We start from the raw sequence: 115,343 nt of genomic DNA on the forward strand, positions 1-115,343 counted from the left end.
CATGCCGAACTCAGAAGTGAAACGCCGTAGCGCCGATGGTAGTGTGGGGTCTCCCCATGCGAGAGTAGGGAACTGCCAGGCATCAAACAAGTGGAAAGCCCTGTACTGACGTACAGGGCTTTTTGCTATGTGGAATTTGAGCAGAAAGGGTGATGCTTATTGAGTATCCACATGTTTTTCGCTCAGGATTGACGAGAATACGAAAGGAAATCCAGAATATAAGAATGGGTATCAATGACGGATTAACTGATAAGTACTGTATCCGACGGCTGCACCGGCAATATCCCAGGTGAAATCCTTCCAGCTCCAGCCACTGCCACCATCACGGCTGTCATAAAACTCTTTCGCTGCACCCAGGCTGACCGAAAAGAGTAACCCAAATGACCGGCTGCGAGCCTCACTCCATCCCTGATTATCTCCATAAGCGGTTCCTGCTGCAGCTAATACAGCTGAACCAACAAAGTGCTCGGCTTTATCCTTACCGGTCCATGGATCGTTTGCGTAATGCGTACAGCCACTGCTGCATAATATCAGGGCGATAAAAGGGTATTTGAGGGAATAAGGAAGTGGGTAGGTCATCGAGTGTTATTCCAGATATAAAAAAGCCCGATCACGATGATCAGGCTTTCAGTATAGCCAATTAGAGAATTCGGCTGATTAATCTGTCGATCCTTATCCGCCGCAGACGGCGAATAAGCTTACGCACTTTGACCGGATAATTTGGAATGCTTTCCAGTTCCATATAATGAGAGACAACCTGCGTGTGCTGACGAATTTCATCCAGCTCTTTCTGACGCTGCGAGGCCATCTCTTTATGTGGATCGTGGATCAGAATCGCATTCTCAAGATCTAAACGCCATGCGCGTGGATTGAGATTGTTGCCGGTAATTAGCTGCCAGCGGTCATCGACCCACATACCTTTGAGGTGATAACTGTTATCGCCATCTTTCCATAACCGCACAATGAGCTGTCCGCTGTCGACAAAACGCTGTAAACGGCTCAGGAATCGGCGCAGGTTAATTTCATACAAATAAGGCAGCGCACCGATGATCTTAAAAGGCTGATCCTGTGGAATATAAAAATCATTTGCCGTTTTATCACCGACAATAATTTCGACCTGCTTACCCCGGCGTAACAGATGAATAATATTGCGTGCCAGCATCGCGGGCATATTGAAATAAGGCGTACAAAGCGTCAGCTTATGATCGGTACTGGCCATCAGATGATGAATAGTCCGGTTCAGCTCGTTTTGTTTACCCAGGCCGACGATAGGCGTCACCGCCAGTTCATCATTACCGGCACTGTCTTTGAAGTGATATCCGCTGGAGCGCAGATTTTGACGAAACTGACGTGTTTCGTTCTTGATCTCAATGCTTTTCGGACGATCTTCCCGATCGAGGCGCTGAACGGCTGCGGCAGTAATGATCGACTTCTTCATAAAGTCGATCATGGTATTTGCCAGCGGTGCGTTGGTCAGAAGCTGATAACGATCGTAGCGATATTTCTCATGGCGATGCAGATAAACATCATTGAGGCTGGCACCGCTGTAGATCACCTGATCGTCTATCACAAAACCTTTCAGATGCAGGACACCCAACGCTTCACGCGTATTGACCGGAACGCCGTACACCGGAACGGAACATTCAGGATGTTCTTTAGCCATACGGCAATACCAGTCCGCATTGGTGTCAGCAGCCGCTGCGCCAATACGCCCGCGCTGAGCACGGTGCCAGTCAACCAGCACACAAATCTCAAGCTCAGGTCGTTGCTGTTTAGCGGCATAGAGTGCCGACAATACGTCACGTCCGCCGTCATCGTTCTCTAAATAGAGAGCGACCAGATAGATCCGTTGGGTTGCGTTGGCAATTGCGTTGAGCAGCGTCTTACGGAAATCTGCTGGGCAGTAGAGCGTTTCTACAGCATCAACCGTTTGGGGGAGTTTGGGCAGCTGAGCAAGGTGTTGTTGATGTTTATTACGTTTGAATTTTGACAACATCACAGTGCGCTTCTTCTCTCTTCATGTAATGGCTTTCGCGGCACAAGCAGACAGTGGTAACCGCACAATCGGTCGATAATACCATTAGTCCTGTCTGATGTGCGCATCTTTTGCCTGTTCATGGCTTCGGCTCACGCTTTTCTGCGGTGTTATTCCCCGCTTTTCCAGCGTTAATGACAGGTTCACAATGCCGTCCTGAATCTGAATGTCTACGTCGAATCCAAGCTTTCTGGCCAGGGTGATCATGCCCTGATTATTTGGCATGGTGATACCGGTAAGGCGTTGCAGACCGTGCTCTGCGGCGTAGTTAATCATCTTATCGAGAAGCCTGCGTCCCAGCCCCAGGCCTTTAAGATCCGAACGAACTAAAACCGAGAATTCAGCATCAATATTGTCCGGATCTGACACCGCGCGCGTGACGCCAATAATTTCATTTTGGGCGTCTGTGGTTCGGATGGCCACGAAGGCCATTTCACGGTCATAATCGATTTGCGTCATGTTGGCCAAATCTTCATGAGTGAATTCATTGATTTCACTGAAGTAGCGGTAATAGAGATCTTCTTTAGTCACTTTGAGGATAAACGCTTTCAGCAGCGGTTCATCTTCAGGAAGGATAGGGCGGAACAGCACCTGTGAGCCATCTTTAAGGATAACAAGCTCTTCAAGTTCGCGGGGATAAGGGCGGATTGCCAGACGTGATGGCCTGTCAGCCGGGTGTGCCGACAATTGCATTGAAACATCAAGCAAGCTGAGTTCACTGCCGGAAACCAGCAACGGGTGAATATCCAGCCGTTCGATCTCCGGGCAATCGATAATCAGGTTCGACACGTTCACCAGCAACTGACTCAGTGCCGGAACATCGAGAGGGTGCAAGGCATTGCGGCCGCGGATTTTGCCGCTCTTCAGTGCCTGAACCACCTGATAGCGCGCCAGCGTCATGTTCAGTGGCGGCAGGGCAACTACCGCTTGCCGCTCTGGCTGCCAGTCTGAGCCGCCTTCAGCCAGCATGATCAGCGGGCCAAAGACCGGATCCTGTTCGACCACCACGCGTAATTCCTGAGAGCCCGGTCTGCTGGCCATGGTCTGTACCAGCAGACCCTGAATTCTGGCCTGCGGGAACGCCTGTCTGGCGCGGTCAAAAATGGCATTGGCTGCCTGTTCCACTTCACTGGCGGTTCGCAGATACAACATCACCCCCTGAACTTCCGAGTTATGCGGAATGTCAGGTGAGCGTAATTTCAATGCCACCGGATAACCGACCTGGCTGGCGATATTCACCGCTTCGGCGCTGTCGCTGGCGATCCACGTGGGCAGTACATTCATTCCGTAGGCTTGCAGAATCGCGCGAACTTCATGTGTATCGAGTTGCGTGGTGCCTTCTGCCAGCGTTTGGGCAATCAGCTGATGCGCCTGATCGGTATTCTGTTCAAGATCCGCGGGCAGCGCGGGTGTTTCTTTCAGCTGCTTCTGGTTACGCCGGTATTCAACCATATGCATAAACGCGGTGACCGTGCCTTCCGGCGTACGGTACGTGGGGATCCCGGCCTCGGTAAACAGTTTGCGCGCTTCCTGCGAGGAGAATTCTCCGCACCAGTTGGTCAGCAGTGTGATGTATTTACCGCGCGAATGCTGACGAACCGCGTCGATGAGATGGCTGGCGGTCACCGTGCCATGTGCTGCGGCACTCGGCGCGTGGATCACCAGCACAGCATCGAAATCAGTGCTGTCGAGCAACGCCGTCATCACTGACTGATAGAGCAACGGCGTCGCATCATCATGCAAATCCAGTGGGTTTGAGGCCGTTATCGTTTGAGACAGCACGGCGCTCAGCCTCCGGACGGTTTCTTCGCCGAGCTTCGCCAGCTTCCCGTTGCGTAACAGCAGTTGGTCAAGCGCCATCGCGGCAGGGGCAGCGCCGTTACTGATGATAAGTAAGCGCTCACCTTTCAGCGGACGCATATGGCTCAGCGTTTCAACGGCGGAAAACAGTTCATGGGTATCCTGAACGCGCAATAACCCGGCGCGCTGGATAGCTGCATCGTAGGCGGTATCCAGACTCAGCGGGCTGTTGAGCAGTGTCTGAGCCTGAGCGCTGCGGCCGCTTTTGATCACCAAAATAGGTTTATTGCGTGAGGCGCTGCGCGAGGCTGAAAGAAAACGGCGGGCATCGCTGATATGTTCAAGATAAAGAAGGATGGCGCTGGTTTTACTGTCGCGGGCGAGGAAATCAAGCAGATCGTCGACGTCGATATCCAGACTGTCGCCAAGCGAAATGAAATAGGAGAAGCCGACAGCGCGCTGCTGTGCCCAGTCGAGAATGGTATTGGCAACCGCCGCCGATTGCGAAATAAATGCCAGTTTACCGGTCAGGATCGGCACCGGTGAAAAACTGGCATTCAGCTTCTGCCATGGTGCGAGAATACCGAGACTGTTGGGTCCGAGCAGGCGCATGGAAAAGCGCTGCGCGCAGGATTTCAGTTCTGCGAATTGCCGGGGCAAAGACGAAAGTACAATGACCGTCTTACAGCCGCGTTCGCCAAGCTGTTCAAGCAGGGCGAGATTGCGGTCAGCGTGAGTACAGAGAATGGCGAGATCGGGCGACATCGGCAGGCTGGCGACATCCCGCCACGTGAGCACGCCGCACACCGCGCGATAAGCGGGGGTGACCGGCAGCACCGGGCCGTTGAATCCGCTGTCGAGCAGATTGCGCATCATCAGATATCCGGCGCGGCCCGGCTTATTGCTGGCACCCACTACCGCGATAGATTCAGGTCGTAATAAGGCTTCCAGTCCGCGCTGACTCATGGCATCTCCGTTTCATCATGTTCACATGATTCTAGAGGCTTTCTTCATTCTTTGCTGTGAGCTGATGCACCGGATGGTGGGGTTTTCCGGCCAGATACTGGGTGCGGAAATGAGTAAAGTGGCGCGACAGGCCAGCCGAAGCCTCAATATCACCGGCTTTTTCCAGCAAAGCTGCCGCCACTTCTACCGTACAATGCAGTTCCGGACGCGACGCTTCACGCAGTATGTAGCCGGAGCTGGCGCTTACATCAAGGGAAAATACCGGCAGATTATCCAGGTACGGGCTTTTGCGAAACATCTTGCGGGCTTCGTTCCAGGTGCCGTCGAGCATGATAAACAGCGGAGGTTTGCTGCCGGCCGGAACGTCGGTAAACACCTGGCGCGGCGGTTCGGCGAAAGAGGCCGGGAAAACCACATAAGGCTGGCGTTCGGGGTCGGCAATCGCTTCGAGCAGCGCCGGATCCGTTTCCGTACGCGACCACATAAATGCCTGAGTATCGGGCAAAACGTCAGCGATCAACCGTCCGGTATTGCTGGGCTTCATCGGCTCAGTGTCGAACATCACCAGACAAAAACGGCTGGTGGCCTGATGAATTTCGCGTTCGGCGCAGATGCAGTGGCGTTCAGGTAACAGGCATGACTGACAGCGAATCGCCCGTGACCCGCGGGCAAGAAAAGGGCGGGTGGATTTGGCAAGGCGCTGTGCACGCAGGCGAAGGACGGCGTTGTCTGACATAAGCATTCCGGTAGGCGAAAAACGGCTATTCTAATCACCCTTCCGGGGCTGGCAAGCAGATCCGTTACCGGCGTGATGTAAAGAGAAAAAAGCCCGCACAGAGGCGGGCCATCGGCAGGGCTTTATAACGGCTTATGCGTTACAATGATTCATTAAGCCAGTTATTGAACGGGGCTTTAGGCATCGCGCCGCTTAACATATCGACCATTTTGCCTTCATTAAATACCATAATGGTGGGAATGCTGCGGATCCGGAACCGCGCGCTCAGTTCAGGTTCTGCTTCAGTATTCACCTTAATGAAGCGGATTTTACCGGCGCGTTCCTGAGCCACATCTTCAAAGATCGGCGCGAAGTTAACACATGGGCCACACCATGGTGCCCAGAAATCGATAACGACCGGCAGGTCATCCTGCAGGTATTTATCCAGCGTGGCAGCAGTAGCGTGAACCACATCGCCTTCAAAAAGTGAATGACCGCAGCGGCCGCATTTTGCGCCGTCGTCGATACGATCCTCTGGCAGGCGGTTGGTGGCCTGACATGATGTGCAAATCGTATTCATAAAATAGCCTCTACATTGCTTAACGTGAGAACGGTATCAACCTTACCGGATCCGGCGCTAAAGATGGCTGATATGTTACTTGGATGTTGTAAGTATGAGGGTGCAGCATTCTGTTAACAACGCGGTTTATTCAATGAATACGATAGTTTTAAGCTTTTGGTCCAAAGCATGTGGCTTAGCTCACAGACATCAGGTAATCTTCGCGCCCTGCGCGTAGGTGGAGAGAAAAATGAACGATTCATTCAGTGGCAAGAACGGCAAAGTCAAAGTGATGTTCGTCCGTAGTGACGACGACGGCGATAACCGCAATAACGATAAACGTCCTTCCAATAACAGAGGACGTCCGGGCGATAATCCTCGCCAGGGTTCCCGTCCAGACGATGCCCGCCGCAATGAGCGTCGCAGCAGCGATTCGCGTGGTGATTCACGCGGCGCAGACACACGACGTGGCGACGATCGCCCACGCCGTCCGGCCCGTGATGATGAGGGTCCGTATTCTTCGCCGTGGAAAACCGTCTCACGTGCACCGGCTGATGAGTCCGTACCGGATCACGGCGGCATCAGCGGTAAAAGCTTTATCGATCCTGAGCAGCTGCGTCGTCAGCGCCAGGAAGAAACCCGCGTGTATGGCGAAAATGCCTGTCAGGCGCTGTTTGCCAGCCGTCCGGATGCTATCGTGCGTGCGTGGTTTGTGCAATCCGTCACCCCGCGTTTTCGTGAAGCGCTGCGCTGGATGGCAGCAAACCGCAAAGCCTATCATGTGGTTGAAGATGAAGAGCTGGCGAAAGCGTCCGGCACTGAACACCACGGCGGCGTGTGTTTCCTGATCAAAAAACGTCAGGGTCTGGATGCGGAAACTTATCTGCAAACTGCCCGTGCGAAAGACTGCGTGCTGGCGCTGGAAAACGTCGGCAACCCGCACAACCTCGGCGGTATCATGCGTTCTTGTGCGCATTTTGGTATCAACGGGATGCTGGTACAGGATCCGGCACAGCTGGAATCCGGTGCGGCAGTTCGTACTGCTGAAGGCGGCGCGGAACATGTGAAAGCCATCAACGCGGATAACTTCCTTGATGTGCTGGCGACCTTCCGCAAAGCGGGTTACACCATCGTCACCACCTCCAGCCATAAAGGTACAGCGCTCGGAAAAGCTGAGCTGCCAGCCAAAATGGTGCTGGTGCTGGGTGAAGAGAGCGACGGTTTGTCCGACAGCGCATGGCAGCAGGGTGACCTGAGCGTGTCTATCGGCGGTACCGGCAAAGTAGAAAGCCTGAACGTCTCCGTGGCGACCGGGATTTTGCTGGCGGAATGGTGGCGTCAGAACCAGGCATAATCGCCCGGTTTGAGCCATAAAAAAACGGACGCGTAATGCGTCCGTTTTGCTTTGCGTCATTCAGGGATTGCCTGAATCAGTGAGCGCCACCGGCTCCGCCACCACTGGTAAACGGTGGGCGGGCGAACCAGATCAGAACCAGCAGCACCAGGAATGCGCCGCCGGATAACCAGAAAATCTCATTGGCAGAGATAATGAGCCCCTGATTTGTGATTTCCCGCGCTATCCAGCCTGAAGCCTGCTGATGGCTCATGCCCATGCCTTCGAGTTGCTGATACGTCTGCGTCGCCGCCGGATTAAACGGCGTGATGTTTTCCGTTAACTGCGCGTGGTGTAGTGATTCCCGGTTTGACCACATGGTGGTGGTGATCGACGTACCAATCGAACCTGCCAGCGTACGGATAAAGTTCGACAAACTTGAGGCCGCCGCCATGCGTTCCGGCGGTAAGCCGGACAGAATAATGGTGGTCAGCGGCATGAAGAAGCAGCCGACGGCGAAGCCCTGAATAAACTGCGGCCACGCAGATGCCCCAAAATCCATCCCCGGTTCGAACGTGTACGCACGCCAGAAGAAGCAGTAGGCATACATGATAAAGCTGAACGTCACCAGCTTTCGCATATCCAGCCGGTGTGCAAAACGTCCGATAATAGGCGACATCAGGACCGGCAAAATCCCCACCGGTGCGGACGCCAGACCTGCCCAGGTGGCGGTGTAGCCGTATACCTCCTGCAACAACTGCGGCAGCAGAACAATCGCGCCGAAGTAAAGCATGTAGGCCAGGCTGATACACAGCACGCCGATGGTAAAGTTTCGCGATTTAAACAGCGACAGATCGACTATCGGGTGGTCATCGGTCAGCTCCCACACGACAAGGAAGCAGAGCGCGACCACCGCCACGACCGCCAGCACGATAATTTCCGTCGAGTTAAACCAGTCGAGTTCTTTACCCCGGTCGAGCATCACCTGCAATGCGCCAATGCCCAGCACCAGCAGCACTAACCCCACACTGTCGATCGGTCTGATCTGCGTTGCCGTTTCGCGGCCCTTCAGCGTTTTCAGCGTCAGGAACACCACGGCGGCGCCGATCGGCACGTTAATGAAGAAGATCCAGCCCCAGTGATAGTTATCACTGATGTACCCGCCGAGGATCGGCCCGCAAATCGGGGCGACGATCACCGTCATCGACCAGAGCGCGAGCGCGGTACTTCGCTTGGCCGGCGGATAGTTATTCAGTAACAGACTTTGCGAGAGGGGGATCAGTGGACCTGCCACCACGCCCTGCACCACACGGAAGAAGATCAGCATTTCCAGGCTGTTGGACATGCCGCACAGCCAGGAGGCAATCGCAAACAGCACCGTAGACCAGAGGAACAGTTTTACTTCGCCGATGCGTTTTGCCAGCCAGCCGGTGATCGGGATCGAGATGGCGTTAGCCACCCCGAAGGAGGTGATCACCCAGGTGCCCTGCGAGTTTGAGGCACCCAGATTCCCGGCAATGGTCGGGATCGCCACGTTGGCGATCGTCGAGTCCAGCACCTGCATGAACGTGGCCATCGACAAAGCCACCGTCATCCAGGCCAGCGGTGCGCCTACCAGCGGTTTATTTGCCACAGCGGCCTCCGGAAATATTAGCCTGCATTGGCATGAATAACGTCAGCAATGATGGCGTTAACCGGTGCCAGATCCAGCGTCAGAGCCGTTGTCTGATACAGCGGTTCAGTACGCACTTTATTCGCCAGCACCAGACCATCACGGTTTTGCGTATCGACCGTGACCAGCGCCGACAAACCAATACGCAGCGGATGTTCTTTCACTTCCTGATCGTTAAGCTCGATACGCACCGGTAAACGCTGGACCACTTTGATCCAGTTGCCGGTGGCATTTTGCGCAGGTAACAGCGAGAACGCGCCGCCGGTGCCCATGTCCATCCCCACCACTTTGCCGTGATATTTCACGTCATCACCGTACATATCGCTGACCACGGTCGCGGCCTGGCCGATACGCATATTGGCTAACTGTGTTTCTTTAAAGTTGGCATCCACCCAGATGTGATGAGCCGGCACTACCGCCATCAGCGCAGTGGAAGAGTTGATCTGCTGACCAATCTGTACCGCACGGCGGGAGACGAAACCGTCAATCGGGCTGCGCACTTTGGTGCGTTGCAAGGCGAGCCAGGCGTCACGTACCTGCGCGGCGGCTTGTAAAACCTGCGGCTGCTTATCGACCGGCGTATCCAGAATCATCGCCTGATTGGCGTTGTATTGCTGAACGGCGACATCGTATTGCGCTTTCGCGGTATCCACGGCATCACGGGCGTGTTGCAGTTCCTCACGGCCAATCGCATCGACATTTCCCAGCACCACGCGACGCTTGAGGTCAGTCTGCGCCTGTTGCAACTGGGTCTGGCGCAGGGCGATATTGGCCTGATACTGCTTACCGTTGATGATCAGCTGATGCGTCTGGCGCACGCTGTTGGCCAGCGCCGTTTTAGAGCGCTCGAAAGCCTGCTCCGCATCGGTCGGATCGATCGTCACCAGCACGTCGCCTTTTTTCACAAAGTCGGTGCTGTCGAAATTCACGTCGGTCACGCTGCCCGACACCTGCGCCATAATCTGCACCTGATTACCGGCGACATAGGAGTCGTCGGTCGACTCGAAATGACGTAACACCAGCAGCCAGTAAAACAGGTAGGCGATGGCGATAATAATGAAAATCCCGGTCAACAAGAGCATCGCGGTTTTGCGCGTTTTTTTCTTATTTCTCGGAGCTTGCGGCGTTGCTGCCTGAGTTTCGGCATTTGCGCTCATGGTCTTCTCCACGCTGAGTCTGTGTAATTATTATGATTTTTGATCCGCAGCCGGGGCCTGATAGCCACCCCCGAGCGCACGGATAAGACTGATTTTTGCCTGCATCACCTGACTGCTGGCATTAAGTTGCGCCTGCTGTTGTTGCAGAAGCGCTGACTGGCTGGTCAACAGCTCATCCCGTCCGATGATGCCAGCGTTGTATCTTGCATCCGAAACGCGATACACCTCTTCCAGCGATTTCGCGGCAGAAGAAGCCTGCTGCAATTGTTCAACGCTGCTTTTCGAGACAGTGATGGCATCCGCAGTTTGCTGGATGGCGTTCAGGATGGTCTGGTTATACGACTCAACGGACTGGTCATATAACGCGGACTCTTCGCCCAGTTTGGCGCGCAGCGCACCGGCGTGGAAAATCGGCAGCGAAATCGCGGGCGTGATATTCCAGGCTTTGCTGGCGGCTTCCAGAAGATTCGGGCTGGTGCCTCCGTAGTTGGTGGTCGTCAGACCGCCGAAGGCGCTGATGGAAAGGCTTGGGTAGAACTCTTTTTTCGCGGCGCTGACACGCTGGGAATAGGATTCGACCAGATCGCGCTGTGCGGCGATGTCAGGGCGTTTACCCAGCAAATCGAGGGTCAGCTCACCTTTGGGTGCCAGCGCGTCAGGCGAAGGCAGTGCCACGGCGTGCAGCCCGTTCATGGCGTCGGGGCCACGACCGGCCAGTGCCGATAACTCATGGCGCAGTTGCTCGGTTTGCGACTTCAGCGTGATGATCTGTTGCTTCGCGCTGTCGGCCTGCGCCTGCGTCTGTTGCGGGATCTCAATGCCATATACCCCCGCCTGATACTGCGCTTTACGCAGATCGGCCAGACGCTGGTTGTTATCTACCTGATGTTGCAGAACGTCCTGAAGGGCCAGATTGGCCTGCAACTGATAATAGGCTGACGCCACCGAACTGGTCAGCGTCAGAGCGGCTTGCGCCTGTTCAGCACGGGCGGAATCCACCTGTGCTTTCGCGGCATTCACCTGATTGCGGTATTTTCCCCACCAGTCAAACTCATAGCTCAGATTCAGGCCGAGGCTGTTACTGCTGTCATAGATAGGCGCTTCGGGGTAGCTGGTCAGAAACGGCGGAATGGTGTTTTTAGCCACACGTTCACGTCGCGTCGATCCATTCAAATCCAGATAAGGGCCATTGGCCGCATCCGCTTCGCCCATCACACTCTGCGCTTCGCGCACGCGCGCTGCCGCCTGACGTAACGATGGCGAGTTTTGCAACGTTGTGGTCATCAGGGCATCGAGTTGCGGGTCATTAAGACTGCGCCACCACTGTGGGCCGAGGGTCAGGGAGCTGACCTTTGCCTGCTGCAGATGAAGCTGTTGCGTATCCAGCAGCGACGACTGAGGAGCAATACTATTACTGGAGGCGCAGCCGGCCAAAATCAAAACGGCAAACAGCGGCGTAAGCCTCCAGCGAGCTTGGAGTGACATGTGTGGTTTACCTGAACAGAAATTTAGAATTGTTGCAGTGCTGTCGCATCCATCTGATCAAGGCGAGTTAACAGTTTGCGCGTCAGGGTTTCTAACTGCTTCTGTTCATCTGCGTCTAAGGTCGACCAGAGGAAATGCAGGCTCTTGTGTTGAGGCGGCAGTAACTTCTGAATAAAGGCTTCGCCATCAGCGGTCAGGTGCAAATGCAGGCAACGGCGGTCGTTGTCGCTTTCACGGCGTTCGATCCATCCACGCTTTTCCAGCTCATCCGCAATGCGGGTGGCGTTGGTACGCGAAGACCCCAGTGCAGAACTCAGCTCAGAAGGCTGAATGCTGTGGCTTTCCTGCGCATCAAGCGTCAGTAACGCCATAAACAGGGTTTCGTTGATCCCTTGTGCTTTCAGCATTTTGTTGCGATTTTCCAGCAACTTACTTTGCATGTGCATACAAAGACGGGTCAGCAAAATTTCCTGATAAGGAAAATCTTTTTGCTTTTTAGCCCGGAAATTTAACATTTTTTCAATTGGCGAGAACGAACTGTCCATATGAGAAGCCTCATTAGTTACAGATGACATAGTAACGATGGTAATTAATAATATCAATGTTATGAATCACCAATTCTTTAGCAATTAGTGTGATTCATAACCCCGGTGAATTATTCGATGTTTAAAGCATTCAACAAACTTTGATTACGTGTTGCCAGAGCGTAAAAAAATAGCGGGTTTCACACCGCCATCAGCATCACCTTGAACACCAGGCCGTACGCCACGGCGCCAGTCAGCGTGGCAATAATGATGCTTTTTGTGCGCCAGAAAATCAGCGTCAGCAGCACGAAACCGGCCAGTGACGGCAGCAGTCTTTGCGGGTCACGCATTACGTCCGGCGCGCCTGAAACCACCAGCAACGCACAAATCGAGGCGATACCAATGCTGTCGAGCACGCGGGAGAGCGGGCCGCTTTTCAGGCCACCTGAGGTTCTCCGCGCGCCGATGCGCAGGGGCAAATACCGGAACAGGTAATTGACCACGCCCACCAGCAGACACACCAGAATAACGTCAGTGCTCATCGGAGATGACCTCCGTCGCAGATGTCGCCTGGGGCCGTTGCAGCAGGGCGGCCAGGCAACCGGCCGCGAGCCCGCAGCCAATGGCGGCGGGAATTGACCAGAACATCAACCCGCTCAGAGCCCCGGCAAGCGATGCAACAAAAACCATGCTTTGCTGGCGCTTAAACGCCGCGAGCAGAAAACTCAGGAACAGCGCAGGCAACATAAACCCGAGCGCAGCCTCAACGGCGGGAAAATTTTCCAGCGGACCGTTGCCAAACAGCGCGCCGATGGCGGTGCCGAAAACCCAGGAAAGCCAGGATGAGAGCGCAATGCCACACATCCAGTCCTCGCTCCAGCTGCGTTTATCGCGAATAAGTTTGGTGGTGGCGGCGGCGAACACTTCATCGGTCAGGCCGAACGCCCAGAGCGCGGTTTTCCTGCCATTGAGTTTTCCCACCAGACGGTTACGCAAAGAGGGGCCGTACAGGACGTGTCTGACATCCATCGCCATGACCGTCAGGGCGCAAACCCATAAAGACATTCCGGCGCTGAGCAGCGCGGTGATCACAAACTGGCTGGCGCCTGCGTAGATAAGCACGGAGAACAACAGACTTTCAGCAGGGGTGAAGCCAAGTTTGACGGCGCTGAGGCCGAAAGCAAAAGCGATGGGCAGATAACCGATCACTACGGGCAGGCTGTCAGTCACACCTTGCCGGAAGGTGGAAACGCGGGCGGGATCAGGATTGGTTTGCATGGATGTATAAAACATTGTGAAACCGGAGTGTGGCCGGCGAATAATTCATGACGCAAACATTACCAGACTGTAAGTATTGTTAACACCCTTTGGTACAAATAAATTTCAGCAATGATTATTCGCAAGCTAATCAGGAGGGGTGATGATTCCCTCCTGATTCTATTTTAACCGCCCGATAATCAGGCGAGTTTGTATTTATATCCCTGCCACCAGACCAGCAGATTCAGTACGCACATCAGCGTGCCCGCGAGGGAAACGCCATACCAGCCCGCTGCCTGATAGGCCGAAGCCGACACCAGCGAGCCGACCGCGCCACCGATAAAGTAAGTGGTCATATAACCTGCCGTGAGGCGGTTACGTGCTTCGGGCATGGTCTTATAGATAACACTTTGGTTGGTGATGTGTACGCCCTGAACCGAAAGGTCCAAAACGATGATGCCGATAATCAGCGAGATAACCGAATGCTCACCGTAAGCAATCGCCGCCCACGACAGCAGCAACAGGATTAACCCGGCGGTGGTGGTCAGATGCGCTTTGCCTTTATCGGCAAGATTGCCCGCGCGGGTTGCCGCCAGCGCACCGGCCGCACCCACCAGACCAAACAGGCCGATCACCCCCTCGGAATAGTGATACGCCGGGCCGGCCAGCAGGAACGCCATTGAGGTCCACAAAATGCTGAAGTTAGCGAAGCAGAACATCCCCACCAGCGCACGGGTACGCAGCACCGGCGTGTGAATGAACAGCGAGAAAATAGATTTCAGCAGTTGCGGATAATTCAGATCGGTTTTCTGCTCATGTTTCGGCAGTTTGCGCCACAGCACCAGCGCCATGACGATCATCAGCGCACTCGCCACCCAATACACCGTACGCCAGCCGCCCAGTGACGCCAGGGCGCCCGCGACGGTTCGCGCCAGCAAAATGCCCAGCAGCAGGCCAGACATAATCAGCCCGACCACTTTTCCGCGACGTTCCGGCTCCGCCAGCGTGGCAGCCAGTGGCACCAGAATCTGCGCGACCACGGAAAACAGCCCGGTCAGCGCGGTGCCCACTAACATCATGGTCAGCGTCGGTGCCATGGCGGTTATCAGTAATCCGGCGGCGGAAAGCAGTGTCATCAGCACAATCAGGCCGCGACGTTCAAACATATCGCCCAGCGGCACGATAAACATCAGGCCACAGGCATAACCGAGTTGCGCGACGGTGACGATAAAACCGGCCTGATTGACCGACAGGCTGAACGCGCGGGCAATGGTTTCCAGCAGCGGCTGCGGGTAATAGTTACTGGCGACGGCAAGCCCGGTGGCAATCGCCATCAGAATGATCAGCGCCGGGCTGAGTGGAGAATGTGTTGTAGTTTTTTTCATAGTGAGAATAAACGGATCTTATTGAAGGAGCAGGGAAATGCGAGCGACGATTATCGTTATGATAAAAATATTAAACCAATGAATAGTTTTAATGGCAACTATCTGGTTTTGTAATAGAGGTTTTATCGTACATAAAAACGGGCGGAGATTTCTCCCCGCCCGTTGCTGTTCCTGCGTTCGTTACTGGCTTATTTCGCGGCGGCAGCCGCTTCTTTTACCCAGCCGTCGAACTGTTCCTGGTGGGCTTTGATCCAGCCATCCGTCTGCGCGGAGATGTCAGCATCGGAATTTTTACCGGCGTGCATCGCGGCATTCTGCGCATTGATGTCTTTCAGTGGCAGTTTCATGATGGCAAACAGTTTTGCCGCAGCCGGGTTTTTCTCAGCCCAGGCTTTGTTCGCCACGATGTGCATGGTGCTCACCGGGAAACCATAGTTTTTACCGTTTGGCAGTTTGGTATCGGCGTTTTTATCGCCCGGCACCACGGAGAACGGTACCTGCATCCACAAGACGTCTTTACCTGGGATCAGCACGTTGCTCACCCAGTACGGCGTCCAGGTGTAATAGAAGATAGGTTTACCTTCTTTGTAACGCGTGATGGTGTCGGCAATCATGGCGGAATAGTTACCCTGATTGTGCGTCACGGTATTTTCCAGACCATAGGCTTTCAGCTGCTCATTGAGCGCAGCTTCACAACCCCAGCCCGGCGTACAACCGGTCAGATCGGCTTTGCCGTCACCGTTGGTATCAAACAGTTTGGCCAGTTTCGGATCTTTCAGCTGTTCGATATTGGTGATGTGATATTTCTCGGCGGTTTTCTTATCGATAAGCCAGCCCTGTGCCGCGCCGGTTACGTATGTCCCTTCGCGGTAAAAGACTTTATCGCCACCGGCGGCTTTGTACATTTCATCATGCAAAGGTGACCAGTTGACGGCGGTGAACGTTGCATCACCGGCAGCCAGCGTGGTGTAGCCGACGTTGTAATCGACCTCACGGGTTGGCTGAACGTCATAGCCCAGTTTTTCCAGCGCTTTGCTGACCAGCTCTGTCTGAAAAGACTCTTCGCTGATGGTGCTCTGAACCGGCGTGACGCTGATGCCTTTACCCGGCAGATCGGCGGCGAAAGTGGTGGCAGTGGCGAGCGTGGTAAGAGCGGCAACCGCCCAGATTCCTGTCTTCTTCATAAATTCCTCGAATTGTTGTTATTCATTATTTTGCGGCAGCGGCGGCTTCTTTGATCCAGCCGTCGAAAGTGGCCTGATGCGCTTTGATCCAGCCGTCAACGTGTTGCTGAATGTCGGCTGAAGAGGATTCCCCTTCATGCATCCGCAGGTTCTGTGCATTCACGTCGCTCAGTGGCAGTTGCATGATGGCGAACAGTTTTGCTGCTGCCGGGTTTTTCTCAGCCCAGGCTTTGTTCGCGACAATGTGCTCGTTATTGACCGGGAAACCGTAGTTTTTGCCGTTAGGCAGCGTGGTATCCATGTCTTTCTGTGAGCCCGGTGTGGCAGAGAACGGCACGGTCAGCCAGACCACGTCTTTGCCGGGTTTCAGTTCGTTGCTCACCCAGTACGGTGTCCAGGTGAAATACAGCACCGGCTTGCCGGATTTATAACGGGTCAGCGTGTCGGCGATAATGGCCGAATAGTTGCCCTCGTTTTGCGTCACGGTATCGCTCAGGCCATAGGCTTTGATTTGCGTATTCACTACCGCGCCGCACACCCAGCCCGGATTACAACCGGCCATATCGGCTTTTCCGTCACCGTCGGCGTCAAACAGTTTGGCGAGTTTCGGATCTTTCAGCTGCGATAAATCATGAATGTTGTATTTGTCAGCTGTTTTCTTGTCGATCAGATAACCCTGAGCCGCGCCCTTGATGTAAGTGCCCTGACGGTAGAACTTCTGGTCGCCACCGGCTGCGGTGTACATGTCTTTTTGCAGCGGCTCCCAGTTCACGGCCATGTAGGTGGAATCGCCGCTGGCAATCGCGGTGTACGCGACGTTGTAATCCACTTCGCCGGTTTGCTGAACGTCATAACCGAGTTTTTCCAGCGCGCGGTTGACCAGTTCGGTCTGGAATGTTTCTTCCGCGATGGTGCTTTGCAACGGTTTGACGACCACGCCTTTACCCGGTAAATCGGCAGCGAAAGCGGCAGGTGTTGCTACTGCTAATGCGAGGATGAGTGTTTTGATCGGTGTTTTATTCTGAGTTGTGCGCATGGTGAACCCTTATTCTTGCTGGTGAATACGTAAGAGTGGACTGCGTTTTTTCGCTTTGAGAGTTCCCGGCGGCGAACCGCCGGGAGAAGTGCAGTGCCTGAATCAGGCTTTTTTGGCGAATGGCTTCATCACCAGGCCGACAGGACCGCGGGTGAACCAGCGGTGACCGCCTTTACTGCGGCTGTCGCGACCCATGGACTGTGTCAGACGGTCGAGGATGATGGCGAGGATAACGATACCCGCACCCCCGACTGAGGCCAGACCCATGTCCAGACGGCCAATACCGCGCAAGACCATCTGACCCAGACCGCCCACGGCGATCATCGAGGCGATAACCACCATCGACAGCGCCAGCATCAGCGTCTGGTTAATACCGGCCATGATGGTCGGCATGGCCAGCGGCAGCTGTACTTTGAACAGCAACTGACGCGGGCTGGAACCAAACGACTTGGCGGCTTCGATCAGATCTTCCGGCACCTGATTGATACCCAGAATGGTCAGACGCACCACCGGCGGCAGGGCAAAGATGATCGTCACGACCACGCCCGGCACGTTACCGATACCAAACAGCATCACGATCGGCACCAGATACACGAACGCCGGTGTGGTTTGCATGGCATCAAGCAGCGGCCTGATAATTTTCGCCGCCCGCTGACTGCGCGCCAGCCATATTCCGAGCGGAAGGCCTATCAGAATACAGAAGAACAGCGACGTCAGAACCAACGCCAGCGTCACCATTGCCTGTGACCAGGCACCGATCGCGCCGATCAGGACCAGAGACACCAGCGTGGCGGCACCCATGCCTAACCCCGCCATCTGCCAGGCGATCAGCGCAAACACTAAGATCGCAATCGGTGCTGGCAGCGTTTCCAGACCGTGCTGGAAGCCGCTCAGGACGAAATCGACCGGTACGCGGATCCCCTGGAATACCGGACGGAAATTCGTGACCAGCCAGTCGATCCCTTCCGTCACCCAATGGTCGAGCGGGATCAGCGTACTGTGGAACGGATCGAGAATAGAAAAATGCTGATGCTGTTCGGGTGCGACGCTCAGCCAGTCATTGGCCTGTGCTGCGGCGTGGTGCGTGGTATCCGGCGCGCTGGTAGCGGCATCGCTGCCGCCGCCCCAGGGATCGCTGCTGCCCGCATCGGCTGGCGCAGTAGAGGTGGCGGCGTCGGCTTGTGGCGCCACACCGCCGCTGGCGTTATCGGCACTCCACGGATCGATGGACGGATCCAGCGCCTGAGCCTGTGCGGCCTGAGCGTGCTGAGTGACTGAGTTCGTGATATGTGAAGTGCTCATTCGTTACCCCCTTCTTTGTCCAGCGCCTGAAGCAGCATGGCTTTGGAAATAATACCGATATAGTTATTGTCCTCATTGACCACCGGCACGGCGCAAGGCGCAGCGGCGACCAGAGAAATCAGTTCGCTGAGCGGCATGTCTGCCTGCACCGGTGCCGGAGATTCCAGCAGGGCGCTTTCCAGCGGCTGATTAGCTTTCAGCGCGGTTTTCAGGGATTCGATCGACACAACGCCGATGAATTTCTGTCCACGTTCAAGCACATAACCATATTCGCGGTCTTCATCTTCCAGCAGCTTAAGCGCGGCACGGGGACCAAAACCGGGGGTTTTACGAATGAGTGCGCCACGACGGCGCGCAATGTCTTTGGCACTGAATACCTGGCTGATATCCACGCCACGGAAGAAGGTACGGACATAGTCGTTGGCCGGGTTATTCAGAATGTCTTCCGGTGTGCCGACCTGTACCACTTCGCCGCCCTGCATAATGGCGATGCGATCGCCGATGCGCATGGCTTCATCTAAGTCATGAGAAATAAACACGATGGTGCGCTGATGCTGAGCCTGAAGCTTCACCAGCTCATCCTGCATTTCGGTACGGATTAACGGGTCAAGCGCCGAGAAGGCCTCATCCATCAGCAGAATGTCGGGGTTATTGGCCATGGCGCGGGCTAAGCCCACACGCTGACGCATACCGCCGGACAGTTCATCAGGGTAAGAATTAGCATAGTTTTCCAGCCCGACCTGACGCAGCGCATCCAGCGCTTTGGCATTACGCTCTTCCACCGGCAGACCGGCGAGCTCCATCCCGAACGCGGTGTTATTCAACACGGTCAGGTGTGGCATCAGCGCAAAGGACTGAAACACCATACTGATTTTGCTTCGGCGCACCTGGCGCAGTTTTGCTTCTGAGATTTTAGCGATGTCTTCGCCGTCGATCAGCACTTCGCCGCGGGTGGGCTCTATCAGACGATTGAGAAGGCGTACCATGGTGGACTTACCGGAACCGGATAACCCCATGATGACGAAAATCTCGCCTTCTTCAATGGCCAGACTGGCATCTTTAACGCCAAGTGACAGACCGGTTTTCTCAAAAATTTCTTCTTTACCCTTGCCTGCGTCGATCATCTTGAAAGCGCGATCCGGGTTTTCGCCAAATACCTTATAAAGATTCTTTACTTCGATTTTAATTGCCATGCAATGTGCATTCCTTGGATATAAATAGCCGTATCGGCTCGATGTCTAGTTTTTCTGTTGGACCGTATAGGATCTTACCTGTAACGAAATAGTGAACGCGTTATACCCTAACACATCGACATTCTGAGACAAGTCTCAATGTTTCCGAGGAATATTCATGATTGTGTTCCTGGTTACCTATTTATCTGTATTTGCAGTGTTTAATTACGATAAATCCGCATTGACAATTAATGACACATTACCCCGTGCGATGACGGGGGGTTAACCGCTAATTTAACGGCAGTGCATTTTTGCTTTTAATATATTTAATACATTGATTTTACTGGTATTAATATCTTTTGTTTTTGTGGGGTTTTAGGGTGAAATAATTGCGTGATTTATATCAAATTAATGCCGCTCAACCGGTGCGTGTTGACAGGTGTAAATAGAGATTTCAGATTTATGTGAAAGGCGTGAATTTACCGGTTGTCTGAAAGCGACATGCGTTGTGAAATTATCGTCTGAACCAGTGGGGGAGGCGGGAAATTCGCCGGCGATGAGGCCGGCGGTGCGGGGGAAATTGGTCAGGAAAAACCGCCGAAATTCGTCCTCAGGATGCGGATTTTTCCGGGTCTGCTATTTTGCGATACAGCCGCCTCGGGTGGCCGATATTTCCATACTGCATCTCGACGCCGATAAAGCCCATTTCCACGCAATATTCCAGATAACGGCGGCCGGTGGTTTTGCTGATCCCGACCTCTTCCACCACCTGTTCAACAGACCAGCTGACCTCCGGCCTGGCGTTAAATACCCGCTGCACCAGTTCCAGCGTATTGGGCTCGATGCCTTTCGCGGAAGGGGCGGGCGGCGTGTCGCTGGCGGGCAGGTTGAACAACCGGTCCAGCGCACGCTGATCGACTACTTTGACATGGCGCAGCGTTTGTACCAGCTGCATAAAACGTTCAAGCGAGCTGCGCAGGCGATGGAATGACACCGGTTTGATGATGTAATCGAACGCGCCGCTGCGCATGGCCTGGCTACAGGTTTGCATATCGCTGGCGGCGGTAATGAAAATCACCGAGCAGTCGAAGCTTTTCAGTAACGGGCTGTCAATCAGATCCACGCCCTGGCCGTCGGGCAAATAGTTATCCAGCAGGATCAACCGTGGCTGATGCAATCTCAGCTGCGTACGCGCCTGCTCAAGCGTCGAGGCCAGGCCGACCACGCGCAGATTGAAATTTTGTTCGATAAAATCGCGGTGCAGACCAGCAAGGTGCGGTTCATCTTCCACAATCACGACATCGAGTGCGCTGCTGTTATTCATGTTTCTTTCCTGTTGAAGCATCCGACGTCGTCGGGATAAACACTGAAAAAATCGTACCCTGCGGCGTATTGTCTGAGATTTCGATGCTGCCGCCCGCCTGACGGACGTAACTCGCCACCAGATACAGACCGATGCCATGTTCTGCACCGGTCATCTCATCACCGCTCAGCGGCTTGGTGGTGACGCCCTGTTCGAACAAATGCGGCTTGAGGGCGTCGTCCACGCCGCCGCCGCGATCGGCCACCTCAATCAGCAGTTCGTGGTTTCTGTCGGAGATGTACAGCTCCACCGGCACAGCCGCTGTCCCGGCGTTGAGGGTGGCGTCCACGGCGTTGTCCAGCAGATTACCGATAACCGACATCAGCTCGGTTTCACTGATGGCCGCCGGAATGCGCAGTAACTGACAGGCCGGATCGAACGCCAGTTCGACGCCTTTTTCCCGCGCGCTGACGTATTTCCCCAGCAGCAGGCCGCACAGTGCAGGCGACGTAAAGCGCGCCGACACAAAATCCAGCACGGCCTGCGCGCCTTCGGACTGTGCCTGAATGTAGCGCATCGCGTCGTCGTAGCGCTGCATTTGCAGTAAACCGGCCAGCGTCGCGGTCCAGTTAAGCTGTTCATGACGCATGATGCGCAGGTTATCCGCATAGCGTTTCACCTGGCTCAGCTGGCTGCTCAGCGTATTAATGTCATTTTTATCGCGAAAGCTGAATACCCATCCGCTCTCTTTGCCGGGCTCCAGCTCAATCGGAACGCGGTTAACAATCACCTGTCGCTGATTAAGCACGGTAATTTGATCGTGGCGGCTGCTGCTGGCGGGGTTATCTTCCGCGACACCGCTTTGAGTAAAGAATGTCGGCGGCGTTTCAAGCACCTCATCCAGCGGTTTGCCGAGCAGCTGGTTTTCGGGCTGGCGAATATCCAGCAGTTCTCTTGCCGCGCGGTTAATTAAAATCAGCTGCTTCTGGCCGTCAATCGCAAATACACCTTCATACATGGCTTCCAGTAACGCTTTCTGCTGGCGCACCAGCAGCGCAATATCTTTGGGCTCCAGCCAGAACATCTGTTTTTTTACATTGCGGGTAAACACCCACGAAAAAATAAACAGCAGCAGTAAAAGCAGCATGCCGTATAAACCGGCCTGCGCCAGACGGCGGCCATTGATATTGTCGATGTAAGACGTCAGATAACCGACGGAAACAATGCCGATCACCTGTTTACTGGCATTCAGGATCGGCGCCTTGCTGCGTAATGACACGCCAATTCCGCCCTGACGCACCGAAATAATGGTTTTGCCGGCCAGCACTTCTGCGTTATCCCCGCCAATCATCGGCAGATCTATTCGCTCCGGCGATTCGGAATGATAAAGATGTCGCTCGCGCACGTCGCCAATGACGATATAACTGGCATCGCTTTGATCACGCAGCGGCTGAATTAACCGGGCAATGCCCGCGACGTCGCGATCGGCGACTTTCTGCGCCAGCCCCGGCATCAGCGCGATTTCACTGGCCTGAACCCGCGCCCGCTGGCCAAGATCGTGATGCAGTTGCCGGTCGATCACGTGAAATAAAATCGCGCCCAGCAGCGCTAACAGCAGGCACGAAAATAACACCAGAGATAAGAAGAGTTTTACCTGAAAAGGTAATCTGCGTTTCATACAACCTGCCACGGAGAAAGTCACCTGCCACGGGGAAAATCAAAAGCCACATATCGAATAACCCTATCACGGCACAAATGCCATCGTCATCGGGCAACGGCAGAGTTGTGAACGGGCAATTAAATTCGTCTTTATTTCACGCAGTAATTACAGGGTTAATATGGGTTTTTACTACTAATCTGATAATCCTTATAAAGGCCGTCGCATTAACACCATAAAAACCATAACAACCTTAATCCCTGCGGATTTAATTTGAACAAACTCACATCCGCCCTGACGCCCTGTTTTTTATGCTGGCACTCTCAATAAAAAAGTCACGATAAGAAAAGGGCGATGTCATGAGCACAACCGACGATTCCTACATTGTTGTTAAAGAAGACACCAAAAAATCCACAGCCTCCGCCAGACAAAAATGGTGGCATATTTTGGATAACTACAAGATAGGGATTATTCCGCTGCCTTTCTTCCTGCTGGCGGGTGTGCTTATCCTGCTCGATTGCCTCAATGGCAAGCTGCCGAGCGATATCGTCGTGATGGTGGCCACGCTGGCCTTCTTCGGATTTGCCTGCGGCGAGTTTGGCAAACGCCTGCCGGTGGTGGGAAAACTGGGCGCGGCGGCGATCTGCGCCACCTTTATACCTTCAGCGATGGTGCATTACGGCCTGCTGCCGGACGTCGTGGTGGATTCCACGGTGAAATTCTACAAATCCACCAACATTCTCTATCTCTACATTTGCTGCATTATCGTCGGCAGCATCATGAGCATGAACCGTCAGGTGCTGATCCAGGGGTTTATGCGCATATTTGTGCCGATGCTGTGCGGTGAAATCGTCGGGATGCTTGCCGGGATGGCCGTGGGTACGGCGTTAGGGTTACCGCCGGTGCAAACTTTCTTCTTCCTGATCCTGCCGATCATGGCCGGTGGGGTGGGCGAAGGGGCGATCCCGCTGTCGATGGGTTACGCCACTCTATTGCATATGGAGCAAGGCGTGGCGCTGGGCCGTATTCTGCCGATCGTCATGCTGGGCAGCCTGACGGCGATCGTGCTGGCTGGCGTACTTAATCAGATCGGCAAACGGTATCCGCATCTGACCGGTGAAGGCCAGCTGATGCCCTCTAAAAAAGGCCAGATGGGCAGCGGCACCGACGAGTTTGAGGGCAATCCGGGCGTGAATGCGCTGGCCTGCGGTGCGCTGCTGGCGATCTTGTTGTACATGGTGGGCATGCTTGGGCAGAAGTGGATCGGCCTGCCCGCGCCGGTCGGCATGTTATTTGCGGCAGTGGTGGTGAAGCTGGCGAACGGGATTTCTCCGACCATTCAGCACGGATCGATGGCGGTTTATAAATTCTTCCGCACCGCCGTGACTTACCCGGTGCTGTTCGCGGTCGGCGTGGCGATCACCCCGTGGCAGGAGCTGATCGACGCTTTTACCGTGCAAAACCTGCTGGTGATCGTCACCACGGTGGTGGCGCTGGTGGCGACCGGCTTTTACGTCGGCAAGAAAATCGGTATGCACCCGATCGATGTGGCGATCGTCTCCTGCTGCCAGAGCGGGCAGGGTGGCACCGGCGATGTGGCGATCCTCACGTCCGGTAACCGCATGACGCTGATGCCGTTCGCGCAAATTGCCACGCGCATCGGCGGGGCGATCAACGTTTCCGTCGGGCTTTTCGTGCTGGCGAAGTTTTTCTCCTGAGCCTTTCTCCACGCCCTCCTGCGGGAGGGCGTTGTTTCATAGGATAATTTCGGTGAGTCCTATTATGGACTGTTTTTCGGCTGGTTATTTTTCACCTGTCGTTTATTATTTGCGCACTCAACGACGAGTCACCCGCCCCGTTTGCTGGTTTACAGGTAAGGAAGAATAATATTTTTCAGAAAAGACCTCCGACATGTTTCGTTTTAAAACATTTATCTCTGCATTATTAATTTCTTCTCCTTTATTAGTCAGCATGAATTCTTTTGCATTTGATTTGCCAGGTGAATTCAGGGCGATCGGTAACCATCAGTTTGCCGACAATGAACTTTTCAATATAAAAGAATCCGCCGTTTATGACGGAAATACAGGCCGGTCAAAAAACATTAAATCGGCGTTGTTATCTGAATATTCAAACTGGAAAGGCACTCAGTATCACTGGGGCGGCACCACACACCAGGGGGTGGATTGCTCCGCGCTGATGCAGCATATCTTTAATGATTCACTGCACAAAAAATTGCCGCGTACCACGTTTGAACAAATCAGGAATGGCCGGGCAGTCAGTAAAAATAATCTTAAACCCGGCGATTTAGTGTTTTTCAAAACCACGCCGGGGGATCGCCACGTTGGCGTATACATCGGTGAAGATCAATTTATTCATGCTTCCAAAATTGAAGGCGTCACTATTTCTTCACTGGATAATCAGTATTGGGTAGACCATTACGAAACGGCTCGCCGTTTAGAACTCACCGCATAACGCTTTATAAATAACCATAAAAGTTAAAACTGCGGGGTATTTATGGTTTCGATTTATATTTCGTAAATGATGAAATAAGTATTTCTAAATTGAAATACGACTATTTTTAGCAGAGAATTATTTAGCGGTTCGTCACTATCTCACTTGTTTAGGATATTTTATGAAGTCAGTTTCAACCCGAAGTATTGCAGGAATGCTCGCTGTTATTGTTATTGCAGGCTCCATGCTTGCAGGATGTGATTATAAATCTACCGGAGACAAAAATATGAAATTCGCAAATATTGAGCAAATCATGATCGACTCAGGCCTGGCAGCTCAGGAAAAAACGCATCTGGAACAGGTGCACCAGAGCCTGCAGGACGGCGCCAAACTAGTGGAGGAGAATTATAAAACGCTGCCACAGGATAAAGTTCCTCAGGCCCGTCAGGCTGATGCTAACGTACTGAATGCACAATGGCAGGCTCAACAAATGGCTGCGCGTAATGCTGTAGTCGCAGAAGTGAAAACGGTCACGGAGCAATACCGTGAAGCGCATAAAATTGATGCAATCATGCCTGTTCAAAGTGCAATGAGTTATTCAAAAGATCTGGATGTGACGGCGGATCTGGTGGCAAAACTGAAAGATGTGAAAATCAAATTTGGTGAAGTACCGACTATTTCTCATAAAGAAGCTGCACCGGCAACCGCTCAGCCTGCTAAAGAACCCGCTGAAAGCGTGAAATAATCAGCAGCACCCGTTGTTAATAATGTTTTAAATGAAAGCTAAGTGCCCCTAATTAAATGACCCTGTATCGGGGGTTTAATTAAGGGCACTTTTTTTTGCCATCTTATTTATCGGAAGATGCCTGCCACAGATTCAGTTGCCCGTCTGCCACATGCTTATCTATCGCCGTTAATTCTTCAGCTGTGAAACGCAGATTTTCCAGCGCTTTCACGTTTTCATCCAGTTGCTCAGGGCGGCTGGCCCCGATCAGCACTGACGTCACACGTTCGTCTTTCAGTAACCAGCTCAGCGCCATCTGCGCCATGGTCTGGCCGCGCTGTTGCGCCATCTCATTGAGCAGTTGCAGACTTTTCAGATTGGCTTCGCTGAGCATATTGGCATTCAGCCCGCGCACCTTATTCCCTTCCACCTGCATCCGCGACCCGTCCGGGATCCCGTTGAGATATTTACCGGTCAGCAGGCCCTGCGCCAGCGGCGTAAACGCGATACAGCCCGCGCCGTTTTGCTCCAGCGTATCCAGCAAACCGCTCTTATCGACCCAGCGGTTGAGCAAATTGTAAGACGGCTGATGAATAAGCAGCGGTACTTTCAGCTCACGTAACAGCTCCGCCATTTTCTGCGTGCGTTCCGGTGAATAAGACGAAATCCCGACATACAGCGCTTTGCCACTTTGCACCGCATACGCCAGCGCGGCGGCGGTTTCTTCCATCGGTGTTTCTTCATCCACACGGTGCGAATAGAAGATATCAACGTAATCCAGCCCCATGCGTTGCAGGCTCTGGTCGAGGCTCGCCAGCAGATATTTGCGCGAACCGCCCGCACCGTAAGGCCCCGGCCACATGTCGTATCCGGCTTTGGTCGAGATGATCAGCTCATCGCGATAAGGGGCGAAATCCTGTTTGAGCAAACGGCCAAAATTCTCTTCGGCGGAACCCGGAGGCGGGCCATAGTTATTGGCTAAATCGAAATGAGTAATGCCCAAATCGAAGGCTTTTTGCAGCAAGGCGCGTTGTGATTCCAGCGGGCTGACGTGGCCGAAGCTATGCCACAGGCCGAGCGAAAGGGCGGGGAGTTTTAAACCGCTCTGACCGCAGCGTCGAAATTGCATGGTTTCATAGCGGGAGGGGGAGGCCGTATAAGGCATGATGTTTCCTTTTCTGATCGTGTAGGGTTTTGAAACACTGTTTCTATACTAACGCTCAGAAAAATAACGGCAACAGCAGAAAGCGGGGTTTATGTCAGCCCTCCGCGATGAAGGGGAGGGCGAAGACATCAGAAATCCCAGTCCTCATCTTCGGTGTTAACGGCTTTGCCGATCACATAGGAAGAGCCGGATCCTGAGAAGAAATCGTGGTTTTCGTCGGCGTTAGGCGACAATGCGGAAAGGATCGCCGGATTCACATCCGCCATGCTGGCCGGGAACAGGGCTTCGTAGCCGAGGTTCATCAGCGCTTTATTGGCGTTGTAATGCAGGAATTTTTTCACATCCTCGCTCCAGCCTACGCCGTCGTACAGTTCTTCGGTGTAGCGGATCTCGTTGTCGTACAGATCCTGAATCAGATCAAACGCCTGCTCTTTGATCTGACGCTGACGCTCTTCGCTTTCCAGCGCCAGCGCTTTCTGGAATTTATAGCCGATGTAGTAACCGTGAACGGCTTCATCGCGGATGATCAGACGGATCAGATCGGCAGTGTTGGTCAGTTTGGCGCGGCTCGACCAGTACATCGGCAGATAGAAACCGGAATAAAACAGGAAGGATTCGAGGAACACGCTGGCGACTTTCTTCATCAGCGGATCTTCGCCGTCGTAATACGACAAAATGATCGCCGCTTTATTTTGCAGCGCGACGTTTTCTTCGCTCCAGCGGTAGGCCTCATCCACGTCCACGGTGGCGCACAGCGTCGAGAAAATCGAGCTGTAAGAACGCGCATGCACCGCTTCCATAAAGCAGATATTCGAGTAAACCGCCTCTTCGTGTGGCGTCACCGCATCTTTCATCAGCGTCGGCGCGCCGACCACGTTTTGCACGGTATCCAGCAGCGTCAGCCCGGTAAACACGCGGATGGTCAGCTGCTTTTCCTGCGCGCTCAGCGTCGCCCAGGACGGAATATCGTTCGACAGCGGCAGCTTTTCCGGCAGCCAGAAGTTGGAGGTCAGACGGTTCCACACTTCCAGATCTTTATCGTCCTGAATTTTGTTCCAGTTGATGGCTTTGCTGACTGGCTGCGGTACTAACAATTGTTTTACTGCACTCATTTTTTCGTCCTTTCAATCGGTTACAGCGTACAGGAAACGCAGCCCTGAACTTCAGTGCCTGCCAGCGCCATCTGACGCAGCCGAATGTAATAAATGGTTTTGATGCCTTTGCGCCAGGCGTAAATCTGCGCTTTGTTGATGTCGCGCGTGGTGGCGGTATCGCGGAAGAACAGCGTCAGCGACAGCCCCTGATCGACGTGCTGCGTGGCTTCGGCATAGGTATCGATAATTTTTTCCGGCCCGATGTCGTAGGCATCCTGGTAGTAATCCAGATTGTCGTTGGTCATAAACGCCGCCGGATAATAGACACGGCCAATCTTGCCCTCTTTGCGGATTTCCACGCGGGACACAATCGGGTGAATACTCGACGTCGAATTATTGATGTAAGAAATAGAACCGGTCGGCGGTACCGCCTGTAAATTCTGGTTATACAGGCCATGCTGCATCACGGAAGCTTTCAGCGCCGCCCAGTCTGCGGTGGTGGGAAGGGCAATTGCGGCGTTGACAAACAGTTCGCGCACGCGGTCCGTTTTCGGCTGCCATTTTTCGGCCTGCGCGTCATCGACATATTTGTCGAAATAGGTGCCGCTGGCGTAGGTGGAATCGTTGAAACCTTTAAACGACTGCTGGCGCTCAATGGCGATCTGATTCGACGCGCGGATCGCATGGAAAGCCACGGCGCAGAAATAGATATTGGTGAAATCCAGACCTTCTTCCGAGCCGTAATAAATACGCTCGCGGCACAGATAACCGTGCAAATTCATCTGACCCAGACCGATGGCGTGTGAATCCTGATTCCCCTGATCGATAGACGGCACCGAGCGGATGTTACTCATGTCCGACACAGCGGTCAGCGCACGCACGGCCATTTCCACCGTGTTGCCGAAATCCGGTGAATCCATCGCCGAGGCGATATTCAGCGAGCCGAGATTACAGGAGATGTCTTTACCGATTTCCTGATAGGAGAGGTCTTCGCCGTAGATCGTCGGTGAATTCACCTGCAAAATCTCCGAACACAGGTTGCTCATGTTGATGCGACCTTTGATCGGATTGGCACGGTTGACCGTGTCTTCAAACATCATGTACGGATAGCCAGATTCAAACTGAATTTCCGCCAGCACCTGGAAGAATTCACGCGCGTTGATTTTGCTTTTGTGAATGCGCTTGTCATTCACCATCTCGCGATATTTCTCGCTGATGCTGATTTCAGACATCGGCACGCCATACACTTTCTCGACGTGATACGGCGAGAACAGGTACATATCCTCGTTGTTCTTCGCCAGTTCGAAAGTGATGTCCGGAATGACCACGCCCAGCGAGAGCGTTTTAATGCGGATTTTCTCGTCGGCGTTTTCACGTTTGGTATCGAGGAAACGCAAAATGTCCGGGTGATGGGCGTTCAGATAGACCGCGCCCGCGCCCTGACGTGCCCCCAGCTGGTTAGCGTAAGAGAACGCATCTTCCAGCATTTTCATGATCGGAATGACGCCGGAAGACTGGTTTTCGATGCGCTTAATCGGCGCGCCCACTTCGCGGATGTTGGTCAGCATAAACGCCACGCCGCCGCCGCGTTTGGACAATTGCAGTGCCGAGTTTACCGAACGCCCGATGGATTCCATGTTGTCTTCGATACGCAACAGGAAACAGGACACCAGCTCGCCGCGCTGTTTTTTGCCGCAGTTGAGGAACGTCGGCGTTGCGGGCTGGAAGCGGCCGGAAATGATCTCATCGACAAAATGACCGGCGAGCTGAATGTCGCCGCGCGCCAGCGTCAGCGCCACCATGCATACGCGATCTTCATAACGCTCGAGGTAACGCTTGCCGTCGAACGTTTTCAGCGTGTAGCTGGTGTAATACTTGAATGCGCCCAGAAAGGTCTGGAAGCGGAATTTTTTGGCGTAAGCCTGTTTGAACAACGCTTTAATATCGTCAAATGCGTACAGATCCAACACCGCAGCTTCGTAATAGCCTTCTTCCACCAGATAGCGCAACTTCTCTGCCAGATTATGGAAAAACACGGTGTTTTGATTCACGTGTTGCAGAAAATACTGACGCGCCGCCAGCCGGTCTTTATCGAACTGGATGCGACCTTCGGCATCGAACAGATTGAGCATGGCGTTAAGCGCGTGATAGTCCGGGCTGGAGGTGTCTGCCTCGGTGAGATTCATTTCTGTCGTTGCCAAAATTCAGTAACTCCCTGTGTAACCTTTGCAACGTCTTCCGGCGTACCCAGTAATTCAAAGCGATACAGGTAAGGGACCTGACACTTCTGGGCGATGATGTCACCGGCAATGCAATACGCTGCGCCGAAATTGGTATTCCCGGCGGCGATAACGCCGCGGATGAGTGAACGGTTGTGTTCATCGTTCAGAAAACGGATCACTTGTGTCGGTACCGCGCCTTTGGCCGATCCGCCGCCGTAGCTCGGCACCACTAAAATGTACGGTAAGTCGACACGCAATTTTTCTGGCTGGCGATCTATCGGGATGCGGATCGCCGGCAATCCTGTTCTGCCGACGAAGCGATGGGTGTTTTCTGAACTGCTGGAAAAATAGACCAACGGATTCATCCGCCGGCCCTCAGAACGCGTTCTGAAGCTGGCGCAGGGCGCTGATTTTGTCCGGACGGAAACCGGACCAGTGATCGTCACCGGCGACAATCACCGGAACCTGCTGATAACCCATGGCGCGAACCTGGCCGAGCGCCTGATCGTCCTGAGTTAAATCGATCACTTCATAGGCAATGCCATGTTTATCTAATGCACGGTAAGTCGCATTGCACTGGACACAGTCTGGTTTACTGTAAATAATAATGCTCATGATTCGTATTTCCATTTGGTAAGAAATCAGAGACAATTTTTGCCTTCCCGCTGTGCGGCTGCTTCAGCCGGGGGAAAGACGCGAGAGTCGGTGCCTTCATGGCGTCCCGATGGATTGAATACTAGATGTGGTAATTAAAATATTCAACCACACAATATGTAGATATTTCAAAAATGCTTATTGCAAAAATGACAAAGCCCGCAGGCAGCGGGCTGGAGAGAGAAAACTTTTTTTGACCCGATTTGTTGCGCAACGTGACGCAAGAATATGTTCAAAAAATAAACACTACACTTTCAAAAAGTTACTGGCGCATGCCGACGGCGAGGCGGTTAAACGCATTCATTAGACCAACCGCAAATGTCAGTTCTGAGATTTCCACGTCGCTGAACTGTGCTTTCAGTGGCGCAAATGCCTCATCCGGTGCGCCGGTTGCTGCCACAAGCGTCAGGGATTCCGCCCATGCCAGCGCCGCACGTTCACGCTCTGAATACGCATGGCTGACCTGCCAGCCCGCCAGCTGATCCAGTTTGGTCTGCGCGACATCCATTTTGCGCAATGCTTTGGCATGCATATCCAGGCAGTAGGCGCAGCCGTTAATTTGCGAAACCCGCAGGAATGCCAGCTCGATGATCACATTATCCAGCGGGCCGTTTTCCAGCGCACCGAGCGCCGCTTTCATGGGTTCCATCACGGAAGAAGACAGGGAATAGTAAGGCAGGCGAAGTGCGGTCATGATGATTTCCTCTGGGATTTTGGTGTAAACAGTGACGCACGGCGCGTCTCAATGAACGCCACTTTACGCTGTACATGGTCTACACTACAGGGCCATAAAATGTCTATTTAAGCAGGTCATGAATGAGCCGTTTCAGCCTTGCCTTTCAGCTCGATCCCCGACACAAAGAACCGCTTTACCGGCAGATTTATCAGCGGGTAAAACAGGCGATCATGACAGGGCAACTTAAACGCGACAGCCGCGTGCCGTCGGTGCGGGCGCTGGCCAGTGAACTCGGCGTGGCGCGCGCCACCGTTGAAAATGCCTATGGCCTGCTGACGGCAGAAGGGTTTCTGCAAAGTCGCGGACAGGCCGGAACGGTGGTCAGCGCGCCGCAGAGCTTATCCGCCCCCGCGTCCTCGCCGGTGAGAAAAAACGCCGTGCCCAAACCCATTAACCCGATGCTGCCATCCGTGTCTTCGCTGCCTTTTCAGCTCGGCCTTCCGGCGCTGGATGCGTTTCCCCGTGCAATCTGGTCGCGCATTGTTTCAAGGCAAATCCGTCACACCAGCATGAACGATTTAGGCCATCCGCCGCTGGCCGGTACCGACGGTTTACGCCATTCCATTGCCCGTTATTTGCAGCTTTCCCGGGGTTTCACCTGCCGTCCGGAACAGATTTTTATTTGCGCCGGATATGCACCCCTGTTGGATCTGGTCATCGGCAGCCTGTTACAGCCGGGCGATGGCGTATGGCTGGAGGATCCGGGGTATCCGGTGACGCAGGCATTTTTCCGCGCAGCCGGGGCGGTGCCGATGGCGGTGAATGTCGATGAGGAAGGCATGTATGTGCCGCAGGCGGTGGCGCAGCACCCCCATGCGCGTTTCGCCGTGGTGACACCCGCGCATCAAAGCCCGACCGGCGTGACCATGAGTTTAGCGCGGCGCATGGCGCTGCTCGACTGGGCGGCGAAACAGCAGGCGTGGATTATCGAAGATGACTACGACAGTGAGTTCCGTTATCACGGCCAGCCGCTGCCGTCGCTGAAAAGCCTGGATACGCAGGGGCGTGTGATTTACGCGGGGACGTTCAGCAAAGTGATGTTCCCGGCGCTGCGCTGCGGTTATCTGGTGGTGCCTGAAAGTCTGGTGGAAAAGATCGAGGCGTATTGCCCGCTGCGCATTTGCGGCACGCCGCCGCTGATACAAAACAGCATTGCGGAATTTATCGAACAGGGACATTTTTACCGGCACCTGAAACGGATGCGTCAGCTGTATGCAGAGCGGCGCGGCTTTCTGGAACAGGCCCTGACGGCAACGTTTTCGCCGGACATCCTGCGGGTAAATCAGCAGGCCGGGGGGATCCAGCTTTGCGCCACACTCAGCCCGCATCTGGATGATGCGGCAATCGCCCGCGCAGCACGGGAGCAGGGGCTGGCAATACAGGCGTTGTCCGACTGGCAGGTGTTACGCCGCGAACGGGGCGATGCCCTTCGGCCAAACGGGTTACTGATGGGGTTTCCAAACATCTGTTCAGCGGAGCAGGCGAAGCAGTGGGTTACGCGGCTGGCAGTGGCCTTTGCAGGTGCCTGAAAATAGAAAACGGAGCCCGGAGGCTCCGTCGTCTTTTTAGCAATCGCGCAGCAATGAGGGAAGCCGCGCTGGTGTCTGTGTTTCAACCATCCCGACACAGGAGTGAGACACCTTAAATTGCCCTTTCAGTGACTAGCGACGTCCTAACAGGACACCGATCACAATACCGACTGCTGCACCGGCACCGACGCCATACCACGGATTATCTTTCACATAATCATTGGCCTGAGCGGCAGCATCACGGGCATGCTTGCTGATTTTATCGCCGTTAAAGCGTGCACGTGTATCACGTAAAACGCCCTGGGCTTTGCTGCGTAGCTTATCCAACTCATCCTTGGATTTGTTCCCGGCAGACTGAAGAACTTCATCCAGCGTGTCAGCCAGTAAGGTCACATCCTGATCAATGCTTTTTTCTACTTTATCTGTTTTCTTAAACATTCGGCCTCTCCTTGTTGAACGATTTTTTTCAGTTTTTTACTGTGTTTAAAACTGATACTTAAAGCATAGACCAAAATCCTGCATCAGCGGGTTCCACGAGAACAAATGCCTGTATTTGCAGGGGTGAACAGGCCATGAGGCTGGTCGGAAAAGTCAGGCGTGGCGGGGACTTGCGTGACGCGGATCAGATTTTTCTGCAAGTGACGATGACGTTACAGCCAATAACATTTTTACCCCCGTTCAGCCGCGAAAACCTGTTTATACTGTTGATCCCAGTCTCAGTATTCACATCCGGTTTTGCTCATGTCTTTAAGTACGCTTCGCGCCAATCTTCAGCTTAATAAACGCATTTTGTCGTTTATGTTATTCACCTTTGTGGTCTATCTGACGATTGGCCTGCCGCTGGCCGTATTGCCGGGGTTTGTACACAACACGCTCGGTTATAACTCGGTTCTGGCCGGGCTGATTATCAGCGTTCAGTATTTCTCCACCCTGATAAGCCGCCCGCATGCCGGACGTTATGCCGATCAGCTCGGCCCAAAACGGGTGGTCATTTTTGGCCTGATTTGCTGCGGGCTCAGCGGCGTTTTCTACATGCTGGCATTTATGTTTGCGCACGTTCCGCTGGCCAGCCTGCTGCTGCTCTGCGTCGCCCGTATTTTCCTCGGCGTCGGAGAAAGCTTCGGCAGCACCGGCACCACCCTGTGGGGGATCGGCGCGGTCGGCCCGATGCACACCGCGCGGGTGATTTCCTGGAACGGCGTTGCCACCTACGGCGCAATGGCCGTCGGCGCACCGCTGGGCGTGATGCTCAATCACGGCTTTGGGCTGCCTGGCGTGGCGGTGCTGATTGTTGTTGCCGTGGTGATTGCCGCTCTGGTCGCCTGTCGCAAAGCGGCGATTTCAGTCACCGCCGGTAAACGGATCGCGTTCAGATCGGTGATCGGACGGATCGGGTTGTACGGTCTGGGTCTGGGCTTTGGCACCATCGGTTTCGGGGTGATCGCCACCTTTATCACGCTCTATTATGCCGATAAGGGCTGGAGCGGGGCGGCGTTTACACTCACTTTATTCAGCCTCGGTTTCGTCGGCGTGCGGCTGGTGTTCGGCAATATGATCAACCGGTTCGGCGGTTTGCGCGTGTCGCTGGTGTCGTTTGTTGTCGAAATCGCAGGCTTGCTGATGATTTGGCTGGGAACCGATCCTGTCACGGTGCAGCTGGGGGCATTTCTTACCGGCTCCGGCTTCTCGCTGATTTTCCCTGCTCTGGGCGTGGAAGCTGTGAAACAAGTTCCCCCGCAGAATCAGGGAACGGCGCTCGGGCTGTATTCCGCTTTTCTCGATCTCGGGCTTGGGATCACCGGGCCGGTAGCCGGACTGATGATTGCGCATCTGGGTACCCCTTCTATTTATCTGGCGGCGGCTTTTATGGTGGTGATTGCCTGGCTGCTGACCCTGAAACTCTGGCTGCAAACATCGTCCCGCTAGCTTTTTTGATGTGTTTAGATAAATCCTAAATGCGCCAAAATTGGGGATAAAGGCATTGTCTGGCAGAGTTATTGCGGTAAGGTCGCCTTGCGGTTAAAGAAGCGAGGAGCAACCATGTATTTACGGCCAGATGAAGTGGCACGCGTTTTAGAAACATCAGGATTTGAGCGCGATTATATTGATGATAAAGCATACGGTTATCGCCGTGGCGAGTTCTATGTGTATGTGAACCGGGAAGCGCGGTTTGGCCGGACTGCCCTGGTAATACACCCGGCGATGAAAGAACGCAGCGAGCGTTTTGCCGAGCCAACGGCATCTTTTCGCAGCAGCGATGCCTACAAGAATTTCCCGCTGGATGTGTCCAGCGACAACGAAACCTACTACGGCATTTGCCACGGTTTCAGTTCACGCCAGATTTTGGCGAGTTATCTGGATAACGTGTTCAGATAAGCAGTCAGTTAAATCTGATGAGAAAAAGCCGCTGACTCAGCGGCTTTTTTGCATCTAAACCAGATGGATCTGATTATAGGTTTCGTTATAGTCGCGACGAAATTGCGCCAGCTCGAAGGGTTCGATATCCAGTTCGGCGAAGTAAAACAGCGCCAGCTCGGCGTGTTCACTGCTCAGCTGCGGGGGCAGGTGCGCACGCACCAGAATATTTCGCCAGCGGACAATATTTTCAGCCGACGCATCTTTAATAAACGTATGATAGATGAACACGACGTAGGCGGCCTTGCGGATCTCTTCCGCATAGCCACCGCTTATGGAGCGGATAAACATCTGACTCTGTCGTTTGCCCATTTCCAGCAGCATAGAATCGATATAAACCGGTTTAATTTTCAACAGACTGGCGAGTGAATCATTCGCTTTACGGGTGTCTGCCGTCATGAACCAATAACCCACAATAAAAACCACAACAATTGCAGCAAGCATAATCCATATCATTCTGGACTCTGGCCTCCGGCCTTTTCTGGCGTGATGTAAAGGTGCATGCAACACCCGATGCTGCGAGTTTATCTGCTAATGGAAAGAAATACGTGAAGGTGTGACAAAGAATTTGCGCCTGCCGGGCAGAATGTCATTGTAGGGACATGAGATATTGATGAAATCAGCCCAAAAAGCATGACCTTTTAAGGAGTCAACGATGGCCAGAAACATTGAAATCAAAGCAAAGGTAGATGATTTTTCAGCGCTGTATGAAAAGCTGGCGCTGATAAGTGACGGGCTGCCGGACATTATCGATCAGGACGACACCTTTTTTATCTGCCCGCACGGACGTCTCAAATTACGCACACTGGCACCGGATCGCGGTGAACTGATTTTTTATCAGCGCCCGGATCAGGCGGGCCCGAAAACCAGTTTTTACACGCTCACAGAAACTCAGGATCCTCACGGCCTGCGTGAAACCCTGACGCTGGCCTATGGCGCGGCTGGCCGCGTGATCAAGCAACGTACGCTGTTTATGACCGGGCAAACTCGTCTGCATCTCGACCGGGTAAAAGGTCTGGGTGATTATCTCGAGTTTGAAGTGGTGCTGGCAGATGAAGAAACGCCGGAGCAGGGCATTGCGATAGCGGAAGACTTACTGGAACGGCTGGGGATTGATCGTCAGGAACTGGTGGATCAGGCGTATGTTGATCTGCTCAAACACAAAGGGCAGCATCACACCGGCTGACCCGGCACCGCATGCTGTTTGACCGCCTTCATGTCGAAGATGAAGGCGGTTAAGAAGTGATGACTTTATTTCTTTTCTTCCAGCGAATACGGCAGCGGCTGAATGGCCAGGTGGCTGGTCACATCTTCACGGACACGCAGTTTTGCATCGGCTTCCAGATCGTTATTCAGCACGGCCTGAACCCAGACGGTGCCGTCGTTAAGCTGTACCGCTGCCAACACCGTGCCGGTACGACGCCAGTTTTCACCGAGTTGCATTTCGAGATCGTCTGCAGGAGCGGGCACTTTGCTGGCCTTGCCTGACAACCAGAACAGCGCACGTTTGTTGGCACCGCGGTATTTCGCGCGCGCCACCATTTCCTGACCGGCGTAGCAGCCTTTGGTAAAGCTGATGCCGTCCAGTGCCTGAATGTTAGTCGCCTGCGGAATAAACTGCACCGCGTTGGCGCTGTCAATCACCGGGAATCCCGCTTCGATATCCAGCGCCAGCCACTGTTGGCTGTCATTGCGCTGCGCCTGTTCTCCCAGTTCCTCTGCCACCTGCCGGGCTTTTTCCGGGCTGGTGATAATCAGATAACGTTCGGCGGGCAACGAAAAATGCAGCAGCGTCGTTTCATCCTGTTGCACCACCGGCTGTTCAGCGGTCGGCAGCGTTGAGAACAATCCGGTCAGCGCTGCGCTGGCCTGAAAACCTGCCACGCCCAGCAGCACCACATCGTCATCGGCGGTAAAGGTGATCTTGGAAAAGACCGCATACTTTTTGATTTCAGCTAATTGCGTATCACGCAGGTTACGGCGTTCGAGATAAGCCATACCGTCGCCGCGTTTGAACAGCCGCAGGTTACTCCACATTTTGCCTTTAGCATCGCAATGCGCGCACAGCACATGGTCATCGGCGGCCAGCGCATCGACGTCGGCGGTGACCTGACCTTGCAGATATTTCATCGTATCCGCACCGCTCAGGGTGACCATTGCCCAGTCTTCCAGCGAAATGAGGGTCAGCGGCAGGTGGGAGGACGCAGAAGGTTTTTGCGGTGGAAACGGAAATTCGTGAGTCATTTTCTTATCCCGGTCTATGAAATGTGACTGATGCCTCATGGTAAAAGAGGCCATCACCTTTTAAAACAGTTATTGGTGCCTTTTACGGGATGCCTTCCGGAGAATGTAAAACATGCGACAGGTTTGCATCAGGTTTTACGGCACATCACGTAGATTGACAAAACAAGGCACTGAAAAGTTACTTCACATGCCAAGCGGCTGTTAGAATCGAAAAAATTCCCTTTTCGTCCCTACAAAAGAGTCTCGTTATGGAAAGCAAAAACCAACTGGATATCAATAATCGATCACAGATCCACTGGGCCTGCCGTCGCGGAATGCGCGAGCTGGATATCTCTATCATGCCGTTCTTTGAGTACGAATATGACGGTCTGGATGAGACAGATAAAGCCCTGTTTGCCCGTCTCCTGACCAACGATGATCCCGATTTATTTAACTGGCTGATGAATCACGGCGCACCTCAGGACGCTGAATTACAACGCATGGTGGCTCTCATTCAGACCCGAAATAAAGACCGTGGCCCTGTGGCGATGTGATTTAAGGGTGTCCTGGCGCAGTCAGTTGATTTCACTGGCCATTTACGGCGCAGTGATGTTGCTGATTTTGCTGGCACCCTGGCCGCCAGGCTACTGGCCCGCATGGATGACGTTGCTTTTGCTGATGCTTTTTGAATGTATCCGCAGCCAGCGGCGCATCACTGCACGCACCGGGGAGGTGATTCTGCTCGATGAGCGACGCCTGATTTGGCGAGGCCAGGAATGGCAACTCAAACATCCGGTGTGGATGATAAGCCACGGCGCGTTGCTGTCTTTGCGGCGTGAAAAACGTAAAGGGGGTCTGGCGCAGGCGATGCGCAGTTCACGGCACCGTTTATGGCTGGCATCGGACAGTATGAGCGTGGAAGAGTGGCGGCGTTTACGCCAGATATTACTTAACTGCCGCCCACCGAACCCGAAAGAGCAGGGCTGAGGGCGGCGTCAGACGCGAAGTGCCGGAAGGGTTACAGCAGCGCATCCATTTCCAGCAGGATTTGCTCGCACCACTGTTGCAGGCGTTCGTCGGTGAGATCGAACTGATTCACATCATCGAGCGCCAGCCCGACAAAATGTTTACCGTCCGCACTCAGCGGTTTCGGGCTGGTGAACTCAAAACCTTCCGTCGGCCAGAAACCGATGAACTTCACGCCCATTGGCACCAGCTGGTGGTACAACATGCCGAGTGCATCGAGGAACCATTCGCTGTAACCGAGCTGATCGCCCATGCCATACATCGCCACGATTTTGCCTCGCAGTTTAAGCGTCGGCAGTTGATTCCAGACGGCCTCCCAGTCTTCCTGGATCTCACCGAAATCCCATGTCGGGATGCCGAGGATCAGGACGCTGTAGTCTTCCATTTTTTCCGGATCGACATCTTTGAGGTTGTGCAAATCAACCAGATCTTCGCCCAAAATATCGCGAATTTTCTCCGCGGCCATTTCGGTGTAACAGGTGCTGGAGCCGTAGAAAAGACCAATCTTCATACTTGTTGCCATAACGTCAAAAGAATTCGAATGGTTAGCAGTGTATACCCAAAAGCACTATTTTTGCATCAGGGCTGCCCATTCCCAGGTAACCACCGTGATGAAAGGACGGGCAGATTTGGGCGGCGTTTCCTCTTAATGAAAGGCATAATGCCATCACACGCCCATTGCGCGGCCTGTACTTGCACAAAAGGAATCAGGATGCCAAACCAGGATAATGTGACCCGTCAGGGGGATAACCCTGAGCCGTCTGATCAGGCGGTGAATCAGGCCGATCAGAACCTGATGGAACAGTTTCTTGATACGCTGTGGATTGAGCGCAATCTCGCAGAAAATACGCTGGCATCTTACCGTCAGGATCTGAAATCCCTGACCGGCTGGCTGCATCACCACAACACGGATCTGCTGCACGTCAGCGCCGAAGATTTGCAATTGTTCCTCGCCGAACGTGTCGAGGGCGGCTACAAAGCCACCAGTTCAGCGCGGCTGCTCAGCGCGATGCGACGACTGTTTCAATACATGAACCGCGAATCCGTTCGTCAGGATGATCCTACCGCGCTGCTCTCCTCACCCAAATTGCCACAGCGTCTGCCTAAAGATCTCAGCGAAGCGCAGGTGAGTACACTGCTCGCGTCGCCAAGCGTCGATGTACCGCTTGAGCTGCGTGACAAAGCCATGCTCGAGTTGTTGTATGCCACCGGTTTGCGTGTTTCCGAGCTGGTCGGGCTGACGCTCAGCGACATCAGTTTGCGTCAGGGCGTGGTGAGGGTGATCGGTAAAGGGAACAAAGAGCGGCTGGTGCCGATGGGAGAAGAAGCGGTCTACTGGCTGGAAAATTATTTGGAGCACGGAAGGCCCTGGCTGCTGAACGGGCAATCGCTCGATATCGTGTTTCCGAGTAACCGCGCGCAGAAAATGACCCGGCAGACATTCTGGCATCGCATCAAACACTATGCGATCCTTGCGGGTATTGATGCAGAGCGGTTATCCCCCCACGTGTTACGCCACGCTTTTGCCACTCATTTACTGAACCATGGCGCGGATCTGCGCGTGGTGCAAATGTTGTTAGGTCACAGTGACTTATCGACCACTCAAATTTATACGCATGTAGCGACTGAACGACTCAAACAGCTACATCAACAACATCATCCCCGCGCCTGACTGGCCGGGAAAAAGGACGAAATGATGAAAAAAGGTTTAATGCTGCTCACTTTTATTGCCGCGTGTATGAGCTCCGCGGTGCAGGCTGATGATGCAGCAATCAAAGCAACGCTGAATAAACTGGGCATGAGTCAGGCTGATATTCAGCCCACTCCGGTGACCGGCCTGAGCGCGGTTTCCACCAGCGGCGGCGTGATTTACATCACTGATGACGGAAAACACGTATTGCAGGGGCCGATGTATGACGTCAGCGGGGCTCAGCCTGTCAACGTGACCAACAAAACGCTGGTGAAAAAGCTGGATGCGTTGAAAAACGAAATGATCATCTACAAAGCTAAAAACGAAAAACACGTGATCACAGTGTTTACCGACATCACCTGCGGTTACTGCCACAAATTGCATCAGCAGATGCAAGGCTATAACGATCTGGGTATTACCGTGCGTTATCTGGCGTTCCCGCGTCAGGGGCTGGATTCTAAAACCGAGAAAGACATGCAGTCGATCTGGTGCACCGGTGACCGTAATACCACCTTTGATGCGGCAATGCGCGGTGATGACATTACTCCGGCAACCTGTAAAACCAGTGATATCGCGAAACATTATGAGCTGGGCGTGCAGTTTGGCGTGACCGGCACGCCGGCGATCGTGCTGGAAGATGGTTCTCTGATCCCGGGTTATCAGCCGCCAAAAGAACTGGCCGCCGCGCTCGACAAGCGTGCTCTTTCACATAAAACCGGTGGCTGATTTTTCGTGACCCTTAAGACTCAACTTCGCCGCCGTGAGGCCGCGACCGGCGTGGAACTTCCCGCTGAACTCTCCCCGTTATTACGCCGGTTATACCTCTCGCGTGGCGTGAAAGACAGCCAGGAACTGGAGCGCAGCGTGCGTGGCATGCTGCCTTATCAGCAACTTGATGGCATTGATGATGCGGTCAGGCTGTTGCAAAAAGCCCTGACGGAGCGGCTGCGCATTATCATCGTCGGCGATTTCGACGCCGATGGTGCCACCAGCACCGCGCTGGCGCTGCTTTCCCTGCGCAGTATGGGCTGTGGCAATCTCGATTTTCTGGTGCCAAACCGTTTCGAAGACGGTTACGGCCTCAGCCCGGAAGTGGTGGAGCAGGCTGCGGCGCGTGGTGCTGAGCTGATTCTGACCGTGGATAACGGCATCTCTTCTCATGCAGGCGTTACGCTTGCCCACGAGAAGGGCATTCAGGTGCTGGTCACCGATCACCACCTGCCGGGCGATGCCTTGCCGGATGCCGAAGCGATCATTAACCCGAATCTGCACGGATGTGCGTTTCCTTCCAAATCGCTGGCGGGTGTCGGTGTGGCGTTTTATCTGATGCTGGCGCTGCGCAGTGCGTTACGCGACAGCGGCTGGTTCGAGAAAACCGGTCTGACGCCGCCCAATCTGGCGGAACATCTGGATCTGGTGGCGCTCGGTACCGTGGCAGACGTGGTGCCGCTCGATGCCAATAACCGCATCATGGTGTATCAGGGGTTGAACCGCATCCGTGCGGGCAAATGTCGCCCCGGCATCCGCGCGTTGCTGGAAGTGGCCGGTCGTGAAGCACGCACGCTGGGGGCGAGTGATTTAGGTTTTGCTCTGGGGCCACGGCTTAACGCCGCCGGGCGTCTTGACGATATGTCAGTGGGTGTGGCGTTGCTGCTCACCGAAGATATCGGCCAGGCACGCGCGCTGGCGAGTGATTTAGATGCGCTTAACCAGACCCGTCGCGAAATAGAGCAGGGCATGCAGGTGGAAGCGCTGGCGCTGTGCGACAAACTGGAGCAGGGCACCGAGGCGCTGCCGTACGGGCTGGCGATGTACCACCCGGAATGGCATCAGGGCGTGGTCGGTATTCTGGCATCTCGCCTGAAAGAGCGTTTTAACCGCCCGGTGATTGCGTTTGCGCCGGCAGGTGAAGGTATTCTGAAAGGATCAGGCCGTTCTATTGCCGGTTTGCATATGCGTGATGCGCTGGAACGCCTTGATACCCTCAATCCGGGCCTGATGATGAAATTCGGCGGGCATGCGATGGCCGCAGGCTTATCGCTGGAAGAGAGCAAATTCGACGAGTTTCGTGACAAATTCGCCGAACTGGTCGGTGAATGGCTGGATCCTTCGCATCTGGAAGGCGTGGTGTGGTCCGACGGCGAACTGGCCGCGCAGGAACTGACGCTGGATACCGCTGAAATGCTGCGTGACGGCGGCCCCTGGGGGCAGTCATTCCCTGAACCGACGTTCGACGGCACTTTCCGAATCCTGCAACAAAAGCTTCTGAAAGAGCGTCATCTGAAACTGATGATTGAACCCCTCGGCGGCGGCCCGCTGCTTGACGGCATTGCGTTTAACATCGATCCGACCTTCTGGCCCGACAGCAGCATCCGTGAAGTGCAACTGGCATACCGGCTGGATATCAACGAATTCCGTGGAAATCGCAGCGTTCAGTTGATCATTCAACATTTGTGGCCGAAATAAGCCTTTTGCGTACGGAATAAACCCTGCAAAAAAACGGCTCGTTGCTATAAAAAGACCGCTAATTCCGTTAGAATCGGCGGTTCGAATGGCATTGGGCCAACTCCGAATCTAACGTAAGACGCGAAAAAATTATGTTTGAAATTAATCCGGTTAAAAACCGCATTCAGGACCTGTCCGAACGGACAGTCGTTCTTCGGGGGTATCTTTGACTATGATGCCAAGAAAGAACGCCTCGAAGAAGTAAACGCCGAGCTGGAACAGCCGGATGTCTGGAACGAACCTGAACGCGCACAGGCGCTGGGTAAAGAACGTTCCGCTCTGGAAGCTATCGTGGAAACCATCGATGAGTTGTTGCAGGGCGCGGAAGACGTGACCGGCCTGCTCGAACTGGCAGTTGAAGCCGACGATGAAGACACCTTCAACGAAACGGTTGCCGAACTCGATGTACTGACCGCCAAACTGGAGCAGCTGGAATTCCGTCGCATGTTCTCCGGTGAATACGACAGCGCAAGTTGCTACCTCGACATTCAGGCCGGTTCCGGTGGTACGGAAGCGCAGGACTGGGCGAGCATGCTGCTGCGTATGTATTTACGCTGGGCCGAAGCCAAAGGTTTCAAAACGGAAGTGATTGAAGAGTCTGACGGCGAAGTCGCAGGCCTGAAATCCGCCACCATCAAGATCATCGGTGACTATGCGTTTGGCTGGTTGCGTACCGAAACTGGCGTGCATCGTCTGGTACGTAAAAGCCCGTTTGACTCCGGTGGCCGTCGCCATACCTCTTTCAGTTCCGCGTTTGTTTATCCGGAAGTGGACGATGACATCGCTATCGAAATCAACCCGGCCGACCTGCGTATCGACGTATACCGCGCGTCGGGTGCGGGTGGTCAGCACGTCAACAAAACGGAATCTGCGGTACGTATTACCCACCTTCCGACCAACATTGTGACCCAGTGTCAGAACGACCGCTCCCAGCATAAAAACAAAGATCAGGCCATGAAGCAGATGAAAGCGAAGCTTTATGAGTATGAGATGCAGAAGAAAAATGCGGATAAACAGCAGCTGGAAGACAACAAGTCTGACATCGGCTGGGGCAGCCAGATTCGTTCTTACGTGCTGGATGATGCTCGTATCAAAGATTTGCGTACAGGCGTCGAAACACGAAATACGCAGGCCGTGTTGGATGGCGACCTGGATAAATTCATCGAAGCCAGTTTGAAAGCCGGGTTATAAGGAACCAACATGTCTGAACAACAATCGCCTGCTCAACAGCAGCCAACAGAAAACGTACCCGATCTTAACAACGAGCTTAAGGCGCGTCGTGAGAAGCTGGCTTTGCTGCGCGAATCCGGCAATGCGTTCCCTAACGATTTCCGTCGTGACAGCATCTCCGATGAACTGCACGCGAAATACGGCGAAAAGACCAACGAAGAGCTGGAAGCCTTAGACATCAGCGTTACCGTCGGTGGCCGTATGATGACCCGTCGCATCATGGGCAAGGCATCTTTCGTGACCCTGCAAGATGTGGGTGGCCGTATTCAGCTTTACGTTGCGCGTGACGATCTGGCAGAAGGCATCTACAACGAGCAGTTCAAGAAATGGGATCTGGGCGATATCCTGGGTGCGACCGGTAAACTGTTCAAAACCAAGACCGGCGAACTGTCGATCCACTGTTCTGAACTGCGTCTGCTGACCAAAGCACTGCGCCCGCTGCCGGACAAATTCCACGGCTTACAGGATCAGGAAGCGCGTTACCGTCAGCGTTATCTCGACCTGATCGCCAACGATGATTCCCGTAAAACCTTCAAGATCCGTTCTCAGATCATGTCAGGTATCCGCAGCTTCATGGTGGAAAACGGCTTCATGGAAGTCGAAACCCCGATGATGCAGGTGATCCCTGGCGGTGCAGCGGCGCGTCCGTTCATCACGCACCACAATGCACTCGATATCGACATGTACCTGCGTATCGCGCCGGAACTGTATCTGAAACGTCTGGTGGTGGGTGGCTTCGATCGCGTATTCGAAATCAACCGTAACTTCCGTAACGAAGGCGTTTCTCCGCGTCACAACCCAGAGTTCACCATGATGGAACTCTACATGGCGTACGCGGATTACAAAGATCTGATCGTTCTGACCGAATCCCTGTTCCGCACGCTGACCGAATCGGTTCTGGGCAGCAGCGTTGTGCAGTACGGCGAGCAGACTTTCGATTTCGGCAAGCCGTTCGCCAAGCTGACCATGCGTGAAGCGATCTGCAAATACCGTCCGGAAACCAACGTTGCCGATCTCGACGATCTGGCTAAAGCGACCGCTATCGCAGAATCTATCGGTATCAAAATCGAGAAGAGCTGGGGTCTGGGCCGTATCGTGACTGAGATCTTCGAAGAAACCGCAGAAGCGCAACTGATCCAGCCAACCTTCATTACCGAGTACCCGGCAGAAGTTTCTCCGCTGGCGCGCCGTAATGACGACAACCCTGAAATCACTGACCGTTTTGAATTCTTCATCGGTGGCCGAGAAATCGGTAACGGTTTCTCCGAGCTGAACGATGCTGAAGACCAGGCACAGCGCTTTGCTGACCAGGTTTCTGCGAAAGATGCAGGCGACGACGAAGCGATGTTCTTCGACGAAGACTACGTGACAGCGCTGGAACACGGCCTGCCACCGACCGCCGGTTTGGGTATTGGTATCGACCGTATGGTTATGCTGTTCACCAACAGCCACACCATCCGCGACGTTATCCTGTTCCCGGCAATGCGTCCGCAGACACAGAAATAAGCTTCCTCAGAAACAACAAAAGGGCGCTCCGGCGCCCTTTTTTATGTTGCAGATCACGCCACACGCTAACTGCTTAAAACTCCAGCGCTTATCCGCAATCACGCCTTGCTCCGCCGCTGTAACCGGTTATAATGCCCCTCGCACACCGATGCGGGTGTAGTTCAATGGTAGAACGGCAGCTTCCCAAGCTGCATACGAGGGTTCGATTCCCTTCACCCGCTCCAGAATCATTTCCCAGACCTTCCGTAATCATCCAAAAAAACCAATAAAATCAAATGTATTATCCATCTTATTGTCCGCTTGCGTCCGAGCACATCCCTTGAAAGCCAGTATTTGATGTGTATATGATCGCGTATAGTTTTGATCAGTTCCCCGTAGCGGCCTGTAGTCCCTGTTGCAAGCTACTGCCGGTGCCGTATTTCGCCATCTCTGCTTTGTAAGCATCAGTCTGGCGCAGTTGGTCGGCGGTCATGTCAGGATGCGCCTTTTTAGCTTCACTCAGCCCATTCAGGTCGCCCTGCGTCAGCGCAATATCCATCATGGCCGGGATTCTTGTTATTTTTTAGGCTATTGTAAAAATGCAGAACACTATCTAGATCCGTATTCCACTCCGAGATTTTCATACCATCTTCATTATGGGTAGTCCGAGGCTCTATAAATTCATTTATCTTATCCGGCATGAAATCCGGATGTTCATCCAAAAAAAGAATGCTGTTTTGTAAGTAAGCATTTTTCTCTTCAAAATATATCACCCATACAAAAATAAAATTACTTTGCCCTGGCTCATACATTGAAACAGCTAGCACGGCATGATCTTTATTAGCAAGGCCGCTCTCAAGTGACTTGAGCCAACTTTGTTTATAATCACTTAAACCCCAGTAACTTATTGGGATATTTAGTTTTTCATTAAAATCATCAATGATAATTTCAGCAGGAAAAACCGGCTCATCTTCCATTGTCACGGGTGTATCTTCGGGGAATATACCAAACATATAATTAATCCTGAATCCGGTTCAGATCACTGTCGTAAGTGCCAATACGCTTACCTTTACTATTGAACATCTTCCAACCATTCGTCACATTATGGCTGTCAACATCGGGGCTAATATAATTTTTTCCGTTGTAATATACCGGCTGACCGTGTGAGTCAAATGGCGCTTTTTTGCGGTGGGATTCGTTGTCCATAACCTAAGTTCTTTGTCACTATTACCGTTAGCGGAATCAGCATTATAGCTGAGGCTATAGAATAAAATTCCGGCTCTAGGGTCGGGACTTATTCAGCATTTTAATTTGCCAAAAAAATCGTCAACATCAAAAAAATACCGCCAAGTTTCATTGTCTGTAAATAAAGAAATTTCATGTTTACTTACTAACTTCCCAATATAAATCTCAGGAAAATCAACTCCACGACATGCAAATCTAAGGCAATGGGATGTTCTATAATCAAACATTGCATCAATGAGATCATCGTCATCTACGTCCACACTCTCATAAAAGCAATGGATTTTTTTTGCTAAAGAGTCTTCAGTTAAATTAACTATCGGAAAGTCCGCTTTTCGAATTGCATCTTCATTTTCTTTCAACCACTCAATTAATGCTTGAAAATCGACTATCCCGGTAAACAATGCATGCAAAACGTCATTGCTTTTTATCGATATTTCAACAGCTTGTGATTTTTTCGCTTCAGCGGAATTAAACAAAGTGACATTCAGCTTATTCATAACTATTTACCTTTAATCATATTATTGTATTCGGCTTTGTTAATATCACCTCTAGCAAGAATCTCACGTAATACTTTTGGTGGTGCTTCTGTCCCAGGCACTGGATAACCATGTCATCCTCCAACATTATCAGGTTGAAATTCATAGATTTTACCAACACTAACTCCATATTTTTGCTTACCACCTTGAATGGAGTTATTTAATACTTCCTGAGCCTTCGAATCACTTAAGTCCATAGGAGTGCCCCAACCTCCAGCAGCATGTTTGGGGCTAGGAACATATTTACTTTTCTCTGGTGTATAAGCCAAATCATCCGGATTCTGCTCTGCAACCGGCGTGGTTGTAGTATTCCCGCCCACAACCGGTGCGCCATCAAGATTACCGGTATTCGTTGCCCCCTGATCACCGCCGGTATTACTCGGGCTTTGGGCTGACTCTTCGCCGTCGCCATCGCAAGCAGCTTGGATTCGCTAAACACGCAGCATCTAATCCTTCTCTGCCTGCGCTTTCTTTTCACCTCCAAGATACGGTAGTGACCATTTCACATCCTGACGTTTCTGATCATCCGGCGCTGACAGCGCATTAGTCTCCCCAACATACTCTTTCCGACGCAAGCTTAGCAAGAACAGCACTATTTTCCCTTTACAGTCAGCAGGTTACAACCCATTTTTGCCAGTGCATTCTGATGTACGGATGTACAAGCCCCGATGAGCGTTTTCTCCCCCCGTTTGCCCAGCCTGCATTTGAAGGGTAACTGGCTGGAAGAGGCAGGATTTGGGACAGATACGCCGGTGACTATTGCTGTAGAGCGGGGCAACTGGTTATTCGGCCTGTAGGTGAGTGATAGACAAAAAGATCCCGGCTCAGAAGTGAGCCGGGATTTGAGCTTACCTGTGACGATATAAATTAAATATATGCATAAGCCAAGTGCCTATACCACCGATAGTACCGCCTGCTAATCCTACTTTAAAACTTATATAAAGCAGTTCCTCGAATGGGATAGCAATATCATTAGACCAATATGTAAACAGTCGACTTAAGAAAGCGACAAGAAAAATGATAAAAGTACCCATTGCTATTACATATATAAGAATGGACAATTCTCGCTTCATTTAATTGGATCCTTTCTTTTTATTCTGCCTACCATTTTAGAACCGCCCTGAGCAGCACCTTCGGTGGTGGTTGAACCAGCTATAGTACCCCAAGTTCCTGGACGAGCATCAAATTGCAATGGCTTACTAATCCCCATCCCTATGTCGGTCCACTCATAATTTTTCCATGTAGGATTCAACACTTTATTCAGCGGCATTTCGATTAAGTATTTACCCATTCCGTAGCCCAGTGCGGCTCCACCTGCTGCCCAACCTGCACCTGCTAACGGATCATCCCCTTTCAGATAATTCGATGTCGCGCCACCTGCCGCATTCCAGCCTATAGTTCCCCATAGGCCAGTGTTAGCTGTAAATGCACCAACATAGGTCGCGATTAATACATCTGTTGGATTAACTGTTCCGTTAATCGCATATTGAATACCAGCATTTGCTGTCCCACCAAGGGCAGCTGTTACCTGCATTCCACCCGGTAAATAAATCAGCTCCGCTGCTGCCAGCGCCCCTGCATACGCTTTATTTTCTGCGATCCCTCGCTGGCAGGCTGCACCTGACGGGTTATCTGCACAGGAGAGAACATCTGCTCCGTGCCTCTGTACAGCTTTAATTTGATCTTCTTCCGTACCCAGGAAGTTATTCTCAACCGCATTCTTCCCAGCCTGCGCTCCCACTACAGCATCCGCTGAACTGTCCCCCGTCAACCCGCCCGCCAGTCCGGCGGCCATCGTGCCTAACGCGCTGATAGTTTGCCGCTGCTCTTCGGTTAAGTCTTCACGCTTAATATTCGGGTAAAGCTGCTGCGCGATAAATTCACTGACGTGGCCCCAGCGAGCAACTGCGTTACCAGTTTGAGACGATTTCACAGATGCCGCAGCATGAACAGGATGTGATCCGTGAGTTGCTGGATGCGATGATTATCAAGAACTAGGTCGCCGGGGCGATGGCCCGAGTATCGCAGACAACGAAAGAAGAGAGTTAATACTAACGCGGGGCTGACGTGCTCGAACACCTCAGCCCCGCTAACCATAAGCAACTAAACAGGAGTTGATCATGACTGAGCGCGAACTTACCGCAGAACCCGCCACACCCCAAGCACGCCGTTACACCGTCGGTTATTGCCCCAACAGCGGCAGACCCAACCCGCTGCCGCAACTGACCCTCAAGGGGCGCTGGCTGGGCGAACTGGGGTTTAATGCCGGTCAGCCGGTGACCATCACCGCACAGGACGGCGTGTTGATCATCCGGGCCGAGATGGCGGTGTGGTAGGGGCAAGATAAAGGCACCCCGGCACTGACCGGGGTGATTTGACGACTACGGGTTATCAGGGGGATCGGTGGGATCTTTTTTATTTTTACGGGCGTTGTATTCGTCGATTTTGTTAAAGATTAATGCAGCGAGTGTTCCCAATAGCCCCCCAATAAAGCTCATTTTTGCTGCTTTAATAAGCTCTCCAGGAAGCAAATATATTTGTCCAGAATACACAACACCTGTGATAACTCTCGCTGCCACACCTAGAATAAATAAAGCAGCACAAAGATAAAGCAACAATAAAAGAGATATTCGCAATGTCATTTTTCTCTTCACTATTTCTTTTCCTCACTTTTCAATATTTTTTTCGCTCTATCATTTATTGATTCAAAAGTTAATGCGCCACCTATATCACCTAAAACGCCAGAAGCGCTACCTGCATATGGCGCAAGCAAACTTGGCGCATATTTCCCAAAGCCCCCGCCAGATCCTGTACCGCCGCCGTTGCTACCCATTGTCAGGGGTAGCTCTTACAAGTAATGGCGGTAATTTAGTCGAAACAAGAACCAATTTGCAATACTAAAAAGTAGACCAATTACCCCTCCATTTTTGAAAATTCGCCACCAGTCAAACTGGAGGATTGGTTTGTTTGTTTACAGCCACTCGATGAAAAAAGCAGTAACAGAAATAATCGTGATCCATATAAAGATCATGGCCAAAAGATACAAAAGGATCGTTTCATTTTGTGTTCATTTTTAATATTTTCGCATTGATAAGTGCACTACTATATTCAAGGCCAAAAGCACCTGCAGCTCCTCCCGAAATCCCGGGGATTTGGCCGGGATTTACTTACTTGTAGGATCTGTAATGACGATAGTAGATAAGCCAGCTTCCTGAGCCACAAATAGGCCCAGCAAATAGACTAATACGGTAAGCTCTTCGAATATCTTCAAGTGAAAAAAGAAAATCTCCACCAAAAGAGAACCATACAAATGTTCTCAGCATTAAAAAAATAACCACAGCCATAGAAAGAACAGCCAATACCCATATGATATTGAACATAAAAAAAGAAAACACTGCCTTCATATTCATTATTTTTTCTCCTGAAGACTATTTATTTGCTCGTTAATAATGGCACCAGACCCTTCTGTTGCAATAGCAGTTCCTGTATTACCTGCTATACCGGGAATAGAACTTGGTGTTAATGGTTTTGATATGCCCATTCCCATATCAACCCATTCATAGCTTTTCCAGTTCGGATTAAATATGTTGTCCAGAGATCCCTGTGCAAATTTACCGATCCCGTAACCCAATCCCGAAGCGGCACTGTAAGGATCCCAGCTTTAGTTCCACGCACTTTTTGAGATTTCCAGTTTCTCTGCCATCAGCCGATATTCTTCCGACGTCAGGTTATTCAGGGATTCATGAGGCCGCTCACTGTTATATTCATTCAGCCACCGTTCCGTGATTTCTCGTGCTTCATTCAGCGTTCTGAACAGATAAAAATCCGGTATTTCGGTCCGGTACGTTCGGTTAAACCGTTCTATAAACGTGTTCTGTGTTGGCTTACTCGGCTTGATAAATTCCAGCATCACGCCATGCTCTTCAGCTCATTGTGCCAGAGTCAGTGATATCAGTTCCGGCCCGTTATCTATGCGCATCTTCAGTGGATATCCACGGTTTGCTACTATTCTGTCTAGCACCCGCACGACCCGCTGTGCCGGGATATTCAGGTCAATTTCTATCGCCAAAGCCTCACGGTTAACATCATCAACGACATTGAAAGTCCGAAAACGTCGGCCACATGTCAGCGCGTCGTGCATAAAATCAATCGACCAGTTGTGGTTCAGTGCTTCCGGCGTTGCCAGCGGGGCCGGATTGCGCACCGGCAGGCGTTGTTTACCCTTACGACGAAAATTCATTTTTAACAGACAGTAAATCCGGTGTACCCGCTTGAGGTTCCAGACGTGCCCCTGCCTGCGAAGCACCTGAAAAAGCTTCTTAAAGCCGTAGCGAGGATAACGCTCGGCCGCCTTAGTCAGTCTCTGGATCACCGCTTCATCACGTCGCGTATCCGGTTGGTAACGAAACACCGTCCTGCTCAGCGATAACGTCCTGCACGCCTGGCGTATGCTCATCGTAAACTGTGTGGTCAGATAGCTAACGAGCTCACGCTTTATCGCTGGTTTTAAAGCTTTTTTTCGATGATGTCTTTCAGCGCCCGGCATTCCAGACTCAGATCGGCAAACATCTGCTTCAGACGACGATTCTCGTCCTCAAGATCTTTGATTTTTCTGATATCAGCGGCTTCCATCCCGCCATATTTTGCTTTCCAGTTGTAGTAGCTGGCTTCGAAAATAGCGGCTTCGCGACAGACATCTTTAACGGTCCTGCCATCCTCGACTGATTTCAGGACGGCGATGATCTGGTGCTCGGTGAATCGGATCTTACGCATAGCGATCTCCTCAGGTGACATAATCAGTATGTCGGAAGATCTCTAAAAGTGCGTGGAATTAAAGCTGGGATTCTTTCAGTTATTCGGCCTGTAGGTGAGTGATAGACAAAAAGATCCCGGCTCAGAAGTGAGCCGGGATTTGAGCTTACCTGTGACGATATAAATTAAATATATGCATAAGCCAAGTGCCTACGCCACCGATAGTACCGCCTGCTAATCCTACTTTAAAACTTATATAAAGCAGTTCCTCAAATGGGATAGCAATATCATTAGACCAATATGTAAACAGTCGACTTAAGAAAGCGACAACAAAAATGATAAAAGAACCCATTGCTATTACATATATAAGAATAGACAATTCTCGCTTCATTTAATTGGATCCTTTCTTTTTATTCTGCTCTACCATTTTAGAACCGCCCTGAGCAGCACCTTCGGTGGTGGTTGAACCAGCTATAGTACCCCACGTTCCTGGACGAGCATCAAATTGCAATGGCTTACTAATTCCCATCCCTATGTCGGTCCACTCATAATTTTTCCATGTAGGATTCAACACTTTATTCAGCGGCATTTCGATTAAGTATTTACCCATTCCGTAGCCCAGTGCGGCTCCACCTGCTGCCCAACCTGCACCTGCTAACGGATCATCCCCTTTCAGATAATTCGATGTCGCGCCACCTGCCGCATTCCAGCCTATAGTTCCCCATAGGCCAGTGTTAGCTGTAAATGCACCAACATAGGTCGCGATTAATACATCTGTTGGATTAACTGTTCCGTTAATCGCATATTGAATACCAGCATTTGCTGTCCCACCAAGGGCAGCTGTTACCTGCATTCCACCCGGTAAATAAATCAGCTCCGCTGCTGCCAGCGCCCCTGCATACGCTTTATTTTCTGCGATCCCTCGCTGGCAGGCTGTACCTGACGGGTTATCTGCACAGGAGAGAACATCTGCTCCGTGCCTCTGTACAGCTTTAATTTGATCTTCTTCCGTGCCCAGGAAGTTATTCTCAACCGCATTCTTCCCAGCCTGCGCCCCCGCAACTGCATCCGCTGAACTGTCTCCTGTTAACCCGCCAGCAAGGCCCGCCGCCAGCGTCGACAACGAGGAGATAGTTTGCCGCTGCTCTTCGGTTAAATCTTCACGCTTGATATTCGGATAAAGCTGCTGGGCGATAAATTCACCCATCGCCGCGCCGGATGCCCCCGCTAACGCGCTGTTACCGTTAATTTGTGCAACTACCGCACCAACGACTGCATGGGCCATCAGGTTGGCTTCGGTGTTCACTTTGCCTGTCACCGGGTCCGTGGTCATATTATGGATCACTTCCGCCAGATACGGGCTGGCACCCCGCGATAGCCTTCGCCATATCGCCATATCGCCACCCGCCAGACCCTGTACCGCCGCCGTCGCGGCCTGGAGTCCCTGCTGGATGGCGCTGCCGGTGCCGAATTTCGCCATTTCGGCTTTATTGTTTCCGGTGTTGACGGTGGTTTCGGTATGCGTGAGGCCGTTGCCGCTCTTCGAACCTTTGCCTTTGTTGCCGCTAGCGTTGACCGTCAGACCGCTGCTGTCGTGCCCAAAGTTGAAGCCAGCACCTATCGAGCTGCCGTCCAACTCCGAGGTGTATCACATAATAAATTTCCACCATATGAAATTACTATCATTGTTGAGTTAGAAAATAATTTTTTAATACACCCTGTCGACCTAAGGCTACAAGCTCACAGTCTTTTTCATCAAAATATCCCATGAGCATAAAGACAATACCATTTATTTCCCAAACACTCTCCATCCAACCGGATAGAGAATTTTTATTAGGAGTCCATCTATACTTGGGGCTAAAAAGTAAAATCCCGGCGACTTGGCCGGGATTTTTTAGCAAAATGAATTCATAAAACAAGCCGGTAAATCCAAAAAATATAGAGAAATCTGGCTAGCCATAAAAGTAAATTATGAGTATTAACTTTTCTTTCGAAAAAGAATTCTTTTAAAAACTCAATCCCATTTACATTTAAAAACCTTCTTTTTGATAAAAATCTACAGTGCAATATAAATAAGATTATTGAAAGCACCCCGATGGCATTCGAAAGAACAAAGCTAAACCCATCACCTCTGACAACGCTGAGGGCAATTCCAAAAATATAAGTAAACAAAAGTAGCACTATCGAACTATTTGAAATAGTCCCTCGTTCAAAAAAACAGAAATCAAAAAATTTTAACGGTGCCATTATATCTCTAAAAGAAAAGTTCCTATAATGACAAAACAAAATGAAACATGCTACTAACCCTATTAAATTCAAGGTCATAAGGAAAAACACAATATATATAGTCATTATTTTTTTCCTTTAAAATCATAATGATATATTTCAGATCCTGCGGTTCCATTCATGTCCACCTCTCCCAATGGGGTATTCTTTGAAAACCCAGTCCACCCAAAGGACGGCCCAACACCAAATGATAACCCTATACCGTCTTTTCCTGCTGACATACCAACCGAGCCGTAACCCAACCCTATATCGAAAGAGTAGATTTTATCAGGTGCTCCTACTGCACCAGGAAAATATGGTCCAAATGTTAAACCAACGGCCGCACTTCCTTTCACACCAAGCGCTGAAGTCATCCCACCGTTAATTGAAAACTGGCTTGGATCAATATTTGCTTCAGCAAATCCAGCTGGTCCTAAACCTCCAGCCACATCAGTTTTAGCAAAAGGTTTAACCTTATAAGTTACCCCCCACGATGGCCCTTCTCCTATAGCAATACTATCCAGCCCAGCCTGTGTCTGTTCAGGTGACAGACTATTGTCCACCGCATATTTGTTCCACGATGCTGCCGCCTGACCGTAATCCATCATCCCAGGCGGCAATGAGAGATTATTGTTCTCAGACGAGTTCTTCCCAGCCTGCGCCCCCGCAACTGTATCCGCTGAACTGTCTCCTGTTAACCCGCCAGCAAGGCCCGCCGCCAGCGTCGACAACGAGGAGATAGTTTGCCGCTGCTCTTCCGTTAAATCTTCACGCTTGATATTCGGATAAAGCTGCTGCGCGATAAATTCACCCACGGCCGCACCGGATGCGCCCGCTAACGCGCCGTTGCCGTTGATTTGCGCAACTACCGCGCCGACGACGGCGTGCGCCATCAGGTTGGCTTCTTTGTTCACCTGACCAGTCACTGGATCGGTGGTCATATTATGGATCACTTCAGCAAGATAAGGCGCACTGCCGCCCGCTATCGCAGACTTCAGGTCGCCACCCGCCAGACCCTGTACCGCCGCCGTCGCCGCCTGAAGTCCCTGCTGGATGGCGCTACCGGTGCCGTATTTCGCCATTTCGGCTTTGTAGACATCGGTCTTGCGCAGCTCGTCAGCGGACATTTCAGGATGAGTTTTTTTCGCCTCGCTCAGTCCGTTCAGGTCACCCTGCGTTCTGGCGATATCCATCACCTGACTCCCGATTTCCCCAATCTTTTGCGCTTCCTGCAACCGCTCCTGCTCTTTCTCTTTGTCGAAGATAGGGGAGAGGGTCTGGTTGGCGTGCTCGACGTCGCGGCTCAGGTCGTTTACATCCTGCGTCTGGTTATCTTTGTCACGGACAATAATGGTGCCACCCGAGATGGCGGCTTTGGTGGTCGAACTGTCGCTGCCGCTGCCGTTGACGCCCACCAGCAGGCCGTTGGCCATATTGCCTGCGAACTGGCCGCCGATGTTGCCACCGGTGCTGACGCCCACGCTCTGGTGCTCGACTTCATACGCGGCGCTGTTTTTGATATCACTGAACCCCAGCGTGCCGGTGTCGAGCTTATTCAGGCTGGCATCCCCGGTCGAGCCGATAACCGCGCCGTTAAGCTGCGTGTGGTCGCCGACGGTGATGTCAAAGCCGCCTTTGCCGGCAAAAATACCCGTCTGCTCCTGCACGCTCTCGTAGGTGCTGTGCATCTTATCTTTGCTCAGATTCACCGAAGCGCTGCCGCCGCCCATACTGATACTGCCGCCGGCGCTGGCATTTTGCTGCTTCGAGTCGTAGTTGTCGGTGTCCTGTTCGCTGGTGAGGGTCAGGTTACGGGCCACGTCCATCGTTACTTTTTCACCGCTGACCTGTGCACCGGTCAGCGTGGTGTCGCGGCCGCTGACAATGTTCAGGTTGTTTCCGGCGTTGACGGTGGTTTCGGTATGGCTGGTGCCGTTGCCGGTTTCACTGCCTTTGCCTTTATTGGCGCTGGCGTTGATGGATAACCCGTTCGCGCCCTGACCGAAGTTGAATCCGACGCCCACCGAACCGCCGTGGCTCTCGTTCGAACCGTCGAGTACTGAAGTATTGACGCCCGACCACAGATTCACGTCGCGGTTAGCTATCAGCCCGATGTCTTTACCGGCCTGCAACTGGCTGCCCTGAATGTTAATGTCGGTGCCGGTCGCCCGAATATTCAGGTTATTGCCCGCCGTCACCGTGCTGCCCTGGCTCTGGTTACTGGTCTGGGTCTGCGTGGATTTCGACGACTGGCTGCCGTAGGAGAGATTGACGCCTATCATGCTGCCTTCGCTGCCGTCCGCTTCAGCCAGAGATTTGCCCTGATACGCCTGCGCGCCGCTGAGCGCCGCCTTCATGCCATCAAGGGCTGCGAGCCTGTCGCTGCTTTGCTTGCTGGCGTCGTTGGCGCCCGAGACCGCCGTGTTAATCGCGCTGCCGACCGTGCCGGACAGGGCCAGCGTCAGCCCGCTCTGTTTTTGCTCCACGGTGTGCGTCTGCGAACTCTGGTTATCTGCCGCCAGAATGTTCACTTCGCTGCCGCTCAGATTGATGTCCTTCGCGGCCAGCACGTCCGAACCTTTGACCGTCAGGTTGTTGCCCGCACTCAGCGTGGTGTTGCCGTTGACGCTGCCCACCGTGCTGCCGGCACTGTAATGCGTGACGCCGTCGTCGGTGGTTTTCAGGCTCTGCTGACCGTAGCTGAAACCAATGCCGCCGGTGCCGGAGAGGCCGGTATTCTTCTCCTGATATTGATGGTTCTCCTGACGCGTTTCATCAGCGGTGGTGACGGTCAGGTTGTTGCCCGCCGCCAGCGTGACATCGTGAGTGCCCGCCACGCTGCTGCCTTGCACTAACAGGTCATGCCCGGCCTGCATCGTCACCTTATCGCCGCCGAAATTGCTGCCGATTGCGCTCTGGCTTTGCACTTCGTCGTGCGTGGTAATGGTCTGGCCCGACACTATCCCTTTGCTGCTTTGACGGCTGTTCTCGGTTACATGGTAGCTGTCGTTGCCGCTGGTCAGGTTGATATCATGGCCTGCGGTTGCCGTGAGGGCGTCTGCGGCATTGACCGTCGCCGCGCGGGCGTTAAGGTCGTGGCCCGCCTGCAAAGCAATGGCGCCAGCGCCGTTAATCTGCGTGCCGACATCGGTGCTCTGCGTCACGCTGCGGTCATTGCCTTTGCCCCAACTGCCGTTTTCGCTGTGGGTGGTGGTCAGGGTGTTGAGATTGATATCGTTACCGGCAATCAGTGTGGTCTGGCTGTTTTTACCGGCATTGCTGATGTCGGTCGCCGTCAGGTTCAGGTTATTGATGGCCTGAAGGCCCAGTTGGCCGTTGTCGTTTTGCACATAGATGCCTGCCACCCGGTCAAGGTAGCGGTTGGCGTCGGTGCCGCGCAGTGTGCTGCTGCTGGTCAGGTCGCGGCCGGCGATAGCCACCAGGCTGTCTTTGGCCTGTAAGGTGCCGCCGAGGTTAGTCAGGTCGGTACGCGCCATCAGATTGACCCGGTCGCCGCTGATTAAGCCGCTGTTGGTCAGATTATCCGCCGTCAGCTGGGTCACTTCACGTCCGGCGATGGTGCCGCTGTTGGTCAGGTCATGGCCGACACTCAGGGCGACCTGCTTACCGGCGAGCAGGGCGCCGCTGCCGTCCACATCCCCTTGTTGCACTTTGGCATACAGCTGCGGCACCAGTACCTGTTGGGTGCTGCCATCCGGCAACGTCACCGTCTGTGCGACCAGCCACACCATGTCGCCGGTCAGTAACGCCATCTGCACCGGGCTCAGTGCTATACCGGGCGTCAGGTGGTACTGCTGACCAAAGGCGATGCCGTTGTCCATCAGCGCTTTGAACTGATCTTCATCGTTGCCATAACCGTCCAGATAGCGCTGACCGGTGAGGCTGATAATCTGCTGACGTATCAGTTGCTGCTCGTAGTAGCCGTCCCCCAGGCGTTTCAGCACGTTGTCATTGTTGGTGGTAAAGGCGTTCTGCATATAGTCACTGCCCAGCCACTTCTTCTGGTTAGTGAAGCGCGGATCGGTCTCTACCAGATACGACGCCGTGCTCTCCGGGTGCAGCTGGAACAGGCTGTTATCTGGCAGTCGGGTATTCGGGCTGACCATACGGATAACCGGAGTTATCCCGTTCACCGTCGGTAAATCGACGTGGAAAGTCTGACCGGCTGGCAGCACCAGCGGAGTGTCGAGCGGGATAATACCCGGTTGCCACAGTCCCCCGGCGCTATCCTGTGAGCGAAGCGTGGCCGCATCGATATTGCTCAGCCCGCGCGTATCACCGGCGCCTGCGATATCACCGGTCAGGGCAGTGGTATTGCGACCGGAAATGGTGGTACCGCTGCCGCTGACATTGGTATTGCCCTGATAGGCCAAGGTTTTCAGGTCGATGGTCTGTATCACCGGGGCAGGGGCATAATTGCTTTTATCCTTGCCCTGTGAGGTGGTGGTGCCACCGAAGCTGTGTTTGGTCTTCTTGGCATACCAGCGGGTCTGAGTACCGATGTCAGTAGTGATTTTCTCACCCTGAGTGGCGACGTTATTCAGATAGCCAATCACACCGGAGAGCAATCCGCCTGCGACGATGCGGCTGTCGAGGTTATTGACCGTATTGCTGTTAATAGCCAGATTACCGCCCGCGATGATCTGCCCCGGATCACTCTCGATAACCTGGGTCTCGGTCACCGTGCGGTCATACTGGTATTCATAGAAGGTGTTACCGCTGGTGCCGTCCGGCATGATGGCCTTGTGTACGCCGTATTTGTTACTGGTAGAGGTATTGATGTCGGCCCAGTCAAAGCGGTTCGGCGAACTGGAAAGGGCGGCTTCATGGTGCGCCGACTTTTCGGTGATAACCGTAGCGGTCACCAGATGGTCATTGACGTTGTTAATCTGGGCAATGTTCAGCCACATGTCCCCGGCGGATTCCACCGTCGAACTGTGGTTATTGAGTATTCCGGCCTGACCAGTAGCGTTAAGGTTATCGTCCAGCGCACCGCCAATCGCCAGCGAATCCGCGGTGTAAATCAGCCCGTGGTCGAGGTTGTTGATGGTCTGCGCACCGATATCCAGCTGTTCGCGGGCAGCAATCGTGGCCGCCGTGCCGCTTTCGGCCAGGTTATTCAGAGTGTCACTCTTAATCGCGATATGGTCGCCGTAAATCCGCCCGCTGCCGATATTGGTCAGCGTCGCGGTGTCGATATGGGTCAACCCGCCGTCGATCAGCCCGCGGTTGGTCAGGTCGTTATCAACTGTGAGGTGAGTTGCCCCAGCGCTAATTTCCGCCGAAGCGTTATTGGTCAGTTGGCTGGCATGCATATCCAGCACACCACCGGCTTTTATCAGGCTGTTATTGGTGAGTTGCTGGTTAAGGGTGAAGGTCAAATCGCCATTGGCAACCACCTGGCCCTGATTAACGAAATTCTGATTGAGTGCAAGTTGCATATCTCCTTGCGACAGCACATTGCCGTCGCCGGTCAGAGAATCCGCCATCAGGTCAAACGCGTTACCGGCAATCAGCGTGCCGCCGGTGTTGGTCAGTGCCAGCCCGTTACCACTGATGTTTAACCGGTTGCCGGAGGAGGCCAGACCGCCGGTGTTATCCAGTGAGCCGGTAGTCACTACCAGCGCATCATCACTGCGCATCACGCCCTGATTGTTATCGACCGCTGCGGCGCTGATGTGCACCGACTGACCTTCAATCCCTTCATCCGTACCTTGCGTCTGACGGTTAATCAGCTGGGCGCTGTTGATCACAACGCTGGCGCCGGAGCGGATAAGCCCGGACTGGTTGGTGAGGGTGGCATTCCAGGCATTGAGCGTCAGTGCACCCACCGCCTGCAACTGCCCGCGGCTATTATTCAGCTCACCACTGTCAATGTGTAAACTGTCGCCCGAGAGCATCAGCCCGTTCTGGTTATCCAGTAACTGGCCCTGTGTATTGATACTCAGGCTTTCACGACTTTGCAGCTGGCCACTCTGATTAAGCAGCGCCCCGGTCAGCAGTTGCAAAGTATTGCCAGCGCTTATCAGCCCGCTGTTCTGGTTATCCAGTTGCTGCCCGTGGGTGTCCAGCGCCAGGGTTTGCCCGGCCTGTAAGGTGCCCTGTTGGTTGGTCAGCGCGGCGGTGGATAAGGTCAGATCCAGACGGCTGCCGAGCAGGCCGTTCTGGTTGATAAACTCACCGCTGGTGATAGCCGCCTGGGCATTGCTGGCAATAAAGCCCTGCGTATTGTCGAACTGGCCGGTGGTCAGTGTCAGATTGCCCTGGCTGCTGATACCGCCGCTCTCGCCACTGTAAGTATTGTTGAGCGACTGCCCGTGAGTATCGAGACTCATTGCTCCTTGCGACTGCATCAGGCCGCCGGTGTTATTGACTGCCTGCGTCAGCAGGGTGAGGTCGCCGCCGCTGGCCAGTTTGCCGTTCTGATTATTGAGCGTCTGCGTGCTGATATTGGCCGATTGCTGGCTAACGATAACGCCTGACTGGTTATCGACATCACCTGCATGTAGCGTCAGGTCGCCCAGACTGAACAGGCCGCCGGTCTGGCCGCTCGCGGTGTTAGTCAGGCGCTGGCCCTGAGTATCGAGCGTCAGCGACTGGCCGGATTGTATCAGGCCCGCGGTGTTGTCAAAGGCCTGCGTAGTCAGCGAAAGGTTGCCCTGTTGGCTGCCGAGTATGCCGTGCTGGTTATTGACCTGCGCCAGTGTCAGGGCGCTGTTCTGGTTGCCCATCAGCACGCCGGACTGGTTATCAAGATGACCCGCGCGCACCGTCAGGGTGCCCTGACTGAGAATGCCACCCCGATCGCCGCTGTTGCGGTTGCTGATAGCCTCGCCGTGGGTGTCGATGGTGAGCGCCGCCGCTGACTGCAACAATCCGCCATCGTTGTTGATTGCGCCGCTGTCGAGAGTTAGCGCGCCACGACTGGCAAAGGTGCCAGAAAGGTTATTGAGCGTATCGGCATGAAGGGTGGCGGTGACAGCCTGCCCGAGAATAAAACCGTTTTGGTTATTCAGGTTGCCGGTAGTGAGCGTCATCGCCCCCTGGCTAAGAATACCGCCCGCGTCGCCGCTGTCAGTATTGGTCAGGGTCTGGCCCTGCGTATTGAGTGCCAGCGTATCGCCGGACTGTACCAGCCCGGCCTGATTGTTCAGCGCCTGCGAGGTCAGGGTTAAGGCACCCTGACTTATCAGCTGGCCTTGCTGATTATTCAGCGCGGCGGTCGACAACTGGCTGGTGCTTCCACCGACCAGTACGCCTGAACTGTTGTCCAGTGCGCCACTGCTGATCAGCAGGTTCCCCTGGCTGAGTATGCCGCCATTATCCCCGCTGTTGCGGTTGCTTAACGCCGCGCCGTGCGTATTGAGGGAGAGGGCGCCCCCGGATTGCAACAGGCCGCCGTCATTGTTCAGGCTGCCGCTTTGTATCGCAAGCTGACTTGTGGCCGCAAACACGCCCTGCAGATTATTGATCGCCTGCGTACCGGTATTCACCGCGATGTTCCCGCCCGCGACCTGGCCCTGCTGGTTGTTCAACCCGCCCTTGCTGGTCAGGCTAAAGGTGCTGTCGGCGGCCGCCAGCAGTTTTCCCTGCGCGTTAGTGACCTGCACGGCCTGCACCGCCAGCGCGCCATTGCTGGCCATACTGCCGCCGCTGTTATCCAGTGCGCCCGTCACCGTGACTGTCATCGCGCCGTGGCCGCTTTGCGCCAGGCTACCGGCACGGTTGGAGAGCGTTCACGCATTGACCGTGATTTGTCCGGCCTGGGTGCTGGCGTTGTCCAGCGTCAGCGTATTCGCGCGTAAATTGAGCGCGCCGTTGCTGGTCAGGGTGCCCTGAGCATCGTTAAACTGCCCGGCGTCGAGGATCAGTTGCCCGTCACCCGCGTGCAGTATCTGCCCCTGAGTGTTGTCGAAAATGTCGGTGTTAAAGGTCAGGTTGACGCTGTTGCTGGCAATCGTCCCGCCGCTGTTATCGATACTGGCCTGATGCGACAGCGTCAGGTCGCTGGTGCCCAGTTGCTGGACGGTGCCTTGCCGATTGACCAGCTGGCGAGCCGTCAGGTTAAGTTTATCGCCCGCCAGTTTGCCGCCAGTGTTATTTAACTGACCGGGCGTCGTCAGGCTGAGCGTTTGCGTCGCCGACACGCTGGCGCGGGCGGTGGAAAGGTCGCCAGCGGATGCCGTAACCTGGATATGTTGGCCAGAAGTCTGGCTGTCGCTCAGGTCGACCGCGGTACCCTGAACATTCAGTTGCCCCGGAGCCAGATTCTGCCCGCGGGCGCTTAACATCCCCTGACTGCTGAGAGTTAAATCCCCGGTGCTGCCAAACTGGCCCTGATCATTCATGCCCGCGGCCAAAACGCTCTGCTGGCTGGCATTAATGGACGCCGCACTGACGCGGGTCTGACTGGCGCTGGCAATAATGCCGCTGTGGGTCAACGCGCCGGAGGCGGCTACCGTGGCGTACACATTGCCGCTGTTTTGGATATCCCCCTGAGCGGTGACCGCCAAATCCTGCGCGCTGTTGATCGTGCCGCTGTTCTCAATACGACCCTCAGCGGTCACTACCACGCTGCCTGCCGAGGTGCCGATATTGCCTGCGTTGCGCACGCCAACGCCGCCTTGCGTACCTATCAGGCGGATTTTACCGGCGTACATGCCGCCAAGCTGCGAAACGTCAATGGCCAGTGCCGGGCGCGTACTGCCATCGGCTGCGCTGGCGCGGATGCTTTGATGGTCGGCATCAACGTGATTACGTCCGGCAGTGACTTTCAGGTCATTGGCCCAAATTCCGGCGTTGATATTGACCGCGCGGGCAATCAAGTCGGTACTGTCCTGCCTGCTGCTGTCCATGCCCCGGCCCTGCACGGTGATATTGCCCTGACCGATGTCATAACCGGTGATTTGCCCGTTATTGAGCTGCGTCTGTCCGGTGGTCAGCGTGGCGCGATTGGCGTTGATAAACCCACAGCCGTCACAGGTGATGCCAGACGGGTTGGCAATCACCACCTGGGCTTTTTTACCCGCCACTTCGATATAGCCATTTAGCTGGCTGGGGTTGCGTGAATTGACTTCGTTGAGAATAACGGTGGCTTCTTTTTTGGCCAGCCACGGGTTGCCGGTAACCATGCCGCCCAACTGGGTGGAAGTATTGTTGTGCGAGTTATTGAGAATAACGCCCTGGTTATCTACATCGAACTGGCTGAATTTATTGTGTGAAACACCGCCTGCACCAGGCGTCTGAATATTGACCTGCGGGGTGCCATTGGCGCTGCCGATAACAGTCGGCTGCTGGTTACCCGGCGCACTGCCGTCGGCAACGATTCCCGCCTGTACGTTCAGACTGACGCAACCCAGCGCCAGTAACAGGCTAAAACTCAGGCTGGAGAGGCGGCTGAAACGCTGGCAGGTCCGCTGATTGGGCACAGCCTCGCGTGCGCCTCCCCCGTTATGGGCTTTGGCGATTTCGGCCACCACCATCAACAGGCCGCGTGTTTTATTAAAAATAATCCGATAGAGATGCTTGTTCATAGCAGCTTCCTTGCTAACAAAGGGTCCCCAACAATCTGTGGGGTGTGGGTCATGTTTCAGTACTGCCAGTTCAGGTTAAAGGCCAGCGACACCGGGTCGGTGGCGAAACCGTCCGGTTTGGACAGCGGAATACCGGCGAACAGGTCGTAATTAACGCCCAATAACGCGCCGCGGGTGCCTATTGCGCCACCGGCCAGGTGGTTACCCACCAGATATTCGCTGCCGTGACCACTGACGGCGCCGTAATCCACGCCAAGATAGAGCTGCTGATTTGGCAGCGGCGTCTGCCAGGCCAGTTCGTTACGCACCGTCCAGCCGTTGTCGGCGTTGAGCGTACGTTCGCCGTCAAAGCCCCGCACCGTCCAGCGGCTGCCAATGGCAAACTGGTCCTGTGGCGTCAGTGGGGTGTTACTCATCTGCCGCTGGTATTGCACGTTGTACTGGAACTGTTGTGACGCTAAGGCAAAAGGCAGATTGAGCTGGGCATTCATCTGAATGATTTTGCTCAGCGCCGTTGCATCTCCGTAAGACTCTTCCGGTGCTGGCATCGCACCAAACCAGCGGGTGCCGCGCTGATAACTTATCCCTGCATCCAGCGTGGCATCGGCAATATAGTGGCGGTGTTGCAGGCCGACTTTCCAGGCTGACGTGCGACGGCGCTGGGCATCGATTTCTGTGTCATTGATGAAGTTCTTCGATTCACGCGCCAGCACGTCATAGGTGAAGGTGGTTTTCTGGCTACCGCTGCGGTGCAGCACACGGCTCAGCTGAAAATCAAGATTGTTGCTGTCGCCGCTGTAGCGATAATCACTAGTGAGGCCGGCCACGGTCTGGTAATAACTGTTGCTGCTGGCGGTCATGCTGGCAGCCCAATAACCAAACGGCAGGGAGTACTGGCCGGTGTAGTTATGGGTGTTTTTGTCACTGTGCGGTTGCAATGCGGTGCCCGCTGACAGATACAGGGTATCGCTCAGGCTCAGCAGGTTATCGCCATATGCCGTCACGCCACCCTGATAGCGGCCAGTACTGCGGGTGCCGGAGTCATCCAGCGATGCCCCGACCCGCCATAAGCGCGACTGGTTCCATTTCAGCGCAATATCGCTTTCCCCAGGTTTAGTGCCCGGTACGATTTCCATGCTGGCCTGCACGGTTGGCACGCGCTGCAGGTTTTCCAGCCCCTGTTCGATATCACGTAAATCCAGCAGGTTGCCGTCATGGGCCGGGAAGGCGCTGTAGAGGGTGACGTGGTGATCGCTGTCGGGCGCAAGCTTGACCTGGCGGATGATGCCGGGCACCAGCGTCAGCATCAGGTTGCCGGATTTGAGATCCTGCTGCGGTGCCAGCACGCGGCTGGTGACATAACTGTGATCCACCAGGCGGTTTTGCAGCGTACTCATCACCAGATTGATGCCTTTCCCCCCGAGGCAGTGACCGACTGCCTGATCGGCAAGCGGCTGTAAAGGCAGCCAGTGCGGGAAAGCGCTGCGGTTTTGCAGCTCAATGTGGTGGATCGGGAAGCACGGAGTTTCCTGCGGGAACTGCAATTTGCCAAAAGAGGAAGACGGCGACGACAGACGCACGTCCGGCGTTGGCGGTGCCAGAGCGGCTTCACGGGCCCGCTGGTTTTCCTGCTGATGGATCAGTTCCTGCCCAGGCTGAGGTAAATCAGCGGCATAGGAAAAAGGTGTCAAAAATAATATTAACGCGATCCATTGGTCGCGATTATTTATTATTGTTATTGAATTCAAGGTAGTCCTTACCGCCCTTTAAAATAAAGGGGATTGTTACAAGTCCATTTGATCGGGGATAAGTTGTTGATGGGAAAATAATATTCATTCAGCAATATATTCCTGAATGAATATTATTTAATTCCCTTTCTTACAACGCATAACCTGAATGCAACAATCTCTACACAAGCCATCGCTGTGCCATTGTTCCGTTGCAACAGGTTAAAACCTCAAAGGTCCCGAGGTTGAGCCAGGGTATTGGCCAAATAATTTTGGGAGAGTGTACTCAAAAATAAAATAAGTAGAAGAGGGTAGCGTGATTTTTTTAGAAATTAGAGAAAGAAGATGCGTTATATAATGTCCGATTAGGAAAGAGGTGGGGTTATTTATAGGATAATTCGTATGTGAAGGGGGTTATATCGCGGGAGTCATAAATGAGTAGTTATCTGAAAAATATGAGGAGATAGGAATTTTTTCAGGGAAATAGAGTTGTCTCGTTAATTAATATGAGTGGCTTTGTTGAATAAATCGAGCTTTTGGTCGCAATCAGGACATCCCTGGCCTTGTAGCGATATCTCCTGATTGTCTGTAAATCCTGATCGCGAAAAGCAATGAATTACAAAGGGCTCACGTAATGTGAGGGGCTGCAAAGAAATGTATGCCGCGGTTTTGATCGCGATTTAAACATCGAGTTTACGGCCCGTCAGCCATTCGACCATGGCCGGATCGCGATGCGAGAAGAAGGCGCTGGTTGCGGTATCGAGAGCGGTAATACGCAGCATGTCTTCAGCATTAAGCTCAAAATCGAGCACAGTGATGTTTTCTTCCATACGCGCTTTACGCACCGATTTTGCCAGTGAAACGATGCCGCGCTGGAAGATCCAACGCAGGACTATCTGACCGACGCTTTTGCCATACTTTTTACCCATCTCAGCAAGGACGGGATGCTGGAACAAGCCATTTTTCCCTTCTGCAAAGGGCGCCCAGGCTTCAGGCTGGATACCCCGGCTTTGCATCCAGGGTGCGGCGTGCAGTTGCTGGTTGAAAGGGTTCACTTCAATCTGATTCACGGCGGGGATGACCTTATTAAATGCCACAAGATCGGCCAGTCTGTCGGGTTGGAAATTACTGACACCGATAGCGCGGATCTTGCCTGCCTGCTGCAGTTCTTCCATGGCCCGCCACGCCCCATGAACATCACCGTAGGGCTGATGAATAAGATACAGATCGACATAGTCGAGCTGCAGGCGGTTCAGCGAACGTTCGAACTGGGCTTTTGCCCCTTCGTAATGGGTATCCTGTAACCAGAGTTTCGTGGTGACAAAGAGTTCATCACGTGCGATCCCACTGTGCTTAAGGGCATTGCCGACCTGAGTTTCATTCTGATAGGACGCCGCGGTATCAATCAGGCGATAACCTGTTTCGACAGCATCAATAACCGCACGCTCGCATTCGGCGGCATCCGTCATCTGAAATACGCCAAAGCCCAGCAGGGGCATTTCAATACCATTGTTCAGTGTGACTGTTTGCATGACGTTATCCTCCGGCGATTGTGTCGGAAAAGCATAACGCAGAGTCATTTATTTTATTAGGTGGGGTAATGAGATAGGGTTAATTAGTTGTATTCATCAATATGGCCGTTAATGGAGTGTGAACTGGGTTGGGTGTGGCAGGAGACTCATGTGAAGGCGCTGTTTGAGTGTGCTATAAAATAATGCTCTAGAGATAAATGTTCGCAAACGGATAGTTTGTTTTGATATGTTGGATTTTCAAGGGAAACTGAACAAGGGATGGAAGTATGGAAATCACATCTATAGCCGGCGTCTGGAAAATATTTATACCCGCACTGCCTTATTTGAAAAAATTATTTATCTTCGATACTTTTTTTTCATTATCTTATGAGAAGAAAGCGGAAGCTATCACCTATCTGACAGAGTGTGTGGATGAAGAGGAAACTCTGGAGAAATATAAACAGGAACTCAAGTTATCAGAATATAAAATGTCCGGCAATTACTTGCTGAATATTTATATATTGAAGTATTACATTTTAAATCCTGCTAAGCATAAAAAATTCTGTAAGTCCCTGTTTCTTTTTAAAGGTTTTTATAAATACCGTGACCATGAAGTGACAATAAAAAAGAATGTCATCTGGATAATCATACTTATGTTTATTATAGGTTTTATTGCTGGCGCGGGCGCCTTGTTTTCCTGGGCGACAATTACATCAACCCCATTAAAATGGACATATTCTGTCGGAGGGTTAATCATTTTTACTCAGTATGTTTTTTATTCTCTCTATATGCTATTTAGCTACATCAGTCTCAGGCGTAACGCAATAAACTTTAATGTATTCATCTCCATATTACGTATAAAAAAGGCATTGTCCGATAACAATATTGTTTAGGCGGATAACTTAATTTTTCAAAAACAGTTTTAGTCGGGCATCAGATTGATAGTGTTTCGAAGAGAGTCACATCAACAGCCTATAAAAGGGGAAAACGTGCGGGCAGAAATGAAGGAAAAAATCATCAGAATCTGTGAGGCAAAAATCGTGGCGAAGGGCAGCCATGTAGGGCTGTCATTCTATGCATTTTTTGCGAATAAAAATGATGAACCGGAACTGCTGATGGAGGTGGCACATTGGTGGATTATGGAGATGAAACTGGATCACTTTGAAAAGGCTGAAAAGATAAAATCCCTCGTTTTAGCCCTGTAACGAACCTGCCAGGTTTACAGCTCTTTGGCTGAGAAATTTCTCCATGCGAAGGTCGCAGTTAATATCACGAGGGGAAGGAATATGCTTATTTTTTCTCACACCGCGATGCGCTGACCGCAACCTGGCACTTACCTGAACGGCGTCAGGTAAGTGCCAGAAACGGGCATTGCCCAGATTATTTCTTCTTATTAAGCATCGACTTTAAATCCGCAAACGGACTGTAAGTGGCTGCCTCAACATCATTTTGCGCGTCTTCACCCGCCACCACGTTTGTGCCGTACAGATCGGCTTCGGTGTACTTAGAGTGTTCGTTGTCGTGGCAGTACAGACACAACAACTCCCAGTTGCTGCCATCTGCCGGGTTATTGTTGTGATCGTGATCGATATGGTGAACCGTTAACTCGCGCAGGTTTGAATACACAAACTCGCGGGAGCAGCGCCCGCATACCCATGGATAGATTTTTAGTGCTTTCTCGCGGTAGCCGCTTTCCAGCCGCGAGTAGTTTTTTGGGATCAGAGCCATTGCCGACATTGCCTGTAATCAAGAGGTCATTTTACGAAAGTGCCCTCAATATATCCCATAAAGGAACGCAAGGAGAAATGAAAGAAGAGCGGCAAAGCGTTCATGTTATCCGGCCCGCTTAACCCTGGTGATCAGCGCCATACCCGCACTGGCCAGCGTAAAGACGGCCATTATCCAGCCCATCGTCCAGGGGGTGCCATCGCTGAGCAGGGCCAGTAAAAGGGATGAAATAATGCCGCTGCCGTATTGCAGCGAGCCCATCAGGGCCGACGCGGAGCCCGCGACGTTCGGCACCGCGTCCAGCGCACAGGCCGTCGAAGTGGCGGCAATAATGCCGTTCATGGAAAAGAACACAAATACCGCGACAATAATCAGGCCAATTCCACCGAAGCCAAAACCGGTCGCGGCGGCAAGGATAACGGCCGCGAGGGTGGCGGCGAACACGGCAAATCTGAGCAACGACTCCAGCGGATAACGATGCACCAGGCGGCGGTTCACCACGCTGACAGCCATCAGCCCGATGATATTCACCGCAAACAGCCAGCCGTAATGCTGCGGATCAACGCCGAAATAACGGATGTACACGAACGGAGAGCCAGTGATAAACGCATAGGCCGCGACGTAGTAGAAGGTCAGGCAAAGCGTAAAACGCATAAAACTAACGTTTTTCAGCAAGATGGCATAGTTCGAGAATGCGCCGGACAAGGAGGCTTTCACCCGTTTTTCGGCAGGCAATGTTTCCTCAAGCCAGAACAGCGAGACCAGCATCAGCACGCCGATTATCGCCAGCAGCCAGAAGATGGTGTGCCATGAGGTGACTTTAATCATCTGGCCGCCGATAAGCGGCCCGGCAATGGGCGCAACCGCCATGATGATCATCAGCGTTGAGAGCATTTGTGCAGCACGCGTGCGACTGAACAAATCGCGGATCATTGCCCGCGCCAGCATGGGACCTGTGCAGGCTCCCAGCGCCTGAAAGACTCGCCAGAAAACGATCTGCACGATGTCCGTCGACAGTGCGCATCCCACCGATCCCGCAATAAACAACACCATGCCAATGAACAAGGGCAGGCGTCGGCCAAAGTGGTCACTCACAGGCCCCCAGACCAACTGGGCAATGCAAAAGCCGATCAAAAAGCCGGTGATCGTTAACTCCGCGTCACCCTGTAAATCTGTTGCCATCACCGGCATCGCAGGCAGATAGATGTCGGTGGATAAGGAGGTGATCGCCATTAACGCGCTGAGAATTAACACCAGTGAAAGGCCGGTCGTTTTTCCGGCAGCGGGCGGCGATAGCGCCTGTGAAGGGGTCATGGTTATCCATCGGGACAGTAAAAGAAGCAGGCATAGTAGCGGGTTTACGGGCGCAGATAATGGCGTCCGGCAGGATAGGCACTATGAGCTGAATTCATGAATGGGGCCTCACTGTGTTTGTGGGCGAGGTAATTATTATTGATGATGATTGTAATCAAAATGAGTTGACACTTTAGATGATGATTATCATTATTAATGCACCTCATTGAACACAGCGCCAAACGTGCTGCGGCGATGCACAGCCCGCCAACGATAAATGACACTCATCAGAGAACAACGTATGACTCAAACACATTCTGCAGTGCTGATTACCGGTGCCTCCAGCGGCTTTGGCGAAGAGTTTGCCAGACAATATGCCAGGCTCGGCCACCGGCTGGTGTTGGTCGCGCGCCGGCTGGACCGGCTCGAAGAACTGGCGGCCTCGTTGCGGCAGGAATACACCATTGAGGTGCAGGTTGAACAGGTCGATCTGTCAGACATTCAGGCCGTCACTGAGCTTCACCAGCGCCTTGCAGCACAAGGCGTCGTCATCGATATCCTCATTAATAATGCCGGGCACGGTCTTCAGGGAGCATTTCTGGACAGCCCGGCGGAGGCTATTTTGTCGATGATCCAGCTCGACATCACCAGCCTGACGCTGATGACACGCCTGTTCGGCGAGGACATGAGAAAGCGTAAGCAGGGTAAGATCTTACAGGTTGCGAGTATTTTAGCCTTTCAGGGGGTTGAGCATTTTGCAGTGTATTCAGCGGCTAAAGCCTATGTGCTGCGTCTTGGGGAAGCGTTACACCGGGAATTCCGGCGGGACAATGTGACGGTAACGACCCTGTGCCCCGGACTGACTGACACGGGCTTTGCCAGCGTAGCGCAGCAGAAAGTCACGCCGCTAATGCGTATGACCATGATGCAAACGCCTCCGGTGGTCCGCGCCGGTATCCGTGCGCTGGACGCGGGACGGATAAGCGTGGTGGCGGGGTTTGGCAATAAACTAAACGCGGTATTCATGTGGGCAACCCCGCGCTGGATCCATCAGGCTTTTTTATCCAGAATCATGAATGCCTGATTTCTGACAGTGGCAGGTAAATGTGCAAAGCCTGTGTATTTGCCTGTCATTGCGTCGCGTTAAATACCGCCAGGAAAACGTCGGCGAGAAATAAAATCGGTGCAATTAATATCTTTCGCTAATATAAATAAAAGTAATATATAAATTATCAATGAATCATTCCTCTCTGCTCCCTGTTTCTCCTCCTGTGTTGCGTTAAATTATTATACATTTAGTGCGCCTTAAGATGATTATTATGTAACGCAGCTTTTATAGATGTGCTTCTCACGCGCTGCGTATTATCGGGGAGGTGCTTTTTTCCTGTCTGTATGACAGCGTTTTCTGGCTATTCATATTAAGTTACTATTTATCCTAATACTGTAATTTGTTGATTTTAATGATTTAAAATATCTTATTTAAACCTGATATAAATCAATTTTTCAGGGTGTCAGCGGCGCCTGCTCCCGTTGTTACTGCGTAATTCTGATGAGTTTACAACCTGTGATCGGCAAGTTTTTTTATTTCATATCAACTGATTGGAATTCCAGTTGCGATGATTTTTTTAATTATCAGGTGTGATATTTTTTTACAAATTAATGCCGCAAAACGTCTTATTTTTTACACGCTGAATAAGGCCGGTTAATAACACTCTTTCTTTTCCGTGAATATAAATTGAGCTATTTTGACCTGCCATTTCAAATGTTGAACCTACGTGCTGACATACTTTAAATCCTTTTTGCGAATGACCTGGATCAGTGATGTCAATGAGGTGAACAACTAATACAGTCGTTTGTGATCCGCAGGAAAAGTGTATGAACAAGTCTTATAAAATCGTCTGGAGCGAAGCTGCGCAGGATTGGGTGGTTACCAATGAGCTGGCGGGCGCAAAGAAAAAAACAAAAGTCTCTAAAATTGCCAAAGCCTGGAAAACGGCATTGTTGTGTGGCGGGCTGATAGCGTCACCTTACTCTCTGGCGGTTGACTGGGACGTTGCAGATACCGATCCTAAAAGCGCTACCACGATCTTTTACGGCAGTGTTGATCTTGTTCAGGGCGGAGGCAAAGGATTTGCCGGACTGAAAAAAGGGGACATAGGCTACACCTCGATGACGCTGTCTCAGGCGCGTGACCGGGGGTTGATCGGCGAAGGTGCTGAGTATGTGGACTGCGACAGTGTGCATTTAGGCGGCAAGACGAACGTGGTGACTTACACCGACGCCATTACGCACAACAAAACGACCATTAACGCTTATGACAATAACTCCATAACAGCCGGGAAGCTGAATACTACCTACGCCTATTCCCATGACGTGGGCGCTGGCGGCCAGTATCTCGATAAGGCGATTTACAGCGTGGCCTCCGGAGGAAAACTGGATGTGGATGTCGGGTCTTCCGATGCTAACTGGATGAAAAACAGTGCCAATCGGGTGAATCTGATCATGAAGAGCAGTGATCCGAACAAGGTCAACTCGGCGGTATTTTCCGTAGATAACGGTGGAACGCTGAATTACAACGCCAAAACCCTTGTCAGTCTCGGCAACCATAAAAACGTCAATACGTCGGTCACCGGTGATGTCTTAATTTCCACCTACGCCGGAGAAGTGAACAGCAAAATTGGTCACTTCTCAATTAACACCCTCGACAGCTTCAAAGCCTATAACACCGCGTTGATCGAAGCGGTAGAAGACGGGCGTCTGGATCCTGATGATTACGATGGTCAAATCGCGTTAGGCGTCACCCCAACGATCTCTATCCGCCAGCTTGATGTGACCACGCCCGGAGACCCGGTGAACGCCAGTGTCAGCGCCACCAGCGTGGCCTATATCAAAGCGTCCGGAAGCTTTGCCCAGGTCAATTTAAGCCATGATGCCAATCTGCAACTGACGGAATCCGATGCGAGTCTGATCTACGTTGAGCAGGGGGCGAAACTGGACAACAGCGGGACGCTCAGCACCCTGCGTAATCTCTCCAACCCTGGTTCGAATGTGATCAGTGCCGCCTCCGGTGCGTCAGTTCACAATGCCAGCAGCGGCGTCATCTATGTTAACGATGATCTGGCTGCCGGTGCGGTGCTCGGCGAGACTAACACCCAGTACGGTTCGGGGGTGGGGATTTACGCCGTGGATGCGTCGGTCGTCAATGACGGGGTCATCAATATCGCGCCGCAGGGGTCACATAGCCGAAGTGTCGGTCTGATACTCGATGGCAGCAGCAACGCCCGCAATAACGGCAATATTAATCTGGCGACGATAGATCAACCCGTGGGTGTGCGTGGCTATGAGGATATCGGTGCCATGGTGGGCGGAAACAGCACGCTCACCAATGCGGGCCTTATCTATGTCGGGCGCAGCGCACAAACCTCCTTGTCCGACTCCGCCAAAGCCACCAGCATTATCAATCCCGGCGCCATTGCCGTGTCGGTGAGTGATCACGGCACATTTGAGAATGCGGTGGGTGGCATGATCAATCTGGGAGGGAAAACGCAGGGCGCAACCGCCATTCTGGCGAGCGGCGCGGATGCTGTGGTCGATCAGAAGGGCATGATTAACCTTTCCTATAACGCTATCGGTGGCAAACCGGTGGCGCAAAGTATCGCGATGGATGTGACTGGCGGTGCTACCCAGGTCAACAACAGCGGCACCATCAATATGATGGGGATTAATGGCGTCGGGCTTAACGTGCGGGCCGGCAGCCATGCGACCAACAGCGGCACCATCTTTGTGACGGAAGGGGTGGATGCCGCCACCAAAACGGCGAACTACGGTATTCAGTCTCAGGGGCAAGGTGCGGTGGCGACGGTGACCGGGGCAGTAAAACTGACCGGTAACGGCGCGATTGGTGTGTATGTCAAAGACGGCGGCGCGGTTGATGTCGATGGCGACGGCGTGAGATTTATGAGCGGGGTCAAGCAGACCGGCTTCCTGATCTACGGAAAGGGTTCTGCCGTCAGCGTGCAGAATTCCTTTCAGGATGTCTCGACGCAGGATTCCACGCTCTACCGCATCGACGGTGGCGCGAGTTACGGCTCCCTCGGCGCAACCTTAACGGGCAGCGGCCAGAACAGCACCATCCTTCTGGCGACAGGAAAAGACAGCAGCATAGACGCCACCGGCATGAATCTGATTGCCAGCGGCCGGGATGCCACGGCGGTCAGGGTTGAAGGCGGTGCCTATGGCAAAATTGACGCCACAACGGATATTGATCTGACCGGTGTCGGATCCCTTGCCGGCAGCGTTCAGGGCGCATCGACCACCATTTATGGCGACACGGACACGACGGGCGCCTCGGTGCTCGACAGCTATGCCACCCTGCGCACCTCCGGCGGCGTGGCCGCTGGCGCAATGGGATATAAAGTCGCGACCGGCGGTACGCTTAATCACCACGGTATCGTGACCCTCACTGCGGCGGACAGCGTCGGCGTTGAAATCAACGGCGGCAGCATGAATAACGACAGCAAAATTACGGTGAGCGGCACGGCGGTCGATATCATCGGCGCGAATTCCGTGGTGAATAATACCGGCGCGACCACCGCCATAAACGGCACGGCGGCATATCGGTTGTCTGACGGCGCGTCGCTGGCGCTCAGCGGTTCCGGCTCGACCAACGCGGCAGGCACGGCGCACGGCATTCTGCTCGATACCGGTGCTGTCGGTCTGATCGTCAACGGCGCCACCATCAATATGGCGGCGTCAGGTTTCGGAAACGGCATCGAAAACAAAGCTGAAATCAGCGGCATTCAACTGCTCAATACCACTCTCAACGTGGGACGAGGCGCGGGTGTGCGCACTGCCGCCTCTCTGGCACAAACCAACAGCGGCACCATTAACGTCAACGGGACGGGAACCGGTCTTCTGCTTGAAAATGCCGATGGATCCGCGTCGGCAGCGGATTACGACATGTCCAAATCGCAGGGGCTGGTGATCAATATCAACAGCGCTGACGGCAGCGGCATGACCACCAATACCTCCGGCAACATCAAATCCGGGGTCAGTATTCATGTTAATGATGTCGCCGGAGGATCCGCGCTGGTGGTGAACGGTGGCACGCCGCGCGTCGAGCAGTCCGGGAATATCATTTCCGCGTCGGCGGCTCAGATGGTGGATATCAATAACGGCCACACCACGGCCTTCAGCAACAGCGGAAGTATCCTCTCCCGTGCGGCAAACGGCGTGGTCATGAACATTGACAAGCAGGCGGTAGACTTTACTAACGCCGCGGGCGGCAGCCTCGCGGGCGCCGTCAATCTGCTGGCGGGTAACAATACCGTGACGCTGGCGCATGGCAGTCAGGCGGCCTCCGTCTTTACCACCGGCACCGGCGATGATCAGTTCAACCTGCAAGACATTACTGCGAACGAAAACGCCACCTTGTTCGACGTGCTGGATGGCGGGCAGGGCAACGATGCGCTGAACCTGAATCATTCGGTCTATACCCTCCCGGATTCATCAAAAATCAAGGGGATAGAGAATGTGTATCTGGCTGACCGTTCCCGCTTTACTCTCGACCATGCATCGCTCGATTTAACGGCTGCCGGCTCCGCCTGGAATATTGACAGCACCAGCCAGCTCATCATCACTGACGACAAGGCCATGAATTTTGCCAGCCATCTGGCCGGCACCGGTCTGGTGACCGTGGATTTGGGGAGTGATGCCAATGCCTTTGCCTTTACCGCCAACAATGCGACAGACCGTTTTACCGGAAAGGTTGAATTGACTCACAGCCAGTTTGTTCTGAATGGCACCACCACGCAAAACAATCAGGCGCTGTCCGATGCCACCCTGGTTCTGGGCAACGGCAGCATAACGGTTGTCTCGAAAGGGTTGCAGCAAATCGGCAGCCTGTCTTTTGATGGCGGCATGATGAACGTCGATACCGATACACTGGGACGCAGCCGGTCGGAAGCTTTCCTGATGACCAGCAACGATCTGAATATCGGCGGAAGAGGCGTGGTGAAGGTGTTAACCAATGACGTGATGAACGCGCGGGCATTGCCACCTGACACGCTGGCGTTAACGATGCAGGATGACGCCAATCCGATCCTGAAACTGGCCGGCAGCCTTGGCACGGTCAGCGGCTACGGCTCTAATCTGGATCTGCTGAAAGCAGACGGCACCACCATGAGCGATCCGACCTATTCAGATGTCATTCAAAAAGGGCAGGTGGCAGCCAACGCGACCTTTGATTTTGGGCTGACGTCCGGTGCGTCCGACGACGGTCTGTATATCAACTACGGTCTGAAAAAACTGAACCTGGTGACGTCGGGTGCGGATGCGCTGGTGATCAACGCTAACGGCGCGAGCGGTGCCAGTGCTGACCTCGCAGCCCGCGTGACCGGCGGCGGTGACCTGACGATTGCCGCAGGATCCGGCCACACTGTCTCACTCTCCAACATGCGCAATGATTATACCGGCGTGACGTTTGTGCACAGCGGTACGCTGCGGGCGGAAAGCGACAATATTCTCGGCAACACCAGCGAACTGCGTCAGGCTGGCGACGCCAGGGTGGATCTGAACGGTTACTCGCAGACTGCCGGCAGGTTCAATACCGACGCCGGTGCGGTCACGGATTTCAACGGCGGCAGCCTGACGACGCTCAATGGCGGCACCGTCAGCGGGGCGCTGACCGGCGCCGGTGAACTGATCGTAAACAACGGCATTCTGACGGTCAGCACCGCCAATACAGGCATGACGGCATCGACCACCCTCCGTCAGGGTGCCGAAGTGGCGATCAATGAGACGAGCGGCATCGGCAGCGGAGATATCCTCAACAGCGGCCTCCTGTCGCTGAACGGTGCGCAGGGCGTGATGGCTAACAACATCACCGGCAGCGGCGATCTGCATAAAAACGGCGCGGGTCTGGTGGCGCTGACCAGGGCTTCTGCGCAGTACACCGGCCACACGGATATCACCGGCGGCGGCCTGCAACTGGGCGACAGCGCGACGAACGTCCTGCTGGCCTCGGATACCGTCAATGTGGCGCAGGGTGCCGCCTTCGGTGGCTTCGGCGGTACCGCCGGGGATGTGAACAACGCGGGCGCGTTCAGCCTGGGCGATCTCTCTTCCCCGCTGACAGGCGATCCTCAGACCTTCACGGTCGGCAACAACCTGACCAACAGCGGGTTCATCACTCTCAGCCAGCCGGGCACTTCGACTGCGGGCAATATCCTGCAGGTGAAAGGCGACTACACCGGCAACGGCGGCACGCTGCGCCTCAACACTCAGCTGGGCGATGACGATTCTCTGACCGACAAAATGGTGATAGAGGGAAGCACGCGCGGCACCACCAGGGTGTCAGTGAGCAATGCGGGCGGCCACGGGGCCGCGGCGATTAACGGCATCGAAATTATCTCTGTGGGCGGCAGTTCTGACGGCGAGTTCACCAAACAGGGCCGCATTGTGGCGGGCGCTTACGACTACGATCTGGTGAAAAAAGGCGGTAACTGGTATCTGACCAACAACGGGGAAGTGCCGGATAACGCTGACAATGCCGCAGGCGGCGATACCCCGTTCAGCGGGGGCGACGCGGCGGATAACGCAGCAAGTCTTCAGCCAGCCGCGAATATCCGCCCGGAAGCCAAAGCCTACGCCAGCAATCTGGCCGCCGCCAACAACATGTTCAGCATGACGCTGCACGATCGTCTTGGCGAAACCCATTACGTCGATCCTTTCACCGGAGAGGAAAAAGTCACCAGCCTGTGGCTGCGCCAGGTCGGTGGGCATCAGCGATCTCATGACGACAGTGGCCAGAACAACACCCAGGCAAACCGTTATGTCGCGCAACTGGGCGGGGATATCGCTCAGTGGAGCCGCAGCGGCGAAGATCGTTATCACTTTGGGGTGATGGGCGGCTATGCCAGCCAGCACAGTAACACCCGAAACCATCACACCGGTTACAGCGCGGATGGCTCAGTTCACGGCTACAGCGCAGGCATCTACGGCACCTGGTTTGAACACAACGACGAGAAGACCGGTGGCTATGTCGACAGCTGGGCGTTGTACAACCGGTTTGATAATGGCGTCTCGACGAAAGACGTCGGTTCGGAAAGCTACCGCTCCGGCGGTGTTACGGCGTCCGTCGAGAGCGGTTACACCTGGAAAACCGGTGAAAAGAACGACCACGAAAGCTACTACTTACAGCCGCAGGCACAACTGACGTGGATGGGAGTGAAAGCAGACGATCATCAGGAAGCCAACGGCACCCACGTGCAATCAACCGGCGACGGTAATCTCCAGCTTCGTCTGGGTATGCGTGCCTTTATCAAAAGCATGGATGCAAAAAGTCAGGACGGAAAGGATCGGGTCTTCGAGCCTTTTGTGGAAGTGAACTGGCTGCATAACACCCATGATTTTGGCGCAAGCCTTGACGGCGTGAACGTGAAAGAGGCGGGCGCGCGTAACATCGGTGAGCTCAAAACCGGTGTGGAAGCAAAACTGAACGACACCGTGAATCTGTGGGTGGATGTCGCCCGGCAGATCGGTGACGAAGGCTACAGCGACACGCGGGCCATCGTCGGTGTTAAAGCAAACTTTAAATAATGTGTGCCCTTCAATTTCAGCGAAGGGTGAATCTGAGAATATTCAAAATGAAACAACAAACGTTACTGATTATCGCCGCCACCCTCGCGGTCAGCAGCCTGGCGGGATGCGATCAAAAAGAGGCACCTGCCCCCGATATTGCCGTGGTGAATATTGCGCAGGTACTGAGGGATTCTCAGGCAGGCAAACAGGAAGCCGAACATGATAAGCAGGTGCAGGCATTGCTGCTTAACGTGTATGACGATGCCAGTTCAAAATATGCGCGCCTTCCCGCTGCCGGGCAGCAAAAAAGTCGGGATGCCGATGCCGATACGCTGAACAACCAATGGCGGGCTGAAAAGAATGCGGCACGACAGGTCAGCCTGAACGCCATAACCAAGGTGGTCGATGCCTACAGACAGGAGAAAAAACTGCGGCTGGTGATCGACAGCCAGACGGTGATCTCGCGGGATGATAACGCGGACATCACGGCAGAGATCATTTCGCGCCTCGATCAAACCGAAGTGGATTACGGGCCGTTGCCGGTCATCTCGGTGAAAACCCCGGCGGAAGCGCCGGTGAAACCGGAAACACCGAAAACACGCAAAACGCACAAATAACGGCCATTATCCTTTTCAGATAATTATCACGGGCACTGTCATAAATGCCGGAAATTTAACGCGTTCTTTTATTATTAAAAATAATCATCGTCTAAATGAATAACGAATTATTGAGTGGTCAGGATTATTATATATAATTCAGGCCATTTCTTTCGCAACGTGACAATTAATTTGTATGAATATCAAATTATATATTCATCAAGTGTATTGTTGTTTTTCACAGGCGTGAATAACAGGCACGGCAGATAAACTTTCATTATGGTGAAACTTATAGCGGAGGATTATTAATAGTAAAAGGATTGAGTTGAAATGGATAAGAAGTTTGAAAAGGCGTTAATGCCTCATTTATTAGCCGCTGTGAAGTATGCACGTTCAAGATTACCCCTTAAGGCCACCAATAAAATTTACACCGATAAACGGATGGTGAGCCATATGATGCCTAAAGATCCTAAGCGCTGGAGTTTGCATACGGCAGAAGCGGATGAAATAAGAACGAAGAATATTCGTGCCTTGCGCGCGCTGAAATTAGCGCCACGGGAAACCGCGAACAAGCTTGAGCATGATTACATCAACAGAATCCCCCATGCGGGTAACTGCGGTGAAAACGCCATCCTTGCTTATTATTACCTGTTAGACAGGGCCCAGCGCCTGGACAGCGCTGCCAAAACGGAAGTGCAAATCATGAGGGTTTACCTGCCCGCGCCAGTCGATCACGCCTTCGTGCTGATCGGTACCCGGCCAGCAGGGTACTCCAGGCTGTTACTGGAAAATACGCTGGTCTGCGACCCTTGGACTAAAATTGTCTGCCGGCTGGAGGATTTCGACAAACTCTGGCGATTAAAAATGGAAAAGTGGTCATCCAGAGGGTTAGCGGGACTTTGTGGTGAAGGATATTACAGTCACCACGGAGACAGCTGTTCTCTTAATACGGTCAGGATAGGGAAATTACAGGTAGATCAGGAGCGGAATGAATCAAGATATTCCGCGGGGCAGCATTCACTGGTCGATGGTCAGTCTTTCCGCTAAATACATTATTATTATTTATCAGTTTATGGCTGTTTGAAAAATACCGGGCGATGGAATGGCATTAATAGATATTCACCCTGTGAATAATAATGGGGACTGTTTTATTACTGTGCCGTATTAATGCCCCCAGAGGTCCGTTATCCGCAATGGAAGCGCAGTGCTTCCATTGCGGGATATTTTTTACAGCGGCAAGACATCCAGCGGTTTCACTTCCCTTAACACGAAGGATGTCTGCATTTCTTTAATCCCCGGTAAGCGCCGCACCACTTCCATCGCGAAAGTGGAAAAACTGTCGAGATCTTTTGCGACCACCTGCAACAGAAAATCGGCATCTCCGGCAATCGCATAGCAGGCAATCACCGACGGCAGCGCGCCGACCTGCTGCTCGAACCGTTGCGCATCTTCCTCACTGTGGCTGTCGATTTTTACCCGGATAAAGGCCAGCAGCCCGAGGCCGACGGCTTTACGGTCAATCTTTGCCTGATAACCGGCGATCACGCCGCTCTCTTCCAGTTGCTTCACGCGTCGCCAGCAGGGTGACGCGGCCATGCCGACTTTTTCTGCCAGCTCCTGGTTGGTCATCCTCCCGCTTTGCTGAAGTTGCTTAAGAATGCGAAGGTCTGCCGGTAAAATTTCAGAGAGTGACATAATCTGCCTGTTATACGGTCATTCGGGAAAAAGTTAACCAGATTAGGGCATTTTCTGCCGATAAAAGAAAGCACATTTCAGCGCCAGATCGTTATGCTTTGTGTTAACGCTGAAAACGAAAGGGCTCAAAAATGACAGACACCATCCGGCTGGCGATTATTCTCAATCCTGAACTTCCGCCGGGATTACTGGCGAACACGGCGGGGGCAATCGGTATAGGGCTGGCTGCGAAATTCCCGATGCTGGCGGGCAATGCCCTGACGGATGCGAAGGGCGCGACCATCGATGTCAGCTCAAAATACCCGGTGCCGGTATTGCAGGGAACGCCGGATCACATTAAAGCGCTGATGTTTAAGGCGCTGGATGCGCAGGGCGAGCGCGGGGTGGTGGCCTTCCCGGCTTTTGCCAGGGCGCTGCATACCTTTGCCGACTACGAGAACCTTTTCCCGCTGCGCGATTTGCATGATGAAATCATCGACGGTTTGGGGCTGGTGGGGCCGGAAAAATGGATTAAATCCCTGACCGGAAATCTGAAACTGCTGCGCTAAACGACGCGCCGCGAAAACCACTCCCCTCTGCTGACCCGTTATCGCGCGGGTCAGTCACATCAAAAATTCTTCCTTAAATTAAATCCTCTGCCTTTTACATGACACTTTCTCACCTGTTGCACTTTATATAGTTACATAAGGTGATATTTCTCCTAATCATTATAACGATCATTAATTAATTCTCCTTTCCTGCCGATAACGCAAAGGCATTGCGTAACACCTGCATATTTAAACAATAATGGAGAGTCATTTGTTATGAGAAGGTTATTAATTAGTTTTGAAAACGTCCGGGTAGGGAAGAAACTCGCACTGGGTTTCGGGCTTGTTTTGTTGCTCAGCGTCGCGGTAGCGGTGTGTGGCATTAAAAACCTTAATGATATCTCCGTTCGTGCGGAGAAAATCAGCCAGCTGAAAGCCATTACCGATCAGTTTGCTCTGGCAAGAGATGCGCGGATGCAGTACGTCAAAACGCATGACGAAAAGTTTATCGCCGCCAATGAAGAGAGCTTAAAACAGGTAGATGAAAAGATCGCCAGTTTGCAGACCTACCCGTGGCGTGGCGAACAGTTGCAGATGCTGCAAACGTTGCCGGGCGCGATGCAGGGTTATCGCGAAAAGCGTGCGGAAACGGTCAGCGAAACCCGCAAGCGTGAAAGCATTGTCGGGGCGCTGGTGCTGACCCGAGAAGAAGCTGACGTCACGCGTCTGGCGCAGTCTTACACTCAGGATCCTGCCACCGTGGGCACCGCCAATGCGCTGAATGAAATCAGTAAACACCTCACCGGGGTGGCCGTACGCGTCAAACTGCTTGAGTTGCAAAATACTGAAGAGGCACAGCAGGCATTAGTCGGGTTCATCGCTGAATCGATTCAACTGATGGACGCCATTAAACCGCAACTCAGCGCGGCAGATGTGAATGCACTGACCGAGGTCGAGCGTTCAGTGACCGGTAAACAGGAAAGTGCGCAGGCGTATCTGGCGTCGTATCTTGCGGAAGAGCAGGCGACCAAAGAGCTGGCGAAATCGGGCGCGGTGCTGACGACGGCGAGCAGTTCGCTGTTTCAGGAAGAGCTGAAAGCCACGCATTCAGATATCAATCAGGCAATTTTATGGATGTCGCTGATCACCGTGGCTGCCATTTTGCTGAGCATGGCTACCGCGTTCATCATCACCCGTCAGATCACCACGCCGTTGTCCGCGACATTACGCGTGGCTCAGCAGATTGCCCGTGGCGATCTCAGAGCGGATCTGCATACATCGCGCCGCGATGAACTGGGTGAGCTGATGCAGGCGGTGGGTGAGATGAACGACGATCTTCGCCGCATTATCGGGGATATTCGCAGCGGTGTGTCTCAGGTCAGCCATGCTTCGGCCGAAATCGCGGCGGGAAACAATGATTTGTCTGCGCGTACCGAAGAGCAGGCTGCGGCGCTGGAAGAAACGGCGGCCAGCATGGAGCAGTTAACCGCCACGGTGAAGCAGAACGTCGACAACATTCATCACTCCAGCCAGCTGGCGCGCGCCACGTCTGAAACGGCGAACAAGGGCGGCAAACTGGTTAATCATGTGGTGAAAACCATGAATGAGATCACCGCCAGTTCCGGCAAGATTGCGGAGATCACCACGGTTATCAACAGCATTGCCTTCCAGACCAACATTCTGGCGCTGAACGCTGCGGTAGAAGCGGCGCGTGCCGGTGAACAGGGGCGGGGTTTTGCGGTGGTTGCCAGCGAAGTGAGAAGCCTCGCGCAGCGCAGCGCACAGGCGGCGAAAGAGATTGATGAACTGATTGGCGAATCCGTCGAGCGCATCAGCGCCGGGTCCGAGCTGGTCGAGCAGGCCGGTGCCACCATGCATGACATCGTGACGTCTGTCGGCAATGTCACTGAAATCCTGAATGAAATTGCTCAGGCGTCGGATGAACAGAACCGGGGTATTTCGCAGGTGGGGGAAGCGATTGTCGAAATGGACAACGTGACTCAGCAAAACGCCGCGCTGGTGGAAGAGTCTTCTGCCGCAGCCAATGCCTTACGCGATCAGGCGCAAAGCCTGGCGGGTTCCGTTTCACGTTTTGTCACTGAGTAATCACTGTGATGCTCACTGCGCCAGGGCGGCACAGTGAGCATTTTTACTTCAACGGCGGGCGATCAGCTGGTCGTTTTTAACTGCGGATAGCGCCGGAAAATCGTCAGGCACCAGACAAACGCGATACATCCCAGCACGCCACCGGCGTAACCGACGTTGCTCATTTCCAGATGCAAACTCACCTGATTGCCTAACAGCGCGCCCGCGCCGATGCCGATATTGTAGATACCCGACAGCAGGGACATCGACACGTCGGTGGCGTCGGACGCCAGCGCCAGTACGCGCACCTGCAAGGCCAGGCCGATAATCATCATGGCCAGCCCCCACACCACGCACAGCACAGAAATGCTGATCGGGTTCATCACCGCTACAAACAGCAGCAACATACTGAGCGTCACCATCAGGATCGGGCCGCTGAGCATCGCTGCCGGGAAGCGGTTGCCGAACATGCTGAAAATGATGCTGCCAAAGATACCCGCGCCACCAAAAATCAGCAGCAGGAAAGTGGTGAAGTTTTCACCCATATTGGCGACGGTCTGAATAAACGGTTCGATGTAGCTGTAGGCCGTGTAGTGAGCGGTCACTATCAATGCAGTCAGAACATACATGCCGACCAGCGCCGGGCGGCGGAACAGCATCGGCACACTTTTCAGTGAACCGGTATGTTCGCTTGGCAGCGGTGGCAGCAGTTTGATCAGGCAAATCAGCGTCAGCAGCGCAACCACGCCGATGCTCATAAAGGTGGTGCGCCAGCCGAGATACTGACCAATGATGCGCCCGAGCGGTAAGCCCAGCACCATCGCCAGCGCCGTGCCGGTGGCTAACATACTGAGCGCCTGCGTTTTTTTACCCGGAGGGGCGACGCGAATGGCCAGCGAGGCAGTAATCGACCAGAAAATCGCGTGGGAAAGGGCGATACCGACGCGGGAGGCGACGAGGCTCCAGAAATCCCAGGCCACCACCGATAACACGTGGCTGACGATAAACAGGCTAAATATAAAGATCAGCAAGCGTTTACGCTCAACCTGCCGGGTCAGCAGCATCAGCGGCAGCGACATCAGCGCCACCACCCAGGCGTAGATGGTGAGCATCAGGCCGACCTGCGCCGTCTTCATATTGAAACTGGCGGCGATGTCGGAAAGTAATCCGACCGGCACAAATTCGGTGGTATTGAAGATAAAGGCGGCGATCGCCAGCATCACAACGCGAAGCCATGCTGTCCTGCGCGAAACGGTATCTGATTGCATTGAAATTGATAACTTATTAGAAGGTGTAAAGACCAGGCTCTCTGCAACAGGAAGCCTTTTGAACGCATAGTGTGTTTTATTTGTTCTAAAAATGGAACAGAAAACTGGCCTAACAGATAAATGTTTGAGGGACAATTTTCATGGCGGAAAGTGAGAGGCAGATCACCTGACGACGTAAAACAGCGCCATCACGGGTGCCAGCACCAGTGCCAGGGTTCGCAGATGAATCCCCACGGATTATTCTGCGGGAAGGACATCACAAAACCGAAGCGGGCGGCATTGGCCTGTAACCAGACAAACGCGCCGGTTTCGCCAAACACGCCGGTCACTTCGTCGCAGCCGGGCGTATTGATGTCCACGGCGCGGCCGGTGTGATGCTCGCTGCATCCGGGCGGTGCCAGAGACGTGAAGAAATCTTGCGGGGGTATTCCGGCTTGCTGTTTGGCGCGGATCAGCTCTGCCTGATACGCCAGGCTGCGGTACGCCGAGACCAGATAAATGCCCACGCCGTCTGCGGCTGCCTGCTGTTGCATGGCGCGCCATGCCTGAGCGGCGGGGGAGATCAGGCGGTAAACCTTACCGGTGTCCGCATTCATTTCTGCGTCCACCAGTAAGTGCTCACTTACCTCTTCGAAGTAGGGCAGCGTGCGGTGCGCGATCACCTGCGGGTCAATATTCAGGTCACGCAGTCTCTGCAGAGTCTGCGCTTTCAGCACCGCCTGATTCATGCCTCTTCTTTACCTTTGCGCGTCATGGCGTCGGTCATTGCCCGCGCAGAACTGCGCATGGAGTGTTTGTAGCGCGAGGCCGCCGACACCAGCGCCTTCAGCAATTGTGTATCCTGCTGATGTTGCTGATATTCAGGGTGCCACTGCACGCCGAGACAGAAATCATAGCCTTCGCATTCAATGCCTTCGATCACCCCGTCCGGCGCGTACGCGTTGACGATGCAGCCTGGCCCGACGGATTTCACGGCCTGGTGATGCGAGCTGTTGACCTCATAATGCGTGCTTTCAACACAGCGGCTCAGCAGCGACCCTTCGGCGATCTGCACCGGATGACGGGCGCGCTTTTTGCCACCGGCATTTTCGGTGTCCACCGTGGTGCTGTGTTCAAGGGCGTCGGGGAGTGCGTCGGGAATGTGCTGATGCAGCGTGCCGCCGGTTAATACGGCCAGCAGTTGCTGACCGCCGCAGATGCCCAAAAGGGGCAGGTTGCGCTGCATGGCGCCTTTCACGATGGCTTGTTCGAACCGGGTGCGGGCCGGTTTCAGGCGCACCTGATCGCTGGTTTGCTGTTCGTTGAACAGCTCAGGGGGAACATCAAACGCGCCGCCGGTGACGACAATCCCGTCGCACAGCGCGAGATATTCATCCGCCAGATCGGCGTGATGTGGCAAGGCCAGCGGCACTGCGCCCAGCGCTGCCAGACTCTCCATGTAGTTCTGGCGCAGGGCGTACCACGGGAAATCGGCGTAACCACCGGCTTCCTCGCTGTCGAGTGTGACACCGATAACCGGTCTGGATTGAAATTTAGTATGCATGAGCTCCAGCCATGAGTATGAAGATGAATAACAACCAGAAAATTAACCATATCAAGGGGGGCGTAGCTCAAACAATATAAATTATCAATAGATGCAATTTTCAGGATTTAGCTCTGGTTTTTTAAACCCTTCGGGGGATATGAGGAGGTGTTTTTTGGGCCAAACCGGCGTTTTCCTGACAAAATTACGGCCTTCGCTGACAGTTCCTGATAATTTTCTGTCGTCTTCTTCAACATTCATTCTCATTTAGTCCTTAACATTACCTGCCTCAAAAGGATAAATTAGCAGGTATGATTCATCCGGTTGATTGAAATACTCATTCTTAATTACTCACAAAATCTTTACGTTGTCCTAAAAACAGCCAACCGTGTTTTTCAGGGATAATGGCTTTTTGACGAATAATAAAAAACTCTGGTTGAAGGTCATTTTTCAGCTGTTTTCTCCTCATCAATACTGCGAAATCAAGAAATTTATGCTGCCGACTGCCTCATCTCGTTCCAAAAAACGCACATTTGTGTGGGTTATCATTGCCATCATCGTTGCGGCGATCCTGGTCTGGTTCTTTGCTTTCCATCAGGGATCCTCTGACCCGGCCGGGAAAAAAGGCGCGGGGCGGGGCGGTATGCGCGCCATGCGCGGCCAGATGATGATGGGCATGGACACGCCGGTGCAGGCGGGAAAAGCCACCCAGGCGGATGTGCCGGTCTATTTACGTGCGCTGGGTACGGTGGTGGCGAACGCCACAGTGACGGTCACCAGCCGGGTCGATGGTCAGCTGATGAAGGTGTATTTCACCGAAGGGCAAAAAGTGGAGCAGGGGCAGTTGCTGGCGCAGATTGATCCGCGCAGCTATCAGGCGACACTCGAGCAGTATCAGGGCTCGCTGGCGCAAAATCAGGCGCTGTCGAGAAGTGCCGAGCTGACGCTGGCGCGTTACCGCAAACTCTATGCACAGGACTCCTTAGCCCGTCAGGATCTGGAAAGCCAGATTGCCACCGCCGGGCAGTACGCCGGGGCGATGAAAGCCGATCAGGCGCAAATTGACGCCGCCAAACTGAACCTCGAATTTGCCAAAATCACCGCGCCGGTCAGCGGCCACGTGGGCTTGCGTCTGGTCGATCCGGGCAACATGGTCACCAGCAGCTCCACCACCGGCATTGTGACGATCACCCAGACTCAGCCGATTGCCGTCACGTTCAGCGTGCCACAGAGCAATCTGCAAACCCTGCTCAAAGCCTTACGCGGCGGCAATCAGTTGCCGACCACGGCCTTCAATCAGGACGGCAGCGAGGTGCTGGATCAGGGCAAACTGCAATTTATCAGTAACGAAATTGATTCCAGCACCGGCAGCATTAAGCTGAAAGCGCTGTTTAACAATGCGGATGAAAAACTGTATCCGAACCAGTTTGTGAACGCCCGCCTGCAGGTGTCCACGCTCAAAGACGCCACGGTGGTTCCTGCGGCGGCGGTGCAACTGAGCAGCGACGGCGATTTCGTTTACGTGATCAAAGCAGATAACACCATCGAACGGCGCGCCGTGAAATCCGGCCCGGACTTTGGTGACAATCAGGTCGCCATTTTATCCGGCGTGAAGCCGGGCGAGCAGGTGGTCACCACCGGGATTGACCGCCTGACCAACGGCGCGAAAGTGCAAATTGTGACCGCCAATACCGAAGACGCCGCCGCCGCCGGTTCGTCGAAAGCGCGCGAACAGGGTGCAGGCGTTGATAAAGCCACGACCGGTAAAGACAGCGGGCCGAAATGAATCCTTCACGCCTCTTTATCCAGCGGCCTGTCGCCACCATTCTGCTGATGGTCGCCGTGCTGTTGTCGGGCATTTTTGCCTACAACATGCTCTCGACCTCCGCACTGCCGCAGGTTGATTACCCGACCATTCAGGTCACCACCCTCTATCCGGGTGCCAGCCCGGATGTGATGGCGTCCGGCATTACCGCGCCGCTGGAGCGTCAGCTCGGGCAGATGGCCGGCTTAAGCCAGATGTATTCCACCAGCGCCAGCGGCTCGTCGATCATCACGCTGAAATTCTCGCTGGATCTGTCGCTCGACGTCGCCGAGCAGGAAGTGCAGGCCGCGATCAACGCCGCCGACAGCCTGCTGCCGAATGATTTACCGAATCCGCCAACCTATAAAAAGGTTAACCCGGCGGATGCCGCCGTGCTGACGCTGGCCGTGACCTCCGAATCACTGCCGCTGACCAAAGTGCAGGATCTGGTGAACACCCGCGTGGCGCTGAAATTGTCGCAAATCTCCGGCGTCGGTATGGTGACGCTGGCGGGCGGACATCAGCCTGCGATCCGCGTTCAGGTCGATCCGCGCAAGCTGGCCGCACACAATCTGACGCTCGAAACCATTAACACGCTGATCGGCAACAGTAACGTCAACGGATCGAAAGGCGGTTTCGACGGCCCGCATCACTCGATCACCATTGATGCCAACGATCAGCTGCGTACGGCGGCGGAATACGCCAACCTGATTGTCACTTACGAAAACGGCGCAGCGCTGCGGTTACGTGATATCGCCACGCTGTCCGAAGCCCCGGAAAACCAGTACCTGTCGGCGTGGGCCAATAAAGAACCGGCGATCATTATCAGCGTTCAGCGCCAGCCGGGTGCCAACGTGATTCAGGTGGTGGATGCCATTAAGGCCCAGTTGCCGAAGTTGCAGGCCGCGCTGCCGGAATCGGTCAAAGTCAGTATTCTCTCAGACCGTACCCAGACCATTCGCGCCTCGATAAGTGACGTGCAGTTCGAGCTGCTGCTGTCGATCGCGCTGGTGGTGATGGTCACTTTCCTGTTCCTGCGCAACGTCGCGGCGACGCTTATCCCAAGCGTGGCGGTGCCGCTGTCGCTTATCGGCACGTTCGGCGTGATGTATCTGTGTGGTTTCAGTCTGAACAACCTTTCGCTGATGGCGCTGACCATCGCCACCGGCTTTGTTATTGATGACGCCATTGTGGTGGTGGAAAACATTTCGCGACGGCTGGAAGAGGGGGAAACCCCGATGCAGGCGGCGCTGAAAGGCTCGAAGCAAATCGGTTTCACCATTATTTCCCTGACGTTCTCCCTGATCGCCGTGCTTATCCCGCTGCTGTTTATGGGCGACGTGGTCGGGCGTTTATTCCGCGAGTTTGCCATCACTCTGGCGGTGTCGATATTGGTGTCGATGGTCGTCTCGCTGACGCTCACCCCGATGCTGTGCGCCTATTTGCTGCGCCACACGCCGGAAGAAAAACAGAGCAAGTTCTACCGTAAAGGCGGTGAGTTCTTCGACAAAATGATCGCCGGTTATGACCGGATGCTGATCGTGGTGCTCAATCACCAGCGGATCACGTTACTGGTCGCCGCCGCCACGTTGGTGTTCACCGCGTTGCTGTATGTGATTGTGCCGAAAGGCTTCTTCCCGTCGCAGGACACCGGGATGATCCAGGGCATCACCCAGGCGTCGCAGGATGTTTCCTTCAGTGAAATGGGGCGTCGTCAGCAACTGCTCGCTGCCGCCATTTTGAAAGATCCGGACGTGGAAAGCGTTGCATCCACCATCGGCGTGGACGGCAATAACACCAGCCTGAACAGTGGCCGTTTGCAGATCAGCCTGAAATCTTTTGACCAGCGCAGCGAACGTGCGCCTGCGATTATCGAGCGTCTGCGGCAGGAAACCGCCGGTGTGCCGGGCATCGATCTGTATCTGCAAGCCTCGCAGGATCTGACGGTGGACGATCAGGTGACGCCGAGCCAGTACCAGTTCACGCTGGATGATTCCGACAGCGAAAATCTGGTGGAATGGACGCCGAAACTGCTGGAAAAACTCAGTCAGCAGCCGGAGTTCAGCGACGCGGTCAGCAACCTGCAAAATCAGGGGCAGATCGCCTACGTCGAGCTGGATCGCGATGCCGCCGCCCGTTACGGCATCACCGCATCGGACGTCGATACTGCGTTGTACAACGCGTTCGGCCAGCGCCTGGTGTCTACCATTTTTACCCAGGCGAACCAGTACCGCGTGGTGCTGGAAGTGGCGCCGCAGTTCCAGCAGTCTCCGGCCTCGTTTGATGACATCTATCTGGCGAGCAACGTCAGCACCTCGGCGGGAAGCACGGCGACCACCAACAGCAACGCCGCGTCCTCAACGACCACGGCGTCCGGCAGTTCAACTACCTCTACCAGCACCAGCAGTTCAACTAACGGCATGGTCAAACTGACGTCGATCGCCAAAATCCACATGCGCACCGGCGCGCTGTTGCAGGCACGCCTGAATCAGTTCCCGGCGGTGACCGTGTCGTTTAACCTCAATGACGGCTATTCGCTGGAGCAGGCGCAACAGGCGATCAAAACCACCGTGGCGGATATCGCCATGCCAGACAGTATTACGTTGCGCTATCAGGGCGCGGCGGCCTCGTTTGAAAGCGCCACCGGCAATACGCTGTGGCTGATCCTCGCGGCGCTGATGACCATGTACGTGGTGCTCGGCATTCTGTATGAGAGTTTTATTCATCCGGTGACCATTCTCTCCACGCTGCCTTCAGCGGCGGTGGGTGCGCTGCTGTCACTGATCTTTGCCGGAACGGAGTTCAGCCTGATCGCCCTGATCGGGGTGATCCTGTTGATCGGCATCGTGAAAAAGAACGCCATTATGATGATCGACTTTGCGCTGGAAGCGGAGAACAAGCAGGGATTATCGCCGCGTGAGGCGATCCACCAGGCCTGTTTACTGCGTTTTAGACCGATCATGATGACCACCATGGCGGCGCTGCTCGGTGCATTGCCGCTGATGCTGGCGAGCGGATCCGGCGCTGAACTGCGCCAGCCGCTGGGGCTGGTGATCGTCGGGGGGCTGATCTTCAGCCAGATCCTGACGCTGTTCTCCACGCCGGTGATTTATCTGATGTTCGATAATCTGTCGCACCGCTTTAATCCGCGCCACCGTCGGGCTGCGCAGCGGGCGGAGCACTGATGAACATCTCGCGTTTCTTCATTCTGCGTCCGGTGGCGACCCTGCTTCTGACGCTGGCTGTCCTGCTGCTCGGTTTGCTCGGTTACCGTTTGCTGCCGGTCGCACCGCTGCCGCAGGTGGATTTCCCGACCATTCTGGTCAGCGCCAGCCTGCCGGGGGCCAGCCCTGAAACCATGGCGGCAACCGTCGCCACGCCGCTGGAAAGGGCGCTCGGGCAAATCGCCGGGGTGAGCGAAATGACCTCGCGCAGCTCGCAAAGCTCCACCAGCGTCATTTTGCAATTCGATTTAGATCGCGACATCAACGGCGCGGCGCGCGACGTGCAGGCGGCGATCAACGCGTCCCGTGCGCTGCTGCCGAGCAGCATGCCGTCGCTGCCGACCTACCGTAAAGCTAACCCGTCGGATGCGCCAATCATCATGCTGGCGCTGACGTCTGCTACCCGCAGCAAAGGCGAACTCTACGACATCGCTTCCAGCCAGCTGCAGCAGAAAATCGCGCAGGTGAACGGCGTCGGGCAGGTTTCTCTGGTCGGCTCCGCACTGCCGGGCGTGCGCATTGATTTACGCCCGGAAGCCGTCACCTCCTACGGCATTTCTCTCGACACCATCCGTTCGGCGATCGCCAACAGCACCAGCAACCTGCCGAAAGGCTTACTGCAAGGCTCGAACCAGTCGTGGATGATTGAAGGCAACGGCCAGCAAAGCACCGCGGCGCAGTATAAAACGCTGATTATCACCTACATCAACGGGGCGGCGATCCGTCTCAGCGACGTGGCCAACGTTTACGATTCGGTGGAAGACAAATACAACGTCGGCTATTACAACAGCACGCCGTCGGTGATGATTGGTGTGACCCGTCAGGCTGGCGCCAACATGCTGGAAACCATCGAGGCGATTAAAGCGGCACTGCCGCTGATGAAAGAAAGTCTGCCGGGCGATGTGCAGCTCAACCTGGCGCTCGACCGCTCGCCGAACGTGTCAGCCTCCCTGCGCGATACTGAAATGACCCTGCTGGAAGCCACGCTGTTGGTGATCGCGGTGGTGTTTGTGTTCCTGCGTAACTGGCGCGCGGTGTTGATCCCCGCGCTGGCGCTGCCGGTTTCGTTGATCGGCACCTGCGCGGTGATGTATTTGCTCGGCTACAGCCTGGATAACCTCTCGCTGATGGCGCTGATTATCGCCACCGGTTTTGTGGTCGATGACGCCATTGTGGTACTCGAAAACATCACGCGGCACATCGAAGAAGGCATGGGGCCGGTGCGTGCGGCGATCAAAGGCGCGCAGGAAGTCAGTTTCACCGTGCTGTCGATGACGCTGTCGCTTATCGCCGTCTTTATTCCGATCCTGCTGATGGGCAGCATCGTCGGGCGTCTGTTCCGCGAATTCGCGGTGACGCTCAGCGTGTCGCTGATTATCTCCATGCTGGTGTCGCTCAGCCTGACGCCTATGCTGTGCGCACGTTTCCTGAAACGTAAACCGCCGGTGGAAAAACGTCAGCCACGTATTTACCGCATGATCGAACGCGGGCTGAATAATCTGCTGGCTGCCTATTCGGCAGCGCTCGGCTGGATAATGCGCCATCAGCTGATCACGCTGGTCGGGCTGTTCCTGACCGTGCTGCTCAACTTTTATCTCTACACCGTGGTGGAAAAGGGCTTCTTCCCGGATCAGGACACCGGCATGCTGATGGGGATGCTGCGTGCGGATCAGAACACCTCGTTCCAGTCGATCCAGCCGCAGGTGCTGAAATACAGCAAGATCATTCAGGATGATCCGGCGGTCGAGGCGGTGATGAGCTCGGCGGGCAGCGGCGGATTTGGATCGCGTAATACCGCGACCTTCTTCGTGCGCCTGAAGGATTTCGACAAACGCACCGCCAACGCCAATCAGGTCGCCAACCGTCTGATGATGGCGACGGCCAAAGTGCCGGGCTCGCAGCTGTTCCTGATGGCTGCACAGGATTTGCATATCGGCGGGCGCAGCGCGAATGCCCAATATCAGTACAGCTTACAGGCGGACGATCTTTCCCTGTTGCGCGAATGGGCGCCGAAAGTGAAAGCCGCGCTGGCCGCTTTACCGGAGCTGACCGGCGTGGATTCCGATTCGCAGACCGGCGGGCAGGAAGTGATGCTTAACATCGATCGCGATCGCGCCACCCAGCTCGGCGTGAACGTTAAAATGATCGACACGCTGCTCAATAATGCTTTCAGCCAGCGGCAGATCGCGACGATCTACAAAACGCTGAACCAGTATCACGTGGTGATGAATCTGACCTCGGATTACACCGGCAATCCCGATGTGCTTAATCAGCTGTATGTGGTGACCGATGCCGGTAAGCAGATCCCGCTTTCGGCGTTTACCTCTTTCAGCGGTGCCAACGCGCCGCTGTCGGTGGCGCATCAGGGGCAAACGGCGACCACCACCATCGCCTTCAATCTGGCCGATGGTTACGCGTTGGAACAGGCACAGACCGCGCTGAAAACCGCGATGGCGAAAATCGGTTTACCGGACACCATTCAGGGCAGTTATGCCGGTACCGCGCAGGCATTTGAAGCTCTGAGTAAATCGATGCCGTGGCTGATCCTCGCCGCGCTGGCCGCTGTGTATATCGTGCTCGGCGTGCTCTATGAAAGCTATATTCACCCGCTGACCATTCTCTCCACGCTGCCGTCTGCCGGGCTGGGGGCGCTGCTGCTGATGCTGATGACCGGCACGCAGCTGACGGTGATCGCCCTGATCGGGATCCTGCTGTTGATCGGCATTGTGAAGAAGAATGCGATCATGATGATCGACTTTGCCCTCGACGCCGAACGACGGCTCGGCCTCACGCCGCAGCAGGCGATCACTCAGGCCTGTCTGATGCGTTTTCGCCCGATCCTGATGACCACGCTGGCCGCGTTCTTCGGTGCGCTGCCACTGGCGCTCGGCAGCGGCGGTGATGCCGATCTGCGCAGCCCGCTGGGGCTGGCGATCGCGGGCGGGCTGGCACTGAGCCAGATCCTGACGTTATTCACCACGCCGGTGGTCTATCTGTATATGGATCGCGCCAGCCGCGCCACGCACCGTTTATGGGCTCGCCTGCGCCCGCACACAACGCCGCCGGAGGCCCGTTCACATGACTGAACATCACTCCCTTAACGTTAAAACGAATAACCCTGAAGCGAATCTGATGACTCTGCAAAAACCACGTTCTATGGCGTTCCGTCTTGTTCCACTGGCGCTGGCGATACTTGTCAGCGCCTGTACCGTCGGGCCGGATTACCAGCGGCCTGACGTTGCGATGCCCACGGCGTTTAAAGAAGCCAAAGGCTGGACGGCGGCGATCCCGAAAGATAACCAGAGCAAAGGCGACTGGTGGACGGTCTATCAGGATCCTGAGCTGTCGTCATTACTGAGCCAGGTGCAGATTTCCAACCAGAACGTGGCGCAGTACGCTGCGCAGTACCGTCAGGCGCAGGCGTTAGTCACCCAGGCGCGTTCAGATCTCTATCCGTCGGTAGACGCCAGCGCAGGCAGCACCCGCAGCGGGACCTCTTCGTCCGTCACCAAAAAACAGTCGGCAGAACTGAGTGCCAGCTGGGAACTGGATTTGTGGGGCAAGCTGCGCCGCTCAGCGGAAGAACAGGATGCCAGCGCGCAGGCCAGCAAGGCCGATCTGGCCGATGCCACGCTCAGCGCGCAGTCTGAACTGGCGCAGGATTACTTCCAGCTGCGCGTGATGGATCAGCAAATCGCGCTGTACCAGCGCAGCATCGACGCCTATCAGCGTTACCTGACGGTGATTCAGAATCAATATGCCGGTGGCAACACCTCACGGGCCACGCTGGCACAGGCGCAAACGCAGCTGGAAAGCACCAAAGCCTCGGCGCTCGACCTGCAATGGCAACGTGCCCAGCTGGAACACGCCATCGCCGTGCTGATCGGAAAACCGCCTGCGCAGTTCAGCCTCGCCGCGCGCGATGTCAAACTGACGCTGCCACAGGTGCCTGATGCGCTGCCTTCGCAACTGTTGCAACGCCGCCCGGATATTGCCGCCGCCGAGCGCACCATGGCCTCGTCCAATGCCGCGGTCGGTGTCGCCACCGCCGCCTATTACCCGGATCTGACGTTAAGCGCCAGCGGCGGGTTTGCCAGCTCCGCGTTCCACAATCTGTTCTCACTGCCAAACCGCGTCTGGTCTTTGGGCCCTGAACTGAGCCAGACCGTACTGGATTTCGGTTCCACCCGTGGCAAAGTTGCCCAGGCCGAAGCCGCGTATGACGCCGACGTGGCCGGTTATCGCCAGAGTGTGTTAACCGCGATGCAGGAAGTGGAAGATTATCTGGTGGAACTGCATACGCTGGATAACGAATTGATTGCCCGCCAGAACGCCGCCGATTCCGCCAAAGAATCCGCCCGCGTCACCTACAACCAGTATGAAGCCGGGATGATCGATTATCTCGACGTCGCCAGCACCGAAAACACCAGCCTGACTCAGCAGCAAAGCGTTTTATCACTGGTCAGCACGCAGATGGTCACCAGCGTGAAGCTGATCGCCGCCCTGGGCGGTGGATGGAACGGTGATGTGGGGAAATAGGAGCGTTTATGATCTCTGCATCACGGGCTGATTTATCAGGTTTCTGAGCAGAGACGTTCTCTTATTAAAGACCCGGAAAACGGTGATGTGGGCAGGACAATGAATAAGCGTAACCTGTGCGGATGAAAAACAGATAGACGAATGCGCTAAAAAGCTCCTTCGTTCAGAAGGAGCTTTTCCAGTTACTTCCCAGCTTTACGCGCTTTAGCCACATCACCGGCGGTCACTTCGCGGGCCTGATTTCCCCAGCTGGCGCGCAGGGTGTTGGTTAACTCTGCGGTCTGCTGGTCGGTCAGTGTCCAGCCGTAGCCTGGCATGGTGTTGGACATGTGCGCGGCGGTAACCGGCGTCTGGCCGCCGTTCAAAATCACACGCAGCAGGGTTTGCGGATTATCAGCGTTTACCGTCAGATTGCCCGCCAGCGCCGGAATAGCAGAGGCATTCCCGTCGCCCTTCACGCCGTGACAGGTCGAGCAATAACGCATAAACGTCTGCTGCCCGCCGGAAGTGACTGCCGCCAGTTTCCCCGGTTTCTCCTGCGCATCTGGCTTCAGGCTCAGCAAATACACTGCCATGCTGTTGAGATCTTCCTCCGTCATAAACTGTGTGCTGTTGGTGATCACCTCGCCCATCGGCCCGCTGACGGCGTCATGCGCGTTGCGACCGGTTTTCAGCAAGGTCACCAGCTCCGGCTGGCTGATCTTCAGGCCGCGCAATGAAGGGGCGGACCAGCCATCCAGTTCGCCGCCGCTGAGAAACGCGGTGCTCTGCTGATCGACGGCTTTTTCCTGCTGCGCCCAGCCGCGCGGCGTGTGACAGGCTCCGCAGTGTCCGGCGCCCTGTACCAGATAGGCGCCCCGGTTCCATTGCGCACTCTGATCGGCCTGAGGTTTATATTCGCCTTCTTCCAGAAAAATGCTGTTCCATACGTGTAGCGGCCAGCGGATCGACATCGGCCAGCTGATGTCGTTATCGCGATTGGCAACCGCCTGCGGCTTCACCTCTTTCATCAGGTAGTCATACAGCGCGCGCATATCCTTGTCGCTCATTTTGACGTAAGAGGTGTACGGCATTGCCGGGTACAGCGGGTGACCGTCTTTGGCAATCCCCTCGCGCATCGCTTTGTCGAACGCTTCAAAGCTGTAGCCGCCGATGCCATTTTTCACATCCGGGGTGATATTGGTTGAGTAAATCTCTCCCAGCGGCGTCGCAAAACGCACGCCACCGGCGAGATCCGCGCCCTGCGACGAGGTGTGGCACGCCGCACAATCAGCTGATTTAGCGACATATTCTCCCTCGGACATCGCCATGGCAGAGCCCGCCGTTGCCATCAGCGTGGCGAAAATCATCAGCTGTTTCATGCATTCACCTTTTTCATCGCCGTCAGTTCGTTCACTGCGCGCCACGCCTGGTCCACCGCCGAGTTGGCGTACGGGCTCCAGTCGGAATCTGAGTTGGCAATGGTGATACGCCCGACCGGCTGACGGGCGAGCTGGATGGTTTTCTGCGACTGTTCTTCATCATCGAACATTCCGCTGAGGAAGTAGGAATAGCCGTGCGACCAGCGGTTAACGGTGATCGCCATGATGTCGCGCTGATGGTCAAAACCGGCTTCCCCCAACATGCCCTGTAACTGATCGCGGATCATTTTTTCGTGCGCGTCGAAGGAGGTGCCGAGTAACAGCGCACGACCTTTGCGTGACTGCTCGCGCGGGCTGAGACCGCTGCCGGGCAGAGTGGGCACATACACCATGTGCAGGCCAATGGGCTGATTGGGATCGCGCGGATGCTGATAACCGCCCATGTCCACCGGGTAATCGAGCTTCACGCGGCTGTATGGCGCACCGGGGGAGTAAATTTCGTGGACGCCCAGTTTGATAAACGGCTGCCAGTTGCGGATCACCACTTTGGTGTACACCAGCGGCGCTTTAACATTCTCTTTCAGCGCGGCTTTTTGCGCGTCGGCAATTTCCGGGACCAGATACGGGATCATCATATTGTACCCGGCCATCACCGCCTGACCGGCACGGACGCGGTGCAGCTGCGAGCCGGTCATGTAGGTCACGTCCACCGCCGGTTTGCCTTCATGCTCAACGTTGGCGACATGCATACCGGTGCTGTTCAGGCGCAGGCGCACCGGTTGCCCGTCGCGATCCAGCTGGCTGTAATCGAATTTCGCCAGCACGATATCTTCCATGGTATTGCCCGGTGCGACCTGTGGGATCAGGTGACGCACCATCAGGCGCGCTAACCCGGCGTTACCGTCCGGGAAGTGGAAAATGTACGGCTGATCGAGATCTTCCAGCGATTCAGCATCCAGCGGCGGCAATCCCATACTTTCCAGCCCCGGCAGGGCGCAGATGCGGGCATCACTGCACGAGGTGGCATCAATGCCCACCGCCTGAAAATCATTGGTGCGCTGTTGAAAATAGCGGATCGCCATTTCGCTCAGCCCGACTTTCTCGCGCAGGAACTGCGTGTAGCTGTGGCCGTCCACCCACGCGACTTTCTCTTCCTGACTCATCCCCTGCAGATAATCTTTGGGTTCGGTATGCAGGGCGATCAGGGCCGCACGGTCGGATTCGGGCAGCGGGAAATCGCTGATGAAATCGCGGATATCGCGCCCGTTGAGGCGATCTGGCGGAATGTCATCGGCCACCGCCCGGCCAGGATCACCGCTGACAATTTTATCGACGCCGAAGTTTTTGCGGTCAAAGTACACGCCACGGCTGAGATGCAGATCCGGGTAAAACGTGGTGTCGAAGTCTTTTGCCATGGTTTCAATATCGACATTGAGCGTTTTCAGCAGACCCATCGCCACCGGGCTGAAGTTGGTACGTGGTGACTGGAAGGATTCACTGCCGCCATAGCCGAGCAGGGTTTTATCCTCGACATGGAATTCATTACGCTTGGCGTGCCCGCCAAAATCATCATGGTTATCCAGCAACAAAATGCGCTGCTGCTTTCCGTGTTTTTCCTGCCAGAAACAGGCGGCCGCCAGACCGCTGATCCCGGCACCGACGACGACCAGATCGAATTCATCTTCCACCGGTAAACTGGACGGATCGACCTTTTTGCCTTCGCGCCCGAGAATGTGCGCCGCCTCGTAAGAACCCTGATGATTCCCGCGTAACCCGGTCAGGGAAGGCGGGTAATACAACGTCTGAGCCGCCGTTTGTGGCGACGCCTTCAGCGCCTCAAACGGAGTCATTCCGGCAGTGACTGTGATCGCCACACCGTTTAAAAAATCACGACGAGTGATACCCATATTGTTTCCTTAAAATGTACTTCATCAACCCGCACGGAAGCCGCGCGGCAAAGGTCATGCGCTTAAAAATGTCTCAATGTTTTAACAATTTTAACATAAAGAGCGACTTACGAAGAGTGATGGCGGGCGCAAAATAATCAGGATGAGATTTTGACGAGCACAAAGGCAGACGGGGGACTATTAAGAGCAGCTCCGGCGAGCCTTCTTAAATAACAAACAGATTTACAACCGTTGTCCTCTCCCCGTAAAACTGTGATCCCTTTCATAAAGCTGGCCTCTATGTCTATACAACTATACATTCTATGACTTAACTCAATGAAAGCGCATTTTTTCGCCAGTGAACAGAGGGGATACAGATGATGAAACTTGGCAGCAAGATCCACGATCTGGGTAAAGCCCTGATGACGCCTATCTCGGTGATCGCCGCCGCCGGGATTTTTCTCGGGCTGGCCGCGGCGTTGCAGAACCCGTCGGTGACCGGTGAAACCTTCACCCAGATGAAAACATTGCAGCTGGTGATCGGGTTTATCCGGCAGGTATCGGGGGCGCTGTTTGCAAACCTGCCGCTGTTCTTTGCCGTCGCAACCGCGATGGGACTGGCCAATGCAGAGAAGGCCACGGCGGCCTTTTCCGCAGTGATCGGCTTTGTCGGGTTGCACGTGGGGGTTAATTACAGTCTGCTGGCGCAAAATATCACACCGGAAACAATCAGCATCGCGAAGCTGACCGCCAGAGGAATGACCGAAACCGATGCGATGATCTACGCCGCCGAATTCACCAACACGTTGGGGATTTTTACTTACAACATGAGCGTGCTGGGCGGGGTGCTGGTCGGCTTAATCACCATGTGGCTGCATAACCGCTTTTATACCATCGTGTTGCCAACGGCGATCGCTTTCTTCGGCGGACGACGTTTTGTGCCGATCGTCACTATTCTGGTGCTGCCGATCGTCGGTGTCCTGATGTCGCTTATCTGGCCGACGATAGCGCAAGGGATCCAGTGGGTTGGGGAGCTCATCGGGCGTACCGGCGAAGCCGGCACCTTTATCTATGCCACCTCTGAACGCTTGCTGATCCCGACCGGGCTCCATCACATCATCAACGAAACCGTGCGCTTCACGCCGATCGGCGGGGTGACCACGGTGGATAATCAAAGCATCGTCGGTGCGCTGAATATCTTCAACGCCGCGCTGGCAAATCCGGGGATGATTTCTGACGCGGTCACGCAGCAGGCGACGCGGTTCCTGGCGCAGGGCAAAATTCCGGTGATGATGTTCGGGTTACCGGCAGCAGCGCTGGCGATGTATCACTGCGCCCGCCCGGAACATAAAGGCCGGGTGAAAGCGCTGATGCTGGCAGGCGGACTGGCCTCGTTTACCACCGGTATCACCGAACCGCTGGAATTCTGTTTTATTTTCGTCTCGCCGGTGCTGTATGTCCTGCACGCGGTGCTGACCGGCCTGTCATTCGTGCTGATGCAAATGCTGCATGTGATGATTGGTAACGTACAGGGCGGAGCGATCGATTTTCTGATCTTCGGCGTGCTCGGCGGCAGCCGGACCCACTGGTGGTATCCGCTGATCCTCGGGATGATCTATGCGCCGGTTTATTACTTCAGCTTCCGTTGGGTCATCTTACGGATGCAGGTGAAAACGCCGGGGCGTGAAGATGAAAACGACGCTGAGGAACGGGCGAAACCGGCTCAAGGCACCGGTGAAAAAACCAAAAACATTATTATCGGGCTGGGCGGTGAAGGGAATATTACCGCGGTCGATTGCTGTTTCACCCGTTTGCGGGTGAAAGTGAAGGATATGTCGCAGGTACAGGATGGCACATTGATGAAAACCGGTGCGGCAGGGGTGAAGCGGATCACCGATACCGACATACATGTGATTTACGGGCCGCAGGTCGAACAGGTCGCGAATCTGGTGAAAGCCGAGCTGTCCGGCATCGCTTAAATTTTGACTTTGGCATGGACGCTGAAGCTGTAGTTTTTCTGGTTGTAGTACACGTCGGAGACTTCAAACAGTGAGCCGTCGGTGAAGGACACCACGGCGTGCGAGTGCAGGACGGGCTGATCCCGTGACAGGTTCAGCGCGAGGCGGATCTCGTTGGAGGGCAATTCGGCGGAAATATGCTTGGTGCTGCCCGAAGGCTGAAAGCCTTTCGAGCGGATATAGGCATATTTCGACGAGGTCATGGCGGCACGGGTGATGTCCGGGAAGCGGTCGCACAGCATCCAGCACTGCTCATACACAAAGGGTTCGTCCCCCAGCAGGCGCAGACGGATCATGAAATACACGTCGGTGCCTGAAGGCACGTTCAGCTCGCGGGCCACCTCTTCGCTTGCGGGAATGCGGCGAAATTCCAGCACCTGATTTTCAATCTGTTGGTTATTTTCCTGCGCCACTTCGCTGGCGGTGAGATGCCGGTCGAGGGGCAGAATGATTTTCTGCTGTTGTGGCGGCTCGACCACAAAGGTGCCGCGCCCGCGAAAACGCGCCACTCTTCCCTGACGCACCAGATAATCCACCGCTTTACGCGCCGTCATTCGCGACACGCCGTAGATCTCACACAGCGCGGCTTCCGTCGGGATCGGGTCACCAGGTTTGATATCGCCTGCGCTGATTTTTTCGGTCAGTTGCTGCTCAATTTGCAAATAAAGCGGCGTGAACGAATTCTTATCAATTTTCATCAAACCCCCGGACACGTAAGAAAAGTTGGTAATAATAATTGTATAGCGGGGTATACATTTGAACAAACCGCGTTGCTGGTTTTGTGCGCTAAACGGGGTTATGAAAGCAAAAAAAGGTTGCTGTTATCAGCAACCTTTATGCGTTCAGATACCTTGAAACGTCAGGCGTGACGGATCAATTATTCAGGTAACAGGGCGCTGGACGTGAATCCGCACGGACCGTTTTCCTGTTTTTTAAACCGCCAGCAGTGCTGATGATATTTCGCGACCGTATTGCGGTGCGCGACGCTGACCACCGAGGTTTCCGGCAGTTCGCTCAGCAGCAAGGCGTAGACCTGATGTTCGGTTTCTTCATCCATCGCGCTGGTGGCTTCATCAAGGAACAGCGTATCCGGTTTGATCAGCAGGGCGCGGGCAAACGAAAGACGCTGTTGCTCACCCGGCGACAGGCGCTGGCTCCAGTTAGCATAATCATCAAGATGATCGACCGTGGCCAGATGCGGCAGGCGGCACTGCGTGAGGACCTGTTGCAGACGCTCATCCGAATATTCGCGGCTGGCATCCGGATAACTCAGCGCATCCCTCAGCGTCCCAATCGGAATGTAGCTGCGCTGCGGCAGGAACAGATAACGCTTGCCCTGCGCCAGCGCAATATTGCCGGAACCGTAAGGCCAGATACCGGCGATGGCGCGAAGCAGTGTCGATTTACCGCAGCCGGACGGCCCGGCAATCAGCACGCGTTCACCGGGTTGCATTGCGGCAGAAACGTTGCAGAACAGCGAATTGCCATCCGGCAGATTCAGCGTCAGATTGTCGAGTTGCAGCGCATGTTGCGTGCTTTCACCGACTTTGATCCCGCGCGGCTGGGCATTCACCTGATCAATCGCTGCGTTGAAACCGGCAAGACGGTTCACCGTGGCTTTCCAGCTCGCCAAATTGTCAAAGGCGTTGATGAACCAGGATAAGGCGTCCTGAACCTGGCCGAACGCGGAGGCAATCTGCATCAGCGCACCCATCTGGATCGCACCGGAGAAATAGCGCGGCGATGCCACCAGAATCGGGAAGATGTTGGCAAACTGGGCATAGAAATTGGAGGCAATGTTCAGGCGACGGGTTACGCGCATGATCGACCACCAGTTGGTTTTGATCGAATCAAATTTGCCGGTGAGCTGATCGTGTTCATTTTTTTCGCCGTGATACAGCGCGATAGCGTCACTGTTTTCGCGAATACGGATCAGCCCGAAACGGAAGTTTGCCTCAAACCATTCCTGATTAAAGCCTAAACGCACCAAAGGTTTACCCACATACCAGATGAGGGCGGAACCGACGGCTGCATACAAAATCGCAAACCACACCATGTAGCCAGGAATGGTGAATTCATGCGAGGCGATGGCAAAGTGGAGCGGGCCACTGATGGACCACAGAATAAAGACGAAAGAGAACAGCGTCACAACGCTCGACAACAACCCGAGGACCAGAGAAAGGGTGCCGCTGGTCAGGGCATTCAGATCATCTGAAATACGCTGATCGGGGTTATCCACCTGATGCTGGTACTCCGTGTAATAATAGGCGTGATTGGCCAGCCACTTATCCATATACTCTTCGGTCATCCAGCGCCGCCAGTTCATTTGCAGGCCTTGCGTCAGATAGATCCGGTAGACCGCAATGACGATACTGAGTAACGCAAGCCAGGTGAATTTAAACAGCTGGGCTTTGAAAACCGGATAGTTTCTGTTTTGCAGGGCGTCATAAAACACGCGGTTCCATTCGTTGAACTGAACGCTGATGTAAACGCCTGCAAGTGAAAGAATGATGATAGTGGTTAACATGCCCCAGGCACGCCACTTTTCTTATGAGCGCCAGTACGGCTTAATCAACTGCCAGACGGCGCCCCATTGCGCCGATTTCCCAGGTTTTTTAGTCATAATTGCCATGTGTGTTCGATATGTTGTGAAGCCTAATCATCCCAGAATGAGTGCCTTAGCGCGATAGGGCAATAAAGCACTTGTAAGGATGTTTTTCCAGCACGAAGCTCTGTAGACCACAAAAGTAGAAGGATGTTTGATGAAAGTCGCAGTGAATTTTCTGCTGGTGGCAGGATGTTTTACCAGCGTTCAGGCGCTTGCTCAGATTGATGAACCGGACATTAATGCTGATTGCGTGAAGGCGGGGATTTACGCCTCTGCCGGGAAAGTCGCGTATCAGCAGGGTGAATTCGCGAAAGCGCGGGACATTTTCCGCAATCAGGTCGCCTGGAGCGAGTTCTGCCAGAAGCCGCAGGATCAGATTGCGACGGCGTATAACAATATTGCGCTGACCTATATCCGGCAGGGGAATTATCGCAAAGCCAAAGCCTGGCTGATGCTGGCGCCCGCTGACAAAAAATCACAGTACAACCTCAGTCAGATTCAGCCCAAACTGGATGCGCTGCCGCAACCTGAAAGCGCGGCGGGCGAATACTGGCAATATGCCGGTTATGGCAGCTGGAATCTGGTGGACGTAAAAGCGGAAGAAGCACAGTTCAGAATCGATTTCTCCGGCCAGTACATGGGGCAGATGTCGTTGTACTACGGCCCGAATATCGGTGAATTCTCCGTGGTCACTGCCATTAAGGATAATCACGCGGTTTATCATGAAACCGACGACGCGGCCGCCGGCGACGGCAATTGCGATGTCGATATGGCGTTCGGGCAAGAAAACGTCAAACTGCATACCACCGGGGATTGCGGTTTCGGCCACAACGTCCGGGCCGAAGGAGAGTTTGTGCGGGTGACGCCGTAGATCTGAGAAGGTGTTCGGGCAGATCTGAGGCGCTTTTTTAACGCCTCCCCTTTGCAGGGGAGGAGCAAATCGCCTCTTTGCTATGCCTGAGGGTCCACCACATAGGGACCGAAGCGGTTATCTTCAGGATCGCTTTTGAAGAACAACAGAATCAGATTGAAGATTGGGCACAAAGTCCACCAGCCACTGTATCCTGCATCGTGATTACGACGCACAGTTAACCCCATGCCAGGCAGAAAGACGAAGAGTGAATAGAGCAAAGACATTAAATATTCATCACCAAACATCATGGCAATAATACTCACGCCCATTGACACAAGAAAATTGAATAACACGAACCACCAATACTCACGTCGCTGAGCGCGACCAGAAAAATTGGCGTAGTTTTTTAATGCCTTTATATACCAGTTCATAATAATCCTTTATTAAATAAGGCATGCCCTTTGTCCGAATGGCAGAAGGTGCTGACCTTTTGTTGGCCGAAAGAGTCTATTATGAGGAGGGGCTGCATTCAATGATTTATGAGCGAATAGAGTGTGTTACGTAGGTGTGTATTCGGCTTTTTTTTGGGAAGGTTTGTTTTAACTGAATGATTTTTTTGATCAGTTTTCTTTAAATGTTTTTTATGAATTTTTTATAAATAAAACCACGGCAGAAAATTTTCTGCCGTGGTGGAGATATTAATTATTCAATGTTTATATATATTAAGGCCACTGCATTTCACCTTTCAATACTTTCGCACTCAGCTGTAATGACGAATCATCTTTCAGCTGTGGGTAATGTTTTTTCATCGCAGCGATAAGCGCGGCAGAATCTTTGGCTTTAGGTAATTCCTTTTCCAGCGTCAGCAGGTAATCGCGGGTAAATTTCACGGCTTCCACGGTGTGCGCTGCGCCTGGCAGGAAATGCCCCGGCACGACGATTTGCGGCTTCAGGGCGGCGATTTCATCGAGGGCTTCCACCCACTGCTTACGGGATTTCGCCGTCTGGGTATCCGCCGTCCAGATGTGCATGTTGTCACCATTCACCAGTACCCCGCCAACCACTGCTTTGAGCGAAGGGATCCAGACAAACGTCCGTTCTTTGTCCACGCCCTGAACTTCAAATTTATGGCCTTCCAGTTCAAACGTAGTGCCTTTCAGCGGCTCGGGAACCACGACAGATTTTGGCGCGTTTTCTTTAAGCTGCGGCCCCCAGAAAGCGACTTTGCCGTCTTTGCTGGCGTTGATCTGATCGATGGTCGCCTGCGTGGCGATGATTTTGGCCTGCGGGAACGCCGCATGGATCACGTCCAGCCCGAAGTAGAAATCCGGATCGGACTGGCTGATGTACACGGTGGTCAGTGTTTTGCCGGTGGCTTTGATCATCTCTACCAGCTTCTCTGCGTCATTGCGCTGGAACTGGGCGTCGATCAACACCGCGTCTTTTTCGCCGGTGATGATTTCAGAGGACACCGGGAAAATACTTTTTTCACCAGGGTTGTACACGTCCATTTTCAGCGCGCTGGCGGCGTGAGCGGAAAGGGAGCTGCCGAGAAGGGCGGCGATCAGCGTCAGATGTTTCAGTTGCATGGTTTTTCCTCAGAGACGTAAATAATCACATTCAGTAAGTATCTACTGTACGTTGCATAATCCGCGGGAAAAACCGGATAATGTGCAACTGTTTGTTGCATAAACCGGACGAATCATGGACAGAATTACCGCTGCACAAGTGTTTGTTGCCATCGTTGAACGCGGGAGCATGGTCAGTGCTGCCGAATCGCTGAATATGTCGCGGGCGATGGTGACCCGCTATCTTTCGGAGATGGAGAAGTGGTCGGGGGCGCGCCTGCTGCACCGTTCCACCCGAAAACTCAGCCTGACCGATGCAGGGGAAAACACGCTGGCGCGCTGCCGGAAGATGCTGTCAGTCGCGGCGGAAATGGGCAGCGTGGCAGACACCGGCAATGAAGCGCTGCGCGGTTTGCTACGCCTGAGTTGCTCACAGTCTTTCGGGCAGGGCGCGGTGGTGATTGCGGTCAGCGAATTCTTACGCCGGCATCCGCAGGTGAGCATCGATCTTCAGCTGGAAAGCCGGGCGATCAATCTGGTCGAAGATCGGATCGATCTGGCGCTGCGTATCACCAACGATCTCGATCCGAATCTTATCGCCCGGCCACTGGCGCTCTGTCCGTCGGTGGTGTGCGCGTCTCCGGCGTATCTGGCCGCGCAGGGCACACCGCAGCATCCGCAGGATCTGGCGGTTCACAATTGCCTGACCTACACCTGGTTTGGCAAAAGTCTGTGGCAGTTTGAGCATCAGGGGGAAAAAATCTCGGTGCCGGTCAGCGGCAATCTGAGCGCCAATGAATCGCTGGTGCTGCTGACCGGCGCGGTGGAAGGGGCGGGCATCGTGATGCAGCCTTATTACTCGGCGGCACCGCTTATCGCCGCGGGCCAGCTGGTGTTACTGCTACCGGAATGGCAGCCGCAGGAAATGGGGATTTATGCCATTTACACCTCACGCAGACAAATGCCCTCCGCGTTGCGTGCGCTGCTGGATTTTCTGGTGGAGTGGTTTAAAGGCCATCCGCGCTGGCTGTCGCTGACCGATGAAAAACACGGAGCCAGCCGGGGAAGATAAAGACTGGAATCGGTTCCTTTTTCGCTGCCAGCGCATTACCTGCAATGTATTGTTATATAAAGATTAATCAGGGTTCCGGCCATTTTTCAGGCAGTAAGGGCACAGACTGCGTCTGGTCAAAAGTGTGATCAACGTGGTATTTAAGCCAGTCCGGTGTCATACCGGCGCCTTTACTCATCACTAAAAAATTTCCGGAGTTTTTATGCCTGTCGCACTCCTGGCACTGGCGCTCAGCGCGTTTGCCATCGGTACCACTGAATTCGTCATTATGGGGCTGCTCCCCAATGTGGCGGGTGATCTGCATGTCAGTATTCCTTCTGCCGGTTGGCTGATCAGTGGATATGCGCTGGGCGTTGCCATAGGCGCGCCAATCATGGCCGTGCTGACGGCAAAACTGCCGCGTAAGAACACCCTGCTGCTGCTGATGAGCATCTTTATTATTGGCAACGTGATGTGCGCGCTGTCCTACAGCTACGGTTTCCTGATGCTGGCGCGTGTGATCACGGCGCTGTGTCATGGCGCATTCTTCGGGATTGGTGCCGTGGTGGCAGCCAGTCTGGTCGCGCCGAACCGCCGTGCTTCGGCCGTTGCGCTGATGTTCACCGGCCTGACGCTGGCTAACGTGCTGGGCGTTCCGCTCGGTACCGCCCTCGGACAAGTGTTCGGCTGGCGCTCAACGTTCTGGGTCGTCGCGGTGATTGGTGTGGCGTCCCTGTTCGCGCTGTATAAAAATCTGCCGGATAAGAAAGAAGAAGAACCGACCGATCTGCGTAAGGAAATCCGTGCGCTGGGCAGCCTGGGGTTATGGCTGTCGCTGTCGATCACCATTTTCTTTGCGGCGGCAATGTTCGCGCTGTTTACCTATATCGCGCCGATCCTGACTGAAATTACCGGTGTCTCTGAGCACGGCGTCAGCTGGACGCTGCTGCTGATCGGCCTCGGTCTGACCATCGGTAACGTCGTGGGCGGGCGCCTGGCGGACTGGCGTCTGGGTGTTTCGCTGACCACAACTTTCCTGCTGATCGCAGTGTTCTCCGTGCTGTTCAGCTTCACCAGCGTTCATCTGGTGGCGGCGGAAATTACGCTGTTTATCTGGGCGATGGTGAACTTTGCCGCGGTGCCCGCGTTGCAGGTTAACGTGGTGACGTACGGCAAAAACGCGCCGAATCTGGTTTCCACGCTGAACATTGCGGCGTTTAACGTCGGGAACGCGCTGGGGGCGTGGGTTGGCGGTGCGGTCATCGAACGCGGAATGGGGCTGAGCACCGTGCCTCTGGCGGCGGGCGGACTGGGCGCAATCGGCTTCGTGCTGTGCGTGATCACTTTCCGTCGTGCGGCGAAGAAAGCGGTGAAAGCAGCGGCGTAATTCAGCAAATGAATATCAGCCAATGACGAATGGAAAGGCCACGCACAATGACGCCTGCGTGGCCTTTTTTATTTCTGCTTTGACCGGTCAGTGGCTTATCAGAAACGGACTTCGCCGCCCACCAGATAAGTTCTGCCGCGCGCCGTATTCACCGCCGTGCCCGGATCGTTCTGGCCATACATCGAATTCAGTTTATTCAGTGCTTCTGAATAATCCTTATCCATCAGGTTCTGCACGGAGAATTTCAGCATCAGATTACGGTTAAATTCGTACGTGCTGTAAAGGTCGATAATGGTCGGAATGTTGGGCATATCTTCATTTTCCAGCGCACCGGTCGTCTCATTGAAATTCTGATCCGGCGAGGTGCGGCGGGTTTTGCCGGTGTATTTCACCAGTGTTCCGACGGTCAGGCTTTCATCAAGGAAGCGCACGCCGGTATCGACGGTGAAAAACATCTCCGGCAATTCATTGATGTTGCCGACGCCAAACGAACCGGTGGCAATCGACGTGGGCTGATTGGTGTGTTCCTTGCTGAAAGAGAGCCGGGTGAAGGCCCAACCGGTATCATATTCCGCCTCAATTTCCACGCCGTGCGTGCGCACCGGAGACAGGGAATTGACGTAAATGTACATGTTGTCGGAATAGTCTTCGCTCTGATCTTCCCAGTCGTTTTGCAGATTCTCGCCGATGCTGCATTTACGCCCGTTGCGGCACACCATAAAGGAATCACTGTAGATGTAATTCTTGATTTTGCTGGTGTAATACAGGGCTTTCAGGCGGAAGGAATCCTCTTCAAACAACAGGTTACCCGCCGTGGAGTTAAAACCGATCTGATACGTTTCCGCACGTTCGCCTTTGAGGAACGGGTTCATCGAGGCGCCGCCGGAGTTAGAGAAAAACACTTCCTGCACGTTCGGGCCGCGCATGGATTTGCTGTAACTGACGAAGGGTTCGAACCACGAACGGATTTCCGCCGAGAGCATCACCGACGGGTTAAAGCCGTCTTCGGTCAGGCTGATATTCTGACCGCCCTGCGGGAAGCAGGTGACGCGCGGGTCGCACGCCGGTTTGTAACCGCTGAGATCGTAATAGCTGTAGTTGAGATCAACGTTACCTTTCCAGATGCCTTTTTTCAGCTCCAGCCCGGTGTACAGGCTGTAAACGTCCTGCTTGCCGGAAGGCTGGAACGTATTGTTCTCAATCGACTGCTGGCCGGCGTCGGGATTATCTTCAGACCAGGCATTGCTGTTGATATTTTTATCGTACTTATTGCGCATGATTTTACTGCCGTAACTCCAGGCGGTATCGACTCCGGCAAACGCAAAGCGCGAGGTATTATTGATATCGACAGCATCTGACTGATTGCTGGCATCTGTATTATAAAACGTATACAAGGTGTTGTTATTGTATTTCTGATTTCCGCGGCTGGTGCTGAGCATTAAATTAAAATCAATCAGCTCGGAGAACGGCGCGTAATGATATTTCACATAGAAGTCATCGCTGGTGATATCACGCTGGGTAAATTTATTCCCGTAGTGTCTGCCGGATAATTCGACGCTGTTAAATTCATCGGGCTTAATATCCACTTTAACTAACTGGGATTTCGGATTCTGGCGATAACTTTTTTCGTAACCGAAATCGCTGCTGCTCTGGCCGTCGCCATTTTTAAACTGGGCGTCGATGGCGCTGCCGCTGATCGCCGTCATAATCCCGAAACTGCCGGTGTCGGTGAACGCATCAGTTTTACCGGCGACGGCGACCATGCCACTTTCGCCAATGCCGTTATTGCCCGCCGAGAAACGGGTGCGGATGCCAAACGGATTGCCGGAAAAAATCACATCGTCCACGCCGATAGTGCGCAGGTTAGCGCTGCCCGCCAGGGCGTTGACGCCCGCCGAACCGGCGCTGGTGCCGCGCGAGACATCAATGCCCACCAGGAAGTTCGGGTCGATTAACGCGCCCGATGCGCTGCTGGTGGAGCCATGCGAAATACCGCCCGGCACCGAAGAACCGTAGAAGTTTTGCGTCACGCCGTCGATCATGGTGTTGACGCGACCAAAGCCGGACATGCCACGAATATTGACGTCTACCGTGCCCTGGCTGGGGTCAATTTGCGTGAACGTGCCCGGCATACTGCGTAATACAGAATCGGTGGATTGCAGATTGGTATTTTCCCCGCGTGAGCTGAATGCGCCGGGTTTCGCCATCGCTTCATGTTCACTGCTGAGTTTATCCGCCGAGACTTTCAGCGGACTGAAAGTGACCGATTCTTTATTACTTTCTGTTTCTGTGGTGTCAGCAAATGCAAGCGGTGCAGCCAGCACTAAACCGGCACTGAGCATGCCGGTTAAAATGTTATTTTTCATATTCCCTCAGGAGGCTTTATTTTCTAATTGTTATTGCTCAGCGTTGCTTTCTAATTAATTACCAATGGGTGTTACGGTTATTATTATTTTGGTCCATCTGAATAATGAAACTGTATTCCTGCGCGGTATTTCTAAGCCGGTTAAGGCGACCTGATTTTCCGCCATGACCGGCCGCCATCTCGGTGGTCAGTAAAATCACTGACGATCCCTGATTCAGGGTACGTAAACGCGCGACCCATTTGGCCGGTTCCCAGTACGGCACCTGCGAATCGAATAGTCCGCCGGTGACCAGCAGGTTGGGATACGCCGCCGCATGCACATTGTCATACGGGCTGTAAGATTTAATGCGCTGATACGCGGCAGGCTCAGCCGGATTTCCCCATTCCTCATATTCGCCTTCGGTCAGCGGCAGCGTTGGATCTGACATTGTGGTCAGCACATCGACGAACGGCACCTGCGCGACCACGGCGTGAAACAAGCCCGGTTGCTGATTGATGACCGCACCCATCAGCAGGCCGCCCGCGCTGCCGCCCATGGCATATAAATGTCCCGGCTGGCCGAAGCCTTGTTGCGCCAGCGCCTGAGTTGCGTCGATAAAATCATTGAAAGTATTGGCTTTATTCTCCAGTTTTCCTTGCTGATACCATTGCCGACCCAGTTCACCGCCGCCGCGCACGTGGATCAGGGCAAAGACAAATCCGCGGTCTAACAGGCTGATGCGGCTGGCGCCAAACGCCGGATCCATACTCATGCCGTACGCGCCATAGCCGTAAGCCAGCAGCGGATTCTGGCCTTTGCGGAACAGCGATTTGCGGTACACCAGCGAAACCGGCACCTGTACGCCGTCGCGCGCGGTGATCATCACCCGCTGGCTGGCGTAATGAGCCGGATCCACGCCTTCCACCGGTTTCTGCTGCAACAGCGTGCGGGTGCCGGTGGACATGTCCCATTCGTAAATCCGCGTCGGGGTGGTCATGGAGGAATAGCCGTAGCGCAGTTTGTCGGTGTCCGGCGTGGGATTTGAACCGAGCCACGCCATGTAACTGTCTTCGTCAAACGTCACGTTGCGCGTCTGTCCGGTTTTCCAGCCGATCATTTCCAGCTGAACGCGCCCCTGACTGCGGACTTGCAGCACCAGCTGATGGCGGAACAGGGCAAAGTTTTCCAGATCCCGCTGATCATCCGGCGCGACCAGTGTCTGCCAGGGCGATCCTGCTGACGGCGTTGCATACAATCCAAAATGCGGACTGTGCAGACTGGAGCGGATGTAAAACTGACCGCGATAATGGTCCAGATAATATTCCACGCCCGGACGACGCGCTGCGAATAGCTGCGGCGCAGCCAGCGGTTCACCGGCAGGGATCAGCCGCACATCGGAAGACGTGTTACCGCTGCTGACGATCATCAGATAATCGTCTGAGGCCGTGCGCGAAAGACCGAGGTAAAAACCGCCGTCCTTTTCTTCATACACCAGCGCATCCTGAGAAACCGGTGTGCCCGTCTTATGACGGAAAACCTGATACGGCATCAGCGTTTGCGGGTGATTGCGGATATAAAACAGATACTGACCGTCCGCCGACCACTGCATATTTCCCGAGGTGTTTTGCAGCACGTCATTTTGCCAGACACCGGTATTAAGATTGCGCAGACTGATGCTGTACTGGCGGCGTCCCTGGGTGTCTTCGGCGACGGCCATCTGCTGATTGTCGGTGCTGATTTCCAGCCCGCCAAACTGATAATACCTGTGCCCGGCGGCGCGCTGGCTGGCGTCCACCAGCGTCTGCCAGACCGCATTGCCGCTGACCGGCTGACGCAGATATTGCGCATAATCTTTGCCGGGCAGATAACGCTGCTGATAACGATAACCGTGCAGTTCATACGGCACAGATTCGGTGTGTTCCCCCTGGCGGGCGCGCATTTCCTGATACAAGGTTTCCGTTAATGCTGCCCAGCCGGACATCATCCGGGCGCTGTACTGATTTTCGGCACGCAGATAATTCAAGACTTTCGGGTTCTGACGGCTGTCATCGCGCAGCCAGTAATAATCGTCCGTCCGGCTTTCACCGGCCATCTGCAAAATATGCGGATGCTTTTCGGCAACCGGCGGCACGGGTTGCGCTGAGGGGGTGGTACAGACAAAGAGCGTTCCCGCCGTCAGCAGCGTCATCAATCGTGAAAGAGTCATAATATTCCGTTAAGACTTGCGGCTGTTTGCGCCGCTCAGGGTAAATTCCAGTGGCATCGTCACCGGCACCTGACCGGCTTTCAGCATCTCGCCCGGCGGTTGCGGCAGCGGGCTGGCGCGTTGTAGAACCGCCAGCGCTTCGGCGTCCATCGACATCGTGCCGGATGATTTCACTAACCGGCTGCTGATCACTTCGCCGCGCTGATCGACGACAAAAGCCACCAGCGCGACGCCGGTGCGGTGGCGCGAAATGGCGTCCGGCGGATATTTTTTCAGGCGGTTAAGTTGCACTTTCACCCGTGTTTCCCAGGTCACTTTGGCGTCGCGGGTCTGTGAGGAATCGCTGTTCATCGGCGCGGCAATTTTATCGGAAACCGCCGCCGTGACCGGCGGGGCAGCCGCGCTGGCGGCGGAAGCGCGGGTGGGATCCTGCTGGCGTTCCTGCGTTTTTTGAACCGGTTTGCGGCGTTTGGGCTGTTCTTGCGGTTTTTTACGCTGCTGAACCAGTTTGATTTCCGCGCTTTCATTTACCGGCGGCGTGATGTTTTTCTGCAACTGCGGCGTTGTTTCCTGCTTGCTGGACGCAGCCGAATCCACCGCCTGCTGAAGGCCGACGGGCAGCGGTTTGGTGGTTTGATTATTTTCGACGCTGGCAGAAAGCGTCACCATCACGGCGGGTGGCGGCAGCTCGTACGGCGGCGGCACGGGCGCTGACCACAATAACCAGGCGGCCAGCGCGCCGTGTGCTGTCAGGGACAATATCAGCCCGATAATGCGGCGCTGAGGGCGCAAAACAAACGCCGCAGCGACCGGTGTACCGGTAAGAAAGTGAGTGGTCATTTAGTCCATTAAAATGATAATGAGATTCAATATTATTTGATAATAGTAATCATTTGTAATGGCTCTTTACAAGAAACTTTCACAGTCTCCACATTTTTAATTCAGTGAGCACAATAACTTAAGGGTTATTTCTCGGCGGGTTTAGCGGCTGCTGCCGGGGTTATCCACACGAAATCGGCCTGGGATTTATCGACCGTCACGCCCGTTTCCGCCAGAAGAAGTACAGTGACGGACGCCGCTGCATCGAGATCTTTCACATGCACCGGCACGCCGATACTTCTGCCTGCGTGATAACCGCCAGCGATCAGCAAAGCCGGGGCGGGGGCGGCCAGAAGACGCTGGGCCATGCGACGGTCGCGCTGCTGCTGAATCGCCAGCATGGCGTGCAGCTGTTCTGCGCCGATATTTTGCTGATGAGAGGTACGGATGGTGTCGCTGATGGCGTTTCTTACCGCAGGATCCGCCGAACGGGCACCGGCCGGGAACTGCGGATTTTCATAAAACGCCATGATTTCACTGCGATCCAGATTGGCAGAGAGCAGCGGATACGGCGCTTTCATGGCGCTCATCACCACATCGCCGTACATCGACCAGTCCCAGCTTTTTTGCCAGTTAATCAGTTCTGCGACATGCGCAGGGCGGGCGTCCGGCCCGGTTTGCAGCCAGGCCTTCACCTGATCCACTTTCGGCTGTTGATCCGGCGTCAGCATTTCCATCAGCACGCTGCCTTGCGGACGCACTGCCGGCAGGCTTTGTACCAGCCAGTTTTCAATCTGATGATGTGTCGGGTTGTCGTGCTTTTCACCGACGATAACGCGGGGTTGGGCAGCCAGTCTGCTGAGCAACTCAGACGGAGAAAGGGTTGCGCCGGTGTGCAAATCAGTGATGGTGCCGCCCGGCGCCGTCAGCGGTTTGGCGGTGTGGCGCGGGGCGGTGGAGCAGGCGGTCAGAGCCAGAATGGCCAGAAGTAAAAACTTGTTCATGGTGATCCTCATTTTCCATAGCGGGATGCTGCTCGCATGTTATGGATAATGATTATCATTTACAAGTCAGCGCATCAGCGCATCAGCGCGGCCTC

General features: G+C 54.0%; 93 protein-coding genes, 1 tRNA gene, 1 rRNA gene and 3 pseudogenes (1 of these 98 running past the window's edge). 35 read left to right on the forward strand and 63 right to left on the reverse strand.

The window, feature by feature from the left end; genetic code table 11:
* Positions 1-81, forward strand: a 5S ribosomal RNA gene (rrf, locus tag ACO0U8_RS20780); the annotation flags it as partial.
* Between the two features lie 150 nt (positions 82-231).
* On the opposite strand, the gene ACO0U8_RS20785 is transcribed toward rrf, so the two are convergent.
* The 5 genes from ACO0U8_RS20785 to trxC all read right to left on the reverse strand — a co-directional run bounded on the left by ACO0U8_RS20785 (position 232) and on the right by trxC (position 6,096).
* Complete coding sequence (locus tag ACO0U8_RS20785; protein ID WP_421671556.1) at positions 232-579, reverse strand: YfiM family lipoprotein; 348 nt, start codon at positions 577-579, stop codon at positions 232-234.
* A 61-nt stretch (positions 580-640) separates the two neighbouring features.
* Positions 641-1,993, reverse strand: a complete 1,353-nt coding sequence (gene pssA / locus ACO0U8_RS20790) for a CDP-diacylglycerol--serine O-phosphatidyltransferase (protein WP_235533500.1) — start codon at positions 1,991-1,993, stop codon at positions 641-643.
* A gap of 87 nt (positions 1,994-2,080) precedes the next feature.
* Positions 2,081-4,801, reverse strand: coding sequence for a bifunctional acetate--CoA ligase family protein/GNAT family N-acetyltransferase (locus tag ACO0U8_RS20795; RefSeq protein WP_421671557.1), 2,721 nt, complete (start codon positions 4,799-4,801; stop codon positions 2,081-2,083).
* Between the two features lie 31 nt (positions 4,802-4,832).
* Positions 4,833-5,537, reverse strand: a complete 705-nt coding sequence (locus ACO0U8_RS20800; RefSeq protein ID WP_217203868.1) for a tRNA-uridine aminocarboxypropyltransferase — start codon at positions 5,535-5,537, stop codon at positions 4,833-4,835.
* A 139-nt stretch (positions 5,538-5,676) separates the two neighbouring features.
* Positions 5,677-6,096 carry a thioredoxin TrxC gene (trxC, locus tag ACO0U8_RS20805; protein WP_122097066.1) on the reverse strand — a complete coding sequence of 140 codons (420 nt, stop codon included), beginning with the start codon at positions 6,094-6,096 and terminating at the stop codon, positions 5,677-5,679.
* Between the two features lie 229 nt (positions 6,097-6,325).
* Between trxC and ACO0U8_RS20810 the strand changes: the two genes are divergently transcribed.
* On the forward strand, positions 6,326-7,429 hold the full coding sequence (locus ACO0U8_RS20810; RefSeq protein ID WP_056782013.1) for a tRNA/rRNA methyltransferase: 1,104 nt from the start codon (positions 6,326-6,328) through the stop codon (positions 7,427-7,429).
* A 76-nt stretch (positions 7,430-7,505) separates the two neighbouring features.
* On the opposite strand, the gene emrB is transcribed toward ACO0U8_RS20810, so the two are convergent.
* The 13 genes from emrB to ACO0U8_RS20875 form a co-directional block, all read right to left on the reverse strand.
* Entirely contained in the window at positions 7,506-9,041 is a 1,536-nt protein-coding gene (gene emrB / locus ACO0U8_RS20815) for a multidrug efflux MFS transporter permease subunit EmrB (protein ID WP_072158203.1), read from the reverse strand.
* Between the two features lie 17 nt (positions 9,042-9,058).
* Positions 9,059-10,237: a multidrug efflux MFS transporter periplasmic adaptor subunit EmrA gene (gene emrA, locus ACO0U8_RS20820; RefSeq protein ID WP_056782012.1), complete on the reverse strand. Its 1,179-nt coding sequence runs from the start codon at positions 10,235-10,237 to the stop codon at positions 9,059-9,061.
* 30 nt (positions 10,238-10,267) lie between these two features.
* A complete protein-coding gene (locus tag ACO0U8_RS20825) occupies positions 10,268-11,722 on the reverse strand; it encodes an efflux transporter outer membrane subunit (RefSeq protein ID WP_136374837.1) in 1,455 nt (484 codons plus the stop codon).
* A 23-nt stretch (positions 11,723-11,745) separates the two neighbouring features.
* Positions 11,746-12,267 (reverse strand): transcriptional repressor MprA, encoded by a 522-nt coding sequence (gene mprA, locus ACO0U8_RS20830; protein WP_056782008.1) that lies wholly within the window; start codon positions 12,265-12,267, stop codon positions 11,746-11,748.
* Between the two features lie 179 nt (positions 12,268-12,446).
* Entirely contained in the window at positions 12,447-12,788 is a 342-nt protein-coding gene (gene ygaH, locus ACO0U8_RS20835; RefSeq protein WP_122097064.1) for an L-valine transporter subunit YgaH, read from the reverse strand.
* On the reverse strand, positions 12,778-13,539 hold the full coding sequence (locus ACO0U8_RS20840) for an AzlC family ABC transporter permease (RefSeq protein ID WP_371414336.1): 762 nt from the start codon (positions 13,537-13,539) through the stop codon (positions 12,778-12,780). Before ACO0U8_RS20840 ends, ygaH begins: the two co-directional genes overlap by 11 nt.
* 164 nt (positions 13,540-13,703) lie before the next feature.
* On the reverse strand, positions 13,704-14,888 hold the full coding sequence (locus ACO0U8_RS20845) for an MFS transporter (RefSeq protein ID WP_421671558.1): 1,185 nt from the start codon (positions 14,886-14,888) through the stop codon (positions 13,704-13,706).
* A 188-nt stretch (positions 14,889-15,076) separates the two neighbouring features.
* Complete coding sequence (proX, locus tag ACO0U8_RS20850; RefSeq protein ID WP_056782002.1) at positions 15,077-16,072, reverse strand: glycine betaine/L-proline ABC transporter substrate-binding protein ProX; 996 nt, start codon at positions 16,070-16,072, stop codon at positions 15,077-15,079.
* 25 nt (positions 16,073-16,097) lie between these two features.
* The gene (gene proX, locus ACO0U8_RS20855; protein ID WP_056782000.1) at positions 16,098-17,108 is read right to left on the reverse strand and encodes a glycine betaine/L-proline ABC transporter substrate-binding protein ProX; all 1,011 of its coding nucleotides are present in this window, start codon (positions 17,106-17,108) and stop codon (positions 16,098-16,100) included.
* Positions 17,109-17,210: 102 nt separating this feature from the next.
* On the reverse strand, positions 17,211-18,410 hold the full coding sequence (gene proW / locus ACO0U8_RS20860) for a glycine betaine/L-proline ABC transporter permease ProW (protein WP_421671559.1): 1,200 nt from the start codon (positions 18,408-18,410) through the stop codon (positions 17,211-17,213).
* Positions 18,407-19,603, reverse strand: a complete 1,197-nt coding sequence (gene proV, locus ACO0U8_RS20865) for a glycine betaine/L-proline ABC transporter ATP-binding protein ProV (RefSeq protein WP_056781996.1) — start codon at positions 19,601-19,603, stop codon at positions 18,407-18,409. The genes proW and proV overlap by 4 nt, the downstream gene beginning before the upstream one ends.
* A 589-nt stretch (positions 19,604-20,192) precedes the next feature.
* Positions 20,193-20,906 (reverse strand): response regulator, encoded by a 714-nt coding sequence (locus tag ACO0U8_RS20870; RefSeq protein ID WP_056781995.1) that lies wholly within the window; start codon positions 20,904-20,906, stop codon positions 20,193-20,195.
* The gene (locus tag ACO0U8_RS20875; RefSeq protein ID WP_136377427.1) at positions 20,899-22,563 is read right to left on the reverse strand and encodes an ATP-binding protein; all 1,665 of its coding nucleotides are present in this window, start codon (positions 22,561-22,563) and stop codon (positions 20,899-20,901) included. Before ACO0U8_RS20875 ends, ACO0U8_RS20870 begins: the two co-directional genes overlap by 8 nt.
* A 338-nt stretch (positions 22,564-22,901) precedes the next feature.
* On the opposite strand from ACO0U8_RS20875, the gene ACO0U8_RS20880 reads away from it, so the two are divergent.
* The 3 genes from ACO0U8_RS20880 (at position 22,902) to ACO0U8_RS20890 (ending at position 25,738) form a co-directional block, all read left to right on the forward strand.
* On the forward strand, positions 22,902-24,260 hold the full coding sequence (locus tag ACO0U8_RS20880; RefSeq protein ID WP_122097060.1) for a 2-hydroxycarboxylate transporter family protein: 1,359 nt from the start codon (positions 22,902-22,904) through the stop codon (positions 24,258-24,260).
* Between the two features lie 193 nt (positions 24,261-24,453).
* Positions 24,454-25,014: an NlpC/P60 family protein gene (locus ACO0U8_RS20885; protein ID WP_056781989.1), complete on the forward strand. Its 561-nt coding sequence runs from the start codon at positions 24,454-24,456 to the stop codon at positions 25,012-25,014.
* Positions 25,015-25,174: 160 nt separating this feature from the next.
* Entirely contained in the window at positions 25,175-25,738 is a 564-nt protein-coding gene (locus ACO0U8_RS20890) for a hypothetical protein (RefSeq protein WP_421671560.1), read from the forward strand.
* 103 nt (positions 25,739-25,841) lie between these two features.
* Here the strand turns inward: ACO0U8_RS20890 and mgrA are convergent, their stop codons facing one another.
* The 6 genes from mgrA to ACO0U8_RS20920 form a co-directional block, all read right to left on the reverse strand.
* Positions 25,842-26,882 (reverse strand): L-glyceraldehyde 3-phosphate reductase, encoded by a 1,041-nt coding sequence (gene mgrA / locus ACO0U8_RS20895; RefSeq protein WP_056781985.1) that lies wholly within the window; start codon positions 26,880-26,882, stop codon positions 25,842-25,844.
* Between the two features lie 128 nt (positions 26,883-27,010).
* Positions 27,011-27,994, reverse strand: a complete 984-nt coding sequence (gene nrdF, locus ACO0U8_RS20900) for a class 1b ribonucleoside-diphosphate reductase subunit beta (RefSeq protein ID WP_056781984.1) — start codon at positions 27,992-27,994, stop codon at positions 27,011-27,013.
* Between the two features lie 20 nt (positions 27,995-28,014).
* On the reverse strand, positions 28,015-30,177 hold the full coding sequence (nrdE, locus tag ACO0U8_RS20905; RefSeq protein ID WP_421671561.1) for a class 1b ribonucleoside-diphosphate reductase subunit alpha: 2,163 nt from the start codon (positions 30,175-30,177) through the stop codon (positions 28,015-28,017).
* On the reverse strand, positions 30,159-30,563 hold the full coding sequence (gene nrdI / locus ACO0U8_RS20910; protein WP_056781980.1) for a class Ib ribonucleoside-diphosphate reductase assembly flavoprotein NrdI: 405 nt from the start codon (positions 30,561-30,563) through the stop codon (positions 30,159-30,161). The genes nrdE and nrdI overlap by 19 nt, the downstream gene beginning before the upstream one ends.
* 10 nt (positions 30,564-30,573) lie before the next feature.
* Positions 30,574-30,813 carry a glutaredoxin-like protein NrdH gene (gene nrdH, locus ACO0U8_RS20915; RefSeq protein WP_056781978.1) on the reverse strand — a complete coding sequence of 80 codons (240 nt, stop codon included), beginning with the start codon at positions 30,811-30,813 and terminating at the stop codon, positions 30,574-30,576.
* Between the two features lie 301 nt (positions 30,814-31,114).
* Positions 31,115-31,546: a carboxymuconolactone decarboxylase family protein gene (locus tag ACO0U8_RS20920; RefSeq protein WP_056781976.1), complete on the reverse strand. Its 432-nt coding sequence runs from the start codon at positions 31,544-31,546 to the stop codon at positions 31,115-31,117.
* A 122-nt stretch (positions 31,547-31,668) separates the two neighbouring features.
* Here ACO0U8_RS20920 and ACO0U8_RS20925 point away from each other — a divergent pair, with 122 nt between their 5' ends.
* Positions 31,669-33,117, forward strand: a complete 1,449-nt coding sequence (locus ACO0U8_RS20925; RefSeq protein ID WP_421671562.1) for a PLP-dependent aminotransferase family protein — start codon at positions 31,669-31,671, stop codon at positions 33,115-33,117.
* 132 nt (positions 33,118-33,249) lie between these two features.
* Here the strand turns inward: ACO0U8_RS20925 and ACO0U8_RS20930 are convergent, their stop codons facing one another.
* The gene (locus tag ACO0U8_RS20930; RefSeq protein ID WP_056781972.1) at positions 33,250-33,555 is read right to left on the reverse strand and encodes a DUF883 family protein; all 306 of its coding nucleotides are present in this window, start codon (positions 33,553-33,555) and stop codon (positions 33,250-33,252) included.
* Positions 33,556-33,858: 303 nt separating this feature from the next.
* On the opposite strand from ACO0U8_RS20930, the gene ACO0U8_RS20935 reads away from it, so the two are divergent.
* A complete protein-coding gene (locus ACO0U8_RS20935) occupies positions 33,859-35,043 on the forward strand; it encodes an MFS transporter (protein WP_421671563.1) in 1,185 nt (394 codons plus the stop codon).
* A gap of 114 nt (positions 35,044-35,157) precedes the next feature.
* Positions 35,158-35,493 (forward strand): DUF2002 family protein, encoded by a 336-nt coding sequence (locus ACO0U8_RS20940; protein WP_056781967.1) that lies wholly within the window; start codon positions 35,158-35,160, stop codon positions 35,491-35,493.
* Positions 35,494-35,547: 54 nt separating this feature from the next.
* On the opposite strand, the gene ACO0U8_RS20945 is transcribed toward ACO0U8_RS20940, so the two are convergent.
* Positions 35,548-35,988 carry a DUF1198 domain-containing protein gene (locus ACO0U8_RS20945; RefSeq protein WP_056781965.1) on the reverse strand — a complete coding sequence of 147 codons (441 nt, stop codon included), beginning with the start codon at positions 35,986-35,988 and terminating at the stop codon, positions 35,548-35,550.
* Between the two features lie 199 nt (positions 35,989-36,187).
* Here ACO0U8_RS20945 and ACO0U8_RS20950 point away from each other — a divergent pair, with 199 nt between their 5' ends.
* The gene (locus ACO0U8_RS20950; protein ID WP_056781963.1) at positions 36,188-36,718 is read left to right on the forward strand and encodes a class IV adenylate cyclase; all 531 of its coding nucleotides are present in this window, start codon (positions 36,188-36,190) and stop codon (positions 36,716-36,718) included.
* Between the two features lie 65 nt (positions 36,719-36,783).
* Here the strand turns inward: ACO0U8_RS20950 and ygfZ are convergent, their stop codons facing one another.
* Positions 36,784-37,776 carry a tRNA-modifying protein YgfZ gene (ygfZ, locus tag ACO0U8_RS20955; protein ID WP_217203864.1) on the reverse strand — a complete coding sequence of 331 codons (993 nt, stop codon included), beginning with the start codon at positions 37,774-37,776 and terminating at the stop codon, positions 36,784-36,786.
* A 266-nt stretch (positions 37,777-38,042) separates the two neighbouring features.
* Here ygfZ and sdhE point away from each other — a divergent pair, with 266 nt between their 5' ends.
* Positions 38,043-38,309, forward strand: coding sequence for an FAD assembly factor SdhE (gene sdhE, locus ACO0U8_RS20960; protein ID WP_056782048.1), 267 nt, complete (start codon positions 38,043-38,045; stop codon positions 38,307-38,309).
* Positions 38,290-38,742 (forward strand): protein YgfX, encoded by a 453-nt coding sequence (locus tag ACO0U8_RS20965; protein WP_217203863.1) that lies wholly within the window; start codon positions 38,290-38,292, stop codon positions 38,740-38,742. Before sdhE ends, ACO0U8_RS20965 begins: the two co-directional genes overlap by 20 nt.
* A 31-nt stretch (positions 38,743-38,773) precedes the next feature.
* Here ACO0U8_RS20965 and fldB read toward each other — a convergent pair whose 3' ends face one another.
* Complete coding sequence (gene fldB / locus ACO0U8_RS20970; protein ID WP_056781956.1) at positions 38,774-39,292, reverse strand: flavodoxin FldB; 519 nt, start codon at positions 39,290-39,292, stop codon at positions 38,774-38,776.
* 201 nt (positions 39,293-39,493) lie between these two features.
* On the opposite strand from fldB, the gene xerD reads away from it, so the two are divergent.
* The 6 genes from xerD (at position 39,494) to ACO0U8_RS21000 (ending at position 45,936) form a co-directional block, all read left to right on the forward strand.
* The gene (gene xerD, locus ACO0U8_RS20975; protein ID WP_122097051.1) at positions 39,494-40,453 is read left to right on the forward strand and encodes a site-specific tyrosine recombinase XerD; all 960 of its coding nucleotides are present in this window, start codon (positions 39,494-39,496) and stop codon (positions 40,451-40,453) included.
* A gap of 24 nt (positions 40,454-40,477) precedes the next feature.
* Positions 40,478-41,197, forward strand: coding sequence for a bifunctional protein-disulfide isomerase/oxidoreductase DsbC (gene dsbC / locus ACO0U8_RS20980; RefSeq protein WP_056781954.1), 720 nt, complete (start codon positions 40,478-40,480; stop codon positions 41,195-41,197).
* Between the two features lie 6 nt (positions 41,198-41,203).
* A complete protein-coding gene (gene recJ / locus ACO0U8_RS20985; protein ID WP_421671564.1) occupies positions 41,204-42,937 on the forward strand; it encodes a single-stranded-DNA-specific exonuclease RecJ in 1,734 nt (577 codons plus the stop codon).
* Between the two features lie 131 nt (positions 42,938-43,068).
* Positions 43,069-44,167, forward strand: a protein-coding gene (gene prfB, locus ACO0U8_RS20990) for a peptide chain release factor 2 (protein ID WP_122097049.1) whose coding sequence is annotated in 2 segments (ribosomal slippage) — positions 43,069-43,143 and positions 43,145-44,167 — 1,098 coding nt in all. Because the reading frame shifts where the segments join, the coding sequence is not laid out codon by codon here.
* A gap of 9 nt (positions 44,168-44,176) precedes the next feature.
* Entirely contained in the window at positions 44,177-45,712 is a 1,536-nt protein-coding gene (gene lysS / locus ACO0U8_RS20995; protein ID WP_056781950.1) for a lysine--tRNA ligase, read from the forward strand.
* Positions 45,713-45,862: 150 nt separating this feature from the next.
* Positions 45,863-45,936: transfer RNA gene (locus tag ACO0U8_RS21000), tRNA-Gly, on the forward strand.
* A gap of 140 nt (positions 45,937-46,076) precedes the next feature.
* Here ACO0U8_RS21000 and ACO0U8_RS21005 read toward each other — a convergent pair.
* The 5 genes and pseudogenes from ACO0U8_RS21005 to ACO0U8_RS21025 all read right to left on the reverse strand — a co-directional run bounded on the left by ACO0U8_RS21005 (position 46,077) and on the right by ACO0U8_RS21025 (position 47,792).
* Positions 46,077-46,253 (reverse strand): hypothetical protein, encoded by a 177-nt coding sequence (locus ACO0U8_RS21005; RefSeq protein WP_217203861.1) that lies wholly within the window; start codon positions 46,251-46,253, stop codon positions 46,077-46,079.
* Complete coding sequence (locus ACO0U8_RS21010; protein ID WP_217203860.1) at positions 46,207-46,704, reverse strand: hypothetical protein; 498 nt, start codon at positions 46,702-46,704, stop codon at positions 46,207-46,209. The genes ACO0U8_RS21005 and ACO0U8_RS21010 overlap by 47 nt, the downstream gene beginning before the upstream one ends.
* 4 nt (positions 46,705-46,708) lie before the next feature.
* Positions 46,709-46,907 (reverse strand): annotated as a pseudogene (locus ACO0U8_RS21015) (toxin C-terminal domain-containing protein); the annotation flags it as partial.
* An 82-nt stretch (positions 46,908-46,989) separates the two neighbouring features.
* On the reverse strand, positions 46,990-47,433 hold the full coding sequence (locus ACO0U8_RS21020; protein WP_217203858.1) for a hypothetical protein: 444 nt from the start codon (positions 47,431-47,433) through the stop codon (positions 46,990-46,992).
* Positions 47,434-47,546: 113 nt separating this feature from the next.
* Positions 47,547-47,792, reverse strand: a complete 246-nt coding sequence (locus ACO0U8_RS21025) for a hypothetical protein (protein WP_217203857.1) — start codon at positions 47,790-47,792, stop codon at positions 47,547-47,549.
* A 348-nt stretch (positions 47,793-48,140) separates the two neighbouring features.
* Between ACO0U8_RS21025 and ACO0U8_RS21030 the strand changes: the two genes are divergently transcribed.
* On the forward strand, positions 48,141-48,269 hold the full coding sequence (locus ACO0U8_RS21030) for a SymE family type I addiction module toxin (RefSeq protein WP_238485143.1): 129 nt from the start codon (positions 48,141-48,143) through the stop codon (positions 48,267-48,269).
* A 272-nt stretch (positions 48,270-48,541) separates the two neighbouring features.
* On the opposite strand, the gene ACO0U8_RS21035 is transcribed toward ACO0U8_RS21030, so the two are convergent.
* On the reverse strand, positions 48,542-49,405 hold the full coding sequence (locus tag ACO0U8_RS21035; RefSeq protein WP_421671565.1) for a VENN motif pre-toxin domain-containing protein: 864 nt from the start codon (positions 49,403-49,405) through the stop codon (positions 48,542-48,544).
* 187 nt (positions 49,406-49,592) lie between these two features.
* Between ACO0U8_RS21035 and ACO0U8_RS21040 the strand changes: the two genes are divergently transcribed.
* On the forward strand, positions 49,593-49,808 hold the full coding sequence (locus tag ACO0U8_RS21040; RefSeq protein ID WP_217203855.1) for a SymE family type I addiction module toxin: 216 nt from the start codon (positions 49,593-49,595) through the stop codon (positions 49,806-49,808).
* Positions 49,809-49,853: 45 nt separating this feature from the next.
* On the opposite strand, the gene ACO0U8_RS21045 is transcribed toward ACO0U8_RS21040, so the two are convergent.
* The 11 genes and pseudogenes from ACO0U8_RS21045 to ACO0U8_RS21095 all read right to left on the reverse strand — a co-directional run bounded on the left by ACO0U8_RS21045 (position 49,854) and on the right by ACO0U8_RS21095 (position 67,302).
* On the reverse strand, positions 49,854-50,126 hold the full coding sequence (locus tag ACO0U8_RS21045; protein ID WP_421671566.1) for a hypothetical protein: 273 nt from the start codon (positions 50,124-50,126) through the stop codon (positions 49,854-49,856).
* Positions 50,126-50,305: a hypothetical protein gene (locus ACO0U8_RS21050; RefSeq protein WP_421671567.1), complete on the reverse strand. Its 180-nt coding sequence runs from the start codon at positions 50,303-50,305 to the stop codon at positions 50,126-50,128. Before ACO0U8_RS21050 ends, ACO0U8_RS21045 begins: the two co-directional genes overlap by 1 nt.
* Positions 50,306-50,639: 334 nt before the next feature.
* A complete protein-coding gene (locus ACO0U8_RS21055; RefSeq protein WP_421671568.1) occupies positions 50,640-50,882 on the reverse strand; it encodes a hypothetical protein in 243 nt (80 codons plus the stop codon).
* A complete protein-coding gene (locus ACO0U8_RS21060; protein ID WP_421671569.1) occupies positions 50,882-51,103 on the reverse strand; it encodes a hypothetical protein in 222 nt (73 codons plus the stop codon). The genes ACO0U8_RS21055 and ACO0U8_RS21060 overlap by 1 nt, the downstream gene beginning before the upstream one ends.
* A 30-nt stretch (positions 51,104-51,133) precedes the next feature.
* Positions 51,134-52,245: pseudogene (locus ACO0U8_RS21065) on the reverse strand (IS3 family transposase).
* Positions 52,246-52,390: 145 nt separating this feature from the next.
* On the reverse strand, positions 52,391-52,615 hold the full coding sequence (locus ACO0U8_RS21070; RefSeq protein ID WP_421671570.1) for a hypothetical protein: 225 nt from the start codon (positions 52,613-52,615) through the stop codon (positions 52,391-52,393).
* Positions 52,616-53,860 (reverse strand): VENN motif pre-toxin domain-containing protein, encoded by a 1,245-nt coding sequence (locus ACO0U8_RS21075; RefSeq protein WP_421671571.1) that lies wholly within the window; start codon positions 53,858-53,860, stop codon positions 52,616-52,618.
* Between the two features lie 715 nt (positions 53,861-54,575).
* Positions 54,576-62,198 carry a hemagglutinin repeat-containing protein gene (locus tag ACO0U8_RS21080; RefSeq protein ID WP_421671572.1) on the reverse strand — a complete coding sequence of 2,541 codons (7,623 nt, stop codon included), beginning with the start codon at positions 62,196-62,198 and terminating at the stop codon, positions 54,576-54,578.
* Between the two features lie 48 nt (positions 62,199-62,246).
* On the reverse strand, positions 62,247-64,043 hold the full coding sequence (locus ACO0U8_RS21085; protein ID WP_421671573.1) for a filamentous hemagglutinin N-terminal domain-containing protein: 1,797 nt from the start codon (positions 64,041-64,043) through the stop codon (positions 62,247-62,249).
* Positions 64,044-64,099: 56 nt separating this feature from the next.
* Positions 64,100-65,734: a ShlB/FhaC/HecB family hemolysin secretion/activation protein gene (locus ACO0U8_RS21090; protein WP_421671574.1), complete on the reverse strand. Its 1,635-nt coding sequence runs from the start codon at positions 65,732-65,734 to the stop codon at positions 64,100-64,102.
* A gap of 716 nt (positions 65,735-66,450) precedes the next feature.
* Positions 66,451-67,302, reverse strand: coding sequence for an aldo/keto reductase (locus tag ACO0U8_RS21095; protein WP_421671575.1), 852 nt, complete (start codon positions 67,300-67,302; stop codon positions 66,451-66,453).
* 266 nt (positions 67,303-67,568) lie between these two features.
* Here ACO0U8_RS21095 and ACO0U8_RS21100 point away from each other — a divergent pair, with 266 nt between their 5' ends.
* Together ACO0U8_RS21100 and ACO0U8_RS21105 are read left to right on the forward strand one after the other, a co-directional pair.
* A complete protein-coding gene (locus ACO0U8_RS21100; RefSeq protein WP_421671576.1) occupies positions 67,569-68,174 on the forward strand; it encodes a hypothetical protein in 606 nt (201 codons plus the stop codon).
* A 96-nt stretch (positions 68,175-68,270) separates the two neighbouring features.
* Complete coding sequence (locus tag ACO0U8_RS21105; protein WP_056781909.1) at positions 68,271-68,486, forward strand: DUF6500 family protein; 216 nt, start codon at positions 68,271-68,273, stop codon at positions 68,484-68,486.
* A gap of 175 nt (positions 68,487-68,661) precedes the next feature.
* Here the strand turns inward: ACO0U8_RS21105 and yajD are convergent, their stop codons facing one another.
* Both yajD and ACO0U8_RS21115 read right to left on the reverse strand, forming a co-directional pair.
* Positions 68,662-69,009: an HNH nuclease YajD gene (gene yajD / locus ACO0U8_RS21110; RefSeq protein WP_056781907.1), complete on the reverse strand. Its 348-nt coding sequence runs from the start codon at positions 69,007-69,009 to the stop codon at positions 68,662-68,664.
* A 105-nt stretch (positions 69,010-69,114) separates the two neighbouring features.
* Positions 69,115-70,323 (reverse strand): multidrug effflux MFS transporter, encoded by a 1,209-nt coding sequence (locus ACO0U8_RS21115; protein WP_421671577.1) that lies wholly within the window; start codon positions 70,321-70,323, stop codon positions 69,115-69,117.
* Between the two features lie 280 nt (positions 70,324-70,603).
* Between ACO0U8_RS21115 and ACO0U8_RS21120 the strand changes: the two genes are divergently transcribed.
* From ACO0U8_RS21120 to ACO0U8_RS21135, 4 genes are all read left to right on the forward strand, one after another.
* Entirely contained in the window at positions 70,604-71,386 is a 783-nt protein-coding gene (locus ACO0U8_RS21120) for an SDR family NAD(P)-dependent oxidoreductase (protein WP_056781903.1), read from the forward strand.
* A 791-nt stretch (positions 71,387-72,177) separates the two neighbouring features.
* Positions 72,178-78,900, forward strand: a complete 6,723-nt coding sequence (locus tag ACO0U8_RS21125; RefSeq protein ID WP_421671578.1) for an autotransporter outer membrane beta-barrel domain-containing protein — start codon at positions 72,178-72,180, stop codon at positions 78,898-78,900.
* Between the two features lie 47 nt (positions 78,901-78,947).
* A complete protein-coding gene (locus tag ACO0U8_RS21130; RefSeq protein ID WP_414070499.1) occupies positions 78,948-79,499 on the forward strand; it encodes an OmpH family outer membrane protein in 552 nt (183 codons plus the stop codon).
* Between the two features lie 309 nt (positions 79,500-79,808).
* Positions 79,809-80,525, forward strand: coding sequence for a hypothetical protein (locus tag ACO0U8_RS21135; protein WP_421671579.1), 717 nt, complete (start codon positions 79,809-79,811; stop codon positions 80,523-80,525).
* 180 nt (positions 80,526-80,705) lie between these two features.
* Here the strand turns inward: ACO0U8_RS21135 and ACO0U8_RS21140 are convergent, their stop codons facing one another.
* The gene (locus tag ACO0U8_RS21140) at positions 80,706-81,173 is read right to left on the reverse strand and encodes an Lrp/AsnC family transcriptional regulator (RefSeq protein WP_183850237.1); all 468 of its coding nucleotides are present in this window, start codon (positions 81,171-81,173) and stop codon (positions 80,706-80,708) included.
* Between the two features lie 131 nt (positions 81,174-81,304).
* Between ACO0U8_RS21140 and ACO0U8_RS21145 the strand changes: the two genes are divergently transcribed.
* The gene (locus ACO0U8_RS21145; RefSeq protein WP_056782041.1) at positions 81,305-81,721 is read left to right on the forward strand and encodes a DUF2000 domain-containing protein; all 417 of its coding nucleotides are present in this window, start codon (positions 81,305-81,307) and stop codon (positions 81,719-81,721) included.
* Between the two features lie 255 nt (positions 81,722-81,976).
* Positions 81,977-83,806 (forward strand): methyl-accepting chemotaxis protein, encoded by a 1,830-nt coding sequence (locus ACO0U8_RS21150; protein ID WP_421671580.1) that lies wholly within the window; start codon positions 81,977-81,979, stop codon positions 83,804-83,806.
* A gap of 62 nt (positions 83,807-83,868) precedes the next feature.
* On the opposite strand, the gene ACO0U8_RS21155 is transcribed toward ACO0U8_RS21150, so the two are convergent.
* The 4 genes from ACO0U8_RS21155 to ACO0U8_RS21170 form a co-directional block, all read right to left on the reverse strand.
* Positions 83,869-85,053: a sugar transporter gene (locus ACO0U8_RS21155; RefSeq protein WP_056781892.1), complete on the reverse strand. Its 1,185-nt coding sequence runs from the start codon at positions 85,051-85,053 to the stop codon at positions 83,869-83,871.
* A 188-nt stretch (positions 85,054-85,241) separates the two neighbouring features.
* Complete coding sequence (locus ACO0U8_RS21160) at positions 85,242-85,781, reverse strand: M15 family metallopeptidase (protein ID WP_421671581.1); 540 nt, start codon at positions 85,779-85,781, stop codon at positions 85,242-85,244.
* Positions 85,778-86,596 (reverse strand): gamma-glutamyl-gamma-aminobutyrate hydrolase family protein, encoded by an 819-nt coding sequence (locus tag ACO0U8_RS21165; RefSeq protein WP_122097027.1) that lies wholly within the window; start codon positions 86,594-86,596, stop codon positions 85,778-85,780. Before ACO0U8_RS21165 ends, ACO0U8_RS21160 begins: the two co-directional genes overlap by 4 nt.
* A gap of 84 nt (positions 86,597-86,680) precedes the next feature.
* Positions 86,681-86,836, reverse strand: a complete 156-nt coding sequence (locus tag ACO0U8_RS21170) for a hypothetical protein (protein WP_156362058.1) — start codon at positions 86,834-86,836, stop codon at positions 86,681-86,683.
* A gap of 232 nt (positions 86,837-87,068) precedes the next feature.
* Between ACO0U8_RS21170 and ACO0U8_RS21175 the strand changes: the two genes are divergently transcribed.
* The 4 genes from ACO0U8_RS21175 to ACO0U8_RS21190 all read left to right on the forward strand — a co-directional run bounded on the left by ACO0U8_RS21175 (position 87,069) and on the right by ACO0U8_RS21190 (position 96,142).
* Positions 87,069-88,361, forward strand: a complete 1,293-nt coding sequence (locus ACO0U8_RS21175; RefSeq protein WP_056782040.1) for an MdtA/MuxA family multidrug efflux RND transporter periplasmic adaptor subunit — start codon at positions 87,069-87,071, stop codon at positions 88,359-88,361.
* A complete protein-coding gene (locus tag ACO0U8_RS21180) occupies positions 88,358-91,564 on the forward strand; it encodes an efflux RND transporter permease subunit (protein WP_421671582.1) in 3,207 nt (1,068 codons plus the stop codon). Before ACO0U8_RS21175 ends, ACO0U8_RS21180 begins: the two co-directional genes overlap by 4 nt.
* Positions 91,564-94,689, forward strand: coding sequence for an efflux RND transporter permease subunit (locus ACO0U8_RS21185; RefSeq protein WP_421671583.1), 3,126 nt, complete (start codon positions 91,564-91,566; stop codon positions 94,687-94,689). Before ACO0U8_RS21180 ends, ACO0U8_RS21185 begins: the two co-directional genes overlap by 1 nt.
* A 70-nt stretch (positions 94,690-94,759) precedes the next feature.
* Positions 94,760-96,142: an efflux transporter outer membrane subunit gene (locus ACO0U8_RS21190; protein ID WP_390975693.1), complete on the forward strand. Its 1,383-nt coding sequence runs from the start codon at positions 94,760-94,762 to the stop codon at positions 96,140-96,142.
* Positions 96,143-96,324: 182 nt separating this feature from the next.
* Here the strand turns inward: ACO0U8_RS21190 and ACO0U8_RS21195 are convergent, their stop codons facing one another.
* A complete protein-coding gene (locus tag ACO0U8_RS21195; RefSeq protein ID WP_421671584.1) occupies positions 96,325-97,503 on the reverse strand; it encodes a cytochrome c in 1,179 nt (392 codons plus the stop codon).
* On the reverse strand, positions 97,500-99,410 hold the full coding sequence (locus tag ACO0U8_RS21200; protein ID WP_136376148.1) for an NAD(P)-binding protein: 1,911 nt from the start codon (positions 99,408-99,410) through the stop codon (positions 97,500-97,502). The genes ACO0U8_RS21195 and ACO0U8_RS21200 overlap by 4 nt, the downstream gene beginning before the upstream one ends.
* 356 nt (positions 99,411-99,766) lie before the next feature.
* On the opposite strand from ACO0U8_RS21200, the gene ACO0U8_RS21205 reads away from it, so the two are divergent.
* Positions 99,767-101,368: a PTS transporter subunit EIIC gene (locus ACO0U8_RS21205; RefSeq protein WP_136376149.1), complete on the forward strand. Its 1,602-nt coding sequence runs from the start codon at positions 99,767-99,769 to the stop codon at positions 101,366-101,368.
* Here ACO0U8_RS21205 and ACO0U8_RS21210 read toward each other — a convergent pair.
* Together ACO0U8_RS21210 and ACO0U8_RS21215 are read right to left on the reverse strand one after the other, a co-directional pair.
* A complete protein-coding gene (locus tag ACO0U8_RS21210) occupies positions 101,365-102,105 on the reverse strand; it encodes a GntR family transcriptional regulator (protein ID WP_056781868.1) in 741 nt (246 codons plus the stop codon). The genes ACO0U8_RS21205 and ACO0U8_RS21210 overlap by 4 nt on opposite strands.
* 179 nt (positions 102,106-102,284) lie before the next feature.
* Positions 102,285-104,039 (reverse strand): annotated as a pseudogene (locus ACO0U8_RS21215) (ABC transporter ATP-binding protein/permease).
* Between the two features lie 130 nt (positions 104,040-104,169).
* On the opposite strand from ACO0U8_RS21215, the gene ACO0U8_RS21220 reads away from it, so the two are divergent.
* Positions 104,170-104,886, forward strand: a complete 717-nt coding sequence (locus ACO0U8_RS21220; protein WP_056781864.1) for a tetratricopeptide repeat protein — start codon at positions 104,170-104,172, stop codon at positions 104,884-104,886.
* 80 nt (positions 104,887-104,966) lie between these two features.
* Here ACO0U8_RS21220 and ACO0U8_RS21225 read toward each other — a convergent pair whose 3' ends face one another.
* Both ACO0U8_RS21225 and ACO0U8_RS21230 read right to left on the reverse strand, forming a co-directional pair.
* Complete coding sequence (locus ACO0U8_RS21225; protein WP_414070506.1) at positions 104,967-105,299, reverse strand: DUF805 domain-containing protein; 333 nt, start codon at positions 105,297-105,299, stop codon at positions 104,967-104,969.
* 291 nt (positions 105,300-105,590) lie between these two features.
* A complete protein-coding gene (locus ACO0U8_RS21230) occupies positions 105,591-106,457 on the reverse strand; it encodes an MBL fold metallo-hydrolase (RefSeq protein WP_421671585.1) in 867 nt (288 codons plus the stop codon).
* Between the two features lie 115 nt (positions 106,458-106,572).
* Here ACO0U8_RS21230 and ACO0U8_RS21235 point away from each other — a divergent pair, with 115 nt between their 5' ends.
* Positions 106,573-107,508 carry a LysR family transcriptional regulator gene (locus tag ACO0U8_RS21235; RefSeq protein WP_183850249.1) on the forward strand — a complete coding sequence of 312 codons (936 nt, stop codon included), beginning with the start codon at positions 106,573-106,575 and terminating at the stop codon, positions 107,506-107,508.
* 202 nt (positions 107,509-107,710) lie between these two features.
* A complete protein-coding gene (locus ACO0U8_RS21240) occupies positions 107,711-108,874 on the forward strand; it encodes an MFS transporter (protein ID WP_056781849.1) in 1,164 nt (387 codons plus the stop codon).
* A 98-nt stretch (positions 108,875-108,972) separates the two neighbouring features.
* On the opposite strand, the gene ACO0U8_RS21245 is transcribed toward ACO0U8_RS21240, so the two are convergent.
* The 5 genes from ACO0U8_RS21245 to ACO0U8_RS21265 all read right to left on the reverse strand — a co-directional run.
* Positions 108,973-111,240 carry a TonB-dependent receptor domain-containing protein gene (locus tag ACO0U8_RS21245; protein ID WP_421671586.1) on the reverse strand — a complete coding sequence of 756 codons (2,268 nt, stop codon included), beginning with the start codon at positions 111,238-111,240 and terminating at the stop codon, positions 108,973-108,975.
* Between the two features lie 58 nt (positions 111,241-111,298).
* On the reverse strand, positions 111,299-113,407 hold the full coding sequence (locus tag ACO0U8_RS21250; protein WP_421671604.1) for a S9 family peptidase: 2,109 nt from the start codon (positions 113,405-113,407) through the stop codon (positions 111,299-111,301).
* A 27-nt stretch (positions 113,408-113,434) separates the two neighbouring features.
* A complete protein-coding gene (locus ACO0U8_RS21255) occupies positions 113,435-114,265 on the reverse strand; it encodes a TonB family protein (protein WP_056781844.1) in 831 nt (276 codons plus the stop codon).
* 125 nt (positions 114,266-114,390) lie between these two features.
* A complete protein-coding gene (locus ACO0U8_RS21260) occupies positions 114,391-115,248 on the reverse strand; it encodes a ChaN family lipoprotein (protein WP_421671587.1) in 858 nt (285 codons plus the stop codon).
* Between the two features lie 74 nt (positions 115,249-115,322).
* A protein-coding gene (locus tag ACO0U8_RS21265) for a LysR family transcriptional regulator (RefSeq protein WP_122097014.1) crosses the window boundary here: on the reverse strand, positions 115,323-115,343 show its final stretch. The gene runs 915 nt beyond the window's last position; 21 of the gene's 936 nt are visible here — the last part of the coding sequence; its start codon lies beyond the right edge, outside the window — the gene reads right to left on this strand; its stop codon occupies positions 115,323-115,325.

The sequence above is a fragment of the Rahnella sp. EDr1-12 genome, assembly GCF_049206505.1.
Classification (GTDB): domain Bacteria; phylum Pseudomonadota; class Gammaproteobacteria; order Enterobacterales; family Enterobacteriaceae; genus Rahnella; species Rahnella rivi.

Bases quoted from the DNA above. Each gene is read 5' to 3' on its own strand.
- ACO0U8_RS20785 (WP_421671556.1), bottom strand. From the start codon at position 579: ATGACCTACCCACTTCCTTATTCCCTCAAATACCCTTTTATCGCCCTG.
- ACO0U8_RS20795 (WP_421671557.1), bottom strand. From the start codon at position 4,801: ATGAGTCAGCGCGGACTGGAAGCCTTATTACGACCTGAATCTATCGCG.
- ACO0U8_RS20800 (WP_217203868.1), bottom strand. From the start codon at position 5,537: ATGTCAGACAACGCCGTCCTTCGCCTGCGTGCACAGCGCCTTGCCAAA.
- trxC (WP_122097066.1), bottom strand. From the start codon at position 6,096: ATGAATACGATTTGCACATCATGTCAGGCCACCAACCGCCTGCCAGAG.
- ACO0U8_RS20810 (WP_056782013.1), top strand. From the start codon at position 6,326: ATGAACGATTCATTCAGTGGCAAGAACGGCAAAGTCAAAGTGATGTTC.
- emrA (WP_056782012.1), bottom strand. From the start codon at position 10,237: ATGAGCGCAAATGCCGAAACTCAGGCAGCAACGCCGCAAGCTCCGAGA.
- ACO0U8_RS20825 (WP_136374837.1), bottom strand. From the start codon at position 11,722: ATGTCACTCCAAGCTCGCTGGAGGCTTACGCCGCTGTTTGCCGTTTTG.
- mprA (WP_056782008.1), bottom strand. From the start codon at position 12,267: ATGGACAGTTCGTTCTCGCCAATTGAAAAAATGTTAAATTTCCGGGCT.
- ygaH (WP_122097064.1), bottom strand. From the start codon at position 12,788: ATGAGCACTGACGTTATTCTGGTGTGTCTGCTGGTGGGCGTGGTCAAT.
- ACO0U8_RS20840 (WP_371414336.1), bottom strand. From the start codon at position 13,539: ATGTTTTATACATCCATGCAAACCAATCCTGATCCCGCCCGCGTTTCC.
- ACO0U8_RS20845 (WP_421671558.1), bottom strand. From the start codon at position 14,888: ATGAAAAAAACTACAACACATTCTCCACTCAGCCCGGCGCTGATCATT.
- proX (WP_056782002.1), bottom strand. From the start codon at position 16,072: ATGAAGAAGACAGGAATCTGGGCGGTTGCCGCTCTTACCACGCTCGCC.
- proX (WP_056782000.1), bottom strand. From the start codon at position 17,108: ATGCGCACAACTCAGAATAAAACACCGATCAAAACACTCATCCTCGCA.
- proW (WP_421671559.1), bottom strand. From the start codon at position 18,410: ATGAGCACTTCACATATCACGAACTCAGTCACTCAGCACGCTCAGGCC.
- proV (WP_056781996.1), bottom strand. From the start codon at position 19,603: ATGGCAATTAAAATCGAAGTAAAGAATCTTTATAAGGTATTTGGCGAA.
- ACO0U8_RS20870 (WP_056781995.1), bottom strand. From the start codon at position 20,906: ATGAATAACAGCAGCGCACTCGATGTCGTGATTGTGGAAGATGAACCG.
- ACO0U8_RS20875 (WP_136377427.1), bottom strand. From the start codon at position 22,563: ATGAAACGCAGATTACCTTTTCAGGTAAAACTCTTCTTATCTCTGGTG.
- ACO0U8_RS20880 (WP_122097060.1), top strand. From the start codon at position 22,902: ATGAGCACAACCGACGATTCCTACATTGTTGTTAAAGAAGACACCAAA.
- ACO0U8_RS20885 (WP_056781989.1), top strand. From the start codon at position 24,454: ATGTTTCGTTTTAAAACATTTATCTCTGCATTATTAATTTCTTCTCCT.
- ACO0U8_RS20890 (WP_421671560.1), top strand. From the start codon at position 25,175: ATGAAGTCAGTTTCAACCCGAAGTATTGCAGGAATGCTCGCTGTTATT.
- mgrA (WP_056781985.1), bottom strand. From the start codon at position 26,882: ATGCCTTATACGGCCTCCCCCTCCCGCTATGAAACCATGCAATTTCGA.
- nrdF (WP_056781984.1), bottom strand. From the start codon at position 27,994: ATGAGTGCAGTAAAACAATTGTTAGTACCGCAGCCAGTCAGCAAAGCC.
- nrdI (WP_056781980.1), bottom strand. From the start codon at position 30,563: ATGAATCCGTTGGTCTATTTTTCCAGCAGTTCAGAAAACACCCATCGC.
- nrdH (WP_056781978.1), bottom strand. From the start codon at position 30,813: ATGAGCATTATTATTTACAGTAAACCAGACTGTGTCCAGTGCAATGCG.
- ACO0U8_RS20920 (WP_056781976.1), bottom strand. From the start codon at position 31,546: ATGACCGCACTTCGCCTGCCTTACTATTCCCTGTCTTCTTCCGTGATG.
- ACO0U8_RS20925 (WP_421671562.1), top strand. From the start codon at position 31,669: ATGAGCCGTTTCAGCCTTGCCTTTCAGCTCGATCCCCGACACAAAGAA.
- ACO0U8_RS20930 (WP_056781972.1), bottom strand. From the start codon at position 33,555: ATGTTTAAGAAAACAGATAAAGTAGAAAAAAGCATTGATCAGGATGTG.
- ACO0U8_RS20935 (WP_421671563.1), top strand. From the start codon at position 33,859: ATGTCTTTAAGTACGCTTCGCGCCAATCTTCAGCTTAATAAACGCATT.
- ACO0U8_RS20940 (WP_056781967.1), top strand. From the start codon at position 35,158: ATGTATTTACGGCCAGATGAAGTGGCACGCGTTTTAGAAACATCAGGA.
- ACO0U8_RS20945 (WP_056781965.1), bottom strand. From the start codon at position 35,988: ATGATATGGATTATGCTTGCTGCAATTGTTGTGGTTTTTATTGTGGGT.
- ACO0U8_RS20950 (WP_056781963.1), top strand. From the start codon at position 36,188: ATGGCCAGAAACATTGAAATCAAAGCAAAGGTAGATGATTTTTCAGCG.
- ygfZ (WP_217203864.1), bottom strand. From the start codon at position 37,776: ATGACTCACGAATTTCCGTTTCCACCGCAAAAACCTTCTGCGTCCTCC.
- fldB (WP_056781956.1), bottom strand. From the start codon at position 39,292: ATGAAGATTGGTCTTTTCTACGGCTCCAGCACCTGTTACACCGAAATG.
- xerD (WP_122097051.1), top strand. From the start codon at position 39,494: ATGCCAAACCAGGATAATGTGACCCGTCAGGGGGATAACCCTGAGCCG.
- dsbC (WP_056781954.1), top strand. From the start codon at position 40,478: ATGAAAAAAGGTTTAATGCTGCTCACTTTTATTGCCGCGTGTATGAGC.
- lysS (WP_056781950.1), top strand. From the start codon at position 44,177: ATGTCTGAACAACAATCGCCTGCTCAACAGCAGCCAACAGAAAACGTA.
- ACO0U8_RS21005 (WP_217203861.1), bottom strand. From the start codon at position 46,253: ATGATGGATATTGCGCTGACGCAGGGCGACCTGAATGGGCTGAGTGAA.
- ACO0U8_RS21010 (WP_217203860.1), bottom strand. From the start codon at position 46,704: ATGTTTGGTATATTCCCCGAAGATACACCCGTGACAATGGAAGATGAG.
- ACO0U8_RS21020 (WP_217203858.1), bottom strand. From the start codon at position 47,433: ATGAATAAGCTGAATGTCACTTTGTTTAATTCCGCTGAAGCGAAAAAA.
- ACO0U8_RS21030 (WP_238485143.1), top strand. From the start codon at position 48,141: ATGAGCGTTTTCTCCCCCCGTTTGCCCAGCCTGCATTTGAAGGGTAAC.
- ACO0U8_RS21040 (WP_217203855.1), top strand. From the start codon at position 49,593: ATGACTGAGCGCGAACTTACCGCAGAACCCGCCACACCCCAAGCACGC.
- ACO0U8_RS21050 (WP_421671567.1), bottom strand. From the start codon at position 50,305: ATGGGTAGCAACGGCGGCGGTACAGGATCTGGCGGGGGCTTTGGGAAA.
- ACO0U8_RS21055 (WP_421671568.1), bottom strand. From the start codon at position 50,882: ATGAATATGAAGGCAGTGTTTTCTTTTTTTATGTTCAATATCATATGG.
- ACO0U8_RS21070 (WP_421671570.1), bottom strand. From the start codon at position 52,615: ATGAAGCGAGAATTGTCTATTCTTATATATGTAATAGCAATGGGTTCT.
- ACO0U8_RS21080 (WP_421671572.1), bottom strand. From the start codon at position 62,198: ATGACAGTCACGGTGACGGGCGCACTGGATAACAGCGGCGGCAGTATG.
- ACO0U8_RS21085 (WP_421671573.1), bottom strand. From the start codon at position 64,043: ATGAACAAGCATCTCTATCGGATTATTTTTAATAAAACACGCGGCCTG.
- ACO0U8_RS21095 (WP_421671575.1), bottom strand. From the start codon at position 67,302: ATGCAAACAGTCACACTGAACAATGGTATTGAAATGCCCCTGCTGGGC.
- ACO0U8_RS21100 (WP_421671576.1), top strand. From the start codon at position 67,569: ATGGAAATCACATCTATAGCCGGCGTCTGGAAAATATTTATACCCGCA.
- yajD (WP_056781907.1), bottom strand. From the start codon at position 69,009: ATGGCTCTGATCCCAAAAAACTACTCGCGGCTGGAAAGCGGCTACCGC.
- ACO0U8_RS21115 (WP_421671577.1), bottom strand. From the start codon at position 70,323: ATGACCCCTTCACAGGCGCTATCGCCGCCCGCTGCCGGAAAAACGACC.
- ACO0U8_RS21120 (WP_056781903.1), top strand. From the start codon at position 70,604: ATGACTCAAACACATTCTGCAGTGCTGATTACCGGTGCCTCCAGCGGC.
- ACO0U8_RS21125 (WP_421671578.1), top strand. From the start codon at position 72,178: ATGAACAAGTCTTATAAAATCGTCTGGAGCGAAGCTGCGCAGGATTGG.
- ACO0U8_RS21130 (WP_414070499.1), top strand. From the start codon at position 78,948: ATGAAACAACAAACGTTACTGATTATCGCCGCCACCCTCGCGGTCAGC.
- ACO0U8_RS21135 (WP_421671579.1), top strand. From the start codon at position 79,809: ATGGATAAGAAGTTTGAAAAGGCGTTAATGCCTCATTTATTAGCCGCT.
- ACO0U8_RS21140 (WP_183850237.1), bottom strand. From the start codon at position 81,173: ATGTCACTCTCTGAAATTTTACCGGCAGACCTTCGCATTCTTAAGCAA.
- ACO0U8_RS21145 (WP_056782041.1), top strand. From the start codon at position 81,305: ATGACAGACACCATCCGGCTGGCGATTATTCTCAATCCTGAACTTCCG.
- ACO0U8_RS21150 (WP_421671580.1), top strand. From the start codon at position 81,977: ATGAGAAGGTTATTAATTAGTTTTGAAAACGTCCGGGTAGGGAAGAAA.
- ACO0U8_RS21155 (WP_056781892.1), bottom strand. From the start codon at position 85,053: ATGCAATCAGATACCGTTTCGCGCAGGACAGCATGGCTTCGCGTTGTG.
- ACO0U8_RS21160 (WP_421671581.1), bottom strand. From the start codon at position 85,781: ATGAATCAGGCGGTGCTGAAAGCGCAGACTCTGCAGAGACTGCGTGAC.
- ACO0U8_RS21165 (WP_122097027.1), bottom strand. From the start codon at position 86,596: ATGCATACTAAATTTCAATCCAGACCGGTTATCGGTGTCACACTCGAC.
- ACO0U8_RS21170 (WP_156362058.1), bottom strand. From the start codon at position 86,836: ATGAATGTTGAAGAAGACGACAGAAAATTATCAGGAACTGTCAGCGAA.
- ACO0U8_RS21175 (WP_056782040.1), top strand. From the start codon at position 87,069: ATGCTGCCGACTGCCTCATCTCGTTCCAAAAAACGCACATTTGTGTGG.
- ACO0U8_RS21180 (WP_421671582.1), top strand. From the start codon at position 88,358: ATGAATCCTTCACGCCTCTTTATCCAGCGGCCTGTCGCCACCATTCTG.
- ACO0U8_RS21185 (WP_421671583.1), top strand. From the start codon at position 91,564: ATGAACATCTCGCGTTTCTTCATTCTGCGTCCGGTGGCGACCCTGCTT.
- ACO0U8_RS21190 (WP_390975693.1), top strand. From the start codon at position 94,760: ATGGCGTTCCGTCTTGTTCCACTGGCGCTGGCGATACTTGTCAGCGCC.
- ACO0U8_RS21195 (WP_421671584.1), bottom strand. From the start codon at position 97,503: ATGAAACAGCTGATGATTTTCGCCACGCTGATGGCAACGGCGGGCTCT.
- ACO0U8_RS21200 (WP_136376148.1), bottom strand. From the start codon at position 99,410: ATGGGTATCACTCGTCGTGATTTTTTAAACGGTGTGGCGATCACAGTC.
- ACO0U8_RS21205 (WP_136376149.1), top strand. From the start codon at position 99,767: ATGATGAAACTTGGCAGCAAGATCCACGATCTGGGTAAAGCCCTGATG.
- ACO0U8_RS21210 (WP_056781868.1), bottom strand. From the start codon at position 102,105: ATGAAAATTGATAAGAATTCGTTCACGCCGCTTTATTTGCAAATTGAG.
- ACO0U8_RS21220 (WP_056781864.1), top strand. From the start codon at position 104,170: ATGAAAGTCGCAGTGAATTTTCTGCTGGTGGCAGGATGTTTTACCAGC.
- ACO0U8_RS21225 (WP_414070506.1), bottom strand. From the start codon at position 105,299: ATGAACTGGTATATAAAGGCATTAAAAAACTACGCCAATTTTTCTGGT.
- ACO0U8_RS21230 (WP_421671585.1), bottom strand. From the start codon at position 106,457: ATGCAACTGAAACATCTGACGCTGATCGCCGCCCTTCTCGGCAGCTCC.
- ACO0U8_RS21235 (WP_183850249.1), top strand. From the start codon at position 106,573: ATGGACAGAATTACCGCTGCACAAGTGTTTGTTGCCATCGTTGAACGC.
- ACO0U8_RS21240 (WP_056781849.1), top strand. From the start codon at position 107,711: ATGCCTGTCGCACTCCTGGCACTGGCGCTCAGCGCGTTTGCCATCGGT.
- ACO0U8_RS21245 (WP_421671586.1), bottom strand. From the start codon at position 111,240: ATGAAAAATAACATTTTAACCGGCATGCTCAGTGCCGGTTTAGTGCTG.
- ACO0U8_RS21250 (WP_421671604.1), bottom strand. From the start codon at position 113,407: ATGACGCTGCTGACGGCGGGAACGCTCTTTGTCTGTACCACCCCCTCA.
- ACO0U8_RS21255 (WP_056781844.1), bottom strand. From the start codon at position 114,265: ATGACCACTCACTTTCTTACCGGTACACCGGTCGCTGCGGCGTTTGTT.
- ACO0U8_RS21260 (WP_421671587.1), bottom strand. From the start codon at position 115,248: ATGAACAAGTTTTTACTTCTGGCCATTCTGGCTCTGACCGCCTGCTCC.